The sequence below is a fragment of the Halomonas sp. 3H genome, assembly GCF_024206005.1.
GTDB lineage: Bacteria > Pseudomonadota > Gammaproteobacteria > Pseudomonadales > Halomonadaceae > Halomonas > Halomonas campaniensis.
On the sequence record NZ_CP100360.1, the window covers coordinates 1064499 to 1178582 of the forward strand.

94 protein-coding genes and 2 tRNA genes (1 of these 96 cut by a window edge) are annotated in these 114084 nt (G+C 68.2%); 50 read left to right on the plus strand and 46 right to left on the minus strand.

From position 1 onward, the window contains the following. Positions 1-1698: the 3' portion of a sigma 54-interacting transcriptional regulator gene (locus tag NFC98_RS05085; protein WP_254277055.1), read on the plus strand. It extends 231 nt beyond the left edge of the window; the window shows 1698 of its 1929 coding nt (coding positions 232-1929); its start codon lies beyond the left edge, outside the window; it ends in the stop codon at positions 1696-1698. Between the two features lie 4 nt (positions 1699-1702). On the opposite strand, the gene NFC98_RS05090 is transcribed toward NFC98_RS05085, so the two are convergent. After that, a complete protein-coding gene (locus NFC98_RS05090) occupies positions 1703-2617 on the minus strand; it encodes an alpha/beta fold hydrolase (RefSeq protein ID WP_254277056.1) in 915 nt (304 codons plus the stop codon). A gap of 485 nt (positions 2618-3102) precedes the next feature. Between NFC98_RS05090 and NFC98_RS05095 the strand changes: the two genes are divergently transcribed. The 4 genes from NFC98_RS05095 (at position 3103) to NFC98_RS05110 (ending at position 9788) form a co-directional block, all read left to right on the plus strand. After that, on the plus strand, positions 3103-4365 hold the full coding sequence (locus NFC98_RS05095; protein WP_254277057.1) for an efflux RND transporter periplasmic adaptor subunit: 1263 nt from the start codon (positions 3103-3105) through the stop codon (positions 4363-4365). Continuing rightward, entirely contained in the window at positions 4362-7508 is a 3147-nt protein-coding gene (locus tag NFC98_RS05100) for an efflux RND transporter permease subunit (protein ID WP_254277058.1), read from the plus strand. The genes NFC98_RS05095 and NFC98_RS05100 overlap by 4 nt, the downstream gene beginning before the upstream one ends. Further along, positions 7501-8910 carry an efflux transporter outer membrane subunit gene (locus NFC98_RS05105; RefSeq protein ID WP_254277059.1) on the plus strand — a complete coding sequence of 470 codons (1410 nt, stop codon included), beginning with the start codon at positions 7501-7503 and terminating at the stop codon, positions 8908-8910. Before NFC98_RS05100 ends, NFC98_RS05105 begins: the two co-directional genes overlap by 8 nt. 122 nt (positions 8911-9032) lie before the next feature. Then, positions 9033-9788, plus strand: coding sequence for an enoyl-CoA hydratase/isomerase family protein (locus NFC98_RS05110; protein ID WP_254277060.1), 756 nt, complete (start codon positions 9033-9035; stop codon positions 9786-9788). 45 nt (positions 9789-9833) lie between these two features. Here NFC98_RS05110 and NFC98_RS05115 read toward each other — a convergent pair whose 3' ends face one another. Beyond that, positions 9834-10463: a TetR family transcriptional regulator gene (locus NFC98_RS05115; RefSeq protein ID WP_254277061.1), complete on the minus strand. Its 630-nt coding sequence runs from the start codon at positions 10461-10463 to the stop codon at positions 9834-9836. A gap of 165 nt (positions 10464-10628) precedes the next feature. On the opposite strand from NFC98_RS05115, the gene NFC98_RS05120 reads away from it, so the two are divergent. Then, positions 10629-11660 (plus strand): succinylglutamate desuccinylase/aspartoacylase family protein, encoded by a 1032-nt coding sequence (locus NFC98_RS05120; RefSeq protein WP_254277062.1) that lies wholly within the window; start codon positions 10629-10631, stop codon positions 11658-11660. Positions 11661-11685: 25 nt separating this feature from the next. Here NFC98_RS05120 and dusA read toward each other — a convergent pair whose 3' ends face one another. Both dusA and NFC98_RS05130 read right to left on the minus strand, forming a co-directional pair. Continuing rightward, positions 11686-12681, minus strand: coding sequence for a tRNA dihydrouridine(20/20a) synthase DusA (gene dusA, locus NFC98_RS05125; protein WP_254277063.1), 996 nt, complete (start codon positions 12679-12681; stop codon positions 11686-11688). Positions 12682-12770: 89 nt separating this feature from the next. Continuing rightward, the gene (locus tag NFC98_RS05130) at positions 12771-12986 is read right to left on the minus strand and encodes a hypothetical protein (protein ID WP_183330433.1); all 216 of its coding nucleotides are present in this window, start codon (positions 12984-12986) and stop codon (positions 12771-12773) included. A gap of 169 nt (positions 12987-13155) precedes the next feature. Between NFC98_RS05130 and NFC98_RS05135 the strand changes: the two genes are divergently transcribed. Continuing rightward, positions 13156-13395 (plus strand): hypothetical protein, encoded by a 240-nt coding sequence (locus tag NFC98_RS05135; protein WP_254277064.1) that lies wholly within the window; start codon positions 13156-13158, stop codon positions 13393-13395. 35 nt (positions 13396-13430) lie between these two features. Here the strand turns inward: NFC98_RS05135 and NFC98_RS05140 are convergent, their stop codons facing one another. Beyond that, positions 13431-14237 carry a sulfite exporter TauE/SafE family protein gene (locus NFC98_RS05140; protein ID WP_254277065.1) on the minus strand — a complete coding sequence of 269 codons (807 nt, stop codon included), beginning with the start codon at positions 14235-14237 and terminating at the stop codon, positions 13431-13433. Positions 14238-14466: 229 nt separating this feature from the next. Between NFC98_RS05140 and NFC98_RS05145 the strand changes: the two genes are divergently transcribed. Next, positions 14467-14790: a TraR/DksA C4-type zinc finger protein gene (locus NFC98_RS05145; protein WP_183330436.1), complete on the plus strand. Its 324-nt coding sequence runs from the start codon at positions 14467-14469 to the stop codon at positions 14788-14790. Between the two features lie 71 nt (positions 14791-14861). Continuing rightward, positions 14862-15455, plus strand: coding sequence for a hypothetical protein (locus NFC98_RS05150; RefSeq protein WP_254277066.1), 594 nt, complete (start codon positions 14862-14864; stop codon positions 15453-15455). A gap of 36 nt (positions 15456-15491) precedes the next feature. On the opposite strand, the gene NFC98_RS05155 is transcribed toward NFC98_RS05150, so the two are convergent. Then, entirely contained in the window at positions 15492-16082 is a 591-nt protein-coding gene (locus tag NFC98_RS05155) for a helix-turn-helix domain-containing protein (RefSeq protein WP_183330438.1), read from the minus strand. A gap of 136 nt (positions 16083-16218) precedes the next feature. Beyond that, positions 16219-16959 carry an SDR family NAD(P)-dependent oxidoreductase gene (locus NFC98_RS05160; protein ID WP_254277067.1) on the minus strand — a complete coding sequence of 247 codons (741 nt, stop codon included), beginning with the start codon at positions 16957-16959 and terminating at the stop codon, positions 16219-16221. A gap of 138 nt (positions 16960-17097) precedes the next feature. Between NFC98_RS05160 and gltX the strand changes: the two genes are divergently transcribed. From gltX to NFC98_RS05175, 3 genes are all read left to right on the plus strand, one after another. After that, positions 17098-18579 (plus strand): glutamate--tRNA ligase, encoded by a 1482-nt coding sequence (gltX, locus tag NFC98_RS05165; protein ID WP_254277068.1) that lies wholly within the window; start codon positions 17098-17100, stop codon positions 18577-18579. A 58-nt stretch (positions 18580-18637) separates the two neighbouring features. Beyond that, a tRNA-Ala gene (locus tag NFC98_RS05170) sits at positions 18638-18713 on the plus strand. Between the two features lie 25 nt (positions 18714-18738). Continuing rightward, a tRNA-Glu gene (locus NFC98_RS05175) sits at positions 18739-18814 on the plus strand. Between the two features lie 504 nt (positions 18815-19318). On the opposite strand, the gene NFC98_RS05180 is transcribed toward NFC98_RS05175, so the two are convergent. After that, positions 19319-20209, minus strand: coding sequence for an NAD(P)-dependent oxidoreductase (locus NFC98_RS05180; protein ID WP_254277069.1), 891 nt, complete (start codon positions 20207-20209; stop codon positions 19319-19321). Positions 20210-20306: 97 nt separating this feature from the next. Continuing rightward, a complete protein-coding gene (gene gltA / locus NFC98_RS05185; protein ID WP_254277070.1) occupies positions 20307-21590 on the minus strand; it encodes a citrate synthase in 1284 nt (427 codons plus the stop codon). A 451-nt stretch (positions 21591-22041) separates the two neighbouring features. Between gltA and sdhC the strand changes: the two genes are divergently transcribed. The 9 genes from sdhC (at position 22042) to sucD (ending at position 33634) form a co-directional block, all read left to right on the plus strand. After that, positions 22042-22419: a succinate dehydrogenase, cytochrome b556 subunit gene (gene sdhC / locus NFC98_RS05190; protein WP_110068261.1), complete on the plus strand. Its 378-nt coding sequence runs from the start codon at positions 22042-22044 to the stop codon at positions 22417-22419. Continuing rightward, positions 22413-22760, plus strand: a complete 348-nt coding sequence (gene sdhD / locus NFC98_RS05195; RefSeq protein WP_254277071.1) for a succinate dehydrogenase, hydrophobic membrane anchor protein — start codon at positions 22413-22415, stop codon at positions 22758-22760. Before sdhC ends, sdhD begins: the two co-directional genes overlap by 7 nt. A 3-nt stretch (positions 22761-22763) precedes the next feature. After that, on the plus strand, positions 22764-24536 hold the full coding sequence (gene sdhA / locus NFC98_RS05200; protein WP_254277072.1) for a succinate dehydrogenase flavoprotein subunit: 1773 nt from the start codon (positions 22764-22766) through the stop codon (positions 24534-24536). Between the two features lie 27 nt (positions 24537-24563). Beyond that, positions 24564-25268, plus strand: a complete 705-nt coding sequence (locus tag NFC98_RS05205; protein ID WP_254277073.1) for a succinate dehydrogenase iron-sulfur subunit — start codon at positions 24564-24566, stop codon at positions 25266-25268. A gap of 252 nt (positions 25269-25520) precedes the next feature. Further along, positions 25521-28355 (plus strand): 2-oxoglutarate dehydrogenase E1 component, encoded by a 2835-nt coding sequence (locus NFC98_RS05210; protein ID WP_254277074.1) that lies wholly within the window; start codon positions 25521-25523, stop codon positions 28353-28355. A gap of 39 nt (positions 28356-28394) precedes the next feature. Beyond that, on the plus strand, positions 28395-29951 hold the full coding sequence (gene odhB / locus NFC98_RS05215; RefSeq protein WP_254277075.1) for a 2-oxoglutarate dehydrogenase complex dihydrolipoyllysine-residue succinyltransferase: 1557 nt from the start codon (positions 28395-28397) through the stop codon (positions 29949-29951). A gap of 64 nt (positions 29952-30015) precedes the next feature. After that, positions 30016-31455: a dihydrolipoyl dehydrogenase gene (gene lpdA / locus NFC98_RS05220; protein WP_254277076.1), complete on the plus strand. Its 1440-nt coding sequence runs from the start codon at positions 30016-30018 to the stop codon at positions 31453-31455. 140 nt (positions 31456-31595) lie between these two features. Then, positions 31596-32762, plus strand: coding sequence for an ADP-forming succinate--CoA ligase subunit beta (gene sucC / locus NFC98_RS05225; protein ID WP_183330449.1), 1167 nt, complete (start codon positions 31596-31598; stop codon positions 32760-32762). Next, positions 32762-33634: a succinate--CoA ligase subunit alpha gene (sucD, locus tag NFC98_RS05230; RefSeq protein WP_183330450.1), complete on the plus strand. Its 873-nt coding sequence runs from the start codon at positions 32762-32764 to the stop codon at positions 33632-33634. Before sucC ends, sucD begins: the two co-directional genes overlap by 1 nt. 82 nt (positions 33635-33716) lie before the next feature. Here sucD and siaD read toward each other — a convergent pair whose 3' ends face one another. From siaD to NFC98_RS05275, 9 genes are all read right to left on the minus strand, one after another. Further along, on the minus strand, positions 33717-34499 hold the full coding sequence (siaD, locus tag NFC98_RS05235) for a biofilm regulation diguanylate cyclase SiaD (RefSeq protein ID WP_254277077.1): 783 nt from the start codon (positions 34497-34499) through the stop codon (positions 33717-33719). Beyond that, positions 34496-34894 carry a biofilm regulation phosphoprotein SiaC gene (gene siaC / locus NFC98_RS05240; protein ID WP_302055095.1) on the minus strand — a complete coding sequence of 133 codons (399 nt, stop codon included), beginning with the start codon at positions 34892-34894 and terminating at the stop codon, positions 34496-34498. Before siaC ends, siaD begins: the two co-directional genes overlap by 4 nt. A gap of 8 nt (positions 34895-34902) precedes the next feature. Beyond that, the gene (gene siaB, locus NFC98_RS05245) at positions 34903-35436 is read right to left on the minus strand and encodes a biofilm regulation protein kinase SiaB (protein ID WP_254277078.1); all 534 of its coding nucleotides are present in this window, start codon (positions 35434-35436) and stop codon (positions 34903-34905) included. Positions 35437-35445: 9 nt separating this feature from the next. Beyond that, positions 35446-37497, minus strand: a complete 2052-nt coding sequence (siaA, locus tag NFC98_RS05250; RefSeq protein ID WP_254277079.1) for a biofilm regulation protein phosphatase SiaA — start codon at positions 37495-37497, stop codon at positions 35446-35448. Between the two features lie 287 nt (positions 37498-37784). Then, positions 37785-39725 carry an exoribonuclease II gene (locus tag NFC98_RS05255; RefSeq protein WP_254277782.1) on the minus strand — a complete coding sequence of 647 codons (1941 nt, stop codon included), beginning with the start codon at positions 39723-39725 and terminating at the stop codon, positions 37785-37787. Between the two features lie 213 nt (positions 39726-39938). After that, on the minus strand, positions 39939-40382 hold the full coding sequence (locus tag NFC98_RS05260) for a universal stress protein (protein ID WP_254277080.1): 444 nt from the start codon (positions 40380-40382) through the stop codon (positions 39939-39941). 92 nt (positions 40383-40474) lie between these two features. After that, positions 40475-41527 carry a YcjF family protein gene (locus NFC98_RS05265; protein WP_254277081.1) on the minus strand — a complete coding sequence of 351 codons (1053 nt, stop codon included), beginning with the start codon at positions 41525-41527 and terminating at the stop codon, positions 40475-40477. Then, on the minus strand, positions 41524-42915 hold the full coding sequence (locus NFC98_RS05270; protein ID WP_254277082.1) for a YcjX family protein: 1392 nt from the start codon (positions 42913-42915) through the stop codon (positions 41524-41526). The genes NFC98_RS05265 and NFC98_RS05270 overlap by 4 nt, the downstream gene beginning before the upstream one ends. Positions 42916-42935: 20 nt before the next feature. Beyond that, entirely contained in the window at positions 42936-43127 is a 192-nt protein-coding gene (locus NFC98_RS05275) for a hypothetical protein (RefSeq protein ID WP_183330457.1), read from the minus strand. Positions 43128-43213: 86 nt separating this feature from the next. Between NFC98_RS05275 and NFC98_RS05280 the strand changes: the two genes are divergently transcribed. Together NFC98_RS05280 and NFC98_RS05285 are read left to right on the plus strand one after the other, a co-directional pair. Beyond that, positions 43214-43765 carry a DUF924 family protein gene (locus NFC98_RS05280; protein WP_254277083.1) on the plus strand — a complete coding sequence of 184 codons (552 nt, stop codon included), beginning with the start codon at positions 43214-43216 and terminating at the stop codon, positions 43763-43765. A gap of 26 nt (positions 43766-43791) precedes the next feature. Beyond that, the gene (locus NFC98_RS05285) at positions 43792-44034 is read left to right on the plus strand and encodes a GlsB/YeaQ/YmgE family stress response membrane protein (protein WP_183330459.1); all 243 of its coding nucleotides are present in this window, start codon (positions 43792-43794) and stop codon (positions 44032-44034) included. Between the two features lie 58 nt (positions 44035-44092). Here the strand turns inward: NFC98_RS05285 and NFC98_RS05290 are convergent, their stop codons facing one another. From NFC98_RS05290 to NFC98_RS05300, 3 genes are all read right to left on the minus strand, one after another. Next, positions 44093-44707 (minus strand): hypothetical protein, encoded by a 615-nt coding sequence (locus NFC98_RS05290; RefSeq protein WP_254277084.1) that lies wholly within the window; start codon positions 44705-44707, stop codon positions 44093-44095. Between the two features lie 117 nt (positions 44708-44824). Next, a complete protein-coding gene (gene gabT / locus NFC98_RS05295) occupies positions 44825-46117 on the minus strand; it encodes a 4-aminobutyrate--2-oxoglutarate transaminase (protein ID WP_254277085.1) in 1293 nt (430 codons plus the stop codon). Between the two features lie 33 nt (positions 46118-46150). Continuing rightward, on the minus strand, positions 46151-47596 hold the full coding sequence (locus NFC98_RS05300; RefSeq protein ID WP_254277086.1) for an NAD-dependent succinate-semialdehyde dehydrogenase: 1446 nt from the start codon (positions 47594-47596) through the stop codon (positions 46151-46153). 229 nt (positions 47597-47825) lie between these two features. Between NFC98_RS05300 and NFC98_RS05305 the strand changes: the two genes are divergently transcribed. Both NFC98_RS05305 and NFC98_RS05310 read left to right on the plus strand, forming a co-directional pair. After that, positions 47826-50291 (plus strand): DUF1266 domain-containing protein, encoded by a 2466-nt coding sequence (locus tag NFC98_RS05305; protein WP_254277087.1) that lies wholly within the window; start codon positions 47826-47828, stop codon positions 50289-50291. Positions 50292-50613: 322 nt separating this feature from the next. Continuing rightward, positions 50614-51150, plus strand: coding sequence for a C40 family peptidase (locus NFC98_RS05310; RefSeq protein ID WP_254277783.1), 537 nt, complete (start codon positions 50614-50616; stop codon positions 51148-51150). A 7-nt stretch (positions 51151-51157) separates the two neighbouring features. Here NFC98_RS05310 and NFC98_RS05315 read toward each other — a convergent pair whose 3' ends face one another. Continuing rightward, entirely contained in the window at positions 51158-52045 is an 888-nt protein-coding gene (locus NFC98_RS05315) for a LysR family transcriptional regulator (protein WP_254277088.1), read from the minus strand. A 107-nt stretch (positions 52046-52152) separates the two neighbouring features. Here NFC98_RS05315 and NFC98_RS05320 point away from each other — a divergent pair, with 107 nt between their 5' ends. Further along, on the plus strand, positions 52153-53352 hold the full coding sequence (locus NFC98_RS05320; RefSeq protein ID WP_254277089.1) for an MFS transporter: 1200 nt from the start codon (positions 52153-52155) through the stop codon (positions 53350-53352). On the opposite strand, the gene msrA is transcribed toward NFC98_RS05320, so the two are convergent. Beyond that, on the minus strand, positions 53326-53973 hold the full coding sequence (gene msrA, locus NFC98_RS05325) for a peptide-methionine (S)-S-oxide reductase MsrA (protein WP_254277090.1): 648 nt from the start codon (positions 53971-53973) through the stop codon (positions 53326-53328). The genes NFC98_RS05320 and msrA overlap by 27 nt on opposite strands. 153 nt (positions 53974-54126) lie before the next feature. Here msrA and NFC98_RS05330 point away from each other — a divergent pair, with 153 nt between their 5' ends. Next, on the plus strand, positions 54127-56295 hold the full coding sequence (locus NFC98_RS05330; protein ID WP_254277091.1) for an FAD-dependent oxidoreductase: 2169 nt from the start codon (positions 54127-54129) through the stop codon (positions 56293-56295). Positions 56296-56399: 104 nt separating this feature from the next. Here the strand turns inward: NFC98_RS05330 and NFC98_RS05335 are convergent, their stop codons facing one another. Further along, positions 56400-56882: a peptidylprolyl isomerase gene (locus NFC98_RS05335; protein ID WP_183330475.1), complete on the minus strand. Its 483-nt coding sequence runs from the start codon at positions 56880-56882 to the stop codon at positions 56400-56402. 233 nt (positions 56883-57115) lie between these two features. On the opposite strand from NFC98_RS05335, the gene NFC98_RS05340 reads away from it, so the two are divergent. Beyond that, entirely contained in the window at positions 57116-57397 is a 282-nt protein-coding gene (locus NFC98_RS05340) for a hypothetical protein (protein ID WP_254277092.1), read from the plus strand. 150 nt (positions 57398-57547) lie between these two features. Here the strand turns inward: NFC98_RS05340 and NFC98_RS05345 are convergent, their stop codons facing one another. The 9 genes from NFC98_RS05345 to NFC98_RS05385 form a co-directional block, all read right to left on the minus strand. Next, positions 57548-58015: a glycine zipper 2TM domain-containing protein gene (locus NFC98_RS05345; RefSeq protein ID WP_254277093.1), complete on the minus strand. Its 468-nt coding sequence runs from the start codon at positions 58013-58015 to the stop codon at positions 57548-57550. Between the two features lie 269 nt (positions 58016-58284). After that, a complete protein-coding gene (locus NFC98_RS05350) occupies positions 58285-59880 on the minus strand; it encodes an isocitrate lyase (protein WP_254277094.1) in 1596 nt (531 codons plus the stop codon). A gap of 327 nt (positions 59881-60207) precedes the next feature. After that, the gene (locus NFC98_RS05355) at positions 60208-60642 is read right to left on the minus strand and encodes a GNAT family N-acetyltransferase (protein WP_254277095.1); all 435 of its coding nucleotides are present in this window, start codon (positions 60640-60642) and stop codon (positions 60208-60210) included. Between the two features lie 158 nt (positions 60643-60800). Next, the gene (locus tag NFC98_RS05360) at positions 60801-61979 is read right to left on the minus strand and encodes a cupin domain-containing protein (protein WP_254277096.1); all 1179 of its coding nucleotides are present in this window, start codon (positions 61977-61979) and stop codon (positions 60801-60803) included. Positions 61980-61981: 2 nt separating this feature from the next. Continuing rightward, entirely contained in the window at positions 61982-63346 is a 1365-nt protein-coding gene (gene purB, locus NFC98_RS05365) for an adenylosuccinate lyase (RefSeq protein ID WP_254277784.1), read from the minus strand. A 46-nt stretch (positions 63347-63392) separates the two neighbouring features. Next, positions 63393-64034: a high frequency lysogenization protein HflD gene (gene hflD / locus NFC98_RS05370; RefSeq protein WP_254277097.1), complete on the minus strand. Its 642-nt coding sequence runs from the start codon at positions 64032-64034 to the stop codon at positions 63393-63395. Next, positions 64031-65143, minus strand: coding sequence for a tRNA 2-thiouridine(34) synthase MnmA (gene mnmA / locus NFC98_RS05375; RefSeq protein ID WP_254277098.1), 1113 nt, complete (start codon positions 65141-65143; stop codon positions 64031-64033). Before mnmA ends, hflD begins: the two co-directional genes overlap by 4 nt. A 186-nt stretch (positions 65144-65329) precedes the next feature. Further along, positions 65330-65779 (minus strand): NUDIX domain-containing protein, encoded by a 450-nt coding sequence (locus NFC98_RS05380; RefSeq protein WP_254277099.1) that lies wholly within the window; start codon positions 65777-65779, stop codon positions 65330-65332. After that, the gene (locus NFC98_RS05385) at positions 65776-66414 is read right to left on the minus strand and encodes a pseudouridine synthase (protein WP_254277100.1); all 639 of its coding nucleotides are present in this window, start codon (positions 66412-66414) and stop codon (positions 65776-65778) included. The genes NFC98_RS05380 and NFC98_RS05385 overlap by 4 nt, the downstream gene beginning before the upstream one ends. A gap of 291 nt (positions 66415-66705) precedes the next feature. Between NFC98_RS05385 and NFC98_RS05390 the strand changes: the two genes are divergently transcribed. From NFC98_RS05390 to clpA, 4 genes are all read left to right on the plus strand, one after another. Next, complete coding sequence (locus NFC98_RS05390; RefSeq protein WP_254277101.1) at positions 66706-68943, plus strand: NADP-dependent isocitrate dehydrogenase; 2238 nt, start codon at positions 66706-66708, stop codon at positions 68941-68943. Positions 68944-69115: 172 nt separating this feature from the next. Continuing rightward, positions 69116-70372: an NADP-dependent isocitrate dehydrogenase gene (gene icd / locus NFC98_RS05395; RefSeq protein ID WP_254277102.1), complete on the plus strand. Its 1257-nt coding sequence runs from the start codon at positions 69116-69118 to the stop codon at positions 70370-70372. 180 nt (positions 70373-70552) lie between these two features. Next, entirely contained in the window at positions 70553-70879 is a 327-nt protein-coding gene (clpS, locus tag NFC98_RS05400) for an ATP-dependent Clp protease adapter ClpS (RefSeq protein ID WP_254277103.1), read from the plus strand. A gap of 143 nt (positions 70880-71022) precedes the next feature. Next, entirely contained in the window at positions 71023-73302 is a 2280-nt protein-coding gene (clpA, locus tag NFC98_RS05405; RefSeq protein ID WP_254277104.1) for an ATP-dependent Clp protease ATP-binding subunit ClpA, read from the plus strand. A 121-nt stretch (positions 73303-73423) separates the two neighbouring features. On the opposite strand, the gene infA is transcribed toward clpA, so the two are convergent. The 3 genes from infA to aat form a co-directional block, all read right to left on the minus strand. Beyond that, a complete protein-coding gene (infA, locus tag NFC98_RS05410) occupies positions 73424-73642 on the minus strand; it encodes a translation initiation factor IF-1 (protein ID WP_010627817.1) in 219 nt (72 codons plus the stop codon). A 117-nt stretch (positions 73643-73759) separates the two neighbouring features. Continuing rightward, entirely contained in the window at positions 73760-74497 is a 738-nt protein-coding gene (locus tag NFC98_RS05415) for an arginyltransferase (protein ID WP_254277105.1), read from the minus strand. Continuing rightward, positions 74494-75255, minus strand: coding sequence for a leucyl/phenylalanyl-tRNA--protein transferase (aat, locus tag NFC98_RS05420; protein ID WP_254277106.1), 762 nt, complete (start codon positions 75253-75255; stop codon positions 74494-74496). The genes NFC98_RS05415 and aat overlap by 4 nt, the downstream gene beginning before the upstream one ends. A gap of 154 nt (positions 75256-75409) precedes the next feature. Between aat and NFC98_RS05425 the strand changes: the two genes are divergently transcribed. Both NFC98_RS05425 and lolA read left to right on the plus strand, forming a co-directional pair. Beyond that, positions 75410-78676: a DNA translocase FtsK gene (locus tag NFC98_RS05425; RefSeq protein WP_302055096.1), complete on the plus strand. Its 3267-nt coding sequence runs from the start codon at positions 75410-75412 to the stop codon at positions 78674-78676. A 130-nt stretch (positions 78677-78806) separates the two neighbouring features. Further along, positions 78807-79436, plus strand: a complete 630-nt coding sequence (gene lolA, locus NFC98_RS05430; RefSeq protein WP_254277107.1) for an outer membrane lipoprotein chaperone LolA — start codon at positions 78807-78809, stop codon at positions 79434-79436. Positions 79437-79637: 201 nt separating this feature from the next. Here lolA and NFC98_RS05435 read toward each other — a convergent pair whose 3' ends face one another. Continuing rightward, a complete protein-coding gene (locus NFC98_RS05435) occupies positions 79638-80975 on the minus strand; it encodes a replication-associated recombination protein A (RefSeq protein ID WP_254277108.1) in 1338 nt (445 codons plus the stop codon). A gap of 176 nt (positions 80976-81151) precedes the next feature. Between NFC98_RS05435 and NFC98_RS05440 the strand changes: the two genes are divergently transcribed. The 4 genes from NFC98_RS05440 (at position 81152) to NFC98_RS05455 (ending at position 88880) form a co-directional block, all read left to right on the plus strand. Beyond that, positions 81152-81694 carry a hemerythrin domain-containing protein gene (locus NFC98_RS05440; RefSeq protein WP_254277786.1) on the plus strand — a complete coding sequence of 181 codons (543 nt, stop codon included), beginning with the start codon at positions 81152-81154 and terminating at the stop codon, positions 81692-81694. A gap of 188 nt (positions 81695-81882) precedes the next feature. Beyond that, positions 81883-82662, plus strand: a complete 780-nt coding sequence (gene murI, locus NFC98_RS05445; RefSeq protein ID WP_254277109.1) for a glutamate racemase — start codon at positions 81883-81885, stop codon at positions 82660-82662. 59 nt (positions 82663-82721) lie between these two features. Beyond that, the gene (gene trmA, locus NFC98_RS05450; RefSeq protein WP_254277110.1) at positions 82722-83849 is read left to right on the plus strand and encodes a tRNA (uridine(54)-C5)-methyltransferase TrmA; all 1128 of its coding nucleotides are present in this window, start codon (positions 82722-82724) and stop codon (positions 83847-83849) included. Positions 83850-84041: 192 nt separating this feature from the next. After that, the gene (locus NFC98_RS05455) at positions 84042-88880 is read left to right on the plus strand and encodes an NAD-glutamate dehydrogenase (protein ID WP_254277111.1); all 4839 of its coding nucleotides are present in this window, start codon (positions 84042-84044) and stop codon (positions 88878-88880) included. A 106-nt stretch (positions 88881-88986) separates the two neighbouring features. On the opposite strand, the gene mgtE is transcribed toward NFC98_RS05455, so the two are convergent. Then, entirely contained in the window at positions 88987-90339 is a 1353-nt protein-coding gene (gene mgtE, locus NFC98_RS05460) for a magnesium transporter (protein ID WP_254277112.1), read from the minus strand. A gap of 177 nt (positions 90340-90516) precedes the next feature. Here mgtE and NFC98_RS05465 point away from each other — a divergent pair, with 177 nt between their 5' ends. Then, complete coding sequence (locus NFC98_RS05465) at positions 90517-91542, plus strand: quinone-dependent dihydroorotate dehydrogenase (RefSeq protein ID WP_254277113.1); 1026 nt, start codon at positions 90517-90519, stop codon at positions 91540-91542. A gap of 87 nt (positions 91543-91629) precedes the next feature. Here NFC98_RS05465 and rmf read toward each other — a convergent pair whose 3' ends face one another. Then, positions 91630-91836 (minus strand): ribosome modulation factor, encoded by a 207-nt coding sequence (gene rmf / locus NFC98_RS05470; protein ID WP_183330499.1) that lies wholly within the window; start codon positions 91834-91836, stop codon positions 91630-91632. A gap of 258 nt (positions 91837-92094) precedes the next feature. On the opposite strand from rmf, the gene rlmKL reads away from it, so the two are divergent. Together rlmKL and NFC98_RS05480 are read left to right on the plus strand one after the other, a co-directional pair. Then, positions 92095-94317: a bifunctional 23S rRNA (guanine(2069)-N(7))-methyltransferase RlmK/23S rRNA (guanine(2445)-N(2))-methyltransferase RlmL gene (gene rlmKL, locus NFC98_RS05475; protein WP_254277114.1), complete on the plus strand. Its 2223-nt coding sequence runs from the start codon at positions 92095-92097 to the stop codon at positions 94315-94317. Between the two features lie 168 nt (positions 94318-94485). Beyond that, positions 94486-94833 carry a glutaredoxin family protein gene (locus NFC98_RS05480; RefSeq protein WP_254277115.1) on the plus strand — a complete coding sequence of 116 codons (348 nt, stop codon included), beginning with the start codon at positions 94486-94488 and terminating at the stop codon, positions 94831-94833. A 144-nt stretch (positions 94834-94977) separates the two neighbouring features. Here the strand turns inward: NFC98_RS05480 and NFC98_RS05485 are convergent, their stop codons facing one another. Further along, positions 94978-95259, minus strand: a complete 282-nt coding sequence (locus tag NFC98_RS05485) for a hypothetical protein (RefSeq protein ID WP_254277116.1) — start codon at positions 95257-95259, stop codon at positions 94978-94980. A gap of 91 nt (positions 95260-95350) precedes the next feature. Between NFC98_RS05485 and pdxB the strand changes: the two genes are divergently transcribed. The 4 genes from pdxB to NFC98_RS05505 all read left to right on the plus strand — a co-directional run bounded on the left by pdxB (position 95351) and on the right by NFC98_RS05505 (position 98725). Further along, on the plus strand, positions 95351-96508 hold the full coding sequence (gene pdxB / locus NFC98_RS05490) for a 4-phosphoerythronate dehydrogenase PdxB (RefSeq protein ID WP_254277117.1): 1158 nt from the start codon (positions 95351-95353) through the stop codon (positions 96506-96508). Between the two features lie 198 nt (positions 96509-96706). Then, positions 96707-97069 carry a hypothetical protein gene (locus NFC98_RS05495; RefSeq protein WP_254277118.1) on the plus strand — a complete coding sequence of 121 codons (363 nt, stop codon included), beginning with the start codon at positions 96707-96709 and terminating at the stop codon, positions 97067-97069. A gap of 184 nt (positions 97070-97253) precedes the next feature. Beyond that, entirely contained in the window at positions 97254-98453 is a 1200-nt protein-coding gene (locus tag NFC98_RS05500; RefSeq protein WP_254277119.1) for an EAL domain-containing response regulator, read from the plus strand. Further along, the gene (locus NFC98_RS05505; protein WP_254277120.1) at positions 98408-98725 is read left to right on the plus strand and encodes a hypothetical protein; all 318 of its coding nucleotides are present in this window, start codon (positions 98408-98410) and stop codon (positions 98723-98725) included. Before NFC98_RS05500 ends, NFC98_RS05505 begins: the two co-directional genes overlap by 46 nt. A gap of 23 nt (positions 98726-98748) precedes the next feature. Here the strand turns inward: NFC98_RS05505 and NFC98_RS05510 are convergent, their stop codons facing one another. Further along, complete coding sequence (locus NFC98_RS05510; protein ID WP_254277121.1) at positions 98749-99231, minus strand: molybdopterin-dependent oxidoreductase; 483 nt, start codon at positions 99229-99231, stop codon at positions 98749-98751. Positions 99232-99392: 161 nt separating this feature from the next. Here NFC98_RS05510 and NFC98_RS05515 point away from each other — a divergent pair, with 161 nt between their 5' ends. Further along, positions 99393-100094 carry a response regulator transcription factor gene (locus NFC98_RS05515; protein ID WP_254277122.1) on the plus strand — a complete coding sequence of 234 codons (702 nt, stop codon included), beginning with the start codon at positions 99393-99395 and terminating at the stop codon, positions 100092-100094. Here NFC98_RS05515 and NFC98_RS05520 read toward each other — a convergent pair. After that, positions 100085-102382, minus strand: coding sequence for an ATP-binding protein (locus NFC98_RS05520; protein ID WP_254277123.1), 2298 nt, complete (start codon positions 102380-102382; stop codon positions 100085-100087). The two genes, NFC98_RS05515 and NFC98_RS05520, sit on opposite strands and share 10 nt — an antisense overlap. Before the next feature lie 13 nt (positions 102383-102395). Next, positions 102396-102896, minus strand: coding sequence for a molybdopterin-dependent oxidoreductase (locus tag NFC98_RS05525; RefSeq protein WP_254277124.1), 501 nt, complete (start codon positions 102894-102896; stop codon positions 102396-102398). A 148-nt stretch (positions 102897-103044) separates the two neighbouring features. On the opposite strand from NFC98_RS05525, the gene NFC98_RS05530 reads away from it, so the two are divergent. Both NFC98_RS05530 and NFC98_RS05535 read left to right on the plus strand, forming a co-directional pair. After that, complete coding sequence (locus tag NFC98_RS05530; RefSeq protein WP_254277125.1) at positions 103045-103737, plus strand: response regulator transcription factor; 693 nt, start codon at positions 103045-103047, stop codon at positions 103735-103737. Positions 103738-103890: 153 nt separating this feature from the next. Next, positions 103891-106518 carry an EAL domain-containing protein gene (locus NFC98_RS05535; RefSeq protein ID WP_254277126.1) on the plus strand — a complete coding sequence of 876 codons (2628 nt, stop codon included), beginning with the start codon at positions 103891-103893 and terminating at the stop codon, positions 106516-106518. 77 nt (positions 106519-106595) lie between these two features. On the opposite strand, the gene NFC98_RS05540 is transcribed toward NFC98_RS05535, so the two are convergent. Continuing rightward, complete coding sequence (locus NFC98_RS05540) at positions 106596-109679, minus strand: PAS domain S-box protein (RefSeq protein ID WP_254277127.1); 3084 nt, start codon at positions 109677-109679, stop codon at positions 106596-106598. A gap of 164 nt (positions 109680-109843) precedes the next feature. Here NFC98_RS05540 and NFC98_RS05545 point away from each other — a divergent pair, with 164 nt between their 5' ends. Continuing rightward, on the plus strand, positions 109844-110227 hold the full coding sequence (locus tag NFC98_RS05545) for a response regulator (protein ID WP_254277128.1): 384 nt from the start codon (positions 109844-109846) through the stop codon (positions 110225-110227). Positions 110228-110318: 91 nt separating this feature from the next. On the opposite strand, the gene ppk2 is transcribed toward NFC98_RS05545, so the two are convergent. Continuing rightward, the gene (gene ppk2 / locus NFC98_RS05550) at positions 110319-111383 is read right to left on the minus strand and encodes a polyphosphate kinase 2 (protein WP_254277129.1); all 1065 of its coding nucleotides are present in this window, start codon (positions 111381-111383) and stop codon (positions 110319-110321) included. 327 nt (positions 111384-111710) lie between these two features. Between ppk2 and NFC98_RS05555 the strand changes: the two genes are divergently transcribed. Beyond that, positions 111711-112943: an EAL domain-containing protein gene (locus NFC98_RS05555; RefSeq protein WP_254277130.1), complete on the plus strand. Its 1233-nt coding sequence runs from the start codon at positions 111711-111713 to the stop codon at positions 112941-112943. 159 nt (positions 112944-113102) lie between these two features. On the opposite strand, the gene htpX is transcribed toward NFC98_RS05555, so the two are convergent. Then, positions 113103-114005 (minus strand): protease HtpX, encoded by a 903-nt coding sequence (gene htpX, locus NFC98_RS05560; protein WP_254277131.1) that lies wholly within the window; start codon positions 114003-114005, stop codon positions 113103-113105. Positions 114006-114084 lie beyond the last annotated feature (79 nt).

Genomic DNA, 114084 nt, shown 5'->3' on the forward strand with positions numbered 1-114084 from the left:
TCGCCTGCCTGGTCGGACGACCTGGTGATCCTCGACCTCAAGCGCCAGCCCCGCCACGTGGAGGCCCAGGCCCAGGCGCTCGACGAAGGGCGTCTGCTGCTGACCCTGGTGGACCGCCAGAAGGCGGAGCAGCGCCGCGCCAGGGCCGACCTGGGGCGCCAGCATCGGCGCGGCCAGGTGGGCTGGGAGCGGGTCGAGCAGGTGTTCGAGCGCATCGAGCGGCAGAACCAGCTGATCCTCGGCGCCGCGGGGGAGGGCATCTACGGCCTGGACGCCGAGGGCCGCACCACCTTCGTCAACCCGGCCGCCGAGCGGATCCTGGGGTGGAGCAGCGAGGACATGGTGGGTCACGATGCCCACCAGCTGTTCCACCATACCCAGGCCGACGGACGCCACTTTCCGGTGCAGCAGTGCCCGATCCACGCCTCCTTCAGCGATGGCCAGGTGCACCGGGTCGACGACGAGGTGTTCTGGCACAAGAACGGCGAGGCGATTCCGGTGGAGTACACCAGCACGCCGATCTTCGAGATGGGGCGACTGGTGGGGGCCGTGGTGCTGTTTCGCGATATCTCGGAGCGCAAGCGGGCCGAGCAGCAGCTGCGCGATGCCCTGGCCGAGGTGGAGTCGCTCAAGCAGCGCCTGGAGCTGGAGAACCAGTACCTGCAGGAGGAGATCAAGGCCGAGTTCAACCATCGCGAGATCGTCGGCGAGAGCTCGGCCGTGGCCCACCTGGTGCGCCAGATCGCGCTGGTGGCGCCCACCGATGCCAACGTGCTGATCAGCGGCGAATCGGGGACCGGCAAGGAGCTGATCGCGCGGGCCATCCATGCCGGGGGCCCGCGCGGCGGCCGGCCGTTGATCCGGGTCAACTGCGCCGCCATCCCCCGCGACCTCTTCGAGAGCGAGTTCTTCGGCCATGTGAAGGGCGCCTTCACCGGGGCGGTCAACGACCGGCCGGGGCGCTTCGAGCTCGCCGACGGCGGCACGCTGTTCCTCGATGAGGTCGGCGAGATCCCCCTCGAGCTGCAGGGCAAGCTGCTGCGCGTGCTGCAGGAGCAGCAGTTCGAGCGGGTGGGCGACAACCGCACGCGGCAGGTGGACGTGCGGGTGATCGCCGCGACCAACCGCGAGCTGCGCGAGATGGTCGCGGCGGGGTCGTTCCGCGAGGACCTCTACTTCCGCCTCAATGTCTTCCCGATCGCCTCGGTGCCGCTGCGCGAGCGCAGCGAGGACGTGCCCCTGCTGGCGCGGCACTTCCTGATCCGCGCCTGCCAGAAGTTCAACAAGCCCGGGGTGCGCATTCCCCCGTCCCAGCTGGAGGTGCTCAAGCGCTACCCCTGGCCGGGCAACATCCGCGAGCTGGAGAACGTGATCGAGCGCCAGGTGATCGTCGCCCAGGGCCGCGTGCTGGCCTTCGATGACCTGAGCCCGGCCGCCGGTCCGCCGCTGGCCGGCCCGTCCAGCGCCGAATCTGCCCCGTCGCCCCGGCAGGCACCGGCGCCGGCCGAACCCGCGCTGCTCACCGAGCACGAGCTGGCGAGCCGCCAGCGCGAGAGTGCGCTAGCGGCGCTGCGCGCGTGCGGCGGCAAGGTGTCGGGGCCGGGCGGGGCCGCCGAGCTGCTGGGCGTCAAGCCCACGACCCTGCGCTCGCGCCTCAAGGCGTGGGCGATCGACCCCCGGGATTTCAGGGCGAGATGAGAGGCTAGCCTTTCAGTCGCGCGAGCAGGCGCCGCCACCAGCGGGAGGCGGGTGCCTCCGGCGTGGCCGGCATCAGGGCCTCCCTCTCCCGTTCGAGGAAGTCGGCGATGGGGACGACCTGGGCCGCCCGGTCGAGCATGGGGGCGTGGCCGCAGTCGGGGACCTCCAGCGTGACCAGGCCCGGCTGGGCCTCGGCCATCTTCGCCACGCTGTTCCGGCGCAGCAGCGGCGATTCGGCGCCACGCACCACCATCAGCGGGCAGCGGATGGCCCGCCAGTCGGCCCAGGTGTCGCGGGGGGTGTCGTGGATGAATTGCTCGCCGATGCGGGGATCGTAGTGGTAGGTCCAGCTGCCGTCGGGCAGCCGGCGTGCGCTGCCCAGGGCCAGTCGCCGCCAGGCGTCGTCGCTGTCGATGCCGAACCCGACATAGTGGCGGCGCAGCTCGGCCTCCAGGTCGCCGAAGCGGATGAAGCGGTGGGGGGCGGCGAAGTAGCGGCCCAGGTCGGCGAGGCCCTGGGGGTCCAGCTCCGGTCCCACGTCGTTGAGCACCAGGCGCTCGATGCGCGGGGCCGTCTCGGGGTCCGCCGCCAGCAGCATGCCGATCAGCCCGCCCATGGAGGTGCCCACCCAGGGCACGCTGTCGAGGGCGAAGTGGTCGAGCAGGGCGATGGCCAGGGCGGTGTAGCGCGAATAGAGGTAGTCGTGGGCAGGGAAGAGCGGCCAGCCCGAGAGGCCCCGTCCCGGGGTGTCGGGGGCGAGCACTCGCCAGGCGGGACCCAGTGCCCGGGCGAAGTCCTCGAAGTCGCCGCCGTGGCGGGCCAGGCCATGCCAGGCCACGACCGTCCGGGGCGCCTCGGGGTGCCAGACGCGCACCGCGACCTCCAGCTGTTCGACCTTCACCAGTTCCAGCGCATCCATGGGCGACTCCCTGCGGCGGTTCATGCGGCAAGGCAGCATAGCCGACCCGTGGCGCCAGTTCGAGGTCGCCGGAAGCGTCCGTAGCGGCAGGTCAGGCCCCGGTGCGTCCTCAATCCTATACAGGTCTTGAACAAATGATTATGGTTGTCTAGGATTTTAGTGAGGGAGGCATCAGCCCCTCCCGGCTTGAACGACGTACTCCGCGTTGATGATTCAAGCTCCGTCTGCAATCCCCTGCTTTATTCCGCCCTTGCCCCGAGGGCGGTTTTTTTTTGCGAGGCGAGCCGACGGCAGGATGCGCGGGCGGTGACTATGCTGCAATGCATTATTGCGCTGCGTTCGGCGGTGCCGGCAAGTAGGAAAGATTCTCGGGTGGCTAGTATACATACATGAATGTAGCTATAATTGCCCGCTATTCGCGAACCCCTGACGGTGCGCCCGAGCGGTGACCGCGCCCGATGACACGACCCTGAGTGGAGGCATTCATGCGATTGGTACCCCCGGTGGGGCACGCGCCCCTGAGAACCCTGGCGCTGGTGGGCCTGATGGCCGTTGGCCTGGCTGCCTGCGGGCAGGACAACGGCGAGCAGGCCGGCGGCCCCATGGGCGGCGGTGACCGTCCTCCGCCTCCCGTGGTGGTGGTGGGTGTGGAGCCGCGCAGCGTGGAGGTGATCGAGGAGTATGCCGCGCGGGCCCGGGGCTCCCGCGAGGTCGAGGTGCGCGCCCGGGTCGATGGCATCCTTGAGGAGCGCCTCTACACCGAGGGCCAGGTGGTCGAGGAGGGCGCGGCCCTGTTCCGTATCGATCGCGAGCCCTACGAGATCGCCCTCACGCGCGCCGAGGCCGAGCGGGCCAACGCACAGGCCGAGCTGAACCAGGCCAACCGCGAGTGGCAGCGCATCTCGACGCTGTTCAACCAGAACGCGGTCAGCGAGCGCGAGCGCGACAGCGCCCTTTCCGCCCGCGAGCTGGCCGAGGCGCGCCTGGCGCTGACCGAGGCCGGCGTGGCCAATGCCGAGCTCAACCTCAGCTACACCGAGGTGCGCGCGCCGCTGGCCGGGCTGACCGGCCTCGAGAGCTTCCCCGAGGGCAGCCTGATCGAGCGCGGCACCCTGCTGACCAGCGTGACCCAGCAGGACCCCATCCACGTGCGCTTCTCCCTGCCGGAGCGTGATGCCGCCCTGCAGCGGGCCGCCCGCCGGGCCATGAGCAACGCCGAGGCGGAGGCGCCCCGCGAGGCCTGGTTGACCCTGCCCGACGGCAGCGAATACGCCGAGCCCGGCCTGCTCGACTTCACCGACAGCACCATCGACCCGCGCACCGGCAGCGTCTCGGCTCGTGCCGTGTTCCCCAACCCGGAGGGCATGGTGGTGCCCGGCCAGTTCGTGCGCGTGCGGGTGCTGGTGCAGGAGCTCGACGAGGTCTTCCTGGTGCCCCAGGAGGGGGTCGGCCAGGGCCCCGAGGGGCCGCGTCTCTTCGTGGTCGAGGACGACACCGCCCAGGCGCGCAACGTCGAACTGGGCCCCATCGTCGATGGCCGTCAGGTGGTGCTGTCGGGCCTCGAGGCCGGCGATCGCATCGTGGTCAGCGGCCTGGTGACCCTGCAGGACGGCATGACCGTGCAGGCCAGCGAGGCAGAGTCCGCCGATGAGGTCGACGGCACCGAGACGGCCGCCGAGGCGCTGCCGGACGACGCCGACGACGCGGATGAAGCTGATGAAGCGGACGACGCCGACGAGGAGGCATGATGCTCAGGTTCTTCATCGATCGGCCGATCTTCGCCTCGGTCATCTCCATCCTCATCGTGCTGGCCGGCCTGGCGGCGCTGCGCGCCCTGCCGGTGGAGCAGTACCCCGACGTGGTGCCGCCCCAGGTGGTGGTCCAGGCCAACTACCCGGGGGCGAGCGCCGAGGTGATCGCCGAGGCGGTAGCCGCGCCGCTGGAACAGGAGATCAATGGCGTCGACAACATGCTCTACATGGAGTCGACCTCCACCGACTCCGGCAGCCTGCAGATCACCATCTCCTTCGAGATGGGCACCGACCCGGACCAGGCCGCCATCAACGTCAACAATCGCGTGCAGGCCGCCACCGCCCGCCTGCCCCAGCAGGTGCGCGACCAGGGCGTGCGGGTCGAGGCGCGCTCCAGCAATATCCTGATGGTGCCGGTACTGTTCTCCCCGGACGGCAGCCGCGACGTGCTGTTCATGTCCAACTACGCGCTGCTCAACGTGCTCGACGAACTGGTGCGCATTCCCGGGGTCGGCGACGCCTCGCTGTTCGGCGCCCAGGACTACTCCATGCGCGTCTGGCTGTCACCGGACAAGCTGGCCCAGTATGACCTGACGCCCAACGACGTGGCCGCGGCGATTCGCGAGCAGAACGCCCAGTTCGCCGCCGGCAGCCTCGGTGCCGAGCCGTCACCCCCGGGGCAGGCCTTCACCTTCTCGGTCACCACCCGCGGCCAGCTCTCCGACCCCGAGGAGTTCGAGTCGATCATCCTGCGCGCCGAGCAGGATGGCAGCACCCTGCGGCTGGGCGACGTGGCTCGCGCCGAGCTGGGCTCACAGAACTACGCCTTCTCGGCCACCTACAACGGACAGAACGCCGTGCCCATGGGCGTCTACCTGCAGCCGGGCGCCAATGCCCTGGAGACCGCCGAGGCGGTGCACGAGACCCTGGCGGGCATGTCCGACCGCTTCCCGGAGGGGCTCACCTACACGGTGCCCTACGACACCACCGAGTTCGTCGAGATCTCCATCCGCGAGGTGTTCATCACCCTGCTGATGGCGGTGGGGCTGGTGGTGGTGGTCACCTTCCTGTTCCTCCAGCACTGGCGGGCCACCCTGATCCCGGTGGCGGCCATTCCCGTGTCGCTGATCGGCACCTTCGCCGGCATGCTGGCCTTCGGCTTCTCGGTCAACCTGCTGACGCTGTTCGGCCTGGTACTGGCCATCGGCATCGTGGTGGACAACGCCATCATCGTGCTGGAAAACGTCGACCGTCTGATCAACGAGAAGGGCATGAAGGCTCGCGAGGCCTCCATCGAGACCATGAAGCAGGTGGCCGGTGCGGTGGTCGCCTCGACCCTGGTGCTGGTGGCGGTGTTCGCGCCGGTGACCTTCCTGGGCGGCCTGACCGGCGAGCTCTATCGTCAGTTCGCGGTCACCATCGCGGTCTCCGTGGTGGTCTCCGGCGTGGTGGCGCTGACCCTGACCCCGGCCATGTGCGCGCTGCTGCTGGACAAGCAGTCGCACACCGTGGCGAAGCCCTTCCAGTGGTTCAATGCCGGATTCGACCGGCTCACCGCCGGCTTCGGATGGCTGGTCGGCAAGCTGCTGCGTCACGCGGTGATCGGCATCGTGCTGTTCATCGGGGTGATTGCCGCCACGCTGTTCGCCATGTCGCGCCTGCCGCCGGGCCTGGTGCCCCAGGAGGATCAGGGCGTGGCGCTAGTCGTCTACCAGCTGCCCCAGGTGTCGGCGCTGCCGCGCACCGAAGCGGTACGCGACCAGGTCTCGTCGATGCTGCTGGAGATGGACGAGGTCGACGAGTTCACCTCCTTCGCCGGCTTCGACATCATCGCCGGCGCCCTGCGTACCAATACCGGGGTGGGCTTCGCCAACCTGGCCGACTGGAGCGAGCGCGAGGGTCCCGGCCAGGATGCCCAGTCGCTGACCGGCCGGATCATGGGCATGGGCGGCGGCATTCCCGAGGCGCTGGTGATCTCCTTCGCCCCGCCGCCGATCATGGGCCTGTCGCTGACCGGCGGGGTGGAGGGTTACCTGCAGGTGCGCGGCGAGACCACGCCCCAGGAGATGGCCGAGCTGGCCGGCCGGCTGGCCGCCGCCGCCAACGAGCGCCCCGAGCTGACCAACGCCCGCACCACCCTGGACACCTCGATCCCGCGCTACCGTGCCGAGCTGGACCGCGAGAAGGCGCGCGCCATGGGCGTCCCGGTCAACGATGTCTTCGCCAGCATGCAGAGCACCTTCGGTTCGCTCTACGTGAACGACTTCACCCTGGCCGGGCGCAACTGGCAGGTGAACCTGCAGTCCGAGGGCGAGTTCCGCAGCCGGCCGGAGGACCTCAACAAGGTCTTCGTGCGCTCCGAGTCCGGCGAGATGATCCCGCTCAGCTCGGTGGTGACCCTGACCCGGGAGGCCGGGGCGGACATCCTCAACCGCTACAACGTCTACTCGGCCGCCAAGTTCCTGGCCGATGCGGCACCCGGCTACACCACCGGCCAGGCCAAGGACGCCATGGAGGAGGTGGCCGCCGAGGTGCTGGCGAGCGGCAACGTGATGCTGGGCTGGACCGGCGAGGCCTACCAGCTCGACGCCGCGGCCGGTGCCGGTGGCCTGGCCTTCGGCCTGGGCCTGCTGATGGTGTTCCTGATCCTGGCCGCCCAGTACGAGCGCTGGTCGCTGCCGCTGGCGGTGGCCACGGCGGTGCCTTTCGGGGTGCTGGGGGCGGCACTGGCGGCAATGCTGCGGGGCTTCCCCAACGACATCTACTTCCAGGTGGGCCTGCTGGTGCTGATCGGCCTGGCGGCCAAGAACGCCATCCTGATCGTGGAGTTCGCCGCCCAGAACCGCCGCGAGGGGAAAAGCTCTACCGAGGCCGCCCTGGCCGCTGCGCGCCAGCGCTTCCGGGCGATCCTGATGACGGCCCTGACCTTCATCATCGGCACCCTGCCGCTGGTGTTCGCCAGCGGGGCCGGTGCCAACAGCCGCCAGGAGATCGGCACCGTGGTGGTGGGTGGCATGATCCTGGCCAGCTCCCTGGCGCTGATCTTCGTGCCGCTGGCCTACAAGGTGATGGAGGACCTCGCCAGCTGGCGCCGCGGCCGCAAGGCGGACCGGGCCCAGAAGGAGACGACCCATGCGTAAGGCCGTGCCTGTTCTGCTGCTCTTCACCGCCCTGCTGGCCGGCTGTGCCGTGGGGCCCGACTACCGGCCCCCGGCACTCGACCTGCCCGAGCAGTGGCCCGAACACGTGCTGCTCGGCGATGAGGCCCGCGCCGGCTGGCAGCAGTGGTGGCGTCAGTTCGAGGACCCGCACCTGGATGCCCTGGTGACGCGGGCGGTGGACGACAACCTGGAGCTGCGCCTGCAGCTGGCGCGGATCCAGGAGGCCCGGGCGCGGCTCGGGCTGGCCCGCGCCGAGCAACTGCCCTCGGTCAATGCCCAGGCGGAGGCGTCCCGCGAGCGAACCCCGGGGACCCTGTCGCCCTTCGGGGAGAGCACCGACAACACCTTCTCCCTGGCCGGCGTGCTCGACTATGAGCTCGACCTGTGGGGGCGCCTGGCCCGCGAGCGCGAGATCGCCGAGGCCCAGCTCGAGCAGAGCGCCTTCGCCCATGACGCGGTGCGCCTCAACGTCATCGCCGACGTGGTGGCCACCTACTTCGACCTGCGCAGCGCCCAGCGCCAGCTGCGCATCACCGAGGCGACGGCGGAATCCCGCGAGGAGACCTTCCGGCTGGAGCAGCTGCGCTTCGACGTGGGCGAAAGCGACGAGCTGGCCCTGCGTCAGGCCCAGTCGGAGCTGGAGTCGACCCTGGCCCAGCTGCCCTCCCAGCGTGAGCGGGTCAGGGTGCTGGAGGGGGCGCTGGGGCTGCTGGTGGGGATGACGCCCGCCGAGCTGATGGCCGAGCTGGACTATGGCGACACCCGCCTGGAGGCGATCGCCCTGCCCGACGGCGTGCCGGCGGTGCTGCCCTCGGCGCTGCTGGCTCGCCGCCCCGACATCCGCTCCGCCGAGGCGGGGCTGATCGCCGCCAATGCCGGCATCGGGGTGGCCGAGGCGAGCCGTCTGCCGCGCTTCAACCTGGGGAGTCTGCTCGGCACGGCGGCCGGCGATGCCGGCGATCTCTTCACCTCGGCGGCCGGCACCTGGGGGCTCTCCGCCACGGTGATGGGGCCGCTGTTCGACTTCGGGCGCAGCGCCTCGCGCATCGACACCGCCGAAGCCCTGGCCGAGCAGGCGGAGATCCAGTATCGCGCCACCGTGGCCCAGGCCTTCAACGAGGTGCGCAACGCCCTGGTCACCTACGAGACCAGCGGCGAGCGGGTCGAGGCGACGCGTCGTCAGGTGGCGGCCTTCGAGCGGACCCTGGAACTGGCCGAGGTGCGCTATCGGGAGGGGTTCGTGGGCTTCATCGAGCTGCTCGATGCCCAGCGCGCGCTGCTCGCCGCGGAGCTGGCGCTCTCCGAGGCGATGCGCGACCGCCTGACCGCCACCGCCACGCTGTTCAAGGCGCTGGGCGGCGGCTGGCAGGTCGACGGCTGAGCCGGGAGGGCCAGCCATGTCATCCGTGGGCGCGCCACGCTCGCGGATGACTATCCTGCTGAGAAGATAATGGACGGCCTGGCGATGGGATCAGGCCGCTGGACCACAAGGGAGAGACTGTCATGGCGACCCGAATCACCTCCACCCGGCGGGAGGACGGCATCCAGATACTGAAGATCAGCTGCCCCGAGCGCCGCAACATCCTCGACGAGGCAAGCTATGAGCTGCTGATCGAGGGGCTCGAGGCGGCCGAGGCGGACGAGGGGATCAAGGTACTGATCATCACCGGCACCGAGAACTGCTTCACCGCCGGCAACGACCTGGCCAACTACCGGGCGCTGGCCCAGGCCGACCGCGTGCCGGCCATCACCTTCCTGCGCCGCCTGCACGCCTTCCCCAAGCCGGTCATCGCCGCCGCGGAGGGCATCGCCATGGGGCTGGGGATCTCGATGCTGCTGCACAGCGACTTCGCCTACGCGGGCAACGCCACCCGCTTCCAGCTGCCCTTCACGAACTTCGCCCTGACCCCCCTGGGGGGCACCACCTGGCTGCTGCCGCGGCTGGCCGGCGGCAAGGCGGCCAGCCAGATGTTGCTGCTGGGACAGCCCTTCAGTGCCCGGCAGGCCTGCGACATCGGCCTGCTGACCGATACGGCACCCGATGGCCGGGCGCTGGAACAGGCCTTCGACTGTGCCGCGCGGCTGCTGGCCAAGCCCGTCGATGCACTGCTGGCCACCAAGGCGCTGATGCGTGCGGCGGACGCCGAGGCGATCGGCGAGGCGCTGAATCGGGAGGAGCAGGCGCTGCTGGCGCGTTGCCGCTCTTCGGAGGCCCAGGGCGCCATCGACGCCTTCTTCGCCACCCGGCACGGGCGCTGAGGCAGGGCGGCGGGGGCATCGCCCGGGCGGGGCGCGCCGCCCGGGTCACTCACCGGCGGCAGGCGGAGGGCCGCAGAGCCTCAGCTGGGTCTCCACCAGCACCATGCCCTGCTCGACGATCGAGAACTGCTTGTGGTTGCGCAGCCAGTCGTGGAACAGGCCGCCGAGCATGGACTGCATCAGCCTGGCGGCCAGTTCCGGCGAGAGGTCCCCGCGGAGCTGGCCCAGGCGGGCGGCGCAGGCGAAGTAGTCGCGCAGGGCACCGCAGGCCTCCTCGGCCATCTCGTTCTGCATGGCCAGCGGGTCGATGTCGCCGAACACCTCGCAGTGGTGGATCAGGATGGCGTGGACGCGTCGATAGCGCGGCTGCTCGAGGCGCTCGAAGCCCTTCCGGATGGCCAGCCGGATCGCCTCCAGGGGGCGTTCGGCGAGGCTCGGGTCGCCGATCTCCTCCACCAGTTCCCGGAACGGCATGCGCACCCGCTGCAGCATGGCCTGGAAGAGATCGGCCTTGTTGCGGAAGTGCCAGTAGACGGCGCCTCGCGTCATGCCGGCATGGCGCGCGATCTGCTCCAGCGAGGTGCGTGCCACGCCTCTCTCCAGGAACACCGCCTCGGCGGCATCGAGCAGGGCCTCGCGGGTCGCGGCCGCCTCGGCTTTGGTCTTTCGGGCCATGCAGGACGATCTCCCTGAATCACTCATCGACCCGCATTCTACCCGAACGACGCCGATTTTACATTCGCTGATGTATGGTTCTTGGCTCGGCGGCGGCACCGCTCGTCAGCGGGCCGCAAGCCGGGTATAAACGGAAGCCATGCCCCTGTCACAGGACGACACCCCATGGCCCGTGCTCCCCTCGAACTCGCCGACATCCGCATCGCCCCGGGGTCGCGAACCCAGATCGACGTCCCCGTGGCAAAGCTCTACACCCACGCGCCGCTCTACATCCCCGTGGAGGTGGTGCACGGCCGCCAGGCGGGGCCGACGCTGCTGGTCTGCGGCGGCATCCATGGCGATGAGATCAACAGCGTGGAGATCGTGCGCCGGCTGCTGCGCTCCAAGCAGATCCAGGGCCTGCGCGGCACGCTGATTGCCGCGCCCATCGTCAACGTGTTCGGCTTCGTCCAGCACAGCCGCTACCTGCCGGACCGCCGCGACCTCAACCGCTGCTTCCCCGGCAGCGAGTCGGGCTCGCTGGGGGGGCGGGTGGCGGCGCTGTTCCGCGAGCAGATCGTCGACCACGCCTCCCATATCATCGACCTGCATACCGGGGCGATCCATCGCACCAACCTGCCGCAGATCCGCGCCCAGCTGACTCCGGGTGGCGAGACGGAGCGCATGGCCAACGCCTTCGGGGCGCCGGTGATCCTCAATGCCGAGCTGCGCGAGGGCAGCCTGCGGCACTATGCCCAGAACCGTGGCATCCCGGTGCTCACCTACGAGGCGGGGGAGGCGCTGCGCTTCGACGAGTGGGCGATCACGCCCGGGGTGCGCGGGGTGCTGCGGGTGATGCGTCGGCTGGGAATGCTGACCGGCGAACAGCGCCGGCGGCCGCCGCCGGCGGCGGAGATCGCCAACGGCTCGAGCTGGGCGCGGGCGCCCATCGACGGCATCCTCAGGCCCCAGGTGCGCCTGGGGGCGCGGGTGGCCAGGGGCGAGCTGCTGGGCCGGGTGGCCGACCCGTTCGGCAACGCGGAAGGGGAGGTGAGGTCCATGGCCGACGGTATCGTCATCGGCATGAGCCGGTTGCCGCTGGCCAATGAGGGGGAGGCGCTCTTCCACATCGCCCGCTTCGATGCCATCGAGGAGGCCGAGAGCGCCATCGAGGACTTCCACTCCAGCCTGGCGCCACCACCCGACCCGCTCTACTGAGGGAGGCGCCCGCCGGGGTGCGTCGTCAGGCCGCGTCGGCGGGTTCGCGCTCGGCAACCAGGCTCAGGGCGTCGTCGAAGACGCGCAGGCAGGCGCCCTCGAGGTGGCCGTTCTCGGAGAGGTGGCGGCGGAAGCGCCGTCCCCCCGGCTGGCCCTGGAAGAGCCCCAGCAGGTGGCGGGTGATGTGGTTGAGCTTGGCGCCCTCCTCGAGGCGCCGGGCGATGTAGGGGCGGAAGGCCCGCGCCGCCGCGTGGCGGCTGACCGCCGGCCCCGGCTCGCCGTAGAGCGCCTGGTCCACGTCGGCCAGCAGCCAGGGGTTCTGGTAGGCCTCGCGCCCCACCATCACGCTGTCCACCTGTTCGAGCTGCGCCCGACACGCGTCGAGGGTCTTGACGCCGCCGTTGATGCCGATATGCAGCTCGGGGTGGGTCGCCTTGAGGCGGTGCACCCGGGGGTAGTTGAGCGGCGGGATATCGCGGTTCTCTTTCGGCGAGAGCCCCTGCAGCCAGGCCTTGCGGGCATGCACGATGAACACCTCGCAGCCGGCATCCGCTACCGTGGCGATAAAGCGCTCGAGGTCGGCGTCCTCGTCCTGGTCGTCGATGCCGATGCGGCACTTCACGGTGACCGGGATCGACACCGCGTCGCGCATGGCGCGCACCCCGGCAGCCACCTTCTCGGGATGGCCCATCAGGCAGGCGCCGATCAGGTTGTTCTGCACCCGGTCGCTCGGGCAGCCCACGTTGAGGTTGACCTCGTCATAGCCCCAGGCCTCGGCGATGGCCGCGCACTCGGCGAGCTCGCCCGGGTCGCTGCCGCCCAGCTGCAGGGCCAGCGGATGCTCCACTTCGTCGAAGCCCAGGAAGCGCTCCCGTGGGCTGCCGTGCAGGATGGCGCCGGTGGTGACCATCTCGGTGTAGAGCAGCGCACGACGGGTCAGGGTGCGGGCGAACGCGCGGTAGTCGCGGGTCGTCCAATCCATCATCGGCGCGACGGAGAAGGTGCGGTCGAGCTGGGGCATCGGGCATCACGGGGTTGTTCTGGGAGGCCGGTATTCTACCAGCCCCCGCCGCGTGTTGCCCATGTCGGTGATGCCGCCTCCAGGCCAGCCTAGCCGGCCCGGGAGAAGGCGATCGGGTCCAGCTCGTGGAGCCCGATGGTGACGGCGGCCTGGCAGTTCAGGCAGCGCAGGGTGCCGGTGTCGCGGGAGAGCCCCTCGACCCGGAAGCGGCCGAGGCGGAGGTCGGTCGGCTCTTCGCGGTTGCCACACTGCCGGCAGATGAGGGTCAGGCCATGTACCTTGTGGGTGAGGGTGATGGTGTCCACGCCTACCTCCTGCTTCGTGATGGGGAGTATTGCCGGGATGCGGGAAGGCAGGTCCGGGCGTCCCGGCGTCCCACTCAGGAACCCTATGCCATCTCCGTCGCGAGCGCCCGTGAAAATGCTTCAAGCGCGACCGGGGATAACCTTGGAACCTTTCTGCGAGATGACGGCCATGTCCCACGAACTGACGGACCACCAGAGGGAGCTGCTGGCACGCGTGCTGCAGCATGGCGGGGTGCTCTCTTCGCCCTTCGGCCACTCCGATGAGGATGCTCTGCTGCCGGCGCTACGCGAGGATATCGCGGCGCTCGAGGCGCAGGGGCTGATCACGGTGACGGCACATGAAGCCCCCGGCCAGGGCGAGACCCTGACGCTGACCGAGCAGGGCTATGCGGCCCTCGGCATGAGCTGAACGCCAGGCGTCCGCTGTCGGCGCGGGCCTGGCGGTCAGGCGGTGAACACCGTGTAGAGCATCTGTAGCGCCAGGGCCATCAGCATGACGGCGAACACCCGCCTGAGGATGCCCACCGGCAGCCGGTGGGCGAGCCGCGCGCCGAGGGGGGCGGTAAGGATGCTGAATGGCGCCATGAGCAGCAGCGCGGGCAGGTAGACATAGCCCCAGGCGGCATCCGGCAGGCCCGCGGTGCTCCAGCCGTTGATGACGTAGCCCAGTGCCCCGGCCAGGGCGATCGGCAGCCCCACCGCGGCCGAGGTGCCGATGGCGTGGGGCAGCCGGACGTTGCACCAGGTCAGGAAGGGCACGGTGAGCGAGCCGCCGCCGATGGCCACCAGCGCCGAGATGCCGCCGATGCCGAGCCCGGCGCCGGACAGGCCGACCGCACCCGGCAGGGTGCGGGTCGGCTTGGGCTTCAGGTTGACGAGCATCTGCAGCGACATAAGCACCATGAAGCCAGCGAAGAAGATCGCCAGGCCGCGGGTCGGCATCAGGGCGGCGACGAAGGTGGCCAGGAAGGTCCCGGCGAGGATGGCCGGGGTGATGTGGCGCACGATGGGCCAGCGCACCGCGCCATGCCGGTGGTGTGACCAGAGGCTGGCCGAGGCCGACGGCACGATGGCCGCCATGGCGGTGCCCAGCGCCAGGTGGGCGATGTGCTCGTGGGGGACCCCCTGAATCACGAACAGCGAGGTCAGGATCGGCACCATGATGCCGCCGCCGCCGATGCCGAGCAGGCCGGCCATCAGGCCGACGAAGCTTCCCAGGGCCAGGTAGGCCAACCACCAGATGGGATCCAATGCCCTCTCTCCTTCCGCGGGTTCGTTCGGTGCCTGATCTCAGGCGATGAAGGCAGCAGTGTAGAGGAAAACGCGCGGCGAAGGGGCCGGGGCCCCGGCCGGCCATTGTCTAGTCGCCGCGGCTTGACCCGCGTCGGGGTCGGCGGCAGCGGCAATGTGCTATGAAGAAGGGGCAGGGCAGCGCCGTGCGGGCGCTGCCGGCCATGTCACGACCACAGGAGAGGGCATCATGGCGGACCGCAAGGCGAGACTGGAGGGGCTGCGTGACGAGCTGATCGAGCGGATCGAGCGCTACCGGGCCCACAAGGAGCAGAGGAACGGCCCGCTGGACAAGGACATGGAGGAGCAGGCCGTCGAACTGCAGAACGATGAGGTGGTCGATTCTCTGGAGAATGAGGCCGAGGAGGAGCTGCATCAGGTGATGCACGCCCTGGGGCGCCTCGAGTCAGGGGAAGGGGAGCGCTGTGAGGCCTGTGGTGAGCCGATCCTGCCTGCCCGGCTGGAGGCGCTGCCCTATACCACCCTGTGCCGGGAGTGTGCCGAGTCGCGTTGACCCGCCATGCAGGACGCGCCCCCCGTGCCGGTGGTAGCCTGAGGCCAGGATCATCGGCTGGGAGGTCGCGAATGAATGCGTGGTGTCGGTGGTGTGGCGCGGGCCTGTTGGCCCTGCTGCTGGCGGGCTGTGGCGGCGACGGCGGCGATACGGCGCCGGACGAGGGCCTGGACGAGGCCGAGGTGACCGAAGGGGCGCAGGCGCAGCCGACGCCCGAGCCTGAGCCCGAGGTGGAGCCATTCACCGAACCCGTCGCGATCGATTTCACGGCCAGCCTGCGCAGCGATCGGCGCCTGATGGTGGAGGGCGAGAGCAATCTGCCCGATGATACCCGGCTGCGGGTCGTGGTCGAGCGCGAGCTCAGCGGCGTCCGCTGGCAGTCGAGGATCACCCTGAATGATGGGCGCTTCGCCGCGGGGCCCTTCGGCCCGGGCAGCGGGCTCCCCGACGGTGGCTACACCATCACGGTTCACCTGCCGGAGGCGAGCGTCCAGCCGTTGGCGGTGCGTCGGCGCCTGGGCGACCAGGGCGAGCATCTGACGGGGCCGTTGGTCAGCATGTCACGCCATGGCCTGGGCCAGGTGGCCAGCACTTCCCGCCGCTTCCTGGTGGGCAACGAGCCGCGACGCACCACCGACCGGGTCGAGGTGCTGGGTATCGAGTGATGGGGGATCCGAGAGTGGAGGGCGGACGGGAAGAGCTCAGAGCGCCTCTGCCCGCCAGCGTGCCACCAGCTTGCCGAGCAGGCGGGTGTCGGGGGTGTAGCCGACCACTTCATCGCTCTCCTCGGCCTGGAACTGCAGTTCGCCCGTGGGGCCCTGGCTCACCCGGCGGATGCAGTGGCGCCCCTCGCGCTCGACCAGGTAGAGCCCGGTCTGGCGGAAGATCTCGGTGGGCGCCACCGCGACGAGGTCGCCCGCCGCGATGAAGTCGAAGGTTTCGCCCGGTACCGGGGTGAGCAGGAAGCAGTCGCCCTCCCACTCCTGGGCGGGGACCAGTTCGAAGGGCATCTCGATGCGGCCGGCCCCCGGATCCTGCCAGGGGGCCGGAGGGTCGCTGCGCAGGTAGAGCGGCTTCGCCCGTCCGCTGGACTCTCCCTCGATCAGCCGCGAGAGGGGACAGCCCAGGGCCTCCGCCAGTGCGACCAGCCGCTCGTGGCCGATCTGCTTGATGGCGCCGGACTCCCAGTACGAGATGGTCACATCGGAGACGCCTACCCGGCGCGCCAGGGCGGCCTTGTTGAGGTTTGCCTCCAGCCGAAGCTCCTTGATACGCGGGCCTAGTGAGTCCATGGGCGTTTCCTGTCGAGACATAATCGGGGGCTAATGGCCCCGGGGATGATCAGCGATCGGCCGGGGTTGTGCAACAGCGCGCATCAACGCTGGGTAGCGATGCTGCGTTGAAACATCGGCTTTGGCGGCAGGCCGGCTACCAGGCGACGGGGTCGCCGGCCCAGTCGTAGAAGCTGCCGCTCTCCTCGGGGGTGCGATCGCCCAGCACCGCGAGCAGCCGCTCGGCCACGAAGGCGGGGTCGAACAGCTTGCCCTCGGGCACCCGGGCCTGGAAGGGCTTCGACAGGGGGGTATCGGTGGTGCCGGGGTGCAGGCAGACCACCGTGCTTTCGGGGTTGAGGCGGCGTAGCTCCACGGCGGCGGTCTTCATCAGCATGTTGTGGGCGGCCTTGCTGGCGCGGTAGGCGTACCAGCCCCCCAGGCGGTTGTCCCCGATCGACCCTACCCGGGCGGAGAGGCTGCCGATGAGGGCAGGGTGGCGCCCCTGCAGGCTGCCCTGAAGGGTCTTGAGCAGCAGGGCGGGCGTGGCGGCGTTGACGTGCATCAGCCGGGCCAGGGCCTCGGCCTCCAGGGCGTCCAGACGCTTCTCGGGGGCAATGCCGCGCGAGGTGTCGTGGAGCAGGCCGATGGCATTGAAGAGCAGGTGGACGGGGGCATCCTGCAGGTGTCGCGACACCGTGGCGAGGCCCTCGGGGGTCGTCACATCGGCGCAGAGCGACGTGTAGCGCGGGTCCCCTCGGGAGGTCTCGCGCCGGCTGACGCCGAGCACCCGACCGGGGCGATCGCTGGCCAGCAGGGCATCGATCACGGCACTGCCGATCCCTCCCGAGGCGCCGGTGACCAGGGCGGTGAATCCATGGGGCAGTCGGGGCAGCATCCGGTGGTCTCCTCGTGACGGTGTCCGACATGGACCGCAGGCGTGAGCGATGATTCCCCGCGGCGGCTGCCCACGCCAGGCGAGGTGCGTATAATGCCGCCAGTCAATTCCATTCATGGTTCCGGGATAACGCACGACATGACCGTACGCACTCGTATCGCGCCGTCACCGACCGGTGATCCCCACGTGGGCACCGCCTATATCGCCCTGTTCAATCTCTGCTTTGCGCGCCAGCATGGTGGCCAGTTCATCCTGCGCATCGAGGATACCGACCGTGTGCGCTCTACCGCCGAATCCGAGCAGATGATCCTCGACTCGCTGCGCTGGCTCGGCCTGGAGTGGGACGAGGGGCCCGATGTGGGCGGCCCCCACGGCCCCTACCGGCAGAGCGAGCGCGGCGACATCTACGGCGAGTACGCGCGCCAGCTGATCGAGGCCGGGCACGCCTTCAGGTGCTACCGCACCAGCGAGGAGCTCGACGAGCTGCGCGAGGCGCGCAAGGCGGCCGGCATGCAGCTGGCCCTCAAGCCCGCCGACCTGGCCCTGCCGGCCGAGGAGCAGGCGCGCCGCGAGAAGGAGGGCTGGCCCCACGTGGTTCGGATGGCGGTGCCCAACCACGGCACCTGCGTGATCCAGGACATGCTGCGCGGCACCATCGAGGTGGACTGGGCCCAGGTGGATGCCCAGATCCTGCTCAAGTCCGACGGCATGCCCACCTATCACCTGGCCAACGTGGTGGATGACCACCTGATGGGCATCACCCACGTGCTGCGCGGCGAGGAGTGGATCAACTCGGCGCCCAAGCACCAGCTGCTCTACGAGTACTTCGGCTGGGAGATGCCCCAGCTCTGCCACATGCCGTTGCTGCGCAACCCCGACAAGTCCAAGCTTTCCAAGCGCAAGAACCCGACGTCCATCAACTACTACCGGCGCATGGGGTTCCTGCCCCAGGCGGTGATCAACTACCTGGGCCGCATGGGCTGGTCGATGCCCGACGAGCGCGAGAAATTCAGCCTCGATGAGATGATGGCCCACTTCGACATCCAGCGGGTCTCGCTGGGCGGCCCTGTGTTCGACCTGGAGAAGCTCACCTGGCTCAACGGCCTCTACATCCGCGAGGAGCTCGACGACGAGGCGTTCCTCAAGGCGCTGATGGAGTGGGCCTTCAACGAGCGCTACGTAAAGGAGATCCTGCCCCAGGTGCGCCCGCGGGTGGAGACCCTCTCCGAGGTGGTGCCCCTGGCCGGCCACTTCTTCTCAGGCCTGCCGGCGATCGGCGAGGAGAGCTTCGACAACGTCAAGCTGGGCCGCGAGGACCTGGTCAGGCTGCTGCAGTTCCTGGTGTGGCGCTTCGAGGCCGTGCCGGCCTGGCACAAGGAGCTCCTGCTCGGGGAGGTGAAGGCGCTGGCCGGCCACTTCGACCTGAAGATGAAGGAGTTCCTGGCGCCGGTGTTCATCGCCATCACCGGCTCCAGCGCCAGCACCTCGGTCATGGACGCCATGGCGATCCTCGGCTCCGACATGACCCGGGCGCGCCTGCGCCATGCCATCGAGGTGCTGGGCGGCGTCTCCAAGAAGCAGGCCAAGCGCTTCGAGAAGGAATTCCGCGAGCTCTCATGATTTCCTGTTGACGAAGTCGGGGCGGATCAGTAACATACGCCTCGTCTTCACGACACGTGGGGCCTTAGCTCAGCTGGGAGAGCGCGACACTGGCAGTGTCGAGGTCAGCGGTTCGATCCCGCTAGGCTCCACCACTTCACCTCGTGCAACGACATCTGCGTCCCATTCGTCTAGTGGCCTAGGACACCGCCCTTTCACGGCGGGAACAGGGGTTCGAACCCCCTATGGGACGCCACTCTTCTTCCCCCTTGCCGCGTGGCGAGGGGGCCACAGGGACGCCTTCGGGCGTCTTTTGCGTCTCTGGGCCGACCGTTGGTCCTTTCGTTGATTCCAGCGTCCCGGATCGCGTGATCCTCCCCCCATTTTCGGCTTGACAAGCCCTTGACTTGTCCACGTCCCCGCTCCCTTCGCGGCTGCCTGTGCACAGGGCGCGCGCAAATCCCCATGACTGTGGGGTTTTTGATTATTCCTTTCTAAATCAATGGCTTATCAAAGATCAAAATTTGACCAATCTGAGTCGAGCCCCCAGTTCATGGCGATTCGAGGGCCTTTTCGCGTGGTTGTGAACAGGGTTATCCACAGAATGTGTGGAAAACGGCAGAGGGTCGCGAGTTGGCGGTTCTCAGCCATGCGAACGAGGGAGCGTCAACCCTGGAAGATGAGTTTTCTGATGCTCCTGGAGGGGGAGGGGTGAGGGGTGAAAGAGGCCGGCAGGCGATGCCGCCTGCCGGCGGGGGGCTCACGCCTTGCCGAAGGCGCGCAGGCGGCGCAGCAGCGAGGAGGTGTCCCAGCGGTTGCCCCCCATCACCTGGACGTCGGCATAGAACTGGTCGACCAGTGCGGTGACCGGCAGGCGAGCCTGGAGGCGGCGAGCCTGCTCCAGGCAGATCCCCAGGTCCTTGCGCATCCAGTCCACCGCGAAGCCATGCTCATACTCGTCGCGGATCATGGTCTGATGGCGGTTCTCCATCTGCCAGGAGCCGGCGGCCCCCTTGGAGATAACCTCTACCACGCGCTGCTGGTCGAGGCCCGCCTGCTCGGCGAAGTGCAGCCCCTCGGCGAGCCCCTGGACCAGGCCGGCGATGCAGATCTGGTTGACCATCTTGGTCAGTTGACCACTGCCGGCGGGGCCCATCAGGGTCACCGCCCGGGAGTAGTGGGCAAGCACCGGCTCGGCGCGGGCGAAGTCCGCCTCGCTGCCACCGCACATCACGGTCAGCGCGCCGTTCTCGGCCCCCTGCTGGCCGCCTGAGACGGGGGCGTCGACAAAGCCGATGCCGCGCTCGCGACAGGCAGCATCCAGCTCCTCGGCGAGGTCCGCCGACGCCGTGGTGTGATCCACCAGCAGGCTGCCCTCGACCATGCCGGAGAGGGTGCCATCCTCGCCGGTGGTGACCTGACGGACGTCGTCGTCGTTGCCTACGCAGACCAGTACCAGGTCGGCGCCTTCGGCGGCCTCGCGGGGGGTGGGGTGGTGGCTGCCGCCGTGCTCGGCAGCCCAGGCCTCGCCCTTTGCGGGGGTGCGGTTGTAGACGCGAACCGTGAGGCCGGCACGGGCCAGATGGCCGGCCATGGGGAAGCCCATCACGCCCAGGCCGATAAAGGCGACGGTGGAGATCGTTTGGCTCATCGCTGATTCCTTGTTCTGCGGGGTGAGAGAACGCAGAAAGCCGCCCTAGGGCGGCTTTCTGATGGTGCTGGCGGCAAGGCCGCTGCCTGCCGGTTACTTACTTGGCAGGATAGTCGCGCTGGGCGTGACCGGTATAGAGCTGACGCGGACGGCCGATCTTGTAGCTGTCGCTCAGCATCTCGTGCCAGTGGGAGATCCAGCCGATGGTGCGAGACACCGCGAAGATCACGGTGAACATGTTGGTCGGAATGCCCATGGCCTTGAGGATGATGCCGGAGTAGAAGTCGACGTTGGGGTAGAGCTTGCGCTCGACGAAGTACTCGTCCTCCAGGGCGATCTGCTCCAGGCGCTTGGCGATCTTGAGCTGCGGGTCGTCGATGCCGAGCTCGGCCAGCACCTCGTCGCAGGTCTCCTTCATCACCTTGGCGCGCGGGTCGAAGTTGCGGTAGACCCGGTGGCCGAAGCCCATCAGCTTGAAGGGGTCATCCTTGTCCTTGGCCTTGTCGATGAAGCGCTGGATGTTCTCCTCGGAGTCGTCACCGATCTCGTCGAGCATCTTGAGCACCGCCTCGTTGGCGCCGCCGTGGGCCGGGCCCCACAGGGCGGCGATGCCGGCGCTGATGCAGGCGAAGGGGTTGGCGCCGGTGGAGCCGGCCAGGCGCACCGTGGAGGTGGAGGCGTTCTGCTCGTGGTCCGCGTGCAGCATGAAGATGCGGTCCATGGCCTTGGCGTAGACCGGGTTGACCTTGTACTCCTCGCACGGGTTGCTGAACATCATGTAGAGGAAGTTCTCTGCATAGCTCAGGTCGTTGCGCGGGTAGTTGAACGGCTGGCCGACGTTGTACTTGTAGGACATGGCGGCGATGGTCGGCATCTTGGCGATCAGGCGGATCGCGCTGATGATGCGGTCCTCCTCGATGTTGATGTCCATGTGGTCGTGGTAGAAGGCGGCCAGGCCACCGACCACGCCACACAGGATCGACATCGGGTGGGCGTCGCGGCGGAAGCCCTTGAAGAAGTTGTTGATCTGGTCGTGGACCATGGTGTGGTTGCGGACCCGCGACTCGAAGTCGGCGTACTGCTCGTCGTCGGGCAGCTCGCCGAACAGCAGCGTGTAGCACAGCTCGACGAAGTTGGACTCCTTGGCCAGCTGGTCGATCGGGTAGCCGCGATGCAGCAGCACGCCATTGCCGCCGTCGATGTAGGTGATGGCGGACTGGCAGGAGGAGGTGGCCATGAACCCGGGGTCATAGGTGAACAGGCCTTCGGCACCCAGTCCACGCACGTCGATCACATCCGGGCCCAGGTTGCCCGAATAGACAGGCAGTTCGATCGTCTTGTCCAGACCGTCTACCGTCAGCGTCGCTTTCCTGTCAGCCATGGAGGCCTCCTCTCGAGTTCGTGATAAGGGCGATAAGTCGTTATTTCGCGGAGCGTGTTCACCTGGAACGCCGGCGAAAAGGTTCGCCCACTATAGAAGCGTTCCAGCGATTGTCAATTAGCCCATGGCGACCCACATATTGTACGTAGTGTTCTATGATGAACAGGTGTCGTACAATAATTGGTGCTGTGCACCATCGTGCCGCGCGCGGGTGGCGGGTGGCCGTGCCGATGGGGCGGGAAACCGCCTCCGAAGGCTTTGCACCATGGTCTAGTCCGGGCTCCGGTCATTTGTCATGGGACGGCCATGTCCCTATAATCCACCCCGCGCGACTGGCAGGAAAAGGCGGTCTTGCCTTCAACGGCAGGTGCCGATCCTTCCCGAAACCACCGCCCGCTCGGGCCATGCCCGACCTGTCGTAGAGCGGGCCATAGAGAGTGTGTAGAGAGCCGTGAATAGCAAACGACCCGTAAACCTGGATCTGTCCACGATACAGTTTCCACTCCCCGCCCTGACCTCCATCACCCACCGCATCACCGGCGTGATCCTGTTCGTCGGCCTGATCTTCGCCTTCTGGGCGCTCAGCAAGTCGCTGTCGTCGCCGGCCGGCTTCGCCGCGGTGAGTGATGCGCTGGCCAACAACTTCCTGGCCAAGCTGATCGCCTGGGGTCTGCTGTCGGCGCTGGCCTTCCACTTCGTGGCCGGCATCAAGCACCTGCTGATGGATGCAGACATCGGTGTCACCCTCGAGGGCGGCGTCAAGAAGGCACAGATCACCGTGGTGGTGAGTGCGGTCCTGATCATTCTGGCGGGAGTCTGGGTATGGTAACCAACATCACGAACTTCGGCCGCAGCGGCCTCTCCGACTGGCTGATCCAGCGCGTCTCGGCGGTCATCCTGGCGGTCTACACGCTCTTCATCGTTCTCTACCTGCTGTTCAATCCGGGTCTCGACTATGCCACCTGGAGCGGCCTGTTCGCCCAGACCTGGATGCGCATCTTCTCGCTGCTGGCCTTCGTGTCGCTGGCCGCCCACGCCTGGGTCGGGCTGTGGACCGTGACCACCGACTACCTCAAGCCGACCGGCATCCGCGTCGGCGCCCAGACCGTCATCATCCTGGCCATCTTCGTGTTCCTGGTCTGGGGCATTCAGATTCTGTGGGGAGCCTGATACATGTCCAACCTGCGTAGCCTTTCCTTCGACGCCATCATCATCGGCGGTGGCGGTGCCGGCCTGCGGGCCGCCCTCGAGCTGGCCAAGTCCGGCAAGAAGACCGCCGTGCTCTCCAAGGTCTTTCCGACCCGCTCCCATACCGTCTCCGCCCAGGGCGGCATCACCTGTGCCATCGCCTCGGCCGACCCCAACGACGACTGGCGCTGGCACATGTACGACACCGTCAAGGGCGGCGACTACATCGCCGACCAGGATGCGGCCGAGTACATGTGCTCCGAGGGCCCCAAGGCGGTGTTCGAGCTCGAGCACATGGGCCTGCCGTTCTCCCGCTTCGACAACGGCCGCATCTACCAGCGTCCGTTCGGCGGGCAGTCCAAGGACTTCGGCGCCGGCGGCCAGGCGGCCCGCACCTGTGCGGCGGCCGACCGCACCGGTCACGCCCTGCTGCACACCCTCTATCAGAACAACCTGAAGAACAACACCACCTTCCTCAACGAGTGGTATGCGGTTGACCTGGTCAAGAACGCCAACGGCGACGTGGTGGGCTGCATCGCCATGGACATCGAGACCGGCGAAGTGGTGCACGTCAAGTCCAAGGCCACCGTGCTGGCCACCGGCGGCGCCGGTCGCATCTACGCCTCCACCACCAACGCCCTGATCAATACCGGCGACGGCATCGGTATGGCGCTGCGCGCCGGCTTCCCGATGCAGGACATGGAGATGTGGCAGTTCCACCCGACCGGCATCTACGGCGCGGGCACCCTGGTGACCGAGGGCTGCCGTGGCGAGGGTGGCTACCTGATCAACAAGGACGGCGAGCGCTTCATGGAGCGCTATGCGCCCAACGCCAAGGACCTGGCCGGCCGCGACGTGGTCGCGCGCTCCATGGTCATGGAGATCCTCGAGGGGCGCGGCTGCGGCGAGAACGGCGACCACGTGTTCCTCAAGCTGGACCACCTGGGCGAGGAAGTCCTGGGCAAGCGCCTGCCCGGCATCGTCGAGCTCTCCAAGACCTTCGCCCACGTGGATCCGGCCAAGGAGCCGATCCCGGTGGTGCCGACCTGTCACTACATGATGGGCGGGATCCCCACCAACGTGCACGGCCAGGCGATCATGCAGGACGCCGACGGCAACGACCAGATCATCAACGGCCTGTTCGCCTGCGGCGAGGCGGCCTGCGTCTCGGTTCACGGCGCCAACCGTCTGGGCGGCAACTCGCTGCTCGACCTGGTGGTCTTCGGCCGCGCGGCCGGCATGTTCATCGAGGGTGCGCTCAACGAGGGCATCGAGTACCTCGACGCCTCCGAGTCCGACATCGAGTCGGCCATGAAGCGCATGAATCGCTGGAACGAGTCCGAGGGCGGCGAGACCGTGCCGGAGCTCAAGCGCGAGCTGCAGGGCATCATGCAGAACTCCTTCGGCGTGTTCCGCGAGGAGGAGAACATGCAGAAGGGCGTCAAGCAGCTGGCCGAGCTGCGCGAGCGCATCGCCAAGGCCCACCTGCCGGACAAGTCCAACGCCTTCAACACCGCCCGCGTCGAGGCCCTGGAGCTCGACAACCTGATGGAAGTGGCCGAGGCAACCGCCATCGCCGCCCTGGAGCGCAAGGAGAGCCGTGGCGCCCATTCCCGCTACGACTACCCGGACCGTGACGACGTCAACTGGCTGAAGCACTCGCTCTACTTCCCGGCCGAGAAGAAGCTTGGCAAGCGCGACGTCAACTTCGCGCCCAAGACCGTCGACACCTTCGAGCCGAAAGTCCGCACCTACTAAATTCAGCCAATACGAGGGTGAGCCACGATGCTTCAGGTATCCATCTACCGCTACAACCCGGAGACCGACTCCGCGCCCTACATGCAGGAGTTCCAGGTCGACACCCAGGGCCGTGACGTCATGGTCCTCGACGTCCTGCACATGATGAAGGAGCAGGACAACGGCCTGGCCTACCGCCGCAGCTGCCGCGAGGGCGTGTGTGGCTCCGACGGCATGAACATGAACGGCAAGAACGGCCTGGCCTGCATCACCCCGCTCTCCGAGGTGGTGAAGAACGGCAAGCTGGTCCTGCGCCCGCTGCCGGGCCTGCCGGTCATCCGCGACCTGGTGGTCGACATGGGGCTGTTCTACAAGCAGTACGAGCGCATCCAGCCGTACCTGCAGAACGACACCCCGGCGCCGGCCATCGAGCGCCTGCAGTCGCCGGAGGATCGCGACAAGCTCGACGGCCTCTACGAGTGCATCCTGTGCGCCTGCTGCTCCACCTCCTGCCCGTCGTTCTGGTGGAACCCGGACAAGTTCGTCGGCCCGGCCGGCCTGCTGCAGGCCTACCGCTTCCTGGCCGACTCCCGCGACGAGGCCACCCGCGAGCGCCTGGCCGAGCTGGAGGACCCGTTCTCCGTGTTCCGCTGCCGCGGCATCATGAACTGTGTCGCGGTCTGCCCCAAGGGGCTCAACCCGACCCGCGCGATCGGCAAGATCCGCGAAATGCTGCTGGCCAATGCCACTTAAATCGTGGCCCGTGGCTTGTTATCATGGGCCGCGGATTCCGGCTGCGACGCCTTGTCGCAGCCGGAGGATGGCACAGTAGTGTCAGGAGCCGGTGCCTTGGGCACCGGCTCCTGAGCATCGAATTCAAGGCTTTCGGCCGCGTGCCGGGAGCGCCGGAAAGCGAGATGCCCCGCCGGCAGGGCACCACCGATGTCGCCGCGCCCGCGTCGCGGTGACGCCGATACCACCCCATCAGTGCAGGGTGACCGAGAGATGCAACAAGGCATAATGGAGTTGATGTGGCGCTCCTCCCACGTCAGTGGCGGCAATGCCCACTATGTGGAAGCGCTCTACGAGCAGTACCTCGATGATCCCGATGCTGTCCCCGACGAGTGGCGCACGTATTTCGACCAGTTGCCGCGCCCCGAAGGCAGCGCCTCCCATGACGTTCCGCTTGCCCCGATCCGTGACCAGTTCTACCAGCTGGGCCGCGCCCGTCGCACCAGCGTGGCAGCCGCCGCCTCGGACAGTGACGAGAGCCGCAAGCAGGTCAAGGTCCTCCAGCTGATCAACGCCTACCGCTTCCGCGGCCACCAGAAGGCGAACATCGACCCCCTGGGCCTGCGCAGCCCGACGCCCGTCCCCGACCTCGACCTCTCCTTCCACCAGCTGTCGAAGAGCGATCTGGACACCGAGTTCCAGACCGGCTCCTTCTTCCTGGGCCTGGACCGCGCGCCACTGAAGGAGATCGTCTCGGCGCTGGATCAGACCTACTGCCGCTCCATCGGCTGCGAGATCATGCACATCGTCGACACCGAGGAGAAGCGCTGGCTGCAGCAGCGCTTCGAGTCGGTGCGCAGTGCGCCGACGTTCAGCCCCGAGGTGCGCAAGCACGTGCTCGAGCGGCTGACCGCCGCCGAGGGCCTCGAGAACTACCTGGCCTCCAAGTACCCGGGCACCAAGCGCTTCGGCCTGGAGGGCGGCGAGGCCTTCATCCCGATGATGGACGAGCTGATCCAGCGTGCCGGCGGCTATGGCACCAAGGAAGTGGTGATCGGCATGGCCCACCGCGGCCGCCTCAACCTGCTGGTCAACATCCTCGGCAAGAACCCCGGCGAGCTGATCGACGAGTTCGACGGCAAGAAGGTCATCGAGCGTGGCTCCGGCGACGTGAAGTACCACCAGGGCTTCAGCTCCAACGTCATGTCGCCGGGCGGCGAGGTGCACCTGGCGCTGTCGTTCAACCCCTCCCACCTGGAGATCGTCGCTCCCGTGGTCGAGGGCTCGGTGCGCGCCCGCCAGGATCGCCGTGACGACCCGGTCGGTGACAAGGTGCTGCCGATCAATGTCCATGGCGACGCGGCCTTCGCCGGCCAGGGCGTGGTCATGGAGACCTTCCAGATGTCCCAGACCCGCGCCTACAAGACCGGCGGCACGGTGCACATCGTCATCAACAACCAGGTGGGCTTCACCACCTCCCACCCGCAGGATGCGCGCTCCACCGAGTACTGCACGGACATCGCCAAGATGGTCCAGGCGCCGATCTTCCACGTCAACGGCGACGACGCCGACGCGGTGCTGCACGCCACCCAGGTGGCGCTGGACTACCGCCAGCAGTTCAAGAAGGACGTGGTGATCGACCTGGTCTGCTACCGCCGTCGCGGCCACAACGAGGCCGACGAGCCGTCCGGCACCCAGCCGCTGATGTACCAGAAGATCCGCGAGCAGAAGACCGCCCGCGAGCTCTACGCGACGCGCCTGGTCGGCGAGGGCGTGATCAGCGAGGAGGACGCCAAGGCGCTGATCGAGACCTATCGCGAGGACCTGATTGCCGGCAACCACGTCGCCAACGCCCTGGTGCAGGAGCCCAACACCTCCCTGTTCGTCGACTGGAAGCCCTACCTGGGCCACGAGTGGGTCGGCTACACCGACACCAGCTTCGACATGAAGCGCCTGCAGCAGCTGGCCGCCAGGATGTGCGAGATCCCCGACGGCATCACCGTGCAGCGCCAGGTGGCCAAGATCTACGAGGACCGGCGCAAGATGCAGGCCGGCGGCATGGCGCTGAACTGGGGCTTCGCCGAGACCCTGGCCTACGCCACGCTGCTCGACGAGGGCCACCCGGTGCGCATCACCGGCCAGGACGTCGGCCGCGGTACCTTCTCCCACCGTCATGCGGTGATCCACAACCAGAAGGATGGCTCCAGCTACGTGCCGCTGCAGCACATGGCCGACGGCCAGCCGCGCTTCACCATCCACGACTCCTACCTCTCCGAGGAGGCGGTGCTGGCGTTCGAGTATGGCTATGCCACCACGGCGCCCAACGACCTGGTGATCTGGGAGGCCCAGTTCGGCGACTTCTTCAACGGCGCCCAGGTGGTGGTGGACCAGTTCATCTCCTCCGGCGAGACCAAGTGGGGACGGCTGTGCGGCCTGACCATGCTGCTGCCCCACGGCTATGAGGGGCAGGGGCCCGAGCACTCCTCGGCCCGCCTGGAACGCTTCCTGCAGCTGTGCGCCGAGCACAACATGCAGGTCTGCGTGCCGACCACCCCGGCGCAGATCTTCCACCTGCTGCGGCGCCAGGTGATCCGCAAGCTGAGAAAGCCGCTGGTGGTGATGTCGCCCAAGAGCCTGCTGCGCCACAAGGAGGCGACCTCGACCCTGGACGAGCTGGCCAACGGCCACTTCCAGATGGTGCTGGCCGACCAGGGCAACCTCGAGGCCGAGAAGGTCGAGCGCATCATCCTGTGCGCCGGCAAGGTCTACTACGACCTGGCCGCCTGGCGGGCCGAGAACGGGCGTGACGACGTGGCCATCCTGCGCCTGGAGCAGCTCTACCCCTTCCCCAAGGAGGAGCTGTTCGAGGCGATCCAGGCCTACACCAACGTCACCGACGTGGTGTGGTGCCAGGAGGAGCCGCTCAACCAGGGCGCCTGGTACCCGAGCCAGCATCACATGCGTGCGGTAGCCGACATGCTGCGCGACGGCATGGGGGGCAAGCTCAAGTTCGCCGGTCGCCCGGCATCGGCAGCACCCGCGGCGGGCTACATGTCCGTGCACACCGAACAGCAGCGCCAGCTGGTGGAAGACGCCTTCAATCTCTGAGGCGCCCACCGGGACGACAGAACAGACAAGGGAAACGACATGGCTACCGAGATCAAGGCACCCACCTTTCCGGAATCCGTTGCCGAGGGCAGCGTCGCCGCCTGGCACAAGAAGCCGGGTGACAGCGTCGAGCGCGACGAGCTGATCGTCGAGATCGAGACCGACAAGGTGGTCCTGGAGGTGCTGGCGCCGGAAGCCGGCACCCTCTCCGAGGTGCTCGCCGAGGAGGGCGACACCGTCGAGTCGGAGCAGGTGCTGGGCAGGATCGGGGAAGGCAAGGCCCAGGGCGGTGACAAGCCGAAGAGCGAGAAGGCCGACGCCAAGGCCGAGTCGAAGGGCGACGCCAAGGCCGAGAAGAAGGCCTCGGGCGGCGGCAAGCAGCACGAGGTGAAGGCGCCGACCTTCCCCGAGTCCATCCAGGAAGGCACCGTCGCCAGCTGGAACAAGCAGGTCGGTGAAGCCGTCAAGCGCGACGAGGTGCTGGCCGAGATCGAGACCGACAAGGTGGTGCTCGAGGTCGTGGCACCGGCCGACGGGGCGCTCGCCGAGATCAAGGCCGAGGAGGGCAGCCAGGTCGAGTCCGAGGCGGTGCTGGCGATCTTCACCGAGGGCGCCGGCGGCGAGGCCGACACCTCCGCCGACGAGGCCCCGGCCGCTTCCGCCGACGACGGCGCCTCCGACGAGAAGGTGGGCGACAAGATCCTCGCTCCCGCCGCGCGCAAGCTGGTCGCCGAGCACGACCTCGACGTCAGCCGCATCGAGGGCACCGGCAAGGGCGGCCGCATCCTCAAGGAGGACGTTCAGAAGGCCGTGAAGGAAGGCACCGCGAAGAAGGCGGCCAAGCCGGCCGGCGGTGCCGCCAAGGCCGCCGCGGCGGCACCGGCCGTCGAGGGCGAGCGCCCTGAGAAGCGCGTGCCGATGAGCCGCCTGCGCCAGACCATCGCCAAGCGCCTGGTCCAGGCCCAGCAGACCGCCGCCATGCTCACCACCTACAACGAGGTGGACATGGGCGCGGTGATGGACCTGCGTTCCCAGTACAAGGACGCCTTCCTCAAGGCCCACGACACCAAGCTCGGCTTCATGGGCTTCTTCGTCAAGGCGGCCTCCGAGGCGCTCAAGCGCTTCCCGGACGTCAACGCCTCCATCGACGGCACCGACATCGTCTACCACGGCTACCAGGACATCGGCGTGGCGGTCTCCACCGACCGCGGCCTGGTGGTCCCGGTGCTGCGCGACACCGATAGCATGAAGATCGCCGATGTGGAGAAGGGCATCGTCGACTTCGGCAAGCGCGCCCGTGACGGCAAGCTCGGCATCGACGAGATGCAGGGCGGCACCTTCACCATCACCAACGGCGGCATCTTCGGCTCGCTGATGTCCACACCGATCCTCAACCCGCCGCAGACCGCCATCCTGGGCATGCACAAGATCCAGGAGCGTCCCATGGCGGTGAACGGCAAGGTCGAGATCCGCCCGATGATGTACCTGGCGCTCTCCTACGACCACCGCATGATCGACGGCAAGGACGCGGTGCAGTTCCTGGTCACCATCAAGGAGCTGCTCGAGGATCCGTCACGTCTGCTGCTGGACATCTGAACGGCCCGAGACGCCGGAAGATCCCGGCGAAGCCTGAACCACAAGACATGCAACGGGAGCCAACATGGCTGACAAGTATGATGTGATCGTGATCGGCGCGGGCCCTGGCGGCTACGTGGCCGCCATCCGTGCCGCCCAGATGGGGCTGAAGACCGCCTGCGTCGAGAAGTGGATCGGCAAGGAAGGCAATGTCGTCTTCGGCGGCACCTGCCTCAACGTGGGCTGCATCCCCTCCAAGGCGCTGCTCGAGGCCTCCCACAAGTTCGTCGAGGCCAAGCATGACTTCGACGACATGGGCATCCAGGCGGGCGACGTCCAGATGGACGTCAAGAAGATGATCGCCCGCAAGGACAAGATCGTGAAGAACCTCACCGGTGGCATCGCCGGCCTGTTCAAGGCCAACGGCGTGACCGGCATCGAGGGCACCGGCAAGGTGACCGGCGCCAAGCAGGTCGAGGTCACCGACAAGGACGGCAAGGCGACCACCTACGAGGGTGACAGCATCATCATCGCCGCCGGCTCCGTGCCGGTGGAGATCCCGCCGACCCCGCTCACCGAGGGCCTGATCGTCGACTCCACCGGCGCGCTGGAGTTCACCGAGACGCCCAAGCGGCTCGGCGTGATCGGCGCCGGCGTCATCGGCCTGGAGCTGGGCAGCGTCTGGAACCGCCTGGGTTCCGAGGTCACCGTGCTCGAGGCCATGGACAGCTTCCTGCCGATGGTGGATACCGCCATCGCCAAGGAGACCCAGAAGCTGCTCAAGAAGCAGGGCCTGGACATCAAGCTGGGCGCTCGCGTCACCGGCTCCGAGGTCAAGGACAAGGAAGTGGTCGTCAAGTACACCGACGGTGACGGCGACCAGGAGATGACCTTCGACAAGCTGATCGTCTGCGTCGGCCGCAAGCCCTACACCAAGGGCGTGGTCGCCGACGGCCTGGGCATCGAGCTGGACGAGCGCGGCTTCATCCACGTGGACGACCAGTGCCGCACCAGCGTGCCGGGCGTCTATGCCATCGGCGACTGCGTGCGCGGCCCGATGCTCGCCCACAAGGCCTCCGAAGAGGGCGTGATGGTGGCGGACATCATCGCCGGCCACAAGGCCGAGATGAACTACGACGCCATCCCCAACGTCATCTACACCTTCCCCGAGGTGGCCTGGGTCGGCATGACCGAGCAGGACGCCAAGGCGGCCGGCATCGAGGTCAAGACCGGCAGCTTCCCGTTCGCGGCCAGCGGCCGCGCCATGGCCAACAACGCCACCGAGGGCCAGGCCAAGATCATCGCCGATGCCGAGACCGATCGCGTGCTGGGCATGCATATCGTCGGCCAGCACGCCGGCGAGATGATCGCCCAGGGCGTCATCGCCCTGGAGTTCGGCTCCAGTGCCGAGGACCTGGCGCTGACCTGCTACGCCCACCCGACCATGTCGGAGGCGGTGCACGAGGCGGCGCTCGCCGTGGACGGCCATGCGATCCACATGGCCAACCGCAAGAAGCGCAAGTAGGACAAGAAGCGCCGCCCTGACGGGCGGCGCATCCCTTCCGGCCATGTACCGGAAGGGGTCGGTGGTAGCCGTGTACGCCACGCCGCTCGGGCGTCGGCCCGGCTACCGTTCGAGTCACATGCAACCAATGGCATGAATCGATGAACCTTCACGAGTATCAGGGCAAACAGCTGTTTGCCGACTATGGTCTGCCGGTGTCCAAGGGCTTCGCCGTCGACACCCCCGAGGAAGCGGCGGAAGCCTGCAAGAAGATCGGCGGCGAGATGTGGGTGGTCAAGGCCCAGGTCCACGCCGGTGGTCGCGGCAAGGCGGGCGGCGTCAAGCTGATCAAGAGCCCGGAGGAGGCCAAGGCCTTCGCCGAGCAGTGGCTGGGCAAGAACCTGGTGACCTACCAGACCGACGAGAAGGGTCAGCCGGTCGCCAAGATCCTGGTCGAGAACTGCACCGACATCGCCGAGGAGCTCTACCTGGGCGCCGTGGTCGACCGTGCCACCCGTCGCGTGGTCTTCATGGCCTCCACCGAGGGCGGCGTCGAGATCGAGAAGGTTGCCGAGGAGACGCCCGAGAAGATCCTCAAGGCCGAGATCGACCCGCTGGTCGGCGCTCAGCCCTACCAGGCCCGCGAGCTGGCCTTCGCCCTGGGCCTCAAGGGCGACCAGGTGAAGCAGTTCACCAAGATCTTCCTGGGCCTCTCCAAGCTGTTCCACGACAAGGACCTGGCGCTGCTCGAGATCAACCCGCTGGTGATCACCGACGAGGGCAACCTCCACTGCCTCGACGCCAAGATCAACCTGGACAGCAATGCCCTCTACCGCCACCCTGACCTGCAGGCGATGCGTGACCCCTCCCAGGAGGACGCTCGCGAGGCCGAGGCGGCCGCGTGGGAGCTCAACTACGTGGCGCTGGACGGCAACATCGGCTGCATGGTCAACGGCGCCGGCCTGGCCATGGGCACCATGGACATCGTCAACCTGCACGGCGGCTCCCCGGCCAACTTCCTTGACGTGGGCGGCGGCGCCACCAAGGAGCGCGTCGCCGAGGCCTTCAAGCTGATCCTCTCCGACGACAACGTCAAGGCCGTGCTGGTCAACATCTTCGGCGGCATCGTGCGCTGCGACATGATCGCCGAGGGCATCATCGGTGCCGTCGAGCAGGTCGGCGTCAACGTGCCGGTCGTGGTGCGCCTGGAAGGTACCAACGCCGAACTGGGTGCCGAGAAGCTGGCGTCCAGTGGTCTGAACATCATCGCTGCTACCAGTCTGACCGATGCGGCTCAGCAGGTCGTCAAGGCAGCGGAGGGCAAGTAATGAGTATCCTGATCGACAAGAACACCAAGGTCATCTGCCAGGGCTTCACCGGCGGCCAGGGGACCTTCCACTCCGAGCAGGCGATCGCCTACGGCACCCAGATGGTCGGCGGCGTGACCCCGGGCAAGGGCGGCCAGGAGCACCTGGGCCTGCCGGTGTTCAACACCGTCAAGGAAGCCGTCGAGAAGACCGGCGCCGAGGCCAGCGTGATCTACGTGCCGGCCCCGTTCTGCAAGGACTCGATCCTCGAGGCCGCCAACGCCGGCATCAAGCTGATCGTCTGCATCACCGAGGGCATCCCGACGCTGGACATGCTCGACGTCAAGGTGAAGTGCGACGAGCTGGGCGTGCGGCTGATCGGCCCTAACTGCCCGGGCGTGATCACCCCCGGCGAGACCAAGATCGGCATCATGCCGGGCCACATCCACAAGCCGGGCAAGGTCGGTATCGTGTCGCGCTCCGGCACCCTGACCTATGAGGCGGTCAAGCAGACCACCGACCACGGCTTCGGCCAGTCGACCTGTGTGGGCATCGGCGGCGACCCGATCCCGGGCTCCAACTTCATCGACATCCTCGAGATGTTCGAGAAGGACCCGGCGACCGAGGCGATCGTGATGATCGGCGAGATCGGCGGCACCGCCGAGGAAGAGGCAGCGGCCTACATCAAGGCCAACGTCTCCAAGCCGGTGGTCTCCTACATTGCCGGCGTCACCGCCCCTCCGGGCAAGCGCATGGGCCACGCCGGTGCGATCATCTCCGGCGGCAAGGGCACCGCGGACGAGAAGTTCGCCGCCCTCGAGGACGCCGGCGTCAAGACCGTGCGTTCGCTGGCCGAGATCGGCGACGCCCTGAAGGAAGTGACCGGCTGGTAAGCCGCTCCCTGCCGACAGGCGTGGAACCACAGGACGGGCACCCCCAGGGGTGCCCGTCCTGCCTTTCGGGGGTATCGATGCCTCAGCGGGCGGCGGTCAGGCAGCGGTCCCGGCCGTTGCGCTTGGCCTCCAGCAGGGCCTGGTCGGCGCGCTGCAGCGTGGTCAGGTGGCGCTCGCCGAGGCGGTGCTCGCTGATCCCGGCGCTCAGCGTCACCGATAGCCGCTCCTCGCAGCTGGTGATGGTGACGGCCGACACGCGCTCGCGCAGCCGCTCGACGATGCGGCGTGCCTCGTCGAGCCGGGTCTCCGCCAGCAGCAGGATGAACTCCTCGCCGCCCCAGCGTCCGCACAGGTCGGACTCGCGCAGCACCTCGCGCATGGTAGCGGCGATGGCTACCAGCAGCCGGTCGCCGACGTCGTGGCCATGGCGGTCGTTGATGCTCTTGAAGCGGTCGATGTCCAGCAGGGCCAGGGTATAGGGCCGTCCGGCGGCCTCGAGCTGTCGAAGCCGCTCGTCGATCAGTCGGCGGTTGGCCAGCTGGGTGAGGGGGTCGTGGGTGGAGGCCTGATGGAGCGCCTGGTTGCGCTCGCGCATCATCGCCTGGTAGCCGTCGGAGATGCGCGACAGCTTCTGCTGGCGGCGCAGGCTGCGCTCGTAGCGCTTCTGGGTGACCTGGCGCGCCTCCAGGGCCAGCTGCTGGTAGCGGTCGGAGATGCTGATCAGGCGCTCCAGCTGATGCTGCTGGCTGCGGTATTGGGCGGCGAGGGCCTCCAGCGCCTCGTGAAGGGGGTGGCCGGCATGGTCCGGCTCCGCCAGCAGCGCCTCGACCCGCTCGAGCAGCGCCTGCTCGTCCCGGCGTGTCATGCCGGCGCCGCCGTCGGGGTGATGGCGAAGGGGTAGCTGCAGTCCTCCCGGAACTCGTCGGCCAGCTCGGCGATGCGCTCGTTGCGGGGGTCGTAGCGCCACTCGACGGAGACCTCGCGGCCCTCGCCGTGGGCCTCCTCGAGCAGGTCGAAGATATCCATCATCGCCTTCACCGAGCTGGTGTTGAGGTAGACCAGCGCCAGGGAGAGGTGCAGCGGCCGTGCCTCCTCCTTGAGGTAGCGGCGCACCCAGTCGATCACCTGGTCGAAGAGTTCATAGGAGTTCTCGGGGTAGGAGTCGCCCTGCATCGCCAGCCGGCCTGCCTGCCAGCTGCTCTGGATGGCCGGTGTCGACTGGCTGCCGGGAATGTCGAGGTCTCGCGTCATGGTGATCATGGTACCCCTCAGATGGTAGCGGTCAGGCTAAAGAAACCCTGCCCGTCGGGCAATGCCTGCAGCGAGGCCTGCAGGGGGCGAGAAGTCTTGCGGGCCATGTCCAGCAGCCCCAGGCCGGCGCCGCTGCCGCCCTGGTCCTCGCGGGGGCGACGCAGCTGCTGCTTGTAGGCGGCCTTGAGCTCGGCGCGGTCCAGCGGCCCCAGCGCCTCGACCGTGCGCACCAGTCGCTCGCCGTCGGCCTGCTCGATCAGGTTGCCCGCCGAGATCAGGTAGCGCCCCTCGGCGTCCCTGGCCACCGCCACCGTGGCCGAGGCCTGGGTCTCGTCGTAGCCCTTCCGACGGGCATAGTGGCGAATGTTCTGGGTCATCTCGATGTACACGGAGAACACGTCCATGGCGGCCGACGGGGTCGCCTGCTGGGTGTCCAGGTAGTTGCGCAGCGCCTTGCCGATCTCCTCGATCAGGCTGCGCGAGATGGGGCCGTTGAAGCACAGCATGATGCGGTCTCGCTGGTAGCTCTCGCGCATGCTCAGCAGGTCCATGGGCTCTCCTCAGCGGGTGTCTCCCGTCTCCTCGGGGGGCAGGGGGGAAGCGGCAGCGGGGGCCTCCGGCTCGAGGCGGAAGGCCAGCAGCGTGATGTCGTCGCGCTGGGGAAGCTCCCCCTGATGAGCACGCAGGGCCGTCTCGTAGGCTGCCATCTGCTGCTCGAGGGGCCTGGCGGCCTGGTCCAGCAGCAGCGCCCGGAAGCGGCGGTTGCCGAAGCCGAAACCGTCGCTGCCGCCGGCCTGGTCCAGGAAACCGTCGCTGCACAGGGTATAGGTCCAGCCGGGGCGCAGCGGCGCCACCCGGTTCTCGTAGCGGGCCGGCCGGCGATGGCCCAGGGCGCGGCGGTGGCCGGCCAGAATCTCCAGGCGCTCGCCGTCGCTGGCATGCAGGTCGATCTTGGCCCCGGCGTAGGTCAGTGTCCCGGCGGCGGGATCGACCCACGCCAGGCCGATGTCCATGCTGGTGGCGATGGAGGCGGGCAGCTGCTCCCGGGGCAGCAGCGTCCGGCCCTGGCGGTCGATCTCGCCGAGCAGGGCGGCCGGGTCCTGGGCGCCCTCCTGGGCGAGGGCGTGGTCGATGATGGCGCGGGCGAGCATGGTCATCATGGCCCCCGGCACGCCGTGCCCGGCGCAGTCCACGATGCCCAGCAGGTAGCCGCGCGCGGTGGCGCGGAAGACATAGAAGTCGCCGCCCACCACGTCGCGGGGCTTCCAGAGCACCGCGTAGCGATGGCGCAGGTGCTGCTCGAGGGCGTCGTCGGGCAGGATCGCCTGCTGGATGATGCTGGCGTACTGGATGGAGGCCTCGAGCTGGCGGTGGGCCGACAGCATCTGCGCATGGGCCTCCTCCAGGGCCTGGGTGCGCTGGCGGACCTGCCCCTCGAGGTCGCGGGTGTAGTGCTCCACCCGGCGCGCCATGTGGGAGAAGGAGCGCGACAGCTCGCCGATCTCGTCACGCCGTTCGGTGGGCAGTCGCGAGCGGTAGTGCCCGTCGGCGATGGCCTGGGCGGAGCGCTTCAGGTGGCGCAGCGGGGCGAGGATCAGGCGATGGGTGCTGTAGGCGAAGCTGGCCATGAGCAGCGCCAGCAGCAGGCCGAAGGCCAGCACCAGGGGCCAGAGCCAGCGCCCCTCGAGGAGCGGGGCGGCCTGAAGGTCCAGGGCCGTGACCAGCAGCCACTGGAGTTCCGGCAGGTAACCCACGCTCATCAGCCGCGGGGCCCCCTCCAGCTCGGCCTCCAGGGAGACCACGGTGCCGGGACGGCGCATGGCATCGTGCATGGCCCGGCGCAGCGGCTCCCGGTCGCTCTCGCCGACCAGGGCCTGGATCCGCTGTCCGGCGCCCGCCTCCTGGGGATTGCGACCCGAATCGAGGGCGATACGGGCGCTGTCGGGATGGACCTTGAGGGCGCCACGGCCGTCGACCAGCATCGGGGTCATGCCGGGCGGTGGGCTGCCGAGGAAGCGCCGGGTGAACTGCTGCAGGTCGATGCCGCCTCCGGCCAGCCCCAGCAGGTCGCCGTTGTCCATCACCTTGACGTTGATCCAGACCATGGCCCGGTCGAGGGCCCGGTCGGTGCCGACGTTGATGTCGTAGGTGGAGGTGCTGCCCATGGTAGCGAAGTACCAGGCATCGTCGGGGGCCTCCGGCGAGAGGCGATAGCGGGGGTCCGCCCCGTTGTCCCGGGAGCCGTCGCCGAGGTAGTAGTCCCCGGAGGCATGATCGACGACGAAGTAGGCGCGGCTGGCGAAGTGCTGGCGGAAGCCCTCGGCCTCGGCGAGGAATCGTGCCTGGCGCGCCGGGTCGTCCGGTGCGCGCAGCCAATCCCGGGTCACCACCGAGTCGGCGAAGCGCCGGGAGAGGGCGAGCTCCCGTGTCACGGGCGCGGTCACTCGCTGCATCTGCAGCAGGGTGTACTGCTCGGCGTAGGCACCGGCGAAGTGGTCGCGTACCTCGGCGACCGCCTTCCAGCCGATCAGCGCGGCCGGAATCAGTGCCAGCAGGCAGGCCAGCAGCAGGAAGCTGACCGATTTTCCGCGCAGGCCGAGTCGTGCTGCCATGGCATCCGGGTCCCGTGGAGGCTGGGTTGCATGACCCCCAACCTTGTCACAATGCGTCACAAAGGGCGATGGCCTGGCCGCCGGACGCCTCAACGCAGCCGACATTGCCGACTTCGCCTCCATGCCGAGTAAGCCGATCTCCTACACGGGATGGCGGCGAGAGCGACTTGATGCCCGAGTCGATGGGCGACTGGCCCCGATTGACCGGGTCACAACGAGCCGGCCCCGGTGGGGTCTCCACCGGGGCCGGCTCGTTGTCGCGTGGTCCTGGGGCGACGCCCTCGCCGTCACTCGGTGGGGCGCCCCACCAGCGAGCGGGTCTCCTCGCGGGCCTCGGTCAGCGCCACGCGGATATGGTCGCCGAGCTTGAAGCGCTCCTCGCCCTCCACCTGGATGCGCCCCTCCTTGTCGTCGATCACCACCTTGTCGCGGTCGCTGTGCATCAGCGGGGCGGGGATGAAGGCGGTGGCGCCGTTGGCGGTCAGGCGCACCCGCATGCCGCCCCGGTTGATGGCGATGATCTCGGCGTCGAAGGACTCCTGGGCCTCGGCGGCCGGGCTCAGGTAGCGCACGTAGAGCCAGTCCTTGACGTCGCGCTCGGCCATGCGGTTGAGCCGGCGACGTTCGGTGAGCTGCTCGGTGAGCTCGAGGCTGGCCTCGGCCGGCGCCTGCTCGCCCTTGAGGACCCGCTTGATCAGGCGGTGGTTGACCATGTCGCCGTACTTGCGGATCGGCGAGGTCCAGGTGGCGTAGGCCGGCAGGCCGAGGCCGAAGTGGGGGCCGGGCCGGGCCGACATGCTGGTGAAGCCCTGGAATCGGCGCAGGCGCACGTCCAGCCAGGCGTCGTCGCGGCCCTCGAGCTCACGCTTCAGCTCGGTGTAGCGGGACAGCTCGGTGAGCTGCTCGCGCTCCACCTGGATGTCCTGGCTGGCGAGGAACTCCTGGGCCGCCTCGGCCTTCTCGGGCTCGAAGGCGCGATGCACGTTGAAGATGCCGTGGCCCACGTGCCTGGCGAGCAGGTCGGCGCAGCAGGCGTTGGCCGCGATCATCGACTCCTCGATCATGCGGTTGGCGATGCGCCGCTCCTCGGTGCGGATGTCCAGCACGTTGCCGGCCTCGTCCAGGTCGAAGACGTAGTCGGGACGGTCCTTGAACACCAGCGCATGCTCGGCGCGCCAGGCGCTGCGGGCCTCGGTGAGGTCACGCAGGGCCTTGAGCTGCCCTGCGATCGCCTCGTCCGGGGCCCAGTCGCCCTGGCCCTCCAGCCAGTCGGAGACGCGGTCATAGGCCAGCTTGGCGTGGGACTGCGCGGTGGCCGCGAAGAAACGGTAGTCGCCCAGGCTGCCGTCGGCGTGCACGGTGAGGGTGCAGGCCAGCACCGGGCGCTCCTTGTCCTCCCACAGCGAGCAGAGGTCGTCGGCCAGTTGCTCGGGCAGCATGGTGACGTTCTGGCCCGGCAGGTAGACGGTGAAAGCCCGGGTGCGCGCCTCCAGGTCCGCCGCGTGGCCCTCCTCGACGTAGGCGGTGGGGTCGGCGATGGCCACGCTCAGGTCCCAGCCGCCATCCTCGCGGGGAACGATGCGCAGGGCATCGTCCATGTCGCGGGTCTTCTCGCTATCGATGGTGAAGAAGGGCTCGGCGGTGAGGTCCTCGCGGGTGAGGCCCTCGTCGAGCAGCGGCCAGTCGTCGCCGGCATCCGGGCACTCCTGCTCCAGAGCGTGGCGGGCCAGGGTCACCCGCCACGGCACGGCGGGGTCGTCGGCCTTGGCCACCAGCTCGTCGATCTGGGTGAAGAAGGCGCGGTCATCGGGCTTGAGGGGATGACGCACCAGGCGGGCCACTACCCAGTCGCCGTCGGCGATGCTCGCCTCGTCCAGGCTGCGCTTGATGCGCGCCTTCAGGACATTCTTGATCGAGGGGTGGTCGGGCACCACGGCGAGACGCCCGTCGCGGAGCTGGACGCGAGCGATGAAGCGCGACAGCCCGGTTTCGATCAGGGTGTCGGGCTCGGCGCTCTTCTTGTCGCCCTCCTCGTGGACGACCGCCTGGACACGATCGCCGTGCAGCACCTGCTTCATCGCGGGGGGCGGCACGAAATAGGAGTCGCCCTCGTCGGTCTCGAGGAAGCCGAAGGCCTTCTGGGTGGCCTTGATCACCCCCTCGACGCGGGGCGTGGTCTCGCGGATCTGTTGCTTGAGCTGGGCAAGCAGGGCGTTGTTCTGCAGCATGGTCACGATCGGGTGGCGGGAGTAGGGGGCCACTATACGGATTCCCTGGCCCGGGGCCAAACGCCGGGCGTGCGCCTCATGGGGAATCAGCGGCTTGCGTCGGGATGGTTCGCCGACGCTGGTGCCGGGCGCCGGGTCATCCGGGCGCGCCGGCCGTGCCGGAACGCCGACGGCGCCCCTCGGGGCGCCGTCGGTGGGTGGGCGGGGCGGGGGTCAGCGCACGGTGATGACGGTGCACTCGGCGGTGTGAGCCACCTTGTGAGAGACGCTGCCGACCACGAAGCCCTGCAGGTCGCTGAGCCCGCGGCTGCCCATGACGATGGCGTCCACGCCACGGCGGCGTGACTCGCTGAGGATGGTGCGGGCCGGGTCGCCCTGGCCGATCACCGTCTCGATGCTGGTGGCCCCCTGCTCGCGGGCGGCCTCGGCGGCACGGCTCATCACCTGCTTGCCGGCTTCCTCGCGCTCCTCGCGGGAGGCCTCGATGGCGATGGCGCCGATGCCCCAGACCAGGGTGGTCTCGTGGGCGAGCTCCTCGGGGATGTGCACCAGATGCAGGATGCAGCCCTCCTCCTGGCGAGCCAGCTGGCAGGCCACGGAGAGGGCCTTCTGGGCGTGCTCGGAGCCGTCGACGGGGACCAGGATGGACTTGAACATGGCGAACTTCCTCGATGGGTTGGATGGACGATGCCTTGATCCTAGCGCTTCGGGGACGGGCTGTCATGACCCCGGTCAAGTCACCGCGGGGCTCAGCGCCGCGCGTCCGGTGAGTCGCGGGCCTCCAGCCGACGCAGCTGCTGCCAGAGTTCGCTGCGCAGATCGCTCATGCGCGGGGCCTCCTGCGTCGTGAAGGGCAGCGGGCGGGTCAGTCGCTGGGTGCGCAGCCCCAGTCGGGCGCTGAGCAGGCCGATGCCCAGCCCCTGGCCGGCGCGCGCCGAGATCCGGCCGGCCAGGTTCAGGGAGAGCATATCCATGCCCGCCTCGCCGGCCATCTCGGTGGCCCCGGCGAAGGCCATCTGGTAGAGCACGCTGCGCAGCAGCCGGAGCCTTCCGGCATAGCCCAGCTCCAGGCCGTAGAGTCGACAGAGGCGGTCGATCATCGCCAGGCTGCGCCAGGCCACCAGGGCCATGTCCACCAGGGTCAGGGGGCTGACCGCCACCATCACCGCCGTCTCGCCGGACATCCGCGAGATCAGTCGTCGCGCCTCCCGGTCGCGGGGGGCGAGCAGGTGGTGGTCCAGCAGCAGCTGGATGTCGCGCCCGTCGTGGTGGGCCTGCCGGGCGGCGACGAACCCCTGCCAGTGGGGGTGATCCTCGTCCATCCCCAGCCCCTCTCGCAGGGCCTCGGCGGACGCCATGGCCGCCCGGGTCTCGGCGTCGGGCAGCGCCGCCAGCCGCTCGCGCAGCCGCTCATGGCGACGCAACCGCCGCAGCCGCCACAGTTCGCGCAGCAGGGCACGCCCCCCCAGGCCGAGGGCGAGCAGCAGCAGCAGGCTCCAGGCGCCCGCCAGCCAGTCGCCGCCCAGGCTCGCTGCCTGCAGGGTCAGGCCGGCCTCCAGGGCCCCCAGCCCCAGGCTGCCACCGAGCAGCGCCAGCAGCCCCCAGCGCCGTCGCCGGGGAGGGGCCAGGCAGGCCTCCAGGGCATCCGCCGCGGCCTGGTCGTCCGGGCTCGACAGCGCCTGGCTGGGCAGGTCGGCGTCGAAGGGCTCGGCGGGACGCGGGTCATCCGCCCGGGGCCGGTCGTGAGGGGGCTCCTCCAGGGTGAAGCGCCGCCCGGGGCGCGGATCGCGGGGCTCGGTCATATCAGCTTGTCTCCGATCAGCCAGTCCAGGGCGGCGTCCAGGCGGATATGGGGCAGGGCGCCGCCCTCCAGGGGCAGCGGTCGGAAGGCCGGGAAGTCGAACCCCTGGCGGGCCCAGAAGTCGGCATCGGGCAGCCGGTCGGGCACCTCGCCGGGAAACAGCAGCAGCGACTCCCCGGCCAGGGAGGTGCCGCGCAGCGCCGGGGTTCTCTGCCCGCGGTGCTCCACCTCCCGCGCCTCGCTGGCCCGGATCGACGCCAGCGACAGGGCACGCACCGGGACATTGGCGAAGCGCAGGTCCTTGAGAGGGTCGGCGAGCAGCGCCTCGAGCAGCCCGACCAGCCGCCCATGCTGCTCCGGGGTGACGTGGTCGGCCTTGGTGGCGGCGATGGCCAGGCGATCGATGCGCGGGGCGAACAGCCGTGACAGCAGGCTGCGCTGGCCGTAGTCGAAGCTCTGCATCAGCGTGGCCAGGGCCCGGGAGAGGTCCTGGAAACGCTCCGGCCCGGCATTCAGGGCGCCGAGCAGGTCCACCAGCACGATCTGGCGGTCGAAGCGGCGGAAGTGCTCCCGGTAGAACGGCTTGACGATATGCTGCTGGTAGTACTGGAAGCGCCGCGCCAGGGTCGCGTAGTTGCTCTCCGGCGGCAGACGCTCGCGTTCGGCCGGATCGAGCCGCGACAGGCCGGGGAGCGGAAAGAACTGCAGGACCGGCGCGCCGGCCAGCTCGCCGGGCAGCAGGAAGCGTCCCGGCTGCAGGTCGGCGAAGCCCGCCTCCCGCGCGGCGCGCAGCCCCCCGGCATACCGCTCGGCGATGGCCGCCAGCTGGGCCTCGTCGGCCTCGGCGGCGGGGTCCAGGGCCTCCACCGCGGCATGCCAGTCGGCGAACAGCGAGCGCCGCTCGGTGCCGGTCAGCGCCTGCTGGGCCTGGCACCAGCCGGGATAGTCGTGCGCCAGCAGCGGCAGGTCGAGCAGCCACTCGCCGGGGTAGTCGAAGAGGTCGAGGGTCAGCTGGCGGGTGTCGCTGCCCATCAGGCCACGCCGGGACGGGCGATAGCGGATCGCCAGGCGCAGTTCGCTGATGCCGCGGGTCGGCGCCGGCCAGCGCGGGGGTGTCTCCTCCAGGGCGGCCATGGCCTGGTCGTAGGGAAAGCGCGGCACGCCCAGGTCCTGCTGGTTGACCCGGCGGGCGCCGAGCAGGCGCCCCTCCCGGGCCGCCGGCAGCAGGTCGAGCCTGGCCTCCAGGCCAGCATGGCGCAGCTGGTTGACCAGCGAGGTGAGGAAGGCGGTCTTGCCCGAGCGCGACAGGCCGGTGACCGCCAGCCGCAGCTGGCGGTCGCGGCCACGCTCGAGCAGGTCATGGAGTTCGCGGGCCAGGGGCTGGCGCATGGTCTGGTTTCCGTGGCGGCTCAGGGAGCGGGCGTGGCGATCAGCGGGTAGAGCACCGGCGAGGCGGCGATCAGGAAGCCCAGGCCGGCCAGCAGGTAGCCGGGCACGCGGTGACGGGTGCGGTGGGCCAGGGTGAGGCCGCCGATGCAGACCACCAGGCCGACCAGGTTGAAGGTGAAGGTGGCCATCTCCAGGAAGTGCTGGGGAGACATGCAGGCTCCTCGGGTTGCCGTGTGGTGCCGGGAATGGTATCAGGAGTCGTGGTGCCACCGAAGCGTCCCGAGTGAGGAGGAGCGACATGGCGAGACTGCCCGCGGTGGACGAGGTGATCGGCTTCTGGTTCGGCGAGCTCGAGCCGGCCCAGTGGTTCCGCAAGGACCCGGCCCTCGATGCCGAGATCGCGGCGCGCTTCGCTGCCCTGCTGGAGGCCGCGGGGCGTGGCGAGCTGTGGTCATGGCGGCTCTCGGCCCGGGGACGCCTGGCCGAGGTGATTGTGCTCGACCAGTTCTCGCGCAATATCCATCGCGACACGCCGCTGGCCTTCGCCCGGGATCCGGTGGCGCTGGTGCTGGCCCAGGAAGCGGTGGCCCACCGCATCGACCGCCACCTGGACGTCGCCTGGCGCGCCTTCCTCTATATGCCCTGGATGCACAGCGAGTCGCTGGCCATCCACGACGAGGCGCTGGGCCTGTTCGACCAGCCGGGGCTGGAGGAGAGCCTGCGCTTCGAGCAGCGCCACCGCGACATCATCGCTCGCTTCGGGCGCTACCCGCATCGCAACGCCATCCTGGGGCGACCCTCGACCCCGGAGGAGCTGGCCTTTCTCGAGCAGCCGGGCTCCTCGTTCTAGGAAACCCATCTCACAAGGAGCACCACATGGGACTGATTGCCTGGTTGATCATCGGCGGCCTGGCGGGCTGGATCGCCGGCCATATCATGCGCGGGGGTGGCTTCGGCATCCTCGGCAACATCGGCGTGGGGGTCGTGGGTGCGGTGATCGGCGGCTTCCTGTTCAGCCTGCTGGGGCTGCAGGCTGGCGGCTTCATCGGCTCCCTGGTCACCGCCATCGTCGGCGCCGTGGTGCTGCTCTGGGTGATCGCCAAGGTCAGGAAGGCCTGACGCCCATCCCCGCCCTGCCTCGACGGCGCCCGGCCTCGGCCGGGCGCCGTCGTTTTCGTCAGGGGGCGGCGGAGCGTGGCAGGATGCGCCGGTAGCGATCCAGCATCCGGTCGAGCCAGGCGCCGGAAGGGGCACCCTCCACGGGAGGCGAGGGCACCCCTACCTCGAGCAGGAAGATCCCGTTTCGGTCTGCGGTCTCGGTGCCGGGGGCGGGCAGGCGGTGGGCCAGCGCCTCGGGCAGCCCGCCGGGGCGCCGCCAGGTCAGCCGCAGGGCCTGCTGGTCCAGCAGGTACTGGAAGCGCGCCGTATCGGTGAGCACCGCGGCGGCCCCGTGCACCAGCCCCTGGGAGAGGCTCTCCAGGGTGCGGTAGCGCGGGGCGCCGGCGGCCCGGCAGGCATGGATGCCCGCGACGAAGCAGCGCTCCCGCTCCGCCGGGTCTTCAGGCCACTTGCCGCCGGCGAGCCGTGCCGGGGTGGCGACGAAGGACAGGGTGACGGTCACCGCCGGGGTGCCGTCGGCCAGGCAGGCATCGGTGCGGGTGATCACGCCGCCGCGCAGCGCCTCGCGCAGCCAGCGATAGTCGCAGGCCTGCTGCACGGTGGCCTGGGCATCCTTGAGGGAGTGGTGGGCGCCCTGCAGGGAGCGCAGCAGGGAGAGGGTTCTGAGTATCACGGTGTCGCCTCGCGGTGAACGCCGCCATCTTCCCGGCTGACTACCTCGATGGCAAGGCCCCAACGAACACCGCCCGGCGCAGGGCCGGGCGGTGAGGTCGCGCTGGCGAGCCGTCGATCAGGCGGTGGCGGTCTGCCCCACCAGCTCCTTGAGGGATTCCTCGACGATGGCCAGGCCCTCTTCCAGCACCTCGTCCTCGATGGTGACGGGCATCAGGAAGCGGATGGTGTTGCCGTAGAGGCCGCAGGAGAGCAGGATCAGGCCCTTCTCGCGGGCCCGCTTGCACAGCGCCGCTGCCAGGTCGGCATTCGGGGTGTGCTTGGCCTTGTCGGAGACGAGGTCCACCGCGGCCATGGCCCCCATGTTGCGGGCGTTGTCCACGCAGTCGAACTCCTGCTCCCACTGGGCGAAGCGCTTGGCCAGCTTGTCACCCAGCGCCTGGCTCTTCTCGAGGATGTTCTCCTTCTCGAAGACCTCCAGCACGGCCAGGGTGGCGGCGCAGGAGACCGGGCTGCCGGTGTAGGTGCCGCCCAGGGAGTTGGGGCCGGAGGCGTCCATGTGGACGTCGGTGCCCACCACCGCGGAGATCGGCATGCCGTCGGCCATGCTCTTGGCCATGGTGATGATGTCCGGCTCGACGCCGCTGTGCTCGATGGCGAACATCTTGCCGGTGCGGCCGAAGCCGGACTGCACCTCGTCGATGATCATCAGCATGCCGTGCTCGTCGCAGATCTCGCGGATCGCCTTGAGGAAGCTGGTCGGCGCCGGGTAGAAGCCGCCCTCGCCGAGCACCGGCTCGAGCACGATGGCCGCGGTGTCGCGGGGGTTGGCGTCGGTCTTGAGCGCCATCTTCAGGCCGCGCAGGGCCTCGTCCTCGCTGACGCCGTGGTAGGGCACCGGGTAGGGGGCGCGGAACACGTTGCCCGGCATGCTGCCGAAGTCGGCGGCGTAGGGGGCGACCTTGCCGTTCATGGCCATGGTCATGAAGGTCCGGCCGTGATAGCCGCCGTCGAAGCAGATCACGTTGTTCTTGCCGGTGGCGGCGCGGGCGACCTTGACGGCATTCTCCAGGGCCTCGGCGCCGGAGTTGGCCAGCATCACCTTGGCATGGCCGCGCACCGGGGTGATCTTGCTCAGCTGCTCGGCCACCTTCACGTAGCCCTCGTAGGGCATCACGGTCTGGCAGGTGTGCATGACGCGGTCGAGCTGCGCCTTGACGGCCTCGACCACCTTCGGGTGGCGATGGCCGATGTTGAGCACGCCGATGCCGCCGGCGAAGTCGATGATGCGGTTGCCATCGGCATCCCAGACGAGGGCGTTCTCGGCGCGGTCGGCGAACTGGGTCGCCGGGCTGGCCGCGCCGTTGGCGACATAGCGCTGCTTGAGTTCGTTGAGTTCTGCGTTGTTCATGATGCCTCCTGGTGGAAAGTGCGTAGCGGGCGATCAGAGTCCGCCGACACAGACGTATTTTAGTTCAGTGTACTCATCCAGGCCGTGGCGCGAACCCTCGCGGCCCAGCCCCGACTCCTTGACGCCGCCGAAGGGGGCCAGCTCGGTGGAGAGGATCCCCTCGTTCACTGCCACCATGCCATACTCCAGCCCCTCCATGACATGCCAGATGCGACGGTAGTCGCGGGCATAGAAGTAGGCGGCCAGGCCGAACTCGGTGGCGTTGGCCATGGCGATGGCCTGCTCGTCGGTCTCGAAGCGGAACACCGGGGCCAGGGGGCCAAAGGTCTCCTCGCGAGCGACCCGCATCTCCTCGGTGACATCGGCAATCACCGTCGGTTCGAAGAAGGTGCCGCCCAGGGCGTGGGGCTTGCCGCCGGTGACCAGGCGACCGCCCTTGGCCAGGGCATCGGCGATGTGCGCCTCGACCTTCTCGATCGCGGCCGGGTTGATCAGCGGGCCCTGGACCACGTCCTCCTCGAGGCCGCTGCCGACCTTGAGCTCGGCGACGCGGGCGGCCAGCTTCTCGACGAAGGCGTCATGGACGCCGGCCTGCACCAGCAGGCGGTTGGTGCAGACGCAGGTCTGGCCGGAGTTGCGGTACTTGGAGGCCACGGCGCCCTCCACGGCGGCATCCAGGTCGGCGTCGTCGAAGACGATGAAGGGGGCGTTGCCGCCCAGCTCCATGGAGGCCTTCTTCACGGTACCGGCGCACTGGGCGAGCAGCCTCTTGCCCACCGGGGTGGAGCCGGTGAAGGAGATCTTGCGCACCCGCGGGTCGGTGGTCAGCACCTCGCCGATCTCGGCCGGGCGGCTGGCGGTGACCACGTTGATCACCCCGGCGGGGAAGCCGGCCAGCTCGGCCAGGCGCGCCACCGCCAGGGCGGTGAGCGGGGTGGCCTCGGCGGGCTTGATCACCACCGGGCAGCCGGCGGCCAGCGCCGGGGCGCACTTGCGGGTGATCATCGCCAGCGGGAAGTTCCAGGGGGTGATCGCCGCCACCACGCCGATCGGTTCGCGGAACACCAGGATGCGCTTGTCGACGCCGTGGCTCGGCAGGGTCTCGCCGGCCACCCGCTTGGCCTCCTCGGCGTAGAACTCCAAGAAGGAGGCGCCGTAGGCCACCTCGCCGCGGGACTCGGCCAGCGGCTTGCCCTGCTCCAGGGTCATCAGCCGGGCCAGTGCCTCCTGGTGGGCCATGAGCGCGTCGTACCAGGCGCGCAGCAGGTTGGCGCGCTCCTTGGCGGTGCGGCGCTTCCAGGCCGGCCAGGCGGCCTCGGCGGCGGCCACAGCCTCCCGGGCGTCAGCGGCGCCGAGGTCCGGCACCTCGGCCAGGGTTTCGCCGCTGGCCGGGTCGGTGACGGCGAAGCGTCGCTCGGCATCGCGCCATTCGCCGGCGATGAAGGCCTTGGGGATCAGGATGTCGGGCAGCTCGGCCATGGGTCCTCCGGGGAGTGTTGTCATCATATTTTACGCAGTGTGCATTATTTAAAACGTTCCGCCAAGTCCTCCGGCAGCGCCTTGCCGGCACCGTCCGCGCCGGGAATTCCACCCTCGACCCATCGGCGCCGGCCGCGCTTTCCGCTACACTAGTGCGCCGAATTCTGTCCGGCCTGCGCCTTCGCCCCGTGCGCGGCCGTCCGTCACACCCTGGATGTCGAGGTGAGCCTTGGTCGATCCCCTGAACGCCTGGTGGGCCCAGCAGCTGGTGCTGTGTGACTGGGCCTTTGCGCCCGATCCACTGACCGTCGAGCCGGATGCGGCCGTGGCCCGGCTCGCCGCCCTGGGCGTCGCCGATCGGGGCGAGCTGGGCTGGCGCCTGGTGGAGTCGCACGGCGCCGGTGGCGCCGCGGCGGACCCCGCCCGCCTGCTCGAGGCCCTGGAACTGGTTGCCCTGGCCGGTGCCGCCGGTTGGCTCGCCGAGAGTAGTGCCCGGGAGTGGGCCCACGCCCTGGCCGGCGAGATCAGCGCTCACCATGCCGACCTCGATGCCTGGCTGGTGGCGCTGCGCCGCGCGCGCAGCGCCACCGGCTGGGTGCACGGCGACGACGGCTTCGTCGAGGCCTGCCAGGCGCTCTCGGTGCTGGAGCACGATGGCGAGGGCATCACCTGGGAGCGGCTGGGCGAGTGGCTGGCGATCCATGACCACCCGCCGGTGCTGTGGCCCGACGCCCCCGAGGCGCGGGTCTGGCGACTGCGTGCGGGCTTTGCCCCGGTGGTCGAGCTGCCGGCTCGGGAGAACGACTGGGCCGGCCTCGCCGCCTGGCTCGGCGAGGCGTGGCAGGTCCACGGGCGCGACGACCTGGTGCGCGCGCTGCTGTGGCTGGGGGCCCAGGGCGACCGCCAGGGCTGGGACCTGGATGCCGCGCGGCTGCTGGAGCTGGATGCGGCCGGGCGGGCCGAGTGGATGGAGCGGCTGGAGGGGCCCGACCGGCCCTTCGGCCGGGTGATGCTGGGCTTCGTCGAGCATGGCGAGCCCCTGGAGTGGGCGGCCTGGGACTGGCTGCGCCTGGTCGACCTGGCCTGGGCGGGGGCCTGCCTGGGCTGGCTCGAGGCGCACGAGGCCGCCGACTTCGCCCTGCATGCGGCCGACCTGGTGGAGCACCGCTACAGCGACTGGGCGGCGCTGGCCCGTGCCTACCAGCGCGGCAGGAGCCTGTTCGAGGGACGAAACCTGCTCTCCTCCTTCGACGCCGACTGGAAGCTGCTGCTGCAGTCGCCGGTGAGCCCCTGGCGGCCCGCCCTGCAGGGGCTGATCGACCCGGCCCTGCTGGAGCGCTCCCGCGTCGCCATGCGCCAGTGGCGTCGCGACCCGCGGCACTGGGTGCTGGCGCTGGCGGCGGTGCGCGAGCCCGAGCTGGCCGGCCGCCAGGGCCCTGCCGCCCCCGTGCCGGCGCCGCGCCGCGAGGATGCCCGCCAGTACCTGGCCGAGACCCTCGACCTGCACCCCGACGAGGGGGTGGAAGCGCTCTCGCGCTACTGGCTGCCGGCCCAGGCGCACCACCTCAACCAGCTGGCCGCCGATGCCGCCCATGGCGCCTTGCCGCCGGCCGAGACGCCCTTCGGGGCGCCCGAGCCGGCGGCGCTTGAGGTGCGCGACGGGCTGCGGCGCGGCAGTCGCCATGCGGCCACCGTCCACATGGCCGAGAAGTATGCCTTCTACCTGCAGATGGCCATGGACTGCGAAGGCTTCGAGGCGGAAGGCCTGGCCGCCCTGGCCGATGCGCTGCGCGCCTCGCTGTGCCGCTTCTACCCCGACGCCCGCCGACTGCTGGAGGCCTGGTCCGGGTGGGAGGCGCTGCTGCCCGAGGAGGGCCAGCCCTCGCTGACCGCCGAGATCCGCTGGCACCAGGAGGATCCCGGCAGCCTGTTCCACTGGCTTGACTGGCGCGCCGGCGAGTGGCAGGAGCCCGGGCCCCGGCCGAGCCTCTCGCACTTCACCGCCATGTCGCTGGTCGGTCCCCTCAACAGCCCGGCCTGGAGCCTGCCCCACCCGGAGAGCGCGCGGGAGTGCGTGTCGATTCGCGAGTGGGTCGACGGCCACTACGGGCTCCACTCGGCCGAGGAGCTCGCCGACTTCCTCGACTTCCTGCTCGAGGCCGGGGATCGCCAGGAGTACCAGATCAACTACGCGCCCTACACCCTCAACGAGGGGCGGCTGGCCTCGGAGATCGCCACCCTGGAGAGCGGCGAGTGCAGCGACGAGGAGCGCACCCACCTGCTGCGGCTGCAGCGGGTGCGCGACAACGAGGATGGCTGCAACGACACCGACCTCGCCGCCTGGGACATCGCCCAGGCGGTAGACCTGGCGATCGCCGCCCGCCAGCTGGGCTGGCTGGAGGCCGCGGCCTTCACCGCGATTCTCGAGCGGGCCCACGCCCTGGCGGCCGCCCACTATGCCGGCTGGGAGGAGTATGCCCGGGCCCTGCATGCGGGCTTCTCGTTCTTCATGGGCGAGACCCCGGAGCGCGAGAGCTTCCTGGCCGGCTTCCGCCAGGCGCTGGTCGCCTGGCTCAGTGCGGCGCCGCCGCTGGCCGGCCCCTGGGCCAGCCTGGACTTCCCGGGCGCCCGGCCGCGCCACTGGGCCCCCCTGCACATCGATACCCTGCCGGGGGACTCCCGCCAGCTGCACTGAGCCGAGGGACGCCGGGGGCTCGCCAGCCCCCGGCGGCTGGTTTATAGTCACCGCGTTGCAACACACGGCTCCACCTGTCGGGAGCCATCGCCGGAAGCGAGCCGCCGACAGGCCGCTCTGGCAGTGATACCGGCATGCCCGGCACCACTGCCACAGCGACAATGTTCCAGCGCGGGGTGTCGACACCCCGACCGCGGGGATGCGGCTCACGGATCGAGGTCGCTCAAGGATGGTTGTCGCGCGTACGTGTCGTGCCCTGTTGGTCTCCGTCCCGCTGGCCCTGCTGGCCGGCTGTGCCACCGCCCCCCAGGAGAGTGCTTCCCTGGCGTCCGGCGATGACTATTTCTCCCGGCAGCTGCCCGGCCTGCCGGGGGGCTGGGACCCCATGATGTCCCGGGTGGACAACCCCATTCTGGAGGCGCGCAGCCTCGCCAACCCGCCGCCGGCGCTGGTCCAGCAGGCCCTGCTCGCCCAGCACGAGCGCTGGGTGGGGACGCCCTATCGCCTGGGGGGCACCTCCCGCCAGGGGATCGACTGCTCGGCGCTGGTCCAGCATGTCTTCAACGATACCTTCCGGGTCGAGCTGCCACGCTCCACCGGCGAGCAGGTCCACCAGGGCATGCCCATCGAGCGCGACGCGCTGCAGCCCGGCGACCTGGTGTTCTTCCGCCCGCCGGGCCGCTACGACCACGTCGGGATCTACCTCGGCGAAGGGCGCTTCTTCCACGCCTCCACCTCGCGCGGGGTGATGATCTCCGAACTCGACAATCGCTACTGGCAGCGCCACTTCTGGCAGGCCAGGCGCACCCTGGAGCCCACCACCCTGGCCCAGCGCGTGCTGGCCTCCGGCGAAGGCTGAGGGCCGCCTAGAGCGCCTCGCGGTGCGCCAGCACGAAGTCCACGAAGGCCTGTTCGGCCCGCGACAGGTAGGCGCCCCGGCCCCAGGCCAGCGACAGGTCCAGCCAGGCCGGCGGGTCCAGCGACACGGCCACCAGCGCCGGCTCGTCCACCACCCGGCGCAGGAAGGTGGTGATCCCGAACCCCTGCCGCACGATCGCCTTGGTCAGCGGGATCAGGTTCGACTGGAAGGCGATGTTGGCCGCCAGGCCGGTCCGCCGCGACAGGGCATCGACGAACTCGCGGTGGAAGTAGCCGTCCTGGAAGAGCACCAGCGGTTCGCGGAAGAAGGCCTCGGGGCTCACCCGGTCGAGCCGAGCGAAGGGGTGCCCCTCCGGGACGCAGACCACCATCTCCTCGCGTACCAGCCGCCGCCGCTCCAGCGGGTGGCTGGCCTCGTCATCGATCACCACCCCCAGGTCCAGCTCGCCGGCCGCGATCATCCGCTGCAGCCGCCGAGCACCGGCCTCCACCACGGTCAGCCGGATGCCGGGGTGGCGGGCCTTGAACCCCATCAGCAGCGGCGGGAAGTAGTAGGAGCCGAGCATCGAGGGAATCCCGATGCGCACCTCGCCCTTGACCAGGCCGTGGAGCTCGCGCATCGCCAGGTGCGTCGCCTCGGCGCGCTCCATCAGTTCGCGGGCATGGTGCCGCAGGGTCTCGCCCTCGGGCGTCAGGGCGATGCGCCGCTCGTGCCGGTGGAAGAGGGTCAGCTCCAGGCGCTTCTCGAGGGTGGCGATGGTCTGGCTGACCGCGGACTGGGCCACGTGCAGCTCGCGGGCCGCGGCGCTGAAGCCGCCATGCTCGGCGACGGCCAGGAAGACGCCCAGGGCGCGGAGGTCGAACGGCAGCGACATGGCACACCTATCTGCTCAAGTGATGGATGTCATCATTTTATTCTGTTTGTCTTATCATGTCGCCGCGGCGATCATGGTCGCCCGTTCTCCCTGACCCCGCGGTAGCCATGATCGAGACCCGAACCCGCGCCTGGTGGCGCGCCACCCTGGCCCTCAGCCTGGGTTCCCTGCTGGTGTTCCTGAACCTCTATGCGCCCCAGCCGCTGCTGCCCGACCTGCGCGATGTCTACGGGGTCTCCACCCTGGTGGCCGGCCTGGTGATGTCGGTCTCGACCCTGGCGCTGGCGGCCTCGCTGCTGGTCTTCGGGCCGCTCTCGGACGCCATCGGCCGCGACCGTATCATGCGCCTGACGCTGCTGGCGGCCGGCGTCCTCTCGCTGGCCCTGGCCCTGGCGCCCAACTTCGAGAGCCTACTGCTGCTGCGCACGCTGCAGGGCTTCGTGCTCGGGGGGCTGCCGGCGGTGGCGATCGCCTGGATGGGCGATGAGTTCGAACCGGACGCCATGATGGCCGCGGTGGGGCTCTACATCGGCGCCAATACCCTGGGCGGCATCAGCGGCCGGGTGGTGGGCGGTGCGGTGGGGGAGGTCGCCGGCAGTTCTGCCAGCTTCCTGGCGGTGGGACTGATCACCCTAGCCGGGGTCGCGGTCTTCTGGCGGCTGCTGCCGCCGGCGCGGCGGTTCCGGCCGCGCCGCTTCGCGCTGGGCGGTGCCGTGGCCGACCTGGTCGCCCACCTGCGCAACCCGCTGCTGCTGGCGGCTTACCTGCTGGGAGGCCTCAACTTCCTGATCTTCATCAACCAGTACAGCTACATCACCTTCCGCCTGGCCGAGGCGCCTTTCGGGCTGGGGGCCAGGCTGCTGGGGCTGATCTTCCTCACCTACCTGGGGGGCACCCTGGGGTCCTCGCTCTCGGGCCGCCTGGTGCGACACCTGTCGGCACCGGCCTGCATGATGACGGGGATCGCGATCCTCATGGGGGGCACCCTGGTGACCCTGATCGACAGCCTGCCGGTGATCCTGCTCGGACTGACCATCAACGCCTTCGGCTTCTTCCTGGCCCACGCCATGGCCTCGAGCTGGGTAGGGCGCAATGCCCGGCAGGCGCGAGGCAGCGCCTCGGCGCTCTACCTGGTGTTCTACTATGGCGGTGCCAGCCTGGGGGGGCTGTGGCTGGAGCCCTTCTGGCAGCTGGGCGCCTGGCGCGGCGTGGTCGTGGGCTCCTGGCTGGTGCTGGGCATCACCCTGGGGATCGCGACCTGGCTGTGGCGCCGCGAGGGCTCAGCGCGCCGCGGCCAGGTCGCCTGACAGGCCGCCGGCCTCGTCGCCCCACACCTCCTCGAGGCGCTCCACGCGGCGGCAGGCGGACTTGTAGAAGTTGTAGCGAACCGGGTTCTTGCGATAGTAGTCCTGGTGGTACTCCTCGGCGGGGTAGAAGGCCTCGAAGTCGTTGATCTCGGTGGCAATCTCGCGGCCGAAACGCTCGGTGAGGGCCTCGAGGCTGGCCTCGGCGAGGCGGCGCTCCTCGTCGTTCATGGGAAAGATCGCGCTGCGGTAGGGCTCGCCGGCGTCACAGAACTGGCGGTCCACGGCGAAGGGGTCGATGTTGCGCCAGAACACGTGCAGCAGGGCCGCGTAGTCGACCACGCTCGGGTCATACTCCACCTGGACCACCTCGGCATGGCCCGTACCGCCGGCCACCACCTGATTGTAGCTGGGGTTCTCGACGTGGCCGCCGCTGAAGCCGGAGGTGGTAGAGAGCACGCCGTCGACCTGGTCGAAGGCCTCCTCGACGCACCAGAAGCAGCCGCCGGCGAAGACGGCACTGGCCGGAGGGGCCTCGGCAAGGCTCTGGCCGGCCAGGCCGAGCGACAGGGGCAGGCCGAGCAGGGCGGACCAGCGGGGGGCGGGCAGGGAAGGGAAGGGCATGGGGTGGCTCCGTCGTTCAGGGGTGATAGATTGGAGGCTGTCACTGAACCAGGGTTCCGTACAACTCCTGTTGAAGTGTATTCCCTGTAAGGCATCGCGTCGCGGGACGACAGAATCGCGATGCCTTCCGCCAGCCACCCCAGGAGCCTTCCCTTGACCCGACGTCGCCTGATCCTCGCGGCCCTGATCGCCCTGGCCATCGCGGCCTGGTTCCTCAGTGGGGCCCACGATGCCCTGACCCTCCAGGCCCTGCAGGCCGAACAGGCCCGTTTCAGGGCCTGGCTGGCCGCCGAGCCGCTGGTCGTCGCCGGTGGCTTCTTCCTGATATACGTGCTCATGGCGGCGGTCTCGCTGCCCGGCGCGACCCTGCTCACCGTGCTGGGGGGCGCCCTGTTCGGCCTCGGCTGGGGCCTGCTGATCATCTCCTTCGCCAGTGCCCTGGGGGCCACCCTGGCCGCGCTGATCGCCCGCACCCTGGCCCGCGAGCCGCTGGAGCGTCGCTTCGCGCCACAGCTGGCGCGGATCAATGCCGGTATCGCCCGGGAGGGGGCCTTCTACCTCTTCACGCTGCGGCTGATCCCGCTCTTCCCCTTCTTCGTGATCAACCTGGTCATGGGCCTGACCCGCATGCGGCTGTGGACCTTCTACTGGGTCAGCCAGCTCGGCATGCTGCCCGGCACGGCGGTGTTCGTGAACGCCGGACGTGAGCTGGGCAGCCTCGAGTCGCTCTCGGGCATCCTCTCGCCGGGCCTGATCGGCTCCTTCGCGCTGATCGGCCTGTTCCCGTGGCTGGCCCGCGGCGGGGTGGTGCTGGCCAAGCGACGGCGCCTGGCGGTGCGGTTCGCGCGTCCCGCACGCTTCGATCACGACATCGTGGTGATCGGTGGCGGTTCGGCGGGGCTGGTGGCGAGCTACATCGCCGCGGCGGTCAAGGCCAGGGTAGCGCTGGTGGAGCGCGACCGGCTGGGGGGCGACTGCCTCAACACCGGCTGCGTACCCTCCAAGGCCCTGATCCGTGCCGCGCGGCTGGCCAGCGAGGTGCGTGGTGCCGGGCGTTTCGGCGTGCAGGCAGGGGAGCCGAAGATCGACTTTCCGGCGGTGATGGGCCATGTACAGCGTGCCGTCCAGGACATCGAGCCCCACGACAGCCGCGAGCGCTACGAGGGGCTGGGCGTGACGGTGATGGCCGGGGAGGCCCGCCTCGAGGATCCCTGGCGGGTGCGGGTGACCGATGAGTCCGGCGCCTCACGGGTGGTGACCACCCGCCATGTGATCATCGCCAGCGGGGCGCGGCCGCGGGTGCCGCCGCTGCCCGGGCTCGAGGCCATCGAGGTGCTGACCTCCGACAACCTCTGGCGGCTGGAGGCGCTTCCCGAGCGGCTGCTGGTGCTGGGCGGTGGGCCCATCGGCTGCGAGCTGGGCCAGGCGTTCGCCCGCCTGGGCAGCCGCGTGGCCCTGGTCGAGATGGGCGGGCAGCTGCTGCCCCGCGAGGATCCCGAGGTCGCGGCCGAGGTCGCCCGGCGCCTCGGCGAGGAGGGCGTGGAGCTGCATCTCGGTACCCGGGCGCTTGGCGTGGTGGCCGGGGAAGACGGCGGCCACGCCCTGGAGGTCGAGCGGACCGCCCCCGGGGGGGAGGAGCGGCGTGACAGCCTGCCCTTCTCCCACCTGCTGGTGGCGGTGGGGCGTCAGGCCAACGTCTCCGGCATGGGGCTCGAGGCGCTGGGCGTGGAGACCCGCGGCGACGGCACCCTGGCGGTGGACGAGAGCCTGCAGAGCGTGCTGCCCAACGTCTGGGCCTGCGGAGACGTGGCGGGCCCCTACCAGCTCACCCACGCCAGCGCTCACCAGGCCTGGCACGCCACGGTCAACGCCCTGTTCGGCGAGTTCAAGCGCTTCCGGGTGAGCTATCGGGCCCTGCCGGCGGTGACCTTCACCGACCCCGAGGTGGCCCGGGTGGGGCTCAACGAGCGCGAGGCCCGGGAGCGGGGAGTGGCCTTCGAAGTGACGCGCTATGAACTGGCCGAGCTGGACCGGGCCATCGCCGAGGGCGAGACCGAGGGGTTCATCAAGGTCCTGACGGTGCCCGGCCGCGACCGCCTGCTCGGGGCGACCATCGTCGGCGAGGGGGCGGGAGAGATGCTCGCCGAGTTCACCCTGGCCATGACCCACGGCATCGGGCTCAACAAGCTGCTGGGCACCATCCATCCCTATCCCACCCGCAGCGAGGCGGTGAAGGCCACGGCGGGGGTCTGGAAGAATGCCCACAAGCCCGAACGGCTGCTGGGCTGGCTGGAGCGCTACTTCCGCTGGCGGCGCGGCTGACTCCTCGACCGCACGCGACCGCCGGAAACGCGAAAGGGGCAGCCGGTGGCTGCCCCTTTCGTATCAGGACCCCGGGGTGCCGGGGCCATGGCGCTGGGCCCAGCTCAGTGCTGGTGGCCGCCCTCGCCGTGCACGTGGCCGTGCTCGATCTCTTCCTGGCTGGCTTCGCGCACCGAGGCGATCTCGACGTCGAAGTTCAGGGTCTGGCCGGCCAGCGGGTGGTTGCCGTCGACAGTGACGGTGTCGCCTTCCACGCTGGTCACGGTGACCATCAGCGGGCCGCCCTGGGTCTGGGCCTGGAACTGCATGCCCGGCTCCACGCTCTCGACGCCCTGGAAGGCATCGCGCGGCACTTCCTGCACCAGCTGGTCCTGCTTCTCACCATAGCCGTCGCTCGGCTCGATGGTGGCGGTGAGCTTGTCGCCGGCGGCGCGACCCTCAAGCTCCTTCTCGAGGCCCGGAATGATGTTGCCTGCGCCGTGGAGGTAGGTCAGCGGCTCGCGGCCTTCCGAGCTGTCCAGCACCTCACCTGCGTTGTTGGTCAGGGTGTAGTGGAACGCGACAACGGAATTCTGCGCAATCTGCATTAGGGAGAAACCTTTCGGTGGGTGCATGTCCCGCGCATGGTAACGCGTCGGGCGGGGGGCTGTCAGGGGCATGGCGGATTTTCAGGATCGAGGGGCCCATCCTGAAGCGTGTTCACGCCCCGCCCCGGGCCTTTGCGCGTGACCTTTGGACGGTTGCGCCACCCTCCGGCCGGGGATAACCTAGCGGGCACCCTTTTTCGCACATCCCTTCCTTCCCTCTGTGGAGACTGCCCATGACTCAACTCGTGATCTGGCTGATCGCCTTTGCCGTGATCCTCGTTCTCTCTCTCAAGCGCTGGGAATCGGTCAGCCCGTCCCTGGACAAGGTGCTGCCCGAGGCGATGAAGAGCCACGGTGACAACGCCATCGTCTGGAGCCTGGCACTGGCCATCCTTGGCGCCACCACCCTGGTGCGTCCGGTGGACATCCTGCTGACCGTGATCGTGATCGCCGTGCTGGGCCTGGTCGGTGCCAAGCTGGCCGGCTGGGCCATGAACAAGGTCGATCTTCACTGAGTTGCCCCGGGCGGTCGGCGCGATGCCGGCCGCCGGCCAGCAGGACGGCCCCACACGAAGGCAGGCCCGCGGAGCGATCCGCGGGCCTGCCTTCGTGTGGGGCTCTCCTGGCCTGACAGGAGCCGCCCCGACGGGGCGGCTGGCCGTGGATCAGTAGGGGGCCACGGTGATGTTGGACCCGCTGCCGATCAGCCGAACGCGCTGGCCCACCTGGAAGGCCTGGTCGGCCTTCTGCACGACGACGATGTTCATGCCGTCGTCGCGGCGGATCTCCATCTCCCAGGCGCGGACGCGGTTGGTGGACTCCTCGATGCGGCTGCCGGCCACGGCGCCACCGATCACGCCGGCCGCGGTGGCCAGGTCACGACCCGTGCCGCCGCCCACCTGGCGACCGAGCAGGCCACCGATGACCGCGCCGCCACCCGTGCCGATGATGCCCCCGGCACGGCTGTCGGCCTCGACCTGTACCTGGCGCAGGGCCTGGATGGTGCCGAAGCGCACGGTCTGCTCGGCGCCCACCTGGCTGCCGCTGTAGACGTTGCCCCCCATGGAGGCGGTGTTGGCGCAGCCGGCCAGGCTGAGGGCGCCGAGGGCGATGACGGGAAGAAGACGTTTCATGCATGACCTCCTGAGGCGTTCTGCGGGGCAGCCTGTGTCAGTGCGCGGCCCGGTGACATCCTGTCCTGGATTGGCAGGTTCGTGAACACTGTTTGGTAATGGAATTCTACCCAGCTGTCGAGGGTTTGACCAGTCGACGCGGGAGTCGTGCTGCTTATTCTAGCCGGCAAAGCGACCAAACAATGTGCAAAATCGGCCGGCCATAAAAAAGGGGAGGCGCAAGCCTCCCCAAGGGTTCCAGTCATTCTACCGTGTCACCATCCGTCGGCTCAGCCGAACTGGTTCATGGTGTTGTCCTTGCCGCCGGCCTTGAGGGCCGCTTCGCCGTGGAAGAACTCCTTGTGGTCGTCGCCGATGTTGGAGCCGGCCATGTCCTGGTGCTTGACGGTGGCGATGCCCTCGCGGATCTCGCGGCGCTGGACGCCTGCCACGTAGGCCAGCATGCCCTCGTCGCCGAAGTAGCCCTTGGCCAGGTTGTCGGTGGACAGGGCCGCCGTGTGGTAGGTCGGCAGGGTGATCAGGTGGTGGAAGATCCCGGCCTCGCGAGCACCGTCGCGCTGGAAGTTGCGGGTCCACTCGTCGGCCAGTTGGCCCAGCTCGGTGTCGTCGTACTCGGCGCTCATCAGCTTGGCGCGGTCGTAGGCGGAGACATCCTTGCCTTCCTTCTCCCAGGCGTCGAACACCTGCTGGCGGAAGTTGAGGGTCCAGTTGAAGGAGGGCGAGTTGTTGTAGACCAGCTTGGCGTCCGGGCAGACCTCGCGGATGCGGTTGACCATGGCGGCGATCTGGCCGACGTGGGGCTTCTCGGTCTCGATCCACAGCAGGTCGGCGCCGTTCTGCAGGCTGGTGATGCAGTCCAGCACCACGCGGTCCTCGCCGGTGCCCGGCTTGAACTGGTAGAGGCCGGAGGCCAGGCGCTTGACCTTGACCAGCTTGCCGTTCTGCTTGATGACCACGTCGCCGTTGTCGATGTCGGAGGCGCTGTCGATCTCATCGCCGTCGAGGAAGCTGTTGTACTGGTCGCCCAGGTCGCCTGGCTCGTTGGTCACGGCGATCTTCTGGGTCAGGCCGGCACCCAGGGAGTCGGTGCGGGCCACGATGACCCCGTCGTCGACGCCCAGTTCCAGAAAGGCGTAGCGCACGGCATTGATCTTGGCCAGGAAGTCCTCATGGGGCACGGTGACCTTGCCGTCCTGGTGGCCGCACTGCTTCTCGTCGGAGACCTGGTTCTCGAGCTGGATGCAGCAGGCACCCGCTTCGATCATCTTCTTGGCCAGCAGGTAGGTGGCCTCGGCGTTGCCGAAACCGGCGTCGATGTCGGCGATGATCGGCACCACGTGGGTCTCGTGGTTGTCGATCCTGGCGATCAGCTCCTCGGCACGGGCGCTGTCACCGGCCTCGTTGGCCTCTTCCAGGTCGCGGAACAGGTGGTTGAGCTCCCAGGCATCGGCCTGGCGCAGGAAGGTGTAGAGCTCCTCGATCAGGCTAGGCACGGTGGTCTTCTCGTGCATGGACTGGTCGGGCAGCGGGCCGAACTCGGAGCGCAGGGCGGCGACCATCCAGCCGGAGAGGTAGAGGTAGCGGCGCTTGGTGGTGCCGAAGTGCTTCTTGATGGAGATCAGCTTCTGCTGGCCGATGAAGCCGTGCCAGCAACCCAGCGACTGGGTGTACTGGGCCGTGTCGGCGTCGTAGGCGGCCATGTCCTCGCGCATGATCCTGGCGGTGTACTTGGCAATGTCCAGGCCGGTCTTGAAGCGATTCTGGGCACGCATGCGGGCGACGTTCTCGGGGCTGATGTCGGCCCACTTGCCCTGCATGGCCTCGCGCAGTTGAGCCACTGCCTTGATATCGTCTTTGTATGACATGGAGCCATCCTCCCTCGGGTCTGTTCGATTGCTTGCCGGTGGCGATTTATGCTGCACCTGCGAAGTGAGCTCAGGTTCGACCATTGCGGGACGCTTGTCTCTGCTGCCTTGGTCGAACCCTGGCGAATTTGAAACGAATGTATGAGTGAGGCCGGCGGGCCAGGCCAAACAGTCGTTTTGTCTTTCGCCTTGGCAAGCACTATGGCCCATGGCTGCGCGCTTCAACAATGGGCTCTTTGGGGGAGGAGGGGTTGTAACTCGACTACAGGATGGCACCTGGGGTCGCCATCCTGTAGTCGTTTTTCGTTTGAAGGGTGGGTTGCCGGCTCAGCGGCCGGCCAGGGAGAGGCGCATGTTGCGATGCGGAATGCCGGCGTCCAGGAATTCATCTCCGAAGGCCGTGAAGCCGAGCCGCGCGTAGAAGGCCAGGGCGTGGGTCTGGGCGGCCAGCTCCACCGCCGGGTGGCCCAGGCGGTAGGCGGCGTCGATGGCGGCTACCATCAGCGCCGCGCCGATCCCTCGGCCGCGGGCCTCGGCAAGCACGGCGACCCGGCCGATATGGGCATCGGGGAGCAGGCGGGCGGTGCCCACCGGCCGGCCCTCCAGCAGGGCGAGGAAGTGGTGGCAGTCGTCGTCCCGGCCGTCCCACTCCTCCTCGCGGGGCACGCGCTGCTCCTCGATGAAGACCACCCGGCGGATCTCCGACGCCTCGGGCCCCAGCGCCACCCAGCTCCCCTCGCGGATCTCCAGCGCTTTTGTCATCGCTTACCTCTCGGCTTTCTTTTTCTCGGGGCTGATCCAGCGGCAGGCCCCGGAGCGCCTGACCGTCGAGGAGGCGCTGTAAATACATCCCTGTAAGCTACTTTTGCCTTCCCTGGCAAAAGACCTCCTCTTTGGCCTGCCCCTGGCGCCCCTCGCGCCTATTCCTCACACTCGTCATCGGCCCAGTTCAGGCTGCCGGCATCCAGCAGGGCGGCCAGCAGCTCGGCGGCCCCGGGCAGGGCCAGCGCCTCGGCGTCCAGCGGGGCGTCGGAGGCCAGGTGCCGGGCCAGCGCCAGGGCGCAGGTGGCGCCGTCGCCGTCGGCAAACAGCGTGGCTTGCTCGTCGTCCAGGGCCCGCCAGGCGAAGCGGGAGCCGGGGCTTCTGATCAGCTCGGCGCCATCCTGTAGTGCCACGACAAGCGCGTCGGGGGCGGTGGGCGTCTCGCTGGGTACCAGCTGGTCGACGTACTTGGGCTGGGTCATCACCCGGCCGAACCACTGGGCCAGCTGGGCCGGGTCGTCGAGGGTCTCGAGGATCAGGGAACGCATGCGCGCGAGGGCGGCGTCGTCCAGCTCGGCCGGGTCCGCCGGCGGGGCCATGCCGGCGTCGGCGTAGCGCCTCGAGGCGGGCAGCTGCTCGCCCAGGTAGTCGGCGAAGGAGGTGATCGCCTCGTCGGCTGAGGGGGCACGGAAGCCCACCGAGAGGGTCAGGCAGTCGTCGGACTGGCTGACGCCGTGGTGGGCCCAGCCGGGGGGCAGATAGAGCATATCGCCGGGCTCGAGCACCCAGTCGTCGCCATCCTCCACCGTGAAGCGCTCGAGGATTCGCAGGTCAATGCCGGCAAGGATCGGGGCATCGTCACCCACCCGGCCGCCCAGCTGCCAGCGGCGCTGCCCGCTGCCCTGCAGCAGGAAGACGTCGTACTGGTCGACGTGGGGGCCGACGCTGCCGCCCGGCGGGGCGTAGCTGATCATGATGTCGTCGAGCCGCCAGCGGGGCAGGAAGTCGAAGGCTTCGAGCAGCTCGGCCACCTCGGGCACGTAGTGGTCCACGGCCTGCACCAGCAGGGTCCAGTCCCGCTCGGGCAGCCGGGCGAAGGTGCGCTCGTCGAAGGGGCCGTGGCGGACCTGCCAGGGGCCCTCGGCACCCTGCTCTTCGACGAGGCGAGCCTCGACGCCCTCCTCGCAGGCGAGCCCCGCCAGCTCGTCGGGGTCCAGCGGGCATTCGAAGTCGGCCAGGGCGCCGCGGATCAGCAGAGGCTTCTGCTGCCAGTAGTCGCGCAGGAACTCGGCGGCGGTCAGGCCGCCCAGCATGGGCAGCGGGGTTTCGGAAGACATGGTCAGAGCCTCTTTGCCTGGGCCTCGGCGTTGCCGATATAGGTCGCCGGGCTCAATGCCTTCAGGTCGGTCTTGACCGCGTCCGGCAGCTCGAGCGTATCGATGAAGGCGGCGAAGCCGGCCTGGTCGATGCGCTTGCCGCGGGTCAGCTCCTTGAGCTTCTCGTAGGGCTTCTCGATGCCGTAGCGGCGCATCACCGTCTGGATCGGCTCGGCGAGCACCTCCCAGCTGGCGTCGAGGTCCTCGGCGATGCGCGTCGGGTTGGCCTCGAGCTTGCCGATGCCCTTGAGCGAGGCCTCGTAGGCGATCAGGCCGTAGGCCAGGCCGACGCCCAGGTTGCGCAGCACCGTGGAGTCGGTGAGGTCGCGCTGCCAGCGGGAGATCGGCAGCTTCTGGGCCAGGTGGCCGAGGATGGCATTGGCCAGGCCCAGGTTGCCCTCGGAGTTCTCGAAGTCGATGGGGTTGACCTTGTGGGGCATGGTGGAGGAGCCGATCTCGCCCTCGACGGTCTTCTGCTTGAAGTAGCCCAGCGAGATGTAGCCCCAGACGTCGCGATCGAAGTCGATGAGGATGGTGTTGAAGCGGCAGATGGCGTCGAACAGCTCCGCGATGTAGTCGTGGGGCTCGATCTGGGTGGTGTAGGGGTTGAAGGTCAGCCCCAGGCCCTCGACGAAGGTGCGGGCGTTGCCTTCCCAGTCCACCTCCGGGTAGGTGGCCAGGTGCGCATTGTAGTTGCCCACCGCGCCGTTGATCTTGCCCAGGATCTCGACGCCCTCGATCAGCCTGAGCTGGCGACGCAGGCGGTAGGCGACGTTGGCCATCTCCTTGCCGAGCGTGGTGGGGCTCGCCGTCTGGCCGTGGGTACGGGAGAGCATCGGCAGGGCGGCGTGCTCGTGGGCCAGCGCGGCGATGTCGTCAGCCACCCGGTGCATCACCGGCAGCAGGCTCTTCAGCCCGTCGGTCAGCATCACGCCGTGGGAGAGGTTGTTGATGTCCTCGCTGGTGCAGGCGAAGTGCACGAACTCGGTGATGGCGTGCAGCTCGGGCTGGCCGGCGATCTTCTCCTTGATGAAGTACTCCACCGCCTTGACGTCGTGGTTGGTGGTGCGCTCGATCTCCTTGATGCGCTCGGCGTCGGCCAGCGAGAAGTCGCGGATCATCGCCTCCAGGAAGGCGGTGGCCTCGGCGGAGAGCGGCGGCACCTCGATGATGCCGGCCAGCTCGGCGAGGCGCTGCAGCCAGCGGATCTCGACGATCACCCGGGCGCGGATCAGGCCGAACTCGCTGAAGTGTTCGCGCAGGGCCTCGGCCTTGCTGCCGTAGCGGCCGTCGACGGGGGAGAGGGCGGTAAGGGCGGAGAGGGGCAGGGCTTGCATGGGCGTGTTCCGGTTCGATGGGGCGTTGGCGAAAGGGTCAGGCGAGCTGGTCCAGGGTTCTCTTGAGGGCGCCGCGCTGGAAGATCAGCTTCCAGCGCCGTCCGCCCTGCTGGTGCCACAGCAGGGCGAAGCGGATGCCGGCGAGCAGGATGGCCCGCACCCGCTCGGGCATCATGCGGCTCTGCAGCAGCGAGGGGTCGCCCTGCACGATGATGCGGGTCTTGAGCGTCGAGAGCGTCTCCTGGTAGGCCTCGCCGAGGCTGGCGATGACGTTCTCGTGGGTGGCGCCGAAGTGGTCGGCCTGGCCCTGGATGCGCACCAGCCGCTGGCCGAGGTCGTCCATCATGGCGTCGTTGGTACGCAGCTGGTTCATCAGCAGCAGCAGCGTGAAGCCGTAGCGCAGCACCACGGGGTTGGCCTGCTGGCGACCCACCACCGCCTCGAGCACGTCGAGGCCGCGGCGCAGGTTGTTGGGGTGGCCGCCGTAGATCGCCTCGAAGCTCGCGGGGCTGGTGTCCAGGGTGGCATGGATCAGCGTCTCCCAGGCGCGGGTGTCGACCTGCCCGGTGCGGGCGAGCTCGTCGACCAGGCTGGCGGCCTGGAAGACCCCGGCCAGGGCCAGAGCCTGGCGGGTGGTGGGGTCGTCGGGGATGCGGTGGATCGGCGTGGAGGCGGTCATGCGGCACGCTCCTCGGCGTTCCAGGTGTCGCGGATCACCCCGCCGCCCAGGCAGATCTCGCCGTCGTAGAGCACCAGCGACTGGCCGGGGGTGACGGCGCGCTGGGGATCATCGAAATGGACCTCGACGCCGCCATCGGCGCGGGTCTGCATGTGGCAGGGGACGTCGGCCTGGCGGTAGCGGGTCTTGGCGGTAAAGCGCCCCGTGGCGACGGGCGGCTCGCCGGCCACCCAGTCCATGGCCTCGGTGGCCAGGCTGTCGGTGTAGAGCAGCGGGTGGTGCTTGCCCTGCACGGCGACCAGCACGTTGCGCTCGAGGTCCTTGGCGGCAACGTACCAGGGCTCCTCGGGATGGTTGGCGAGCCCGCCGATGCCCAGGCCCTGGCGCTGGCCGAGGGTGTAGTACATCAGCCCCATGTGCTCGCCGATCACCTCGCCCTCCGGGGTCTCGATCACGCCTGGCTGGGCCGGCAGGTACTGCTGCAGAAAGTCGCGGAAGCGACGCTCGCCGATAAAGCAGATGCCGGTCGAGTCCTTCTTCCTGGCGGTCACCAGGTCGTGGCGCTCGGCGATGGCACGCACCTCGGGCTTCTCCAGTTCGCCCACCGGGAAGAGGGTGCGGGCGATGGCCGCCTCGGGCACGGCGTGCAGGAAGTAGCTCTGGTCCTTGTTGGCATCGAGCCCCTTGAGCAGCCGCGGGCGGCCCTGGCGGATGCCGGCACGCACGTAGTGGCCGGTGGCGATCTTCTCGGCGCCGAGCATCTCGGCGTACTCCAGGAACACCTTGAACTTGATCTCGCGGTTGCAGAGGATGTCAGGGTTCGGCGTACGGCCGGCCTGGTACTCGGCGAGGAAGTGCTCGAAGACGTTGTCCCAGTACTCGGCAGCGAAGTTGGCGGTGTGCAGCCGGATGCCGAGCTTCTCGCAGACGGCCTCGGCGTCGGCCAGGTCGGCCTTGGCGGTGCAGTACTCGGTGCCGTCGTCCTCGTCCCAGTTCTTCATGAACAGGCCTTCGACCTGATAACCCTGCTCGAGCAGCAGCAGGGCGGACACGGAGGAGTCGACGCCGCCGGACATGCCGACGATCACCTTGCCTGGGGTGGCGGTCATGGGCGCCCTCGGAATCGGTGTGACATAAATGGGGCAAGATTATACCTGAAGATGGTGCCGGGCGCCGAGAGGCCTTCACCCAGCTGCAGGCCACAAGGAGCGAGTTCCAAGCAAAAGCCCTCATCGGCTTACCGGCGTGTGGCACAATCAGCTTGTCCCTTGTCCCTTGTCCCTTGTCCCTTGTCCCTACCTTTCGTGAATCACGTCCATGGGGAAGAAGCGCCCGGCCCGGGCGTCGCGGATGCGGCGCAGCACCAGGGGGCTTCTCAGTCGCCCTTCGCGATCCAGCGCCTCGATCTGCTCCAGGGTCAGCCAGTGCACGGCGTGGATCGCCGGGTCCAGGTCGTTGCCCATGTGCGCCAGCGCCATGCCGAGGAAGCCGTGGCTGTGGAAGGTATTGCCGTCCGGTGCCTGGTAGACGTACATGCCGAGATAGTCGCTGATGCCGACCCGCCAGGCGGTCTCCTCCTCCACTTCGCGCAGGGCGGCGTCTCGAATGCGCTCCCCGGGCTCCAAGTGGCCGGCGGGCTGGTTGAAGAGCGTGTGCGGGCCGCCGCGGTTCTCCTCGACCATCAGGAATGCGCCGGCGCGCTCCACCACGCAGGCCACGGTGACAAAGGGTTGCCAGCGGTTCATCGCTTGCCTCCTCGTGGGGCCGTCTTCGGTCGCCGGGCACTCGCCCGGCCCGGCCCGCCGCGGCGCGACGGGGTCGGGGCATGCAGGGTCTCGCGGCGCCACTCGCCGGGGGCCAGGCCATCGAGTCGCCAGGGGCCGATGGCCACCCGCACCAGGCGCAGGGTGGGGTGGCCCACATGGGCGGTCATGCGCCGGACCTGGCGATTGCGCCCCTCGCCGATCGTCAGCTCCAGCCAGGTGGTCACCGGGTGGCGCTTCGGGTCCACGGGCGGGTCGCGCTCGGGCAGGCCGCTCGTCGCGAGGCGGCGCACCTTGGCCGGTTTCGTCATTCCGTCCTTGAGCGCGACGCCGTCGCGCAGCGCCTGCAGGGCAGCGTCATCGGGGGTGCCCTCCACCTGCACGCGATAGGTCTTGGGCTGCTTGTGGCGCGGATGGCTGATGCGGTGGATCAGTTCGCCATCGTCACTGAGCAGCAGGAGGCCCTCGGAGTCGTGGTCCAGACGGCCCGCCGGGTAGATGCCCGGCACGTCGATGACATCGGCCAGGGTGGCGCGCGGCCCCCTGTCGCCGCCCTCACGGTCGGTGAACTGGGACAGCATGCGATAGGGCTTGTGCAGCAGGTAGAGGATGCTCATTAGCCAAGCTTACCGGCAAGCCGGGCGGGATGGCAGGGGGGAGCCGTCCGGCGCGTCAGCCTTATTGCGCATACGCCCGGTCGGGGTGGCTGGTATAATGCGCCCGCTCTCCGGGAGCGCTTCGTCCTGACGGGGCCTGCCGAGACTCCGCCACCGGTGCGATGCCGCGCGCATCCCCGCCGGATCACAACATGGGGAGAGCACTCCGGGGTCCCCCGTTCCAGTCATCGTCAGCGCGCGCCAGCGATCCCGTTTCTTGCTGTCGCAGCGACCAGAGAGATCAACGCAACCATGTCCAAAACGCCGAAGATTATCTACACGTTCACCGACGAAGCGCCTGCGCTGGCGACCCACTCGCTGCTGCCGATCATCGACGCCTTCACCGATGCCGCCGGCATCGAGGTGGAAACCCGCGACATCTCCCTGGCGGCGCGGATCCTCTGCCAGTTCCCCGACTACCTGGGCGAGGACAAGCGCGTCGAGGATCACCTGGCCGAACTGGGCGCCCTGGCCAAGACGCCGGAGGCCAACATCATCAAGCTGCCCAACATCAGCGCCTCCATGCCGCAGCTGCGCGCGGCGATCAAGGAGCTGCAGGGACAGGGCTACCCCCTGCCGGATTACCCGGACGAGCCGAGCAGCGACGAGGAACGTGAGATCAAGGCGCGCTACGACAGGACCAAGGGCAGCGCCGTCAACCCGGTGCTGCGCGAGGGCAACTCCGACCGTCGTGCCCCCAAGGCGGTCAAGGAGTACGCCCGCAAGTACCCGCACCACATGGGCGAGTGGAGCCAGGCCTCGCGCACCCACGTCTCGCACATGCATGGCGGCGACTTCTACCATGGCGAGAAGTCGATGACCCTGGATCGCGCCCGCAACGTGAAGATGGAGCTGATCACCGCCAGCGGCGAGACCCGGGTGCTCAAGCCCCGGGTCGAGCTCCAGGATGGCGAGATCATCGACAGCATGTTCATGAGCAAGAAGGCGCTGCTCGACTTCTACGAGCGCGAGATCGAGGATGCCCGCAAGACCGGCGTGATGTTCTCCCTGCACGTCAAGGCGACCATGATGAAGGTCTCTCACCCCATCGTGTTCGGCCACTGCGTGCGGATGTTCTACAAGGAGGCCTTCGCCAAGCACGGCAAGCTGTTCGACGAGCTGGGGGTCGATGTCAACAACGGCATGGCCAACCTCTACGAGAAGATCGACACCCTGCCCGAGAGCCAGCGTGACGAGATCATCCGCGATCTGCACGCCTGCCACGACGAGCGCCCGGAGCTGGCCATGGTGGACTCGGCACGCGGGATCACCAACTTCCACTCGCCCAGCGACGTGATCGTCGACGCCTCGATGCCGGCCATGATCCGCGCCGGTGGCAAGATGTACGGCGCCGACGGCCGCCTCAAGGACGTCAAGGCGGTAATGCCGGAGTCGACCTTCGCCCGCATCTACCAGGAGATGATCAACTTTTGCAAGTGGCACGGCGCCTTCGACCCGGCCACCATGGGCACCGTGCCCAACGTCGGCCTGATGGCGCAGAAGGCGGAAGAGTACGGCTCCCATGACAAGACCTTCGAGGTGCCCGAGGCCGGTGTGGCCAACATCACCGACCTGGACACCGGCGAGGTGCTGCTCACCCAGAACGTCGAGGAGGGTGACATCTGGCGGATGTGCCAGGTCAAGGACGCGCCGGTCCGCGACTGGGTCAAGCTCGCCGTGAACCGCTGCCGCGACTCCGGCATGCCGGCGGTCTTCTGGCTCGACCCCTACCGTCCCCACGAGAACGAGCTGATCAAGAAGGTCCGCACCTACCTCGAGGAGCACGACACCGAGGGTCTCAACATCCAGATCATGTCCCAGGTACGCGCCATGCGCTACACCCTGGAGCGCGTGATCCGTGGCCTCGACACCATCTCGGTGACCGGCAACATCCTGCGTGACTACCTCACCGACCTCTTCCCGATCCTGGAACTGGGCACCAGTGCCAAGATGCTCTCCATCGTGCCCCTGATGGAGGGTGGCGGCCTGTTCGAGACCGGCGCCGGCGGTTCCGCGCCCAAGCACGTCCAGCAGCTGCTCGAGGAGAACCACCTGCGCTGGGACAGCCTGGGCGAGTTCCTGGCGCTGTGCGCCTCCCTGGAGCACCTCGCCAAGACCTTCGACAACGAGCGCGCTGCCCTGATGGCCGACGCGCTGGACAAGGCCACCGGCCGGTTCCTGGAAGAGAACAAGTCGCCGTCGCGCAAGGTCGGCGAGATCGACAACCGCGGCAGCCACTTCTACCTGGCCCTCTACTGGGCAGAGGCATTGGCTGCCCAGGACAAGGACCCCGGCCTCAAGGAGCGCTTCGCCCGGCTGGCCGAGACCCTGGTGGCCAAGGAGGCGACCATCCTCGAGGAGCTGAATGGCGTCCAGGGGCAGCCGGTGGACCTCAAGGGGTACTACCATGCCGACCCCGAGCTCGCCCGCTCGGTCATGCGCCCCAGCAAGACCCTGAATGAGGCGCTGGCGCTGGTTGCCAAGGCCTGAGGCCAGCGACTCCGGGGCATCTGCCCCCGCTAGGGGCACACCCTGAAGCCCCCGTCCGCCGCCCGGCGGACGGGGGCTCATCTTTATGTCGAAGTGGGGGTGATGGGCCGGGTGGGGGGGACGATGCTATACTCCGCGCTCCACTGAACAGACCACTACAGGGGAGTTCTCAATGGGATTCCAGAAAATCGTCGTCCCGGAAGGCGGCCAGAAGATCACCGTCAATGCCGACAACACCCTGAACGTGCCGAACAACCCGATCATCCCGTTCATCGAGGGTGACGGCATCGGCATCGACGTGACGCCGGCGATGAAGATCGCCATCGATGCGGCCGTTCAGAAGGCCTACAACGGCGAGCGCAAGATCGAGTGGATGGAGATCTACGCCGGCGAGAAGGCCACCCAGGTCTATGACGCCGATACCTGGCTGCCGGAAGAGACCCTGGAGGCCGTCAAGGACTTCGTCGTCTCGATCAAGGGCCCGCTGACCACGCCGGTGGGCGGTGGCATCCGCTCCCTGAACGTGGCCCTGCGCCAGAAGCTCGACCTCTACGTCTGCCAGCGTCCGGTGCGCTGGTTCGAGGGTGTGCCGAGCCCGGTGAAGAAGCCGGCGGACGTGGACATGGTCATCTTCCGCGAGAACTCCGAGGACATCTACGCCGGCATCGAGTGGAAGGCCGGCACCCCGGAAGCCGACAAGGTCATCAAGTTCCTGCGCGAGGAGATGGGTGTCCAGAACATCCGCTTCCCCGAGAACTGCGGCATCGGCGTCAAGCCGGTCTCCGTGGAGGGCACCAAGCGCCTGGTGCGCCAGGCCCTGCAGTACACCATCGACAACGACCGTGAGTCGCTGACCCTGGTGCACAAGGGCAACATCATGAAGTTCACCGAGGGCTCCTTCAAGGACTGGGGCTACGAGCTCGCCCGCGAGGAGTTCGGCGCCGAGCTGCTCGACGGCGGCCCCTGGATGACCATGAAGAACCCGAAGACCGGCAAGGAAATCGTCATCAAGGACGTCATCGCCGACGCCATGCTGCAGCAGATCCTGCTGCGCCCGGCCGAGTACGACGTCATCGCGACCCTGAACCTGAACGGTGACTACCTCTCCGACGCCCTGGCGGCCGAGGTGGGCGGCATCGGCATCGCGCCGGGCGCCAACCTCTCCGATGCCGTGGCCATGTTCGAGGCCACCCACGGTACCGCGCCGAAGTACGCCGGCCAGGACAAGGTCAACCCGGGCTCGCTGATCCTCTCCGCCGAGATGATGCTGCGCCACATGGGCTGGGTCGAGGCCGCCGACCTGGTGCTCAAGGGCATGGAGAAGGCCATCTCCAAGGGCGAGGTCACCTATGACTTCCATCGTCTGATGGACGATGCCAAGCTCCTCAAGTGCTCCGAGTTCGGCCAGGCCGTCGCCGACAACATGTAAGTCGCGGCGCCGGACCCGGGCCCCCGTCCGCCGCCCGGCGGGCGGGGGCCCTTTGCGTTGAGGGATAGCGGTGAACCCTGCCGGCCCCGGGACGTCCAATCACGGTTGAGGCGACCGATGGCTGCCGGCTTGTCGAGATGGATAGTGGCCCTTATGTTCAGAAATGATGTGGTAGGCGGCATGACACGCCCCCCGGCCCCGGGGGAGGAAGACGGCGATCTGGCGGTGCAGACCGCCGAGCCCGAGCTGGCGCGTCCGCCGATGTACAAGGTGGTGCTTCACAACGATGATTTCACCCCCATGGAGTTCGTGGTGGAGGTGCTGCAGACCTTCTTCCACATGGACAGCGAGACCGCGGTGCAGGTGATGCTGACGGTCCACACGCAGGGCAAGGCGACCTGCGGCATCTTTACCCGCGACATCGCGGAAACCAAAAGCCATCAGGTCAATCAATACGCAAGAGAGTGTCAGCATCCGCTGCTGAGCGACATCGAGGCGACGGACTGACTCCCCGGACATGGTCGCGAAGGGTGAGACTCCGCCGGCCGTTGGCAAGAGGGCTTGCAACGGCGGCGTTTGTACCCGATGTTGATGATGCCGGACCATGAAAGATCCGACGCAATGCCCTGGGCGGCAAGAAGGGGACTGCCATGCTGAGCAAAGAACTTGAACTGACCCTGAACACGGCCTTCACCGTGGCGCGCTCCAAGCGTCACGAGTTCATGACCGTGGAGCACCTGCTGCTGGCCCTGCTCGACAACGCCTCCGCGGCGGATGTCCTGCGGGCCTGCGGGGCCAATCTCGACAAGCTGCGGTCCGACCTGCAGGATTTCATCAACTCCACCACCCCGCTGATCCCCGAGGACCAGGGGGATCGCGAGACCCAGCCAACCCTCGGCTTCCAGCGCGTGCTGCAGCGTGCCGTGTTCCACGTGCAGTCCTCCGGCAAGAGCGAGGTCACCGGCGCCAACGTGCTGGTGGCGATCTTCTCCGAGCAGGAGAGCCAGGCGGTCTACTTCCTCAAGCAGCAGAACGTCGCGCGGGTCGATGCCGTCAACTACATCGCCCACGGGATCTCGAAGGTGTCCGGCCACGGCCAGGCGCCCTCGTCCTCGCCGTCTCCCGACGCCGAGGATGCCGAGGAGGGCGGCAGCGAGAGCGGCACCAACCCGCTGACCGGCTATGCCACCAACCTCAACGAGCAGGCGCGGCTGGGCAAGATCGATCCGCTGATTGGCCGCGAGCACGAGCTCGAGCGGGTGGTGCAGATCCTCGCCCGGCGCCGCAAGAACAATCCGCTGCTGGTCGGCGAGGCCGGCGTGGGCAAGACGGCCATCGCCGAGGGCCTGGCCAAGCGCATCGTCGAGGAGGACGTGCCCGAGGTGATCGGCGACGCGGTGGTCTACTCCCTGGACATGGGCGCGCTGCTGGCCGGCACCAAGTACCGCGGTGACTTCGAGAAGCGGCTCAAGGGGCTGCTCGCCGAGCTGCGCAAGCAGCCCAACGCCATCCTCTTCATCGACGAGATCCACACGGTGATCGGCGCCGGTGCCGCCTCCGGCGGGGTGATGGACGCCTCCAACCTGCTCAAGCCGCTGCTCTCCTCCGGCGAACTGCGCTGCATCGGCTCCACCACCTTCCAGGAGTATCGCGGGATCTTCGAGAAGGATCGCGCCCTGGCCCGCCGCTTCCAGAAGGTCGACGTGCCGGCGCCCTCGGTGGATGACACCATCCGCATCCTCAAGGGGCTGCGTTCGCGCTTCGAGGAGCACCACCAGCTCAAGTATACCGATAGCGCCCTGGAGAGCGCCGCGCGCCTGGCCGATCGCTACATCAACGACCGCCACCTGCCCGACAAGGCGATCGACGTGATCGACGAGGCCGGTGCCCACCAGCGGCTGTTGCCGCCGGAGGTGCGGGTCGACACCATCGACGTGGACCAGGTCGAGGCCGTGGTGGCCTCCATCGCGCGGATCCCGCCGAAGAGCGTCTCCAGCTCCGATCGCAAGCTGCTCGAGAACCTGGATCGCGACCTCAAGATGCTGGTGTTCGGCCAGGACGAGGCGATCGACGGCCTGTCGGCGGCGATCAAGCTCTCCCGCGCGGGCCTCAAGGCCCCGGACAAGCCGGTGGGCAGCTTCCTGTTTGCCGGCCCCACCGGGGTGGGCAAGACCGAGGTGGCCCGCCAGCTCTCCCGCATCATGGGCATCGAGCTGGTGCGCTTCGACATGTCGGAGTACATGGAGCGCCACACGGTGTCACGGCTGATCGGCGCTCCGCCCGGCTACGTGGGGTATGACCAGGGCGGGCTGCTGACCGAGGCGATCACCAAGCACCCCCACTGCGTGCTGCTGCTCGACGAGATCGAGAAGGCCCACCCCGAGGTCTTCAACCTGCTGCTGCAGGTGATGGACCACGGCCGCCTGACCGACAACAACGGCCGCGAGGCGGACTTCCGCCACGTGATCCTGATCATGACCTCCAATGCCGGGGTCGAGCAGGCCACGCGGCGCTCCATCGGCTTCCAGCACCAGGACCACTCCACCGACGCCATGGAGGTGATCCGCAAGACCTTCTCGCCGGAGTTCCGCAACCGCCTGGACGGCATCATCCAGTTCCACTCCCTGCCCACCTCGGTGGTGCGCAGCGTGGTGGACAAGTTCCTGGTGGAGCTGCAGGCCCAGCTCGACGAGAAGCGGGTCCAGCTGGACGTGGACATGGAGGCGCGGGACTGGCTGTCAGAGAAGGGCTACGACCCGGACATGGGGGCACGGCCCATGGCGCGCCTGATCCAGGAGAAGCTCAAGAAGCCGCTGGCGGAGATGATCCTGTTCGGCGAGCTCTCCGAGCATGGCGGGGTGGTACACGTCAGCGTGGAGGAGGGCGAGCTGCACCTTTCCACGGAGGCGGAACTGGCCGACGCACCCTAACGGGCACGCGCCCACGTCACGACACAGCGCCCTGTCTACGGACGGGGCGTTGTCGTGTGTGCGTCAGGCCTTCGGAAGGGCGGGGCGGGTCTGTTGCGCTCGACCGGCGGACAGCGTGCTGTCAGCGGGAGCGGTAGACGATGCGACCCTTGGTCAGGTCGTAGGGAGTCAGCTCGACCTTGACCTTGTCGCCGGTCAGGATGCGGATGTAGTTCTTGCGCATCTTGCCCGAGATGTGGGCGGTGACCACGTGGCCGTTCTCCAGCTCGACGCGGAAGGTGGTGTTGGGAAGGGTATCGACGACGACGCCTTCCATTTCGATATGGTCTTCACGTGCCATATAGGCGGTTCCTCGCTGATGGTATGACAATGCGGCATCGCGACAGGCGTGTCCGTGCCGGAAGAATAGCGCGATATTGTGCCGCATGCCGGCGCCCAAGGCAAAGAAAGCCCTCGCTCAGCAGGTGATCATGCGCCGCCAGTGGCGGCCGTCGAGCATCTCCAGGGGCTGGAAGGCCTGCTTGTAGTTCATCTTGCGGCACTCGCGGATCCAGTAGCCCAGGTAGACGTGGGGCAGGCCGCGGCGGCGGCACTGCGCGACCAGGGTCAGCACCGCGAAGGTGCCCAGGGAGCGCCGATCGAGGGCCGGGTCGGGGTCGAAGAAGGTGTAGATGGCCGAGAGGCCGTGCTCGAGCTGGTCGAAGGCCGTCACCGCCACCAGCCGGCCCGCCAGGCGGAACTCCAGCAGCCGGGCATACTCCTGGTCGAGGGTCAGGAAGGTGCGGTACTGCTCGTGGCTCGGCGGATACATGTCGCCGTCGGCATGACGGGTGCGGATATAGCGGGCGTAGAGCGCATAGTGCTCGGGGTCGAAGATCGCCGGCCGCAGGTGCAGGGTCAGGTCGGCGTTGCGCCTTGCCAGGCGCCGCTGGCTGCGGTTCGGGGCGAAGTCGGCCACCGGGATGCGCACCGAGAGGCAGGCGCTGCAGCCCTCGCAGTGGGGGCGGTAGAGGTGTCGACCGCTGCGCCGGAAGCCGAGCAGCGCCAGGGCATCGTAGACCCCCTGGCCGGGTGACTCCTGGGGATCCAGGAACAGCGTGGTCGCCTCGCGCCCCTCCAGGTAGCTGCAGGGATGGGGCACGGTGAGGAAGAAGCGCAGGTCCCGTACGGGCTGTCGGGGGGCATTGCTGCTCACGGTGACTCTCTCGGTTCGAGTTGGCTCGCAACGGGGTGGGTGACGGCCGCGAATGACCAGCAGGCAGGCGTGAAACGGACGGTGCCGGGTTCCACCTCGGGCGCCTTGCCCAGCCACTTCTCAAGATAGCCGATGAAGGCGTCGCGGGCGATGTCCCGGGCCCCGAGGCTGGCCAGGTGGGCGGTGTGCATCTGGCAGTCGATCAGCCGGCCGCCCCCCGCCGCCATGGCCCCGGCCAGCCGCACCAGGGCGACCTTGGAGGCGTCCGGCTCGCGGGAGAACATCGACTCGCCGAAGAACACCGGCCCGAGCGCCACCCCGTAGAGTCCGCCTGCCAGCCGGTCCTCGCGCCAGACCTCGACCGAATGGGCGGCCCCCAGGGCGTGCAGCCGTCCGTAGGCCTCGCGCATCTCGTCGGTGATCCAGGTGCCCGGCTGGCCGTCACGCGGCCCCGCGCAGGCCTCGACCACCGCGTCGAAGGCGCGGTCGGCGGTGACCCGGAAGCCGGCGTTGCGGAGTCGCTTGGCCAGGCTACGGCGTACCCGCAGCGCCTCGGGGAACAGCACCATGCGCGGATCCGGGCTCCACCACAGGATCGGCTGGTCGTCGCTGTACCAGGGGAAGATGCCGCGGCGGTAGGCGGCCAGCAACCAGGCGGGGGAGAGGTCCCCGCCGGCGGCAAGCAGGCCGTCCGGGTCGCGCAGGGCGAGGGTCACCGGCGGGAACTGGATCGGGTGGTCGGCAAGCCAGGGCAGCATCGGGCGAGGCATCCATGCGGGCAAGGTGGCAGTGTGACGCCCGAGGCGATGGGGCTCAAGACGCCAGGCGCCACTGTGATGGTAAGCACTTGCTCGGTATGATTGGCGCGACGGAACCGGAAGACGCCACTTGAGGCGCAAGGGGGATGACCGCTTGAGTGTCAACAAGAAGTCCTCGCCGCGGCGAGTGAGCGCGGCGAATGCCAGGGAAACGGCGAAACGCTTCGGCCTGAGGCTGCAGGGCTCGGCACGCGAAGGCGTGGCGATCGTGCTACTGGCGGCCTGTGTCTTCCTGCTGCTGGCCCTGTTCAGCTTCCAGCCCGGCGACCCCGGCTGGTCCCGCAGCGGTCCGGAGACCGAGGTGGCCAACTGGATGGGCCCCGCGGGGGCCTGGCTGTCGGATGTCCTCTATTCGCTGTTCGGCGCCAGCGCCCTGTGGTGGCCGGGTATGCTGGGCTTCGCCGCCTGGCGGCTGCTGCGCGCCCGCCAGGTCCACCTGGAGTGGGATGCCACCGCCCTGGCGGTGCGCGGCGGCGGCCTGGTGCTGCTGCTGCTGGGCACCACGACGCTGGGGGCTCTGCACTTCTACCTGCCTCCCGGGGAGACGCCGCTGCCCTACTCCTCGGGAGGGATCCTCGGCGAGGGGCTGGTCGGTGCCCTGGTGCCGATGGTCGGCATCGGCGGCACCGGGCTGATGGCCCTGGCCGCGATGCTCTGCGGCTTCCCGCTGTTCACCGGGCTCTCGTGGTTCACGGTGATGGACGAGCTGGGCCACCGCGTATTGCGGCTGTGGGGCTGGATCGCCGAGCGCTTCGCCTTCTCGGCCGAGCGTCGCGCGGCGCCCTCTGCCGACGAGAGCGACGCCGACGAGACGCCCGATGAGCGGGCTGCCGCCGACCAGGGCCCCGCCGAGCCGGAGGAGCGCCCCGCCCGCTCGCGCTGGTGGCAGCGCCTGGTGCCCGGCCGTCGGGCGCCGGACCTGGCCTATGCCGGCGAGGGTCGCCGCGAGCCCGGTTTCGGCGACGATGGCGAGACCGAGATTCCCTGGGAGGTGCCCGAGCAGACGCCCTCGGCCAAGCAGCCCGAGGCCGCCTACACGGCGCGTCAGTCGGCTCCCCAGGGCGCCCCCACGCCGCCTCGTGCCACTGGGTTTGCTGCCGCGGGGGGCCGTGACGCCGGAAGGGCCGGCTCGGCTGCGCCGGCGGGGGCGGGCCTCGCCGCCGCGACGGCCGGCGCACCGCCGCCTGCCGCGGCCGGCGTCACCCCCGGCACGCCGTCGGGCCCGGCGGGTCGCGAGCCCTCGGTCTCCCCGGCCCGGGAAGAGCGGCGCATGCCGGAGGCGGTGCCCGAACCGATGCTCCCCGACGACGACGAGCCCGCCCCCGCCTGGAGCGGCCCCTCGCTGCGGGCCAGCCGCCACGAGTCGCCGGAGGCCGACGCGTCGACCGGCAACCCGCCTGGCGCCACGGCATTGCCCGAGCGGGCGGATGAGCCCGCCGAGGCGGCGCCCACCGCCCGCGCCTCCTCGGGCGCCTCGCCGCACCCGCTGCGGGAGGGCGGCCGGCGCGAGCCTGGCCTGGTGGACTGGCAGGAGGTCGACTGGGACGACGCGGCCGACGACGAGCCGCGGCTCGCCTGGGAGGAACCCGCCGCACCCGAGCCCGCCGGCGAGCCGCGGGACCCGCGCCAGGCGTCGTCGCCGGATACCGCCCCGCCACACCGGGACGCCGGCAAGGCCGCCCTGCTGCAGCCGCCGGAGCCGGAGGAGGCCCCGGGCGACGATGAGGCGGATGAACCCCGCGTCGCCACCGCCGAGCAGGCTCGCGAAGCCACCGAGGAGGAGGGGCTGCGCCTGTGGACCGTGGAGCACCTGCAGAACCAGCGTCCGGTGCTCGACGACATGCCCGAGCCTGATGGCGAACTGCCGAGCCTGCGGCTGCTTACCCCGCCGGAGCCCCAGAAGCAGAACTACTCGGTCGACCAGCTGGCCGAGATGGCCGAGCTGCTCGAGGTGCGGCTGCGCGAGTACGGGGTCAAGGCCGAGGTAGTGGACACCTGGCCGGGGCCGGTGATCACCCGCTTCGAGATCAAGCCCGCCGCCGGCGTGAAGGTCTCCAAGATCAGCAACCTGGCCAAGGACCTGGCGCGCTCGCTGATGGTCAAGAGCGTGCGGGTGGTGGAGGTGATTCCGGGCCGTCCCACGGTGGGCATCGAGATTCCCAACCCGCACCGGGCGATGATCCGCCTGCGCGAGGTGATCGACTCCGACCGCTACCAGCAGGAAGCCTCGGCGCTGACCCTGGCGCTGGGCCAGGACATCGGCGGCGGCCCGGTGGTGGCCAACCTCGGCAAGATGCCGCACCTGCTGGTGGCCGGCACCACCGGCTCGGGTAAGTCGGTAGGGGTCAACGCCATGCTGATCTCCATGCTGCTCAAGGCCACCCCCGACGAGCTGCGGTTGATCATGGTCGACCCCAAGATGCTCGAGCTCTCCGTCTATGACGGCATCCCGCACCTGCTGGCGCCGGTCGTCACCGACATGAAGGAGGCCGCCAACGCCCTGCGCTGGTGCGTGGCCGAGATGGAGCGGCGCTACAAGCTGATGGCCGCCATGGGGGTGCGCAACATCGCCGGCTTCAACGCCAAGCTCGACGAGGCCGAGCAGGCCGGCGCCCAGGTGGCCGACCCGCTGTGGGAGCCCCAACCCTGGGAGATGCACCAGACCCCGCCAGTGCTCGAGAAGCTGCCCTATATCGTGGTGGTGATCGACGAGTTTGCCGACATGTTCATGATCGTCGGCAAGAAGGTCGAGGAGCTCATCGCCCGCCTGGCCCAGAAGGCCCGGGCCGCCGGCATCCATCTGATACTCGCCACCCAGCGCCCCTCGGTGGACGTGGTCACCGGCCTGATCAAGGCCAACATCCCCACGCGGATGGCCTTCCAGGTCTCCTCGCGGATCGACTCGCGCACCATCCTCGACCAGGGGGGCGCCGAGAACCTGCTGGGCCACGGCGACATGCTCTACCTGCCGGCGGGCTCCGGCCTGCCGACCCGCGTCCACGGTGCCTTCGTCGACGACGACGAGGTGCACCGGGTGGTGGAGGACTGGAAGCGCCGCGGCGAGCCCGAGTACATCGAGGAGATCCTCTCCGGCGGCGTCTCCGCCGAGGCCCTCACCGGGCTGGAGGCCGAGGGCGGCGGTGACGGCGACGATGCCGAGCAGGATGCCCTCTACGACGAGGCGGTGCAGTTCGTGACCGACTCGCGCCGGGCCTCCATCTCGGCCGTGCAGCGTCGCTTCAAGATCGGCTACAACCGTGCCGCGCGCCTGGTCGAGGCCATGGAGATGGCCGGCGTGGTCTCCACCATGGGCACCAACGGGGCCCGCGAGGTGCTGGCGCCGCCGCCCCCGCGCGACTGAGCCCCGGGCGGCGGGGCCCCGCTCAACCATGCAGCAATGATGAAAGCGTCGGCGTGGCCGCAACCCGCCGACCTTCCGAAGGTCCGAGTGACAGGAATCCATGATGGACCCGTCCAGGGAGACAGAGACGATGACAGTGAAGAAGACCCTTGCCGCACTGGCCATGACCGTGGCGATGCCCCTCTCGGCCCTGGCCAGCGAGGGCGCCGAGCGGCTGACCCGCATGCTCGAGCCGCTGCAGACCTTCGAGGCCACCTTCGAGCAGCAGATCCTCGATGCCGGCGGCGAGCGCCTGCAGGAAGCCCAGGGCCGCATGTGGTTGTCGCGTCCGGGCAAGTTCCGCTGGGAGGTCGATGCGCCTTACCAGCAGGAGGTGATCTCCGACGGCGAGGAGGTCATCCTGCACGACCCCGACCTGGAGCAGGTCACCATCCAGGCGCTGGACCAGCGGGTGACCCATACCCCGGCCCTGCTGCTCTCCGGCAGCGCCGGCGATCTCACCGATAGCTATGACGTCTCCCGTCAGCAGCAGGGCAGCGCCGAGACCTTCACCCTGGTGCCGAAGTCGGCCGACACCCTCTTCGAGGAGCTGAAGATGACCTTCCGCGGCGAGGCGCTGGCCACCCTGCAGATGACCGACAGCACCGGACAGCGCACCGCCATCGAGTTCCGTGACGCGCGGGTGAACGAGGCCATCGACGACAGCCGCTTCACCTTCGAGATCCCCGACGGGACCGACGTGATCCGCGATACACACTGACTGCGCCGAGCTACCAGCGCCTAGCGCCCAGCCGCTCGCTGACGGGCGGCAGGTGTCGAGGAAGGCAGCGAGAACGAGAAACCCCGTCGGAGTTGAATCCGGCGGGGTTTTTTATCGACACATCACACGAAGCCAGCCAGCATCCTGCGGCACTCGGCACTCGGCACTCGGCACTCGGCACTCGGCACTCGGCGCTCGGCGCTAGGCCTCGCCTTCGTCCGCCTCGGCGTCGAGCTGCTCCCGCCAGGCCATCAGCTGGCCGTAGCGCTTTTCCTGGCCATATGCCGTGGGCGTGTAGAAACGCTGGCGCGGGATCTCGTCGGGCCAGCAGTCGTGGGCGCTGCCGGCGGGGTAGCCATGTGGCTCGCGGTGGGCGTAGCGGTACCCCTCGCCGTGGCCCAGGGACTCCATCAGCCTCGTCGGGGCGTTGCGCAGGTAGCTGGGGACCTCGAGCTGCGGCTGGCCGGCCACGAAGGCCTTGGCCTGCTTCCAGGCCTGGTCGATGGCGTTGCTCTTGGGGGCCACTGCCAGGTGGATGGCGGCGTGGGCGATGGCCCGCTGGCCCTCGTGGTCGCCCAGGCGCAGGTACGCATCCCAGGCGGCCATCACCAGCGGCAGGGCGCGCGGGTCGGCGTTGCCCACGTCCTCCGAGGCGATGGCGGCCAGGCGGCGGATCACGTCCAGCGGGTCGCCGCCGCCCTGCAGGAAGCGGGCGATGTAGAGCAGGGCGGCATCGGGGCGCGAGGAGCGCACCGACTTGTGGATCGCCGAGAGCAGGTCGTAGTAGTGGTCCCCCTGCTTGTCGAAGGCGCTGGCCTGGTGCCCCAGCACGTCCTCCAGCGCCTCCCGGGGGAGGTGTTCGCCCTGTCCGTCGTCGACGGCGAAATCGCAGGCGGTCTCCAGCAGGCCCAGGGCGCGTCGGGCATCGCCGGCGGCGGCACGGGCCAGCAGGGCCAGCACCTCGTCGTCGACCCGTAGCCGGCGCCGGCCCAGGCCGCGCTCCTCGTCGCCCAGGGCCCGGCGCATCACCTCCACCAGCTCCGCCTCGCCGAGCGACTTCAGCACGTGCACCCGGGCGCGGGAGAGCAGCGCCGAATTGACCTCGAAGGAGGGGTTCTCGGTGGTGGCGCCGATCAGCGTCAGCAGCCCCGACTCCACGTGGGGCAGCAGGGCGTCCTGCTGGCTCTTGTTGAGGCGGTGGATCTCGTCGAGGAACAGCAGCGTCGCCTGGCCCCGAGCCTGGCGGGCGCGGGCCCGCTCCACCGCGGCACGGATCTCCTTCACGCCGGCCATCACCGCCGAGAGGTGCTCCAGCTCGGCGCCGGACTCGGCGGCGAGGATCTCGGCGAGGGTCGTCTTGCCGGTACCGGGGGGGCCCCACAGGATCATCGAGCGGACCACCCCGGTCTCGGCCATGCGCGCCAGCGGCTTGCCGGGGCCGACCAGCGCCTGCTGGCCCACGTAGTCCGCCAGCCGCCGGGGGCGCATGCGCCAGGCGAGCGGGGCGGCCTCGTCGGTACCCGATGCAAAGAGGTCCATCAGCTACTCCTTACGTTGACGTGGGGCGGGGCATGAAGGCGGTCCGGCTGCTAGAGTGTCTGGGTATCGTCGGCGAGGCCTCCCGGACGGCTCGTGTGATGAACCCTGTCCATGATCGCGCATCCAACGAAGGGTGCCTTCTCCCTTGTCACTACACAGGAGGGCCTGACATGCCCATGCTGACCCAACTGCGTCGGGATCATGCCAATATGGCTCGCATGTTGCACGTTCTGCAGCTCAAGCAGAAGACGCTGGCGACCGGCGAGCGTCCCAACTTCCAGCTGGTGCGTGAGGTCGTCGACTATATCCTCGACTACATGGAAGGGTTCACCCTGCCCCTGGAGCGGCTCTTCAGCGAGCGCCTGCAGGAAGTGGCACCGGAGAGTGCCGAGCTGACCGAACGGCTGGCCACCGACTACCGCGCCGTCAAGTCGCGCCTGTCCCGGCTCTCCAACGACCTGGACATGATCCTGATGGATGCCGTGGTGCCCATGGACCGGTTTGCCGATGACCTCAAGGCCTATCTCGATGCCCACCTGGCCTACCTGCGAGATGAACGGGAGCTGCTCTTCCCGCTGATCCGCGAGCACTTCACCGAGTCCGACCTGGACCGCCTCGCCGAGGCCCTTCCGGAGGGTGCCACGGCGGAGCTCGAGCGGCTGCAGGAGGCCTACCCCGAGCTCTATGCCGAGCTGCGCGAGGCCCCCGAGATCGCCTGACCCGGCCGGGGCGACGGCGCCTGCCGTGAGAGCGGGCGCCACCGGCTGCGGGTGGCGGCCCGGCTGAGGTAGAATGGCGCCATGTCCAGCCGGGGCCTCACGATGTCCACCAGCCGTCTCTCTCCCATGCCGCCGCCGTCGACGCCTTTCGACCCTCCCGTGGTTGCGCGAGAGGGGAGAGACGCGCCGTGACGGCGGGGCCCATCCTGGTATTCGACTCCGGCGTCGGCGGCCTCTCGGTGGTCTCGGCGCTGCGCGAGCGGCTGCCCCGCGCGGCGCTCGCCTATGCCTGCGACAACGCCATGCTGCCCTACGGCCTGCGCGAGGATGACTGGCTGGTCGCTCGCATCCTGGCGGTCTGCGAGGCGGCCGCGGTCGCGAGCCGCTGCAGCGCCCTGGTGGTGGCCTGCAACACCGCCAGCACCCTGGCCCTGGATGCCCTGCGTGAGCGCCTGACGGTGCCCGTGATCGGCACGGTGCCGGCCATCAAGCCCGCGGCGGCGCACAGCCGCAGTCGCCATATCGGCCTGCTGGCCACCAGCGCCACCGTGGCGCGCCCCTACACCCTGCGGCTGATCGAGACCTTCGCCGCCGACTGTCGCGTGACCCGCGTCGCCGCCGATGCCCTGGTGCGCGAGGCGGAGCGCTGGCTGGCCGGCGAGCCCCTGGATCGCGAGGTGATCCGCCGTGCCCTGGCGCCGCTGTGGGTCGACCCCGAGCTGGACACCGTGGTGCTCGGCTGCACCCACTTCCCGCTGCTGCGGGAGGTGCTGGCCGAACTCGCGCCCCGGCCGGTCGCCTGGATCGACTCCAGCGAGGCCATCGCCCGGCGTACCGCCCAGGTGGTGTCCGGTGTGGCGCCGCGGGAGGGCCCCGGCCCCAGCTTCGTCACCGCCCCGGACCCCCGGCTGATCCCCGGCCTGGCGGCCTTCGGCTTCGCCGAGCCCTGCCTGCTGCCCCTCGACTGAGCGTGCCGGTGTCCCGCTCGCTCCCTGCCCACTCATTCCCACTACCCGGAGGAGACTCCTTGGCCATTCCCGTCGTCGACCCCGCCCGCTATGACGAGCAGCTCGAGGCGAAGCGCGAGCGCATCACCCGCGAATTCGCGCGCTTCGCCCCACCGCCGCTCGAGGTCTACCCCTCGCCGCCGAGCCACTACCGGCAGCGCTGCGAGTTCCGCATCTGGCACCAGGGCGATGACCTCTTCTATGCGATGTTTGAAATACAAGAGTCCGAGGGGGATCCCGGGGACCCGAAGAAAAAGCAGAAGACGGTGGTGCGCCTGGACGACTATCCGGTCGCCAGCCGGCGCATCAACGCGCTGATGCCGGCGCTGCTCGACGCCATCCGTGACGTGCCGCTGCTGCGGCGCAAGCTCTTCCAGGTGGAGTTCCTCACCACCCTCTCGGGCGAGGCGCTGATCACCCTGATCTACCATCGCCCGCTGGACGAGGCCTGGGAGGCCGAGGCGCGCCTGCTCCAGGAGCGCCTGGGGGCGATGATCATCGGCCGCTCGCGCAAGCAGCGCCTGGTGCTGGCCCGTGACCACGTCTGGGAGCGCCTGGAGGTCGACGGTCGCCCGTTCGTCTACCAGCAGGTGGAGAACAGTTTCGCCCAGCCCAATGCCGAGATCTGCCGCTCGATGCTCGCCTGGGCCCGGGAGGTGACCCGCGGCAGCCAGGCGGGCGACCTGGTGGAGCTCTACTGCGGCAACGGCAACTTCACCATCGCCCTGGCCGAGAACTTCCGCCGGGTGATGGCCACCGAGATCTCGCGCACCGCCGTGGCAAGCGCGAGGGAGAATCTGGCCGCCAACGGCATCGACAACGCGGTGGTCGGGCGCATGTCCGCCGAGGAGTTCGCCGCGGCCCTCAAGGGCGAGAAGGGCGGCCGCCGGGTGGCGGAGTGGGCCCTGGACGACTATGACTTCACCACCGTGCTGGTGGACCCGCCTCGGGCCGGGCTGGACGAGGCCAGCTGCCGCCAGCTCAGCGGCTATTCGCGCATCGTCTATATTTCATGCAACCCGGAGACACTGGCGGACAACCTCGAGACCCTGACCGAGACCCACGAGATCACCCGTTTCGCGCTGTTCGACCAGTTCCCCTGGACCCACCACTGCGAGTGCGGCGTGCTGCTGGAGCGGCGTAGCTGACCTCGGCCCTGTCGAGGGCTGTCAAGCGGCGACGCGCTCGCGACGATGCATAAGCGACATGCTCCATGAGCAAGTCGGCAACTCGGTGGGGCGGGGTCGGGGAGTGGCGTAAGCTGGCAGGCAGGGTGGCCGACTCGGCCGCCGTGTCGAAGACTTCCGGCCGCCGTCGCGGCCCAGGGCACGAGGTGATGGATGCAGCACGTTGCGAACGATGACGCCAGACAGGATTTTCTCAAGCAGCTGGCCGAGAGGCTGGGCAGCCGCCTGGACAGGGACAAGGCCGCCGAGGTTGAGGCCTTCGCGCGCTACTTCTACGCCTCGGTGCCCTTCGACGACCTGGAGGACCGGCGCCTCGACGACCTCTACGGGGCGACGCTCTCGGTCTGGCACTTCCTCCAGGAGTTCGACCCGGCCCACCCCAAGGTGCGCGTCTTCAACCCCGACTTCGAGGAGCACGGCTGGCAGTCGCCCCATACCTTCGTGGCGGTGCTGCACGAGGACATGCCCTTCCTGGTCGACTCGGTGCGTATCGAGCTCAATCGTCGTGGCATCACCGTGCACGCCATCCACAACGCGGTGCTCGCCACGGAGCGCGACGGCAAGCATCGGCTCAAGCGGGTCGCCTCGCCCCGGGATGCCAAGGCCCCCGAGGCCCGCGAGTCGCTGATCGTCATCGAGATCGACCGCCACTCGGATGTCGCCGTGCTGCAGGATATCCAGACCAGTCTGCACGACGTGCTGGTCGATGTGCGCACCGCGGTGGCCGACTTCGAGCCCATGCGTGCCAAGGTGGAGGAGGCGCTGGTCGAGCTCCGCGCCGGCTGCCCGCCCCAGACCGACCCCGACGACCACCGGGAGGCCATCGCCTTCCTCGAGTGGCTGCTCCACGACAACTTCACCTTCCTCGGCTATGACGCCTACGAGGTCGGACAGAAGCGCGGTCAGCAGCAGCTGGACAAGGCCAAGGGCAGCGAGCTGGGGGTCTTCCGCCTCGACCAGCCGCGCTACCGCGAGCGGATCCGCACCGAGCTCGGCATCGAGGAGGGCCGGTTCGTGCTGGTGCCCGAGCTGCTGTCGTTCGCCAAGAGCGCCCACCATGCCCGGGTGCATCGCCCCACCTACCCCGACTACATCTCCATCGACCGCTACGACGAGCAGGGAAACCTGGTCGGCGAGCACCGCTTCCTGGGCCTGTTCACCGCCACCGTCTACAACGAGTCGCCGCGCAACGTGCCGATCCTGCGCCGCAAGCTCAAGACGGTGATGGAGATCGCCGGGTTCAACCCCAAGGGGCACAACGGCAAGCAGCTGCTGCAGATCCTCGAGGTCTATCCCCGCGACGACCTCTTCCAGATCGATACCCGGGAGCTGGCGCAGACCGCGCTGGGCATCCTGAGCATCCGCGAGCGACGCCGGGTCCGGCTGTTCATCCGCGAGGACCGCCCCGGACGCTTCTACTCCTGCCTGGCCTTCGTGCCGCGCGATGTCTTCTCCACCGAGCTGCGCCTGCGTATCCAGGCGCTGCTCTGCGAGGAGCTGGGCGCCTCCTTCGGCGACTTCAACACCTACCTCTCGGAGTCGGTGCTGGCGCGCATCCAGTTCATCCTGCGCTTCGAGGGCGACCGGCCGGCCGAGTACGACATCAAGCGCCTGGAGGCCAAGGTCGCCCAGCTGGCCCGCAACTGGCGCGACGACCTGCAGGCCGCCAGCATCGAGGGCTTCGGCGAGGAGCAGGCCAATCGCCTGATGGACCGCTTCCGCGACGCCTTCCCGGCCAGCTACCGCGAGGACTTCAACGCGCGCACCGCGGTCTATGACCTGCAGCACATCGGCGAGCTGGACGAGGGGGCACCGCTGGCGCTGTCGCTCTACCGGCTGGTCGAGGAGGAGGGCAGCGGGGTCAACCTCAAGCTGTTCCATCGCGAGGTCCCCATCCCCCTCTCCGACGTGCTGCCGATGATGGAGAACCTGGGCCTGCGGGTGATCGGCGAGCGCCCCTACGAGATCGAGGCCACCGATACCCGCTACTGGATCCACGACTTCGACCTGGAGCACCACACCAGCACCGAGGTCAACCTCCAGGAGATGCGCGAGCCCTTCATCGAGGCCTTCCAGCGCATCTGGGCCGGGGAGGCGGACAACGACGCCTTCAACCGGCTGATCATCGGCGCCAACCTGGACTGGCGCGAGGTGGCGATGCTGCGCGGCTATGCCCGCTACCTGAAGCAGATCCGCTTCGGCGTCTCCCAGGAGTACATGGCCAACGCCCTGGCCAGCTACCCGGAGATCACCCGCGAGCTGGTGACCCTGTTCGAGCTGCGCTTCGATCCCGAGGAGCGCCCCGCCGAAGGGGAGATCGACGACTGCCTGGCGCGCATCCAGCACCTGCTCGATGACGTGGCCAGCCTCAACGATGACCAGCTACTGCGCCGCTACATGGAGCTGATCCAGGCCACCTTGCGCACCAACTACTACCAGCGGCGCGAGGATGGTCAGCCCAAGGACTACATCGCCTTCAAGCTGGAGCCCTCGAAGGTCACCGGGATGCCCAAGCCGCGCCCGGCCTTCGAGATCTTCGTCTGCTCGCCCCGCGTCGAGGGCGTGCACCTGCGCGGCGGCAAGGTGGCCCGCGGCGGGCTGCGCTGGTCCGACCGCTTCGAGGACTACCGCACCGAGGTGCTCGGCCTGGTCAAGGCCCAGCAGGTGAAGAACTCGGTGATCGTGCCGGTGGGCGCCAAGGGGGGCTTCGTCTGCAAGCGCCTGCCCGAGGGCGACCGCGAGGCCTTCCAGCGCGAGGGAATCGAGTGCTACAAGACCTTCATCCGCGCGCTGCTCGACGTCACCGACAACCTCAAGGGAGGCGAGGTGGTGCCGCCCCGCGAGGTGGTGCGCCACGACGAAAATGACCCCTACCTGGTGGTGGCGGCCGACAAGGGCACCGCCACCTTCTCCGACATCGCCAACGAGATCTCCGCGGAGTATGGCCACTGGCTGGGCGACGCCTTCGCCTCCGGCGGGGCCAACGGCTATGACCACAAGAAGATGGGCATCACCGCCAAGGGCGCCTGGGAGTCGGTCAAGCGCCACTTCCGCAATCTGGGGGTGAACACCCAGCAGGACGAGTTCACCGTGGTGGGCATCGGCGACATGGGCGGCGACGTGTTCGGCAACGGCATGCTGCTGTCGGACCGGATCCGCCTGGTGGGGGCCTTCAACCACCTGCACATCTTCGTCGACCCCACGCCGGATGCCGCGGCCACCTTTGCCGAGCGCAAGCGGCTGTTCGAGATGCCGCGCTCCAGCTGGGAGGACTTCGACGCCTCGCTGATCTCCGAGGGCGGCGGGGTGTTCAAGCGCAGCGCCAAGTCGATTCCCATCTCCAGGCCGATGAAGGCCGCCTTCGGCATCAAGGAGGACAAGCTCTCGCCCAGCGAGCTGATCCAGGCGATGCTCAGGTCCCACGTCGACCTGATCTGGAACGGCGGCATCGGCACCTACGTCAAGGGCAGCGAGGAGAGCGATGCCCAGGTGGGTGACAAGGCCAACGATGCGCTGCGCATCAACGGTTGCGAGCTTAACTGCAAGGTGGTCGGCGAGGGCGGCAACCTGGGCCTGACCCAGCGCGGCCGCATGGAGGCCGCCGCCCGGGGCGTGCGGGTCAATACCGACTTCATCGACAACGCCGGCGGGGTCAACTGCTCCGACCACGAGGTCAACATCAAGATCCTCATCGACGAGGTGGTCGAGCGCGGCGACATGACCCTGAAGCAGCGCAACCAGCTGCTGGCCGACATGACCGGCGAGGTCTCCGACCTGGTGCTGCTCGACAACTACCGCCAGACCCAGGCGCTGGACCTCTCGGAGCTGCTCTCCCGCCAGGGTGTCGGCCCCTATCGTCGCTTCATCAGCGAGCTGGAGGCCCAGGGCCAGCTGGACCGCGAGCTGGAGTTCCTGCCCGCCGACGAGGTGCTCGAGGAGCGCGCCGCCAACCAGCAGGGCATGCTGCTGCCGGAGCTCTCGGTGCTGATCTCCTATGCCAAGAGCGTGCTCAAGGGCGACCTGATCGCCTCCGAGGTGCCCGACGACCCGACCATCGCCCGCTACGTGGAGCGCATCTTCCCGAAGGCGCTGGTGGAGCGCTACCGCGACGAGATGTACGAGCACCGGCTGAAGCGCGAGATCGTCGCCACCCAGGTGGCCAACGACCTGGTCGACCACATGGGCATCGTCTTCGTGCGGCGGCTGATCGACTCCACCGGGGCTGGACGGGCCGACATCGCCCGGGCCTACGTGATCGCCCGGGAGGTGTTCCAGCTCGGCACCCTGTGGCAGCAGATCGAGGCCCTCGACAACCGGGTGGCGAGTGCGGTCCAGTACGACATGATGCTCGACCTGATGCGGCTGATCCGCCGGGCCACCCGCTGGTTCCTGCGCAGCCGCACCGGCATGAGCACCCAGGAGACCATCGACTACTTCGCCCCGCGTCTCGCCCCGCTGCAAGAGAGCATCGGCAAGCGCCTGCGCGGCGAGGAGCTCGAGGCCTGGGAGGCCCGCCGTGGCGAGCTGGTCGAGGCCGGCGTGCCCGAGGGGCTGGCCGCGATCGTGGCGGCAGCAGGCAGCCTCTACGCGGCACTGGGCATCATCCAGGCGGCCCGCCAGGCCGATGAGAAGCCCCAGAAAGTCGCCGAGGTGTTCTACGAGATCGGCGCTCGCCTGGAGCTGCCCTGGATGAGCCGTCAGATCACCGAACTCAGGGTGCGTGACAGCTGGCAGGCCCAGGCCAGGGAGACCTTCCGCGACGACATCGACCGCCAGCAGCTGGCGCTCACCGTCAGCGTGCTGCAGATGGAGGGCGGGCCCCGCGAGGCCACCGAGCGGGTCGACCAGTGGCTGACCCTGCATGGCAGCATGCACAGCCGCTGGTGCCGGCTGCTAGAGCAGGTGGGCAGCGGCAGCCAGGGAGGCTTCCCGCTGTTCGCGGTGGCCGTGCGCGAACTGGTCGACCTGGCCGAGAGCAGCCGCGAGACCTGATGCCCTCAGGGCCATCCTGCACGACGAACCCCGCCCAATGGCGGGGTTCGTCGTCTGCGGCGGGGCCTCGGCGGGTCAGGGCAGGCGATGGCTCACCGGTTCTGGCTCACAGCAGGAACAGGGTGGCCAGGCCCAGGAAGGCCATGAAGCCCACCACGTCGGTGACGGTGGTCAGCACCACCGACCCGGAGAGGGCCGGGTCGATGCCGGCCCGCTTGAGCAGCAGCGGGATCACGATGCCGGCAACGCCGGCGGCCAGCATGTTGATCACCAGCGCGGCGGCGATGATGACGCCGATGGCCACGCTGCCGAACCAGACTACCGCAAGCACCGCCACCACCAGCGACCAGACCAGGCCGTTGAGCGCGGCGATGCCCACCTCCTTGCGCAGCAGCCAGGTGCTGTTGGTGCGGCTGATCTGCCCCAGCGCCAGGCCGCGGATGGCCAGGGTCAGGGTCTGGCTGCCGGCGATGCCGCCCATGCTGGCGACGATGGGCATCAGCACCGCCAGGGCGACGATCTTGTCCAGGGCGTCCTCGAAGCGGCCGATCACCCAGGCGGCCAGGAAGGCGGTGAGCAGGTTGATCCCGAGCCATACCGCCCGGCGCTTGGCGCTGGGCAGGACGGGGGCGAAGAGGTCCTCCTCCTCGTCCAGGCCCGCCATGTTCATCAGCGCCTGGTCGGAGTCCTCGCGGATCACGTCGACGATGTCGTCGATGACGATGCGCCCGAGCAGCAGCCCGGTCTCGTCGACCACCGGGGCGGAGACCAGGTCGTGGGTCTGGAACAGCGTGGCCACGTCCCGGGACTTCATGTCGACCCGGATGCTGTCCACCTCGCGGTCCATCAGGTCGGCGACGGCCATCTCCGGGTCGTGGCTGACCAGGCGCGCCAGCGAGAGCACCCCGGCGAAGCGGCCGTCGCGGTCCACCACCATCAGCAGGTGGGTGTTGTCCGGCACGGACTCCTTCCAGCGCAGGAAGCGTCGCACCGTCTCCAGGCTGACATCGGCGCGCACGGCGATGGTGTCCATGCGCATCAGGCGGCCGGCGCTGTCCTCCTCGAAGGAGAGCGTCTCCTCCAGGCGGGTGCGCTGCAGCGCGTCCATGGAGCGCAGCATGTCCTCGGCCACCTGCTGGGGCAGGTCCTCGAAGATCTCCGCCAGGTCGGTGGTGTCCAGTGCGGCCGCCGCGGCCACGATCTCCTCGTGGTCCATGTCGTCGAGCAGGGTGCTGCGCACCTCATCATGCACGTGCAGCAGCACCTCGCCGTCGACCTCCGTGGGCACGCGCTGCCACAGCTGGACCCGGGCCGCGGGGGGCAGCGACTCGAGCAGCAGGGCGATCTCGGCGGGCTCCAGGTCGGCGATGACGGCGTCGACATCGGCCAGCTGCTCGTTCTCCAGCGCCAGGTGGATGCGCGACAGGCGGTGTTCCAGTGTCTCGGTGGTGTCGGCCATGGCCTGCTCCCTGGCTGGGGCGCATCGCGGCGCCGGCGCCGCGATGCCTCCTGTGATGGAATCGAGGCAGACAGTAGACCACAAAACCCCGGGATGGCGCCGCCTCGCTCGCGTCGTCACCCGGGCCTGGCGCTGCTATAATCCGCCCGCCCCGATGCCGCTGCCCCCGGAGATGCCATGTACTCGCTTGCCCGCTCGCTCCTGTTTCGCCTCGATGCCGAGACCGCCCACGGCGTTGCGCTGTCGGGCCTCGACCTGGCCGGTCGGCTGGGGCTGGCGAAGCGGCTCGGGGGCGGGCGTGTGGAGGACCCGGTGGAGCTCATGGGCCTGCGCTTTCCGAACCGGGTGGGCCTGGCCGCGGGGCTCGACAAGAATGCCGACCACCTCGATGCCCTGGGCGCGCTGGGCTTCGGCTTCGTCGAGGTGGGGACCGTGACCCCGAAACCCCAGGCGGGGAACCCCCGGCCACGGCTGTTCCGGCTGCCCGAGGCCGGCGCCATCATCAACCGCATGGGCTTCAACAACGCTGGCGTCGACCACCTCGTCGAGAAGGTCAGGGCGAGCCGCTACGACGGCGTGATCGGCATCAACATCGGCAAGAACCTCACCACGCCGGTGGAGAAGGCGGTGGACGACTACCTGACCTGCCTGCGCAAGGTCCATGCCCACGCCCACTACGTCACCGTCAACATCTCCTCGCCCAATACGCCGGGGCTGCGCAGCCTGCAGTTCGGCGAGCATCTCGACCAGCTCCTCGGGGCGCTGCGCGAGGCGGGGCTCGAACTGGATCGCCAGGCCGGCCGGCGGGTGCCGCTGGCGGTCAAGATTGCCCCGGACATGGACGCCGAGGAGGTGGCCCTGGTGGCCCGGGCGCTGTCGGACAACGGCATCGATGCGGTGATCGCCACCAATACCACCGTCTCCCGTGAGGCGGTGGCCGGCCTGCCCCACGCCGATGAGCAGGGCGGCCTGTCGGGGCGTCCGGTGTTCGAGGCGTCCAATGCGGTGATCCGCGAGCTGCGCCGCCACCTGCCGACGATGCCGATCATCGGCGTGGGTGGCATCGACAGCGGCGACTCGGCGGTGGCGAAGGTGGCGGCGGGCGCCGATCTGGTGCAGCTCTACTCGGGCTTCATCTACCGTGGCCCGGCCCTGGTGGGCGAGTGTGCCCGGGCGCTGAAGGCCGGCGTCGCCACGCCGTGAGGCGGGAACGCACCAGCAAAAAGCCCGTGGCGCTTGCCACGGGCTCTCTCGAGAGGGGGTGTGAACCCGAAGAAAAAGGTGGGGGGGTCACATCACCATGGGGTTCTTGTGGATTCCGGAGACACCCGTCATGCCGGACCATTGATCCCCACGACCTTCACGCCAACCGCTCATCCAGTATTCGCGAAGATTGATATCCTGACTGGGACAGTCATCGCGGGAACGACCTGAGACTCCCGCCTTGTAGCCATGAATATAGGCACGCTGGAAGCGATCACGTTTCTGTCGTTTCATTGGACTACCTCTTGAAAAGGTATCAATCTGGAGCGATCCATGCGTCAGCGTGGCGCACGATCGATCCGTAACGTGCCCCGGGGTTCGCGTCAGCCTTGCTGAGCCGTGCCCGGTGACAGAAAACGCATGCGTTCTTCAGTAGCTACTGGCTTATTGATAGCCCATCCCGGTCGCCACTGTCGACCCTTGATTTGTAACATCCCGTTCACCCGCCGGTCACGGCGGCCATGACCCCAACAGCATGCCGGTGACATCTTCATGACCGATAGCCAACCCACTGAGACCCTTGAATTTCTTGCCACCTGTCCCAGGGGCATCGAGCTGCTGCTGGCCGACGAGCTGGCGGCCCTGGGGGCCGAGCCGGGCAAGACCACGGTGGGCGGGGTGCACTTCCGGGCCGGGCTCGAGGGGGCCTACCGCGCCTGCCTCTGGTCGCGGCTGGCCAACCGGGTAGTGCTCTGCCTCGCCCGCGAGGAGGGGATCGAGACGCCGGAACAGCTCCGGGCCTCGGTGGCGGCGGTCGAGTGGAAGGCCCACCTGGCTTCCGGGGCGAGCCTGGCGGTGGATTTCCACGGTCGCTCCGAGGCGATCCGCCACACCCGCTTCGGGGCCCAGACGGTCAAGGATGGCGTGGTCGACCGCCTGCAGGCCGAGGGGCGGGCGCGGCCCGACATCGACCTCAAGTCCCCCGACCTGAGGCTCTATGCCCACCTGCACCGCGGGCGGCTGATCCTGGGCGTGGACCTCGCCGGCGACAGCCTGCACCGCCGCGGCTACCGGCGCGACGTGGGCCACGCCCCGCTCAAGGAGAATCTGGCCGCCGCGCTGCTGGTGCGTGCCGGCTGGCCGGCGCTGGCCCGCGACGGCGCCCCGCTGGTGGACCCGCTCTGCGGCGCCGGGACCCTGCTGATCGAGGCCGCCATGATGGCCGCCGACATGGCCCCCAACCTGGCCCGCCAGCGCTTCGGCTTCCACGGCTGGGCGGGCCATGACGAGGCGACCTGGCGCGAGCTGAAGCGCGAGGCCGAGGCCCGCGCCAGCATCGGCCGCAAGCGCTGCCGCTCGCGGCTCCACGGCTTCGACCGCAGCCCGCCGGCGCTGGCGGCGGCCCGGGCCAATGCCATGCGCGCCGGCATCCCGGCACTGATTACCTTCCATGGCGCCGGGCTCGTCGAGCTGGCGCGCCCCGAGGGGCTGGACGATGCGCCGCCGGGCCTGGTGATCACCAACCCGCCCTATGGCGAGCGGCTGGGCGAGCTGCCCGAGCTGGTCGGCCTCTACGGGCAGCTCGGCGAGCGGGTGCGCGCCGCCTTCCCGGGCTGGGGGCTGGCGGTCTTCACCGCCAACCCGGACCTCGGTCACCGCATCGGCCTGCGCGCCCACAAGCAGTACGCCCTGCGCAACGGCCCGCTCGAGGCCAGGCTGCTGCTGATGGCGATCCCGGAAGCGGCCCGCGGGGACGACGATGCCGGCGCCAGCGCCCGGGCGGGAGCCGCCCCGGCGCGCTCCGAGGGAGCCCAGATGTTTGCCAACCGGCTGGAGAAGAACCGGCGGCGGCTGAGGAAGTGGCTCAAGAAGAGCGGCGAGCGCTGCTACCGTCTCTATGACGCCGACATGCCGGAGTATGCCCTGGCCATCGACGTCTACGGCGACCGGGTCCACGTGCAGGAGTACGCGCCGCCGCGCTCCATCGATGCCGCCCAGGCCCAGAAGCGGCTCTTCGATGCCCTCTCGGTGATTCCCGAGGTGCTCGAGGTCGACCCGGCCCGGGTGGTGATCAAGCGCCGCGAGCGCCAGAGCGGCCGCGCCCAGTACCAGAAGCAGGCGGCCAGCGGCGAGCGCTTCGAGGTGCAGGAGGGGCGGGCGCGGCTGTGGGTCAACCTGCGCGACTACCTCGACACCGGCCTGTTCCTGGACCACCGGCCGGTACGCCGGATGCTGGGCGAGATGGCCGCCGGAAAGCGCTTCCTCAACCTCTTTTGCTATACCGCCACCGCCACCGTGCAGGCGGCGCTGGGGTCGCGTGAGGCCGAGGGGGCGGCCGGCGCCAGCGACAGCGTCAGCGTGGATCTCTCCAACACCTACCTGGAGTGGGCGCGGGACAACTTCGCCCTTAACCGACTCGACCCCAGCCGCCACCGGGTGGTGCGCGACGACTGCCTGCGCTGGCTGCAGACCGCCCGGGGGCAGTTCGACCTGATCTTCATGGACCCGCCCACCTTCTCCAACTCCAAGAAGATGGACGAGACCCTGGATGTCCAGCGCGACCACGGCCGGCTGGTGCGCCTGGCCATGGCCCGCCTGGCGCCGGGCGGCACCCTGGTGTTCTCCAACAACCAGCGACGCTTCAAGCTGGACGCCGACCTGGCCGAGCACTATGCGGTGGAGGAGATCTCGGCGAAGACCTTCGATCCGGATTTTACCCGGAACCCCGACCTGCACCACGTCTTCCTGATTCGCCACCGGGAGGAAACGGCATGAGACCTTCGATCCGCTTTTTATCCTGCAACCGCAACCCCGACCTGCACCACGTCTTCCTGATTCGCCACCGGGAGGAAACGGCATGAGACCTTCGATCCGCTTTTTATCCTGCAAACGCAACGCCGATCTCCACCACGTCTTCCTGATTCGCCACCGGGAGGAGCGCGCATGACCCGGCTGACCCTGTATACCACCCTGGGCTGCCACCTCTGCCAGCAGCTCGAGGCGCTGCTGGTGACGCTGTGTGCCGGGGAGTATCGCCTGGAGCGGGTCGAGATCAGCGAGGACGACGCCCTGGTCGAGCGCTACGGGGTGCGCATCCCGGTGCTGGTGGATGCCGAGGGCAGGGAGCTCGACCGCGGCTTCGAGGCGCCGCGGCTGGCCGCCTGGCTCGCCGAGCGGGGCTGGCTGGAGGAGGACGCCTGGGCGGCGCTGCAGCGCCAGCTGGCCGGCGAGGCCGAACCTCGCGAGGTCAGGGGGGCGACCATGCGAGGCGGACGGCGCTATCTCGGATAAGCGCCAAGCCACAAGCGCCTGGCGCCCGGCCGCTCAGAGAGGTGCTGCAGCTGTTGGGGCTAGACGCTCAACTGCTGTGGCATGGCTGGCGGCATCATCCTGCGTCGCTTGGCGCTTGGCGCTTGGCGCTTGGCGCTTGGCGCTTCAGAGCGCATCCAGCAGCGACAGCTGACTGACCGCCTCGCGCCCCTCGGCGCTCTGGTCGTCCACCTCCAGCACCTTGCGGAAGCCGCGGGAGGCCTGGATGGTGGCCTCGTCACCCAGCCACATCAGGGCCTGGCCATGGTCGTCGGCCAGCTGATGCTTGAGGCCGCCGAACTGGGTGCCGATCTGCCCCCAGGCGCGGCTGAAGATCCAGTCGCCGAACATGTCCTGGTGGATGTGCACCAGCACATAGTCGTGGTCGGTTTCCCAGCGAACGATCATTGATGCTCCCGCGGTGCGCTGTGCCGGGCTTGGCGGCAGAGTGATAAGGTGTGGCGTATTGTAATTCCTTGCCGGAGCCGAACAAGCCGCCATGAAGATTCTTGTCGATGCCGATGTGCCTGCCGCCGACCTCTGCTTCCGCGACCTGGGGGAGGTGGTCCGCCTGCCGGGGCGCGAGATCACGGCCGCTGCCCTGCGCGATATCGATGCCCTGGTGGTGCGCTCCATCACCCGGGTCGACGCGGCGCTGCTCGCCGAGGCCCGCCGGCTGCGCTTCGTCGGCACCTGCACCATTGGCACCGACCATATCGACCGCGACCTGCTGGCGACGCGCGGCATCGCCTTCGCCAGTGCGCCGGGCTGCAACGCCGAGGCGGTGGTGGACTACGTGCTCGGCAGCCTGGCGACCCTGGCCGAGCGCCAGGGGTGGCCGCTGGCCGAACGGCGGGTGGGGGTTATCGGCGCCGGTAACGTGGGCGGGCGGCTGCTGCGGCGGCTCTCCGCCATGGACATCGACTGCCTGGCCTGTGATCCGCCCCGCGTCGAGGCCGAGCGGGTCACGCATGAGGGCCGGGCGGCCTTCGTCGACCTGGAGACTCTTATCGATGCCTGCGACGTGCTCTGCCTGCATACCCCGCTGGTGCGCCAGGGGCCCCATGCGACCCACCACCTGCTGGGCGCCCAGGCGATCGCCGAGCTCGCCCCGGGCACGGTGCTGCTCAACGCCGGGCGCGGCGACTGCGTGGACGGCCAGGCGCTGCGCGGCCGGCTGGCCGGCGAGGGCGACATCACCGCGGTCCTCGACGTCTGGGAGCATGAGCCGGGCATCGATGCCGTCCTGCGCGACCTGGCCGAGATCGCCACGCCGCACATCGCCGGCCACAGCCTGGAGGGCAAGCGGCGCGGCACCCACATGATCTACCGGGCGCTCTGCGAGCGACTGGGCCTGCCGCCCCGGGTGAGCCTGGAAGACCTGCTGCCGGCGCCTCCCCTGCGCCGGCTGGCACTGGGCTGCGGGCTCGACGCCGAGGAGGCCCTGCGGCTCTGTATTCGCGCCGTGCATGACGTGCGCCGTGACCACGACAGCCTGCTGCGCGAGAGCCGGCGCCAAGGCATGGCCAAGGGCTTCGACGCCTGCCGGGCGAACTATCCCCTGCGCCGCGAGTTCGCCGCCCTGGAGGTGGTCCTGGTGGAGCCCGATGAACCGCTCGCCACCCTGCTGGCCGGCGCCGGGTTTCGCCTGGCCTGACCCCGTAACAGCCCATCGCAGGTACAGCCCGTCGCTGTCCTGACGCGAGTCGCCGCCACGGCGAGAATGCAAAGCATTGTCACAAAGGTCGTCCATCGGCTGCCAAAGGTGTGCCTTCCGAGTAATCTTGTCACATTCGCCACCGTCGATCTTCGGCAGTGGTTCATATCTTCATGTCAGATATCAGAGAGCTGCCCGATGCTGGTAGTGGATCGTCCCCAGAGTATTGAGGTCTCCGCGGCGGCTTCCCGCCGCGAGTCCGAGCTTCCCGTCGTGTCGCATGCGCGGCACCTGGTCAGGCTGGTGGCCAGGTCGTGGATGATGATCCAGGACCTCGAGCATCGTGATCCCACGCTGTTGCCGGGGCACCTTTCGCGAATCATGGTCATCACCGATGAGGCTGACATGCGGCCACTCCAGAAGGTGGCCGGTCAGCTGCTGGCCGATCTGTCCGACCTTGGCCAGGTCGAGATTCATCGCCGCACCATGCAGCTGCATGCCGATATCATGGCCTCATATCACGACTCGAGACGTCGCGTGCGTGCCCCCATGCGTCATTGACCACTCCTGCCCGAGTGATCCCTGCCCTTGTCCCGCCCGGTGCGGGATTTTTTTAATTGATCGGTCGCCTGCGGGGCAGTGAATGTCAATCAATGTCACGTCTTGTTGTGGCGGTTCGCTTACAGTGCTGCTGGCTATTACACTTTAAATAGCCTGTTAATCAAGGATGCATCCATTGCGCTGCATGATCATCGATGACGATCCGACCATGCGATCCCTCGTCGGAAGCCTGCTCTCCAGGCAGGGCCATGATATCGATACGGCCGAGGGCCTGGACGAGCTTGAACACGCCCCTGAAAGGCTCGATGTCGACCTGGTGATCCTGGATTATCGCCTGGGCCGGTCGACCGGTCTGGACGTGATCCGCCTGCTGATGACCTCGTCCATCACACCTCATGTCATTCTGCTCAGCGGAGCGGAGCGTGAACGGGTCATGGGGGCGGTGGAACTGGGTCGCGCCTATGGGCTGCACATGCTGGGAGTGCTCGAGAAGCCTCTGGATGCACCGGCCCTGCTGCGGATCGTCGAACAGCTGCAGGCTTCACTGCGGGTGGTCAGTTCTGGTCATATTCGTGCCGCTCTGGAGCGCGGTCATTTCCTGCTGGCCTATCAGCCCAAGTTCTGCCTGTCGACGGGGCGGGTGAGCGGGGTGGAGGCGCTGGCCAGGTGGCAGGACCCCGAGCTGGGCCTGGTGCCGCCCGATCGCTTCATCTCGGTGGCGGAGAAGGACGGGCAGATAATTCCCCTGACCTGGCAGCTGGTCGAACAGGCCCTGGCGCAGCAGTATCGCTGGCGCCGGGCGGGTTTTGACCTGGACATGGCCATCAACCTCTCGCCGGCCGTGCTGGAAACCGATGACTTTCTGCCACAGTTCCTTCGCCGCCTGACCGCTCACAACGTCACGCCGGGGAGCCTGACGCTGGAACTGACCGAGACGCGCGGCATTCGTGACATGGACCGTGCCATCGACCAGCTTTCGCGCCTTTGCGATCTGGGATTCAGTATCGCCATCGATGATTTCGGCACCGGCAATGCCTCGATGCTCCAGCTCTACCGGCTCCCCTTTACCCAGCTGAAGATCGACAGGGCGTTCGTGGCCGAATGCACCTATGACGACAAGGCCGAGTCGATCATCCAGATGGTGATCGAACTGGCCAGGCGGCTGGGGCTCGACGTGGTTGCCGAGGGAGTCGAGACCCTCGAGCAGGGCCGTCTGCTCAAGCGAGCGGGATGCCACACCGGCCAGGGCTATTTCTTCTCGCGGCCGCTGTATGCAGACCGCTTCGAGGCCTGGTATGGCAACTTCGGCAAGCAGATTCCCGACAAGGAGGGGATTTCATGGCACACCATGCAACAGTTCATCCAGCAGTGTCATCCCACCTGAGGGGACACGGCAGTCGTGAACAGGCCCAGGGCTTCTTGGCCGATACCTTGGCGGGGTTCATCGATGAAGCCTGGCTGCTCATCGAGGATGGGGACTTTCTCGGGCTTCAGCACGCGGCGAGCCATCTCTCCTCCTGTGCCAGGGCGCTCGGGCAGGGCTTCATCGGCGATGTCGCGGGCATGATGGCCGTATCGGCCGCTGAGCAGGAGGCCGAACGCTGTCATCTCTTCCTGGCGGTGATCCAGCGCGAGTGGGATACCGTCATGGGCTGAGGTTGATATCCGACGTTCCGCACCTACTCGACGTCGATGTGGGTGACTTGCCAGACGGTGCGGAACAGCCGCTGCTGGCTCGAGAGGCCATGACCCTCGGGGTAGAGCAGGAGCAACGGACCAAATTCACGAACGTTCAGGGGCTTGCCGTTGCAGCGATGCGCCAGCATGGCCCCCATCGCGTCGGATTCGGCGAGAGACAGCCGGGTGCTGTAGCCGTCCAGTCCCGTCACCACCAGGGTATCGCCGCGAATCTCGAGATGCTCGATCAGGCTGCTGAGCAGCGGACCCTCGAAACGCGCGGGCTCGTCGTGCCATGGCACCCGGGTCTCCATGCTGGCCTGGGGCAGGGTCAGCAACGTCTGACGATCCAGCGTCAGCGAGGGAGTTCCCGGGCCGATCTGGACGGTGAGCAGCGGCGCGGTACCGGAAGAGGCGGTGGCGACCAGCGGCAATAGCCAGGCAAGCGCAAGAAGGATAATTCTTGTACAACTCTTTGTCGGCATCGACTTGTTCCCCTCGGGTGCTGCCCCGGTTGCCTCGAGACCCAAGGATAAAAGGCGCTGGCCTGTTATCCCGGGGCGTAATGTCAACAAGTGTTACGCTCGGTGGAGGTGGCGGGCTTTAAGCGTAAACTGGTAATGCAACTATTGTACAAGGTTCCGCCATGCGTATTGCAGTGCTCGAGGATGATCCCGATCAGCTGGATTTCATTGACCGTTGCCTGGAGGCGGACCGGCATACGCGGGTGCTGATGCAGCGCGCCGGCGAGCTCCACCGCCGGTTGCAGACCGAACCCTTCGACCTGCTCATTCTGGACTGGCACCTGCCCGATGCCAGCGGCCTGGAGGTAATGGCCCATTTGCGCCATGGCCATGCCTGGCAGCAGCCGATCCTCTTCATTACCGCGGAGTCGAACAGGGAGGATGCCGTGGTGACGGCGCTGGAGGCCGGCGCCGATGACTTCCTGCAAAAGCCACTGAACCCGGCCGAGCTTCGTGCCAGGGTCAGGGCGCTGGGCCGACGCACGTCCCAACTCCAGGCCGCCGAGGCGTTGGCGCTAGGGGAGTATCGGCTCTCGCGGGTGCCGCGCGGGGTGGTGGTGCAGGGGGAGCCGGTGCCCTTGACCGAGCGGGAATATCAGCTGGTCAACCTCTTCTTCAGCCATCCGGGCCAGCTGCTGTCGCGCAAGCTGCTGCTCGAACTGGTCTGGGGGCTGCAGGGTGACGTCCAGACGCGCACGCTCGATACCCATATCAGCCGGGTGCGGCGCAAGCTGGGGCTGGACGGAAGCCGCGGCCTGCGCCTGCGCAGCGTCTACCAGTATGGCTACCGTCTCGAGGAGGTGTGCTTGGCCGGTCAGGCCTGACGGCGGGGAAGATAGCCCCCCTCGGCGAGGGCTGTCTCGGTGATCTTGGCCAGCCGGTCCAGCTGTTCGACCCGGGCCTTCAGGCCGGGCATGTCGATCTCCAGGGCCTGACGCTCAAGGACGGCAGCGGCATCGGCCAGGCCCGAGCAGCCCATCGAGGCGGCGGCTCCCTTGAGGGCATGGGCGGCCTCGCCCAGCTCATCGCGATCCTCACGATCGAGGCTCTCGGCCATGCGCGAGTGCCGCTCCTCCAGTCGCTCGATGAAGCGCTCGACGAGGCCGCTCAGGGTCTCCTGCCCCAGCGATGCCTCAAGGGATGTCAGCGTGGCCGCATCGAGCAGCGGCTCGGCGGTGTCAAGAGTGTCAACGACGCCGGCGCGGGTCGCATCGCCGTCCATCGGTAACGCCACTTCCCGGGCCGGTGGCGATTCGGGCCCGAAGGCGGAGGCGTCGGCTCGAAGGTGGCCAGCCTCGGCCTCGTGGGGAATCAGCAGCGGGCGCAGCGTGCGGTAGAGGTCACCGCGGGTGAAGGGCTTGCAGAGCACATCGTCCATTCCCGCCTCGCGGCAGCGTCGCTGGTCCTCGGGCATGGCATTGGCGGTCATGGCGACGATCGGCAGACGAGGGTCGTTCGGGGATTCCTGTCGGCGCCAGCGTCGGGTGGTCTCCAGCCCGTCGAGCACCGGCATCTGCATGTCCATCAGCACCAGGTCGAAGGATTCCCTGGCCAGGCGCTCCAGCGCGGCCTGGCCGTTCTCTGCCAGGTTGACCGTCTGGCCAAGACGCTCCAGCATGGCCTTGGCCAGCTCCCGGTTGGTGGGGTGATCCTCCACGACCAGGATCCGGCCGCGAGGTAGCGGGGTGGCGGGACGCCCGGTCTCCGCATCCACCAGGCCGGCGTGCCGCTCCACCGCTTCCCGGGAAGCGCCCGTCAGCGGCAGGTCGAACCAGAACAGGCTGCCCAGGCCGACATGGCTCTCGAAGTCGATATGCCCCCCCATGGCGGTTACCAGCCGTTCGCAGATCGCCAGCCCCAGTCCGGAGCCGCCATAGCGCCGCGAGATCGAGCTGTCGACCTGGGAGAAGGGCTTGAAGAGGGCCTGACGGCGCTCATCGGGAATCCCGCAGCCCGTGTCACGCACCAGGAAGCGCACCTCTCCCGCCTCGGTGAGCTGCACCTTGAGGCTGATGGCCCCTTCCGAGGTGAACTTGAAGGCGTTGTTGAGGAGGTTCATCAGCACCTGGCGCAACCGGTTGGCATCTCCCTCGAGGCAATCGGGCACCTCGTCATCGACGATCACATGGAAGGCGATTCCCCGCGCCTCGCTCTGCAGCTGGTAGGCCCGGGTCAGCTGGGTGATGAAGGGGTGCACCCCGAAGGGCTGCGGGTCGAGATCCAGCCCGCCGGATTCGTACTTGGTGTAGTCGATCACGTCGTTGATCACCGCCTGCAGGCTCAGCACGCTGTCGTTCAACGAATCCAGCAGCCGCTGGCCGCCGGCCGGCAGGGGCTCGTCGGCAAGCAGGTCGGCCACCCCCACGACCCCGTTGAGCGGGGTACGGATCTCATGGCTCATCACCGCCATGAATTCCGACTTGGCCCGGCTGGCCTGCTCGGCCTGCCGGGCCGTCTCGTCGAGCTCGCGAGCCTGGTGCTCGAGCATGCGGGTCTTGCGCCCATGCTCCCGGCCCTCACGGATCAGCGATACCACCAGCACGCTGCCCGACACCATCAACAGCACGATCAGCGCCAGTACCACGCCGTACAGGCTCAGCAATTCGTTGCGCTCGGCGTTGCGCAGACTGGCCACATGGGCATTGGTGTCGATCAGCAGGGCCGAGGTAATGCCCTGCAGGGCGACCAGGCGCTCATCAAGCTCGCGACGTGTCTGGGGGTCCAGCAGGCGCTCACCGCCCTCGATCTGCGCGAGCAGGGCGTCAAGGTCGTGAACGCTCTGGATGGCGGCCTGCAGCGGCTCGGTCAGCGTCGTTTCCTGCATGGCCCGCCGAATCTCACCCTGCTGGAAGAGGCCGGTGCGGCTGACCAGGATCTCGTAGCGCAGCAGGACGTCATCGGGATGCGAGACCGAGGCGCCGTGTAGCGCCAGCCGCAGCTCGCGGACCTCGCGGTCGAACTGGTAGGCGGCCCAGGTCAGGTTCTCGAGCATCTTGTGCTCGACCTGCTGCTGGCGATGGTAGATGGCCCCTCCGGTGATCAGCGCGGAGAGGAACAGCAGGATGGCCGCGAAGGTGGCGACCCGGTAACGAAGGCTGCTGATCGATGGCATGCCGTAATGGCGCTCAGTCGCCGATCACGGCGATCCGGTGGATCTGCCAGACGGAGCGCATCAGTACCTCCTCGTTGAGCAGTTCGGGGCTGTCGTCGAAGGGGTAGATGATGAACAGTGGACCGTGGTCGCGCACCCTCAGCGGTTCCCCGTTCAGGGTCATGGCCAGGATGACATCGTTCTCGAGCAGGTCGGTGACCGGCACGCTGGCCGAGTAGTCGTTCAGCGCCGTGACACGCAGAGTCTCGCCGTGAGCGCCGACGGCGGCCAGCAGCTCGCGGCCCAGGGGGCCGGTGAAGCGGACGGTACCATCGTGCCAGGGGGTGGCGGTCACGGTCTCGTGCTGGGGCAGGGCCAGCAGCATCTCACGGTCGAAGTGTGCCTCGTCGCCGACATTGGTCGTGGCAATGTTTCCCGTCACCGTCAGCAGCACGCGACCCGACGGTGGCTCCAGGGCCATTGCCGCGGGGATCAGCAGCAGCCAGGCAGAGAGGGCGGCAAGAGTGGCTCGCATCGACGTGTCCTTGGTCGGGGGGATGAGGGTAACGGCGCCAGTATAAGGGGCATGGGCGGCGCGAATGTCAAAGATTGTGACGTTATCCCCCGAGTGGCATGCTTGTCAGGGTCAGGTTCAGGGACTGCTTCAGGGTATGGGAGACCGCGTGCAAATCGCCATTCTGGAAGACGATGAGGATCAGCGGGACTTTCTGGTGACCTGCCTCACCCGGCTGGAGAACACGGTGAGCGATTTTGCCAGTGTGGCCGAGCTGCAGCGCGCCATGCAGCGCCAGCGCTTCGACCTGTTCGTGATCGACTGGCGCCTGCCGGACGTCAGTGGGCTTAGCTTCGTGCAGCAGTTGCGGCGACAGCTCGGCTGGGAGGTGCCCATCCTGATGATCACCGCGACCCGCTCAGAGGGAGATGTGATCGAGGCGCTGCAGAGCGGTGCCGACGACTTCCTGGCCAAGCCAGTGCGCCCCGACGAGCTACAGGCGCGGGTCCAGGCCCTGGGGCGGCGTCTCGATGCCCGGCGCGGGCAGAGCTCGCTGGAGTTGCCCCCCTACCGGGTTGATATTTCCCGGCGTGCCGTGTCCCTGGCGGGGCAGGCGGTTGCGCTCACCGACCGGGAGTATGCCCTGGCCAGCCTGTTTATCGGCCATGCCGGCGAGCTCTTCTCGCGCCAGGAGCTGCTGCAGATGATCTGGGGGATACGCGGGGATGTTACCACCCGCACCGTGGACACCCATGTCAGCCGGCTGCGTCGCAAGCTCGAGTTCGATGGGCGCCATGGTTGGCGGCTGCGCAGCGTCTACCAGCACGGCTACCGGCTCGAAGCCGGCGTGCAAGAAGTGTAAAGATTGTTAACAGATGCGAGGCCACTGCGGCAGGCTGGAACATCGCTAATCTGATAGCTTGAGATGACAATCTGAAGACGACAAGGGGAGTCGCCCATTCATACGCTCAGCCACGGGCCGGAAGCCCTCGATCGCTATCGGCGTCGTGCCTTCTTGGCCTATGGGCTGCTGGTGCTGGTAGTAGCAGCAGTGCTCGCGGGACTCCAGCTGCGTGAGTATCGCTCACTGATCGATCAAGGCCACGAAATGGCCCTGGGTCGAGCCGCCATGGCCGCAGAGTGGGTAGCATCCGTCTTCAGCCTCAGTGATATTGCGCTGGACGGCCTTGAGGAGCTGAATCAGGCGCCATTGGTGGCATCCCTGGGCGAAACCGTGGATCCCGACTACGAGCGGCTGGAGGCCCTGCTTGCCGAGCGACGCGCTCGGTACACCTTCCTTGATGAATTGGGACTGTTCGATCGCGATGGGCGGGTCGTGGCTACCTCATCGCCACTCTTTCCCCGCGGCTACGATCTTGGCGGCCTGCCGCACTACCGCATCTTCCGCGAACGCCCAGAGCTTCACGAGTGGGTTTCCGGCCTCTACTGGTCGGCCTTCGCCAACGACCATCGCATCATGCATGTGCGCCGTCTTGCGAGTGGCGGGGAGCTCGCGGCTGACTTTGCGGCCATCATGCTGACGCCGCAGATATTCGAGGGAACCCTGGCGCGTCTGCCCAGAGCCCAGGGTGAAAGCCTGATGATCGTGGATAACGCGGGGCAGCTGGTGATGCACCTGCCGGGGTGTGGCCAGGGGAGAGAGTGCCCGTCAATCGGTGACTCCCTTGAGAAACTTGACATTCCCTCGCTAGCCGATGATGCGTCAACGTCCAGGCCGACACGAATGGCCTCGCCGGTGGACGGTGTGGACAGGCTCTATGCTGCGATGTCGGTCGCAGGCCGTCCGTTTATTGTCATGGCGGGAGAATCCACGGCGTTGCTGATGCAGGGCTGGTGGCAACAGCTGTGGATACGAGCCGGTATCCTGCTGCTGGTCATGCTGGTGGGTGGTGCCGGCCTTCGCCACTATCTCACACGCCTGCGACTGGAGCAGGAGTCCCGCATCGCCGCCACCGCCTTCGAGAGCCAGCAAGGCATGTTAGTGACCGATGCCCGGGGGCGTATCCTGCGAGTCAACGAGGCCTTCACAAGGATCACCGGCTACTCGGCCCAGGAAGTCCTGGGTCGCAAGCCTGGCCTGTTGGCATCGGGGCAGCATGATGAAGCGTTCTACCGGCAGATGTGGCAGTCGATCGATCAGAGGGGAGGCTGGGAGGGCGAGGTCTGGAACCGTCGTCGCAACGGCGAGCTCTATCCCGAACATCTGTTGATCAGCGCCGTCGCGGGAAGCGACGGGCGAGTGACCCACTACGTGGGGGCCATGACCGATATCTCGAAGCAGAAGGCCGCCGAGGATGAGGCGCGCCAGCTGGCCTTCTTCGACCCCCTCACCGGCCTGCCCAATCGGCGTCATCTGCTCGATCAGCTGACCGCGTTGGCCGGTGACTCGCACCCGGGCAGCCACTTCGCGGCGCTGCTGCTGATCGACCTGGATCACTTCAAGCGGGTCAACGACCTGCTGGGCCATCAGCAGGGTGACCAGCTGCTCCAGCGGATCACCCATGAGCTGCGCCACCAGCTACGCGAGAGCGATACTCTGGCCCGGCTGAGCGGCGACGAATTCGCCGTGCTGCTCGCGGGGCTGGGACCCGACCAGGAGCACGCCGCCTATATCACCGAGCGCATCGCTAGCAAGCTGATCGGCACGCTGCAGCTTGCGCTGCCCGGGGAGTCCCATGCCATGCAGATGACGGCAAGCCTCGGGATCACCCTGTTCCGCTACCGTGAGGCGTGCGCCCAAGCTGTGCTGTCCCAGGCCGACATGGCCCTGCAGCAGGCCAAGCAGGGCGGGCGAAACCGGTTCTGCTTCTTCGATCCGCTTCTGCAGGCGCAGCTGCATGGTCGTCTGCGGCTGGAAGCGGACCTGCGTCATGCCCTGTCGGCTGAGCAATTTCGTCCCTACTACCAGCCACAGGTGGACAGCGAGGGGCGCATCCTCGGCGCGGAAGTGCTGCTGCGCTGGGAGCATCCCGAGCGCGGCATGGTCTCGCCGGCGGAGTTCATTCCGCTGGCGGAGGAGAATCGCCAGATCATCGCCATCGACCGCTGGGTGCTGGAGACTGCCTGCCGGCAGCTGATGGTGTGGGCGAGCAATCCCGAGACACGTGACCTGACGCTGGCGGTCAATATCAGCGCTCAGCAGTTCAAGGAGAGCGACTTCGTCGATCAGGTGCATCAGATCCTGGACAGGACCGGGGCTTCACCCGGTCGACTCAAGCTGGAGGTGACCGAGGGCCTGTTCCTCGAGCGGCAGGACGAGGCTCGTGACAAGATGCTGGCACTCAAGGCGCTGGGGATCACCTTCGCCCTGGACGACTTCGGTACGGGCTTTTCGTCGCTCTCCTACCTCAACCGCCTCCCGATGGACCAGCTCAAGATTGACCAGTCCTTCGTGCGCGAGGTGCTCGACGACCCGGCGAGCGCCTCGATCGTCGACAGTACCATTGCGCTCGCGAATAGCCTGGCGCTCGAGGTAGTGGCCGAGGGCGTGGAGACCGAGGCACAGCGAGCCTGGCTCAAGACGCATGGGTGCGAACGCTTCCAGGGCTACCTGTTTGGCAGGCCCTTGCCGCTGGGTGACTTCGAGCAGTTGCTGCGCGACCCCCGGCGAGAGCTGCCATAGCTTCTGGTGGGGGCGACGGCCAAGGGGGCCCTTGGTTTCGGTCGTCCAAGGCAGTGTCTGGCTGTCCCGACGGGCATCTAGGTCGACAGTGCCCTACCCAGGATCATTGCCGTCCACTCGAGCACCTGAATCAGCTGGTCGATATCGGTCTGGCGCACGTGGTGGTAATGCGTCAAGAATTCTTCCACCCGGGCGAGATGGTTCGCCAGATCACGTGCGCCAACCGAGGCTGCTGAACCTTTCAGCATATGTAGCTCTCGCTTGAGTGCCTCCAGGGTATCCGGGCTCTGGGCTGCCTCACGCCATGAACGGGTCTCCTGCTGGTGAAGTCGGCCACCGAAGAGCTCCAGCACCCTGCGGAAAAGCTCCCGGTCGCCCGCAGCGGCCTCCAGGCCGGCTTGGGTATCGAAGCCCTCAGCTTCCAGCCGCTCCAGCCAAGCTTCATTGTTGCGGGAGATGGGGTAGGACTCGTCAGCTGCAGCGGGCGGGGAAGCGTCATCGTCGGTGAGCCAATGCAGCAGGGTAGCGGTCAGCTGCCGTGGCTGAACCGGCTTGGCGAGGTGCTCGTTCATGCCTGCGCCCAGGGCCTGCTGTCGCTCCTCGGACAGGACGGCGGCGGAGAGGGCAATGATGGGAAGTGTCGCGTTGTCTTGTCGAATACGCCGTGCGGCCTCCAGGCCGTCCATCACCGGCATTTGTAGATCCATCAGCACCAGGTCGACGCCATGCTGGCGCAGGGAGTCCACCGCCTCTCGGCCATTATCGACCACGCTGACCTCCACGCCCAGGTCTTCCAGCAGGCGCCGTGTCAGGGCCTGATTGATTGGGTTGTCTTCGGCCAGCAAGACCTTCTTGCCTCCCAGCCGGGGGAGATCATAGCCTTTGGCGCCTGGAGGATGGCGAAGAGGGGCCTCACTGATCTCCAGCGGCAGGCTGAAGGTGAAGCGACTACCCTGACCCGGCTGAGAGGAAAGTGACAGCTTGCCTCCCATCTGCTCCACGAGGCGCTGGCTGATCACCAGCCCCAGGCCGGTGCCGCCATAGCGTCGAGAGGTGGAAGTATCGGCTTGGGTAAAGGCGTTGAAGAGCCGCTTCTGCTGGGCGGCACTGATGCCGATGCCCGTGTCGTTGACGCTACAGGTCAATCGGCAGCGTGAGCGGTCTATCGCCTCGACATGGATGACGAGCTCTACCTCGCCTCGCTCGGTGAACTTGATGGCGTTGCCGACCAGGTTAGTAAGCACTTGCCCCAGTCGCAGAGGGTCTCCCAGCAATGCCGCCGTCGCGTCGCCTCCTTGACGCGTCCGGAAACGCAAGGCCTTCTCATTTGCCGCCAGGCCGAACAGCGCTTCCTGTTGCGCGATGAGCTCTTTGGGATGGAAGGGGCGGGATTCAAGCTCGAGCTTGCCGGCTTCGATCTTCGAGAAGTCCAGGATATCGTTGACGATGCTTAGTAGCAGCTGCGATGAGGCCTTGACCTTGTCGATCCAGTCCTGCTGCTCGGCGCTAAGTGGGCTCTGCGAGAGCAGCTCGCCGAAGCCGATGATGGCGTTGAGGGGCGTGCGAATCTCGTGGCTCATATTGGCCAGGAACTGGCTCTTGGCGCGGTTGGAGGACAGGGCGTGCTGCTGCGCCTCCTTGAGATCGGTGATGTCGCGCCCTACGGCCTGTATCTCCAGGAGGCTTCCCGCCTCATCGAGAATGGCGCTGTCTTCCCAGGAGAGCCAGCGCCAGCCGGCTTGTGTCATGGCTCGCTGCACGATGGTGACGCGCGAGTAAGGCGGCTGCTTGAGACGGTCGATGGCGGACAGGGTGTGGGGGAGGTCATCCTCGTGCACCAGCGGGGTGAACGTCTTGCCGATCAGCGCCTCGCGGGATTTTCCGAACGTGGTGCAGTAGGCGTCGTTGACGAAGGTGAAGCGGTTGTGGGTATCGACGCGTACGATCAGGTCCTGCTGGGATTCCACCAGGCTGCGGTAGAGCGCTTCCTGTCGTTTCAGGCGCTGCTCGTTATGCTCCCGCTCGGTGACATCGGTGGCGATACCCAGTACCTGGCGCTCCGCCACTGGCCGGTCGGCCATCAGGGGTACCTTGACGACCTGGAACCAGCGGATATCGCCGTGCCCATCGGGCATGGGCTGCTCGAGAATGGTCTTGGGGCGCCCCTGAATCATCACCTCGCGGTCATCGCGCAGAAACTTTTCGTGGATGTCAGGGGGGAGCGGCATCTCGGCGTCGGTGCGGCCGATCATCGCCTCTGGCGTAGTGCCAAAGAGCGTGGCAACGCTGCGGTTGGCCAGGATGTGTCGGCCCTGCCAGTCCTTGGCAAAGACGGGGCTCGGCAAGCTGTCGATGATCAACTGCAGGTAGTTCCTCTCCTCGGCCAGCTGTCGTTCAAGGTCGATGCGGGCGGAGACATCATGTGCGGTAGCATAGATCCGCCCATCCCGCGGCGTGGAGCGCCATTCGATATGCCGATAGCTGCCGTCCCGGTGGCGATAGCGGTTGATGAAGCCGGCCACCTCCTGGCCATCGTGTAAGGCGTGCATCGCCTGTCGCGTGCTGGCGAGGTCGTCAGGGTGTACCAGGTCCAGGAAGGAGCGGCCGACCAGGGTGGACTCGGCATGGCCCAGCACACGCTCCCAGGCCTGATTGACGGTCTGGAAATCGCCTTGCAGGGTGGTAATGCACATCAGGCTCAGCGATACGTCGAAGAAGGTCTGCAGCTCACGGCTCTTCGCCTCGGCCAGCTGGCGATCTCGCACCCGGTCTGTCACATCCTCGTTGATGCCCACCAGCCAGCGAGTGGACGCATCATCATGCTGGAAACTGCGGGTCACCGAGCGCAGGTGGCGTATCTCGCCATTTTCGCGGAGGATGCGAAACACCAGGGTCAGTGGGGCAGGGTCCTCGAGCAGTTGCGAGAAGGCCATCTCGACCGCGCCTCGGTCTTGCGGATGCACCCGTGCCAGCCACTCATCGAATGTAAGCGGTGGGCGGCCGGGCGCTATGCCATGGAGGGCGTACATCTGGGCATTCCATTCCGTTTTGCCACTCGCGATATCCAGCTCCCAGACTCCGAGACCGGCGGCTTCCAGGGCCAGCCGATCGCGCCGCACGTCATGTGGGCTCAGGGCGGCGATGGGCGGTGAGGCTGACATGGCGACTCTCCTGTGCGCAAATGAAGCGTGCATAGGCCACGCATCTCATCCCATTGAATGGTCGGGGGGAAGGCTTGTGACCTTTGTTTACATCCTGGCTGGTTGCCAGCCAGTAAAGTGAAAGCCGAGCGAGTGATGAAACCACCGGTCAGGAGCACAGGGCGATGCCATCCAGCGCAGCCACCATTCTAGTGATCGATGACGATGCCACGATTCGCCTCCTGCTTAGCGCAGGCCTGTCGAAACAGGGGTTTCACGTACTGGAGGCCGCGGGTGGCCCGGCCGGCCTGGCAGCGTTCCGAACGCGCCGCCCCGACCTGGTACTGATCGATGTCTCCATGCCGGGTATGGATGGTTTCCAGGTAGCACGGGCGATAGGGTCCGAGTCGTCGATCAGGACGGTGCCACTGGTGATGCTTACCGGCAGTGATGAGCCGGACATCCGGCGCCAGGCGTTCGAGGCCGGCGCGCTTGACATACTGACCAAGCCCTTCCAACTCCTCCCGCTGGCCGAACGCCTGCGCAACCTGCTGGGCTCGGCTGCCTAGCCGCGGGGCAGAACTACCGAGTGTGGGTTCTCCGCGGTGCGCGCGCTCAGCGCCGCGCAGTTGATGACGTCATGACAGGTAGCTGGCCACTTCATGAGTAGCGGGAGAATTCCGCGCGGCTGACGATCAGCGAGTCGATGGCGCCGATATTGGCCGGGTCCTTGCCGTCATAGTCGAAGGCATTAAGTACGTAGCGCATCGCATTCAGCCTGGCGCGTTTCTTGCAATCCGACTTGATCACGATCCACGGGCATTCGGAGTGGTCGGTGTGGAAGAACATTGCTTCCTTGGCCGTGGTGTAGTCGTCCCACTTCTCCAGCGAGGCGAGATCTACCGGGCTGAGTTTCCATCGCTTGAGAGGATGGAGCTCGCGCTCCTTGAAGCGTCGCTGCTGCTCCTCGCGGCTGACCGAGAACCAGAATTTGATGATATGGATGCCGCTGTTGACCAGGTGGCGTTCGAGTTCCGGCACCTGGCGCATGAAGTCAGAGTACTCCGGGTCGCTGCAGAAGCCCATGACACGCTCGACCCCGGCGCGGTTGTACCAGGAGCGGTCGAACAGCACCAGCTCGCCGCGGGTGGGCAGGTGCTCGATATAGCGCTGGAAGTACCACTGTCCGCGCTCCGCGTCGGTGGGCTTGTCGAGGGCCACCACGCGAGAGCCGCGGGGATTGAGGTGCTCCATGAAGCGCTTGATGGTGCCCCCCTTGCCGGCAGCATCACGGCCTTCGAAGAAGATCACCACGCGCTGGCCGTTCTGTTTGATCCAGGCCTGGAGCTTCAGCAGTTCGACCTGAAGGTAGTACTTCTGCTTCTCATATGACTTGCGCGTGAGGCGGTTCTTGTAGGGGTAGGGGGCGGTGCGCCAGTTCCTGACGAGCTCTTCGTCTTTCGAGACGGGACGACCCTGCTCGAACTGTCGCCAATTGATCAGCGCCTTCTTGAGTTCGGTGACGTCATCCAGTGAGGCGCCATCGATGATATCGGCGACGGCCTTCAGGGCTTCTTCATGCGGTTCCGGGAGCGGCTCCTTCAGCCCCAGGATATCGGCTATGGCAGAGGCCTGGGCCTCCTGAGCGCCATGGGTTTTCTGCATGACGGTGAATGCGGCGACAGCTTGATCCCGGGTCGCCCGATGGTGATCCGGCTTCTCCATTACCTCGGACCTCTCGTCTGACATGATCGATACCCCCTGATTTCATATCCGTTTATTTTTTAATGATAATAGAGGGTGATGCCTGATACTTGATGTGCATCAATTCATGCAGGCCCGCCTGCGGCATCGAAATCCGGCGTCAATGCCGAGATATCCTTGATTAATTTGAGAATTTTCCGGGTGGCACCCAGAGTCGAGCAGCATGTCAAATGTGAACTTTATATACGCTGCTGGGGCATTAATAGGCGTCATGGTGGGGGAGTGGTTGACGCTTGGTCTGATTGTGACATCCTGCAAGAAACCCGCTGTTTATTGAGAGGCATCATCATGGGCGAACCGGCCACGACGCAGTCCTCTGTCCCGCGGCTGCTGAACATGGCCCTGGGCGAGGAGAGCGGAAGCGAGGTGTCCACCGAGCATGCGCTGCTGGAGGCGCTGCATGCCATTCGTGCCCACCTGGGCATGGAGGTGGCCTTCATCTCCGAATTCGATAATGACCGACGGGTGTTTCGCTACGTGGACGAGGAGGCCGGGGTGCCGCGCCTGGAGGTGGGTGCGTCGGACCCCCTCGAGGCGAGCTACTGCCAGCGGGTAGTGGACGGCAGGCTGCCCGAGCTGATCCCGGACGCCTTTGACAACGCCGAAGCCTTGACCCTGCCGGCGACCCAGGAGATGCCGATCGGGGCGCACCTGAGCGTTCCCATTCGCCTCCAGGATGGCAGCGTCTACGGCACCCTGTGCTGTTTCGACCGCCAGGCCGATCCCTCCCTTAACGAGCGCGACCTGGGCATGATGCGGGTCTTTGCCGATTTCGCGGCACGCCAGCTGGAGCGTCAGCGAGAGCACCAGCAACGTCAGCAGGCTATTGAAGAGAGGATTCGCGACGTTCTCGCCCAGCGTCGGTTCCACGTGGTCTTCCAGCCCATGCACGACCTTGCCGGCCAGCGCATCGCCGGTTACGAGGCGCTGACGCGATTTACCGCCGAGCCGAACCGAGGGCCCGATAAGTGGTTCGAGGAAGCCGCCACGGTGGGGTTGAGAGAAGAGCTTGAATTGGCAGCCATCGAACTGGCGCTGGCTTCTTTGCCCGACATTCCTGTCGCGGCCTACCTGTCGCTCAATGCGTCGCCGGCGACGATATTATCCGGGCGTCTTGACGACATGTTCGGGCCATATCCGCTTGATCGGCTGATGCTCGAGGTCACCGAGCATGATGTCGTCGATGACTACGCTGGCCTCTCCGACTCGCTCGCCAGCATGAGGGCCCGGGGGCTGCGGCTGGCCATCGACGATGCGGGGGCCGGCTATGCCAGCTTTCGCCATATCCTCAGGCTTGCGCCAGATGTCATCAAGCTCGACCGCTCACTGACTCACGAGATCGACCGGCGCGATGAGAGTCGTGCCCTGGCGGCGGCTCTGATTGGCTTTGCGTCGGAGACGGGGAGTCGGCTGATCGCTGAGGGCGTCGAGACTCAGGCAGAGTTGGACGCCCTGAAGGACATTGGCATCGGCAAGGCGCAGGGGTACCTGCTGGGAAGGCCGGGCCCCCTGCCTTCGTGAGGCAGAGAGCTCATCAAAGCCGCCATGCAAGCGGGCCCGCCAGTTGGCGGGCCCGCTTGCCTTTCATGTTCGCCATTACTGCCGGTAGGCGACTTCCTTGAGCGCCCGGATGCGGCCGGCATAGGGAGCAGCGGCGGGGTGGCCTGCCGCTGTTCGCCGTCACTGCCGGTAGGCGGCTTCCTTGAGCGCGCGGATACGGTCATCCAGCGGGGGGTGGCTGGCGAACATCCGCTCCATCAGCGAGCGGGTCTGGCCCTTGGTGATGGCCATGGCGCGCAGGGTGTCCGGCATCTGGTCGGGCATCTCGGTCTCGGCCTTGAGGCGGGCCAGGGCGTTGATCATGGCCCCGGAGCCGGCCAGCTGGGCGCCGGCGGCGTCGGCACGGTACTCGCGGAAGCGCGAGAACCAGGCGACGATCGCCGAGGCGATGATGCCGAACACGATCTCGGCGACGATCACCACCGCGAAGTAGCCCATGAAGCCGAGCCCCGCACCATCGGTGCGGCTCTTCAGGAAGCTGTCCACCAGGTGGGCCACCACCCGGGCGAAGAACATCACGAAGGTGTTCACCACGCCCTGGATCAGCGCCAGGGTCACCATGTCGCCGTTGGCCACGTGGCCGATCTCGTGGGCCAGCACTGCGCGCACCTCCTCCGGGCGCATGCGGTTGAGCAGGCCGGCGGAGACCGCCACCAGGGCGTCGTCCTTGTTCCAGCCGGTGGCGAAGGCGTTGGACTGCTGGGCGGGGAAGATGCCCACCTCGGGCGTCTTGATGCCGGCCTCTCGGGAGAGCTCCGCCACGGTGTCCACCAGCCACTTCTCGGTGGCGTTGGAGGGCGTCTCGATGATCACCGTGCCGGTGCTGCGCTTGGCCATCCACTTGGAGATGAACAGCGAGATCATCGAGCCGGCCATGCCGAACACGAAGCAGAAGATCAGCAGAGCGTTGAAGTTCATGCCCTGGCCGCGCAGGTAGCCCTCCACGCCGAGCAGGCGCAGGGTGATGCTGGCGACGAGTATCACCGCCAGGTTGGTGCCCAGGAAGAGCAGGATTCGCATCATGGGGTGGGGTCTCCATCAGTCGTCGGGGAAGGGAAGGGGGCCACCCGGGGGGGGCGGCATCCAGAAGCTGTTGCTTAGA

Excerpts from the sequence above, each read along its gene's own strand:
- NFC98_RS05090 (WP_254277056.1), bottom strand. The coding sequence starts at position 2,617 with ATGGATGCGCTGGAACTGGTGAAGGTCGAACAGCTGGAGGTCGCGGTG.
- NFC98_RS05095 (WP_254277057.1), top strand. The coding sequence starts at position 3,103 with ATGCGATTGGTACCCCCGGTGGGGCACGCGCCCCTGAGAACCCTGGCG.
- NFC98_RS05100 (WP_254277058.1), top strand. The coding sequence starts at position 4,362 with ATGATGCTCAGGTTCTTCATCGATCGGCCGATCTTCGCCTCGGTCATC.
- NFC98_RS05105 (WP_254277059.1), top strand. The coding sequence starts at position 7,501 with ATGCGTAAGGCCGTGCCTGTTCTGCTGCTCTTCACCGCCCTGCTGGCC.
- NFC98_RS05110 (WP_254277060.1), top strand. The coding sequence starts at position 9,033 with ATGGCGACCCGAATCACCTCCACCCGGCGGGAGGACGGCATCCAGATA.
- NFC98_RS05115 (WP_254277061.1), bottom strand. The coding sequence starts at position 10,463 with ATGGCCCGAAAGACCAAAGCCGAGGCGGCCGCGACCCGCGAGGCCCTG.
- NFC98_RS05120 (WP_254277062.1), top strand. The coding sequence starts at position 10,629 with ATGGCCCGTGCTCCCCTCGAACTCGCCGACATCCGCATCGCCCCGGGG.
- dusA (WP_254277063.1), bottom strand. The coding sequence starts at position 12,681 with ATGCCCCAGCTCGACCGCACCTTCTCCGTCGCGCCGATGATGGATTGG.
- NFC98_RS05135 (WP_254277064.1), top strand. The coding sequence starts at position 13,156 with ATGTCCCACGAACTGACGGACCACCAGAGGGAGCTGCTGGCACGCGTG.
- NFC98_RS05145 (WP_183330436.1), top strand. The coding sequence starts at position 14,467 with ATGGCGGACCGCAAGGCGAGACTGGAGGGGCTGCGTGACGAGCTGATC.
- NFC98_RS05150 (WP_254277066.1), top strand. The coding sequence starts at position 14,862 with ATGAATGCGTGGTGTCGGTGGTGTGGCGCGGGCCTGTTGGCCCTGCTG.
- NFC98_RS05155 (WP_183330438.1), bottom strand. The coding sequence starts at position 16,082 with ATGGACTCACTAGGCCCGCGTATCAAGGAGCTTCGGCTGGAGGCAAAC.
- NFC98_RS05160 (WP_254277067.1), bottom strand. The coding sequence starts at position 16,959 with ATGCTGCCCCGACTGCCCCATGGATTCACCGCCCTGGTCACCGGCGCC.
- gltX (WP_254277068.1), top strand. The coding sequence starts at position 17,098 with ATGACCGTACGCACTCGTATCGCGCCGTCACCGACCGGTGATCCCCAC.
- NFC98_RS05180 (WP_254277069.1), bottom strand. The coding sequence starts at position 20,209 with ATGAGCCAAACGATCTCCACCGTCGCCTTTATCGGCCTGGGCGTGATG.
- gltA (WP_254277070.1), bottom strand. The coding sequence starts at position 21,590 with ATGGCTGACAGGAAAGCGACGCTGACGGTAGACGGTCTGGACAAGACG.
- sdhD (WP_254277071.1), top strand. The coding sequence starts at position 22,413 with ATGGTAACCAACATCACGAACTTCGGCCGCAGCGGCCTCTCCGACTGG.
- sdhA (WP_254277072.1), top strand. The coding sequence starts at position 22,764 with ATGTCCAACCTGCGTAGCCTTTCCTTCGACGCCATCATCATCGGCGGT.
- NFC98_RS05205 (WP_254277073.1), top strand. The coding sequence starts at position 24,564 with ATGCTTCAGGTATCCATCTACCGCTACAACCCGGAGACCGACTCCGCG.
- NFC98_RS05210 (WP_254277074.1), top strand. The coding sequence starts at position 25,521 with ATGCAACAAGGCATAATGGAGTTGATGTGGCGCTCCTCCCACGTCAGT.
- odhB (WP_254277075.1), top strand. The coding sequence starts at position 28,395 with ATGGCTACCGAGATCAAGGCACCCACCTTTCCGGAATCCGTTGCCGAG.
- lpdA (WP_254277076.1), top strand. The coding sequence starts at position 30,016 with ATGGCTGACAAGTATGATGTGATCGTGATCGGCGCGGGCCCTGGCGGC.
- sucC (WP_183330449.1), top strand. The coding sequence starts at position 31,596 with ATGAACCTTCACGAGTATCAGGGCAAACAGCTGTTTGCCGACTATGGT.
- sucD (WP_183330450.1), top strand. The coding sequence starts at position 32,762 with ATGAGTATCCTGATCGACAAGAACACCAAGGTCATCTGCCAGGGCTTC.
- siaD (WP_254277077.1), bottom strand. The coding sequence starts at position 34,499 with ATGACACGCCGGGACGAGCAGGCGCTGCTCGAGCGGGTCGAGGCGCTG.
- siaC (WP_302055095.1), bottom strand. The coding sequence starts at position 34,894 with ATGATCACCATGACGCGAGACCTCGACATTCCCGGCAGCCAGTCGACA.
- siaB (WP_254277078.1), bottom strand. The coding sequence starts at position 35,436 with ATGGACCTGCTGAGCATGCGCGAGAGCTACCAGCGAGACCGCATCATG.
- siaA (WP_254277079.1), bottom strand. The coding sequence starts at position 37,497 with ATGGCAGCACGACTCGGCCTGCGCGGAAAATCGGTCAGCTTCCTGCTG.
- NFC98_RS05255 (WP_254277782.1), bottom strand. The coding sequence starts at position 39,725 with ATGCTGCAGAACAACGCCCTGCTTGCCCAGCTCAAGCAACAGATCCGC.
- NFC98_RS05260 (WP_254277080.1), bottom strand. The coding sequence starts at position 40,382 with ATGTTCAAGTCCATCCTGGTCCCCGTCGACGGCTCCGAGCACGCCCAG.
- NFC98_RS05265 (WP_254277081.1), bottom strand. The coding sequence starts at position 41,527 with ATGACCGAGCCCCGCGATCCGCGCCCCGGGCGGCGCTTCACCCTGGAG.
- NFC98_RS05270 (WP_254277082.1), bottom strand. The coding sequence starts at position 42,915 with ATGCGCCAGCCCCTGGCCCGCGAACTCCATGACCTGCTCGAGCGTGGC.
- NFC98_RS05275 (WP_183330457.1), bottom strand. The coding sequence starts at position 43,127 with ATGTCTCCCCAGCACTTCCTGGAGATGGCCACCTTCACCTTCAACCTG.
- NFC98_RS05280 (WP_254277083.1), top strand. The coding sequence starts at position 43,214 with ATGGCGAGACTGCCCGCGGTGGACGAGGTGATCGGCTTCTGGTTCGGC.
- NFC98_RS05285 (WP_183330459.1), top strand. The coding sequence starts at position 43,792 with ATGGGACTGATTGCCTGGTTGATCATCGGCGGCCTGGCGGGCTGGATC.
- gabT (WP_254277085.1), bottom strand. The coding sequence starts at position 46,117 with ATGAACAACGCAGAACTCAACGAACTCAAGCAGCGCTATGTCGCCAAC.
- NFC98_RS05300 (WP_254277086.1), bottom strand. The coding sequence starts at position 47,596 with ATGGCCGAGCTGCCCGACATCCTGATCCCCAAGGCCTTCATCGCCGGC.
- NFC98_RS05315 (WP_254277088.1), bottom strand. The coding sequence starts at position 52,045 with ATGTCGCTGCCGTTCGACCTCCGCGCCCTGGGCGTCTTCCTGGCCGTC.
- NFC98_RS05320 (WP_254277089.1), top strand. The coding sequence starts at position 52,153 with ATGATCGAGACCCGAACCCGCGCCTGGTGGCGCGCCACCCTGGCCCTC.
- msrA (WP_254277090.1), bottom strand. The coding sequence starts at position 53,973 with ATGCCCTTCCCTTCCCTGCCCGCCCCCCGCTGGTCCGCCCTGCTCGGC.
- NFC98_RS05335 (WP_183330475.1), bottom strand. The coding sequence starts at position 56,882 with ATGCAGATTGCGCAGAATTCCGTTGTCGCGTTCCACTACACCCTGACC.
- NFC98_RS05340 (WP_254277092.1), top strand. The coding sequence starts at position 57,116 with ATGACTCAACTCGTGATCTGGCTGATCGCCTTTGCCGTGATCCTCGTT.
- NFC98_RS05345 (WP_254277093.1), bottom strand. The coding sequence starts at position 58,015 with ATGAAACGTCTTCTTCCCGTCATCGCCCTCGGCGCCCTCAGCCTGGCC.
- NFC98_RS05350 (WP_254277094.1), bottom strand. The coding sequence starts at position 59,880 with ATGTCATACAAAGACGATATCAAGGCAGTGGCTCAACTGCGCGAGGCC.
- NFC98_RS05355 (WP_254277095.1), bottom strand. The coding sequence starts at position 60,642 with ATGACAAAAGCGCTGGAGATCCGCGAGGGGAGCTGGGTGGCGCTGGGG.
- NFC98_RS05360 (WP_254277096.1), bottom strand. The coding sequence starts at position 61,979 with ATGTCTTCCGAAACCCCGCTGCCCATGCTGGGCGGCCTGACCGCCGCC.
- hflD (WP_254277097.1), bottom strand. The coding sequence starts at position 64,034 with ATGACCGCCTCCACGCCGATCCACCGCATCCCCGACGACCCCACCACC.
- mnmA (WP_254277098.1), bottom strand. The coding sequence starts at position 65,143 with ATGACCGCCACCCCAGGCAAGGTGATCGTCGGCATGTCCGGCGGCGTC.
- NFC98_RS05380 (WP_254277099.1), bottom strand. The coding sequence starts at position 65,779 with ATGAACCGCTGGCAACCCTTTGTCACCGTGGCCTGCGTGGTGGAGCGC.
- NFC98_RS05385 (WP_254277100.1), bottom strand. The coding sequence starts at position 66,414 with ATGAGCATCCTCTACCTGCTGCACAAGCCCTATCGCATGCTGTCCCAG.
- NFC98_RS05390 (WP_254277101.1), top strand. The coding sequence starts at position 66,706 with ATGTCCAAAACGCCGAAGATTATCTACACGTTCACCGACGAAGCGCCT.
- icd (WP_254277102.1), top strand. The coding sequence starts at position 69,116 with ATGGGATTCCAGAAAATCGTCGTCCCGGAAGGCGGCCAGAAGATCACC.
- clpS (WP_254277103.1), top strand. The coding sequence starts at position 70,553 with ATGACACGCCCCCCGGCCCCGGGGGAGGAAGACGGCGATCTGGCGGTG.
- clpA (WP_254277104.1), top strand. The coding sequence starts at position 71,023 with ATGCTGAGCAAAGAACTTGAACTGACCCTGAACACGGCCTTCACCGTG.
- infA (WP_010627817.1), bottom strand. The coding sequence starts at position 73,642 with ATGGCACGTGAAGACCATATCGAAATGGAAGGCGTCGTCGTCGATACC.
- aat (WP_254277106.1), bottom strand. The coding sequence starts at position 75,255 with ATGCTGCCCTGGCTTGCCGACCACCCGATCCAGTTCCCGCCGGTGACC.
- lolA (WP_254277107.1), top strand. The coding sequence starts at position 78,807 with ATGACAGTGAAGAAGACCCTTGCCGCACTGGCCATGACCGTGGCGATG.
- NFC98_RS05435 (WP_254277108.1), bottom strand. The coding sequence starts at position 80,975 with ATGGACCTCTTTGCATCGGGTACCGACGAGGCCGCCCCGCTCGCCTGG.
- NFC98_RS05440 (WP_254277786.1), top strand. The coding sequence starts at position 81,152 with ATGCTGACCCAACTGCGTCGGGATCATGCCAATATGGCTCGCATGTTG.
- NFC98_RS05455 (WP_254277111.1), top strand. The coding sequence starts at position 84,042 with ATGCAGCACGTTGCGAACGATGACGCCAGACAGGATTTTCTCAAGCAG.
- mgtE (WP_254277112.1), bottom strand. The coding sequence starts at position 90,339 with ATGGCCGACACCACCGAGACACTGGAACACCGCCTGTCGCGCATCCAC.
- NFC98_RS05465 (WP_254277113.1), top strand. The coding sequence starts at position 90,517 with ATGTACTCGCTTGCCCGCTCGCTCCTGTTTCGCCTCGATGCCGAGACC.
- rmf (WP_183330499.1), bottom strand. The coding sequence starts at position 91,836 with ATGAAACGACAGAAACGTGATCGCTTCCAGCGTGCCTATATTCATGGC.
- rlmKL (WP_254277114.1), top strand. The coding sequence starts at position 92,095 with ATGACCGATAGCCAACCCACTGAGACCCTTGAATTTCTTGCCACCTGT.
- NFC98_RS05480 (WP_254277115.1), top strand. The coding sequence starts at position 94,486 with ATGACCCGGCTGACCCTGTATACCACCCTGGGCTGCCACCTCTGCCAG.
- NFC98_RS05485 (WP_254277116.1), bottom strand. The coding sequence starts at position 95,259 with ATGATCGTTCGCTGGGAAACCGACCACGACTATGTGCTGGTGCACATC.
- pdxB (WP_254277117.1), top strand. The coding sequence starts at position 95,351 with ATGAAGATTCTTGTCGATGCCGATGTGCCTGCCGCCGACCTCTGCTTC.
- NFC98_RS05495 (WP_254277118.1), top strand. The coding sequence starts at position 96,707 with ATGCTGGTAGTGGATCGTCCCCAGAGTATTGAGGTCTCCGCGGCGGCT.
- NFC98_RS05500 (WP_254277119.1), top strand. The coding sequence starts at position 97,254 with ATGATCATCGATGACGATCCGACCATGCGATCCCTCGTCGGAAGCCTG.
- NFC98_RS05505 (WP_254277120.1), top strand. The coding sequence starts at position 98,408 with ATGGCACACCATGCAACAGTTCATCCAGCAGTGTCATCCCACCTGAGG.
- NFC98_RS05510 (WP_254277121.1), bottom strand. The coding sequence starts at position 99,231 with ATGCCGACAAAGAGTTGTACAAGAATTATCCTTCTTGCGCTTGCCTGG.
- NFC98_RS05515 (WP_254277122.1), top strand. The coding sequence starts at position 99,393 with ATGCGTATTGCAGTGCTCGAGGATGATCCCGATCAGCTGGATTTCATT.
- NFC98_RS05520 (WP_254277123.1), bottom strand. The coding sequence starts at position 102,382 with ATGCCATCGATCAGCAGCCTTCGTTACCGGGTCGCCACCTTCGCGGCC.
- NFC98_RS05525 (WP_254277124.1), bottom strand. The coding sequence starts at position 102,896 with ATGCGAGCCACTCTTGCCGCCCTCTCTGCCTGGCTGCTGCTGATCCCC.
- NFC98_RS05540 (WP_254277127.1), bottom strand. The coding sequence starts at position 109,679 with ATGTCAGCCTCACCGCCCATCGCCGCCCTGAGCCCACATGACGTGCGG.
- NFC98_RS05545 (WP_254277128.1), top strand. The coding sequence starts at position 109,844 with ATGCCATCCAGCGCAGCCACCATTCTAGTGATCGATGACGATGCCACG.
- ppk2 (WP_254277129.1), bottom strand. The coding sequence starts at position 111,383 with ATGGAGAAGCCGGATCACCATCGGGCGACCCGGGATCAAGCTGTCGCC.
- NFC98_RS05555 (WP_254277130.1), top strand. The coding sequence starts at position 111,711 with ATGGGCGAACCGGCCACGACGCAGTCCTCTGTCCCGCGGCTGCTGAAC.
- htpX (WP_254277131.1), bottom strand. The coding sequence starts at position 114,005 with ATGATGCGAATCCTGCTCTTCCTGGGCACCAACCTGGCGGTGATACTC.